This is a genomic window from Streptomyces shaanxiensis, from assembly GCF_039537145.1.
Taxonomy (GTDB): Bacteria; Actinomycetota; Actinomycetes; order Streptomycetales; family Streptomycetaceae; genus Streptomyces; species Streptomyces shaanxiensis.
Genome location: NZ_BAAAZY010000021.1, coordinates 57,672 through 146,383 on the forward strand (window position 1 = coordinate 57,672; position 88,712 = coordinate 146,383).

83 protein-coding genes, 1 tRNA gene and 3 pseudogenes (1 of these 87 only partly in view) are annotated in these 88,712 nt (G+C 70.2%); 40 read left to right on the forward strand and 47 right to left on the reverse strand.

Annotated features, from left to right (window positions below; genetic code table 11):
* The 3 genes in view from ABD932_RS32405 to ABD932_RS32415 are tightly spaced (at most 20 nt apart) and all read right to left on the reverse strand, a layout consistent with a single transcriptional unit that may run on beyond the window.
* Nucleotides 1-83 carry the beginning of an O-antigen ligase family protein gene (locus ABD932_RS32405; RefSeq protein ID WP_345018196.1) on the reverse strand. It extends 1,333 nt beyond the left edge of the window, so only the first 83 of its 1,416 coding nucleotides appear in the window; its start codon is at nt 81-83; the stop codon falls past the left edge of the window.
* A gap of 6 nt (nt 84-89) precedes the next feature.
* Complete coding sequence (locus ABD932_RS32410) at nt 90-1,556, reverse strand: exopolysaccharide biosynthesis polyprenyl glycosylphosphotransferase (protein WP_345018198.1); 1,467 nt, start codon at nt 1,554-1,556, stop codon at nt 90-92.
* 20 nt (nt 1,557-1,576) lie between these two features.
* Nucleotides 1,577-2,692, reverse strand: a complete 1,116-nt coding sequence (locus ABD932_RS32415; protein WP_345018200.1) for a glycosyltransferase — start codon at nt 2,690-2,692, stop codon at nt 1,577-1,579.
* A gap of 462 nt (nt 2,693-3,154) precedes the next feature.
* On the opposite strand from ABD932_RS32415, the gene ABD932_RS32420 reads away from it, so the two are divergent.
* A complete protein-coding gene (locus tag ABD932_RS32420; RefSeq protein ID WP_345018354.1) occupies nt 3,155-3,460 on the forward strand; it encodes a hypothetical protein in 306 nt (101 codons plus the stop codon).
* Between the two features lie 352 nt (nt 3,461-3,812).
* On the opposite strand, the gene ABD932_RS32425 is transcribed toward ABD932_RS32420, so the two are convergent.
* The 4 genes from ABD932_RS32425 to ABD932_RS32440 form a co-directional block, all read right to left on the reverse strand.
* On the reverse strand, nt 3,813-4,133 hold the full coding sequence (locus ABD932_RS32425; protein ID WP_345018202.1) for a hypothetical protein: 321 nt from the start codon (nt 4,131-4,133) through the stop codon (nt 3,813-3,815).
* Nucleotides 4,134-4,194: 61 nt separating this feature from the next.
* Nucleotides 4,195-4,515 (reverse strand): hypothetical protein, encoded by a 321-nt coding sequence (locus ABD932_RS32430; RefSeq protein WP_345018204.1) that lies wholly within the window; start codon nt 4,513-4,515, stop codon nt 4,195-4,197.
* Between the two features lie 62 nt (nt 4,516-4,577).
* Nucleotides 4,578-4,913 (reverse strand): hypothetical protein, encoded by a 336-nt coding sequence (locus ABD932_RS32435; RefSeq protein ID WP_345018207.1) that lies wholly within the window; start codon nt 4,911-4,913, stop codon nt 4,578-4,580.
* A 297-nt stretch (nt 4,914-5,210) separates the two neighbouring features.
* Complete coding sequence (locus ABD932_RS32440) at nt 5,211-5,618, reverse strand: hypothetical protein (protein ID WP_345018209.1); 408 nt, start codon at nt 5,616-5,618, stop codon at nt 5,211-5,213.
* Nucleotides 5,619-5,866: 248 nt separating this feature from the next.
* Between ABD932_RS32440 and ABD932_RS32445 the strand changes: the two genes are divergently transcribed.
* From ABD932_RS32445 to ABD932_RS32465, 5 genes are all read left to right on the forward strand, one after another.
* Nucleotides 5,867-6,586 (forward strand): glycoside hydrolase family 16 protein, encoded by a 720-nt coding sequence (locus ABD932_RS32445; protein ID WP_345018211.1) that lies wholly within the window; start codon nt 5,867-5,869, stop codon nt 6,584-6,586.
* Entirely contained in the window at nt 6,580-7,191 is a 612-nt protein-coding gene (locus tag ABD932_RS32450) for a vitamin K epoxide reductase family protein (protein WP_425587546.1), read from the forward strand. The genes ABD932_RS32445 and ABD932_RS32450 overlap by 7 nt, the downstream gene beginning before the upstream one ends.
* 90 nt (nt 7,192-7,281) lie before the next feature.
* The gene (locus ABD932_RS32455) at nt 7,282-7,779 is read left to right on the forward strand and encodes a tyrosinase family oxidase copper chaperone (RefSeq protein ID WP_345018215.1); all 498 of its coding nucleotides are present in this window, start codon (nt 7,282-7,284) and stop codon (nt 7,777-7,779) included.
* Nucleotides 7,763-8,623: a tyrosinase family protein gene (locus ABD932_RS32460; protein ID WP_345018217.1), complete on the forward strand. Its 861-nt coding sequence runs from the start codon at nt 7,763-7,765 to the stop codon at nt 8,621-8,623. The genes ABD932_RS32455 and ABD932_RS32460 overlap by 17 nt, the downstream gene beginning before the upstream one ends.
* 72 nt (nt 8,624-8,695) lie before the next feature.
* Entirely contained in the window at nt 8,696-9,283 is a 588-nt protein-coding gene (locus ABD932_RS32465; protein ID WP_345018219.1) for a DUF2087 domain-containing protein, read from the forward strand.
* A 9-nt stretch (nt 9,284-9,292) separates the two neighbouring features.
* Here ABD932_RS32465 and ABD932_RS32470 read toward each other — a convergent pair whose 3' ends face one another.
* On the reverse strand, nt 9,293-10,252 hold the full coding sequence (locus ABD932_RS32470; RefSeq protein ID WP_345018221.1) for a D-2-hydroxyacid dehydrogenase family protein: 960 nt from the start codon (nt 10,250-10,252) through the stop codon (nt 9,293-9,295).
* A gap of 99 nt (nt 10,253-10,351) precedes the next feature.
* Nucleotides 10,352-11,032 (reverse strand): ScbR family autoregulator-binding transcription factor, encoded by a 681-nt coding sequence (locus ABD932_RS32475; protein WP_345018223.1) that lies wholly within the window; start codon nt 11,030-11,032, stop codon nt 10,352-10,354.
* A gap of 257 nt (nt 11,033-11,289) precedes the next feature.
* Here ABD932_RS32475 and ABD932_RS32480 point away from each other — a divergent pair, with 257 nt between their 5' ends.
* From ABD932_RS32480 to ABD932_RS32490, 3 genes are all read left to right on the forward strand, one after another.
* Nucleotides 11,290-12,225, forward strand: a complete 936-nt coding sequence (locus ABD932_RS32480; RefSeq protein ID WP_345018356.1) for a ScbA/BarX family gamma-butyrolactone biosynthesis protein — start codon at nt 11,290-11,292, stop codon at nt 12,223-12,225.
* Nucleotides 12,226-12,267: 42 nt separating this feature from the next.
* Nucleotides 12,268-13,227 carry an NAD-dependent epimerase/dehydratase family protein gene (locus ABD932_RS32485; protein ID WP_345018225.1) on the forward strand — a complete coding sequence of 320 codons (960 nt, stop codon included), beginning with the start codon at nt 12,268-12,270 and terminating at the stop codon, nt 13,225-13,227.
* 76 nt (nt 13,228-13,303) lie between these two features.
* Complete coding sequence (locus ABD932_RS32490; protein WP_345018227.1) at nt 13,304-14,092, forward strand: SDR family oxidoreductase; 789 nt, start codon at nt 13,304-13,306, stop codon at nt 14,090-14,092.
* Between the two features lie 112 nt (nt 14,093-14,204).
* Here ABD932_RS32490 and ABD932_RS32495 read toward each other — a convergent pair whose 3' ends face one another.
* Nucleotides 14,205-14,864 (reverse strand): TetR/AcrR family transcriptional regulator, encoded by a 660-nt coding sequence (locus tag ABD932_RS32495; protein WP_345018229.1) that lies wholly within the window; start codon nt 14,862-14,864, stop codon nt 14,205-14,207.
* A gap of 107 nt (nt 14,865-14,971) precedes the next feature.
* Between ABD932_RS32495 and ABD932_RS32500 the strand changes: the two genes are divergently transcribed.
* The 3 genes and pseudogenes from ABD932_RS32500 to ABD932_RS32510 form a co-directional block, all read left to right on the forward strand.
* On the forward strand, nt 14,972-15,577 hold the full coding sequence (locus tag ABD932_RS32500) for an NADPH-dependent FMN reductase (protein WP_345018231.1): 606 nt from the start codon (nt 14,972-14,974) through the stop codon (nt 15,575-15,577).
* Between the two features lie 93 nt (nt 15,578-15,670).
* A complete protein-coding gene (locus ABD932_RS32505; protein ID WP_345018233.1) occupies nt 15,671-16,084 on the forward strand; it encodes a hypothetical protein in 414 nt (137 codons plus the stop codon).
* Nucleotides 16,085-16,213: 129 nt separating this feature from the next.
* Nucleotides 16,214-16,513 (forward strand): annotated as a pseudogene (locus ABD932_RS32510) (Tn3 family transposase); the annotation flags it as partial.
* Here ABD932_RS32510 and ABD932_RS32515 read toward each other — a convergent pair.
* Together ABD932_RS32515 and ABD932_RS32520 are read right to left on the reverse strand one after the other, a co-directional pair.
* Nucleotides 16,510-17,094, reverse strand: a complete 585-nt coding sequence (locus tag ABD932_RS32515) for a DinB family protein (RefSeq protein WP_345018235.1) — start codon at nt 17,092-17,094, stop codon at nt 16,510-16,512. The pseudogene ABD932_RS32510 and the gene ABD932_RS32515 sit on opposite strands and share 4 nt — an antisense overlap.
* A gap of 103 nt (nt 17,095-17,197) precedes the next feature.
* On the reverse strand, nt 17,198-18,514 hold the full coding sequence (locus ABD932_RS32520; protein WP_345018237.1) for an MFS transporter: 1,317 nt from the start codon (nt 18,512-18,514) through the stop codon (nt 17,198-17,200).
* 89 nt (nt 18,515-18,603) lie between these two features.
* On the opposite strand from ABD932_RS32520, the gene ABD932_RS32525 reads away from it, so the two are divergent.
* Together ABD932_RS32525 and ABD932_RS32530 are read left to right on the forward strand one after the other, a co-directional pair.
* Complete coding sequence (locus ABD932_RS32525) at nt 18,604-19,584, forward strand: ArsR/SmtB family transcription factor (protein WP_345018239.1); 981 nt, start codon at nt 18,604-18,606, stop codon at nt 19,582-19,584.
* Nucleotides 19,585-19,792: 208 nt separating this feature from the next.
* Nucleotides 19,793-20,263: a hypothetical protein gene (locus ABD932_RS32530; protein WP_345018241.1), complete on the forward strand. Its 471-nt coding sequence runs from the start codon at nt 19,793-19,795 to the stop codon at nt 20,261-20,263.
* 153 nt (nt 20,264-20,416) lie between these two features.
* On the opposite strand, the gene ABD932_RS32535 is transcribed toward ABD932_RS32530, so the two are convergent.
* Nucleotides 20,417-20,489 (reverse strand) — tRNA-Arg (locus tag ABD932_RS32535).
* 321 nt (nt 20,490-20,810) lie between these two features.
* Between ABD932_RS32535 and ABD932_RS32540 the strand changes: the two genes are divergently transcribed.
* The 4 genes from ABD932_RS32540 (at nt 20,811) to ABD932_RS32555 (ending at nt 27,161) form a co-directional block, all read left to right on the forward strand.
* Nucleotides 20,811-22,418 (forward strand): dynamin family protein, encoded by a 1,608-nt coding sequence (locus ABD932_RS32540; RefSeq protein WP_345018243.1) that lies wholly within the window; start codon nt 20,811-20,813, stop codon nt 22,416-22,418.
* Nucleotides 22,419-22,910: 492 nt separating this feature from the next.
* Nucleotides 22,911-24,674: a GTPase gene (locus ABD932_RS32545; RefSeq protein ID WP_345018357.1), complete on the forward strand. Its 1,764-nt coding sequence runs from the start codon at nt 22,911-22,913 to the stop codon at nt 24,672-24,674.
* A gap of 343 nt (nt 24,675-25,017) precedes the next feature.
* Nucleotides 25,018-25,482: a single-stranded DNA-binding protein gene (locus ABD932_RS32550; protein WP_345018246.1), complete on the forward strand. Its 465-nt coding sequence runs from the start codon at nt 25,018-25,020 to the stop codon at nt 25,480-25,482.
* Between the two features lie 260 nt (nt 25,483-25,742).
* Nucleotides 25,743-27,161, forward strand: a complete 1,419-nt coding sequence (locus ABD932_RS32555; protein WP_345018248.1) for a Cys-Gln thioester bond-forming surface protein — start codon at nt 25,743-25,745, stop codon at nt 27,159-27,161.
* A gap of 201 nt (nt 27,162-27,362) precedes the next feature.
* Here ABD932_RS32555 and ABD932_RS32560 read toward each other — a convergent pair whose 3' ends face one another.
* On the reverse strand, nt 27,363-27,638 hold the full coding sequence (locus tag ABD932_RS32560; protein WP_126392313.1) for a hypothetical protein: 276 nt from the start codon (nt 27,636-27,638) through the stop codon (nt 27,363-27,365).
* A 412-nt stretch (nt 27,639-28,050) separates the two neighbouring features.
* Between ABD932_RS32560 and ABD932_RS32565 the strand changes: the two genes are divergently transcribed.
* A complete protein-coding gene (locus tag ABD932_RS32565) occupies nt 28,051-28,842 on the forward strand; it encodes a hypothetical protein (protein WP_345018253.1) in 792 nt (263 codons plus the stop codon).
* 100 nt (nt 28,843-28,942) lie between these two features.
* Here ABD932_RS32565 and ABD932_RS32570 read toward each other — a convergent pair whose 3' ends face one another.
* The 3 genes and pseudogenes from ABD932_RS32570 to ABD932_RS32580 form a co-directional block, all read right to left on the reverse strand.
* Complete coding sequence (locus ABD932_RS32570) at nt 28,943-29,296, reverse strand: hypothetical protein (protein WP_345018255.1); 354 nt, start codon at nt 29,294-29,296, stop codon at nt 28,943-28,945.
* Nucleotides 29,297-29,819: 523 nt separating this feature from the next.
* Entirely contained in the window at nt 29,820-30,389 is a 570-nt protein-coding gene (locus ABD932_RS32575; protein ID WP_345018257.1) for a hypothetical protein, read from the reverse strand.
* 99 nt (nt 30,390-30,488) lie between these two features.
* Nucleotides 30,489-31,292: pseudogene (locus tag ABD932_RS32580) on the reverse strand (tyrosine-type recombinase/integrase); the annotation flags it as partial.
* Between the two features lie 1,178 nt (nt 31,293-32,470).
* Between ABD932_RS32580 and ABD932_RS32585 the strand changes: the two are divergent.
* Together ABD932_RS32585 and ABD932_RS32590 are read left to right on the forward strand one after the other, a co-directional pair.
* Nucleotides 32,471-33,220, forward strand: a complete 750-nt coding sequence (locus ABD932_RS32585) for a hypothetical protein (RefSeq protein ID WP_345018259.1) — start codon at nt 32,471-32,473, stop codon at nt 33,218-33,220.
* A gap of 1,243 nt (nt 33,221-34,463) precedes the next feature.
* On the forward strand, nt 34,464-35,840 hold the full coding sequence (locus ABD932_RS32590; protein WP_345018261.1) for a pentapeptide repeat-containing protein: 1,377 nt from the start codon (nt 34,464-34,466) through the stop codon (nt 35,838-35,840).
* A 116-nt stretch (nt 35,841-35,956) separates the two neighbouring features.
* On the opposite strand, the gene ABD932_RS32595 is transcribed toward ABD932_RS32590, so the two are convergent.
* From ABD932_RS32595 to ABD932_RS32610, 3 genes are all read right to left on the reverse strand, one after another.
* Complete coding sequence (locus ABD932_RS32595; RefSeq protein WP_345018263.1) at nt 35,957-36,106, reverse strand: hypothetical protein; 150 nt, start codon at nt 36,104-36,106, stop codon at nt 35,957-35,959.
* A gap of 381 nt (nt 36,107-36,487) precedes the next feature.
* Nucleotides 36,488-37,563 (reverse strand): IS630 family transposase gene (locus ABD932_RS44095; protein ID WP_425587547.1). Its coding sequence is split into 2 segments (ribosomal slippage): nt 36,488-37,114 and nt 37,117-37,563, totalling 1,074 coding nucleotides; the frame shifts between segments, so codons are not numbered across the junction.
* Between the two features lie 270 nt (nt 37,564-37,833).
* Nucleotides 37,834-38,601, reverse strand: a complete 768-nt coding sequence (locus ABD932_RS32610; protein WP_345018361.1) for a hypothetical protein — start codon at nt 38,599-38,601, stop codon at nt 37,834-37,836.
* Between the two features lie 217 nt (nt 38,602-38,818).
* Between ABD932_RS32610 and ABD932_RS44100 the strand changes: the two are divergent.
* A pseudogene (locus ABD932_RS44100) lies at nt 38,819-39,461 on the forward strand (DNA/RNA helicase domain-containing protein).
* A gap of 1,164 nt (nt 39,462-40,625) precedes the next feature.
* Here the strand turns inward: ABD932_RS44100 and ABD932_RS44105 are convergent.
* The 5 genes from ABD932_RS44105 to ABD932_RS32630 form a co-directional block, all read right to left on the reverse strand.
* Nucleotides 40,626-40,811, reverse strand: a complete 186-nt coding sequence (locus tag ABD932_RS44105; protein WP_425587548.1) for a DUF6233 domain-containing protein — start codon at nt 40,809-40,811, stop codon at nt 40,626-40,628.
* A 378-nt stretch (nt 40,812-41,189) separates the two neighbouring features.
* A complete protein-coding gene (locus ABD932_RS32615; protein WP_345018267.1) occupies nt 41,190-41,492 on the reverse strand; it encodes a hypothetical protein in 303 nt (100 codons plus the stop codon).
* Nucleotides 41,489-42,220 (reverse strand): GntR family transcriptional regulator, encoded by a 732-nt coding sequence (locus ABD932_RS32620; RefSeq protein ID WP_345018363.1) that lies wholly within the window; start codon nt 42,218-42,220, stop codon nt 41,489-41,491. The genes ABD932_RS32615 and ABD932_RS32620 overlap by 4 nt, the downstream gene beginning before the upstream one ends.
* A gap of 8 nt (nt 42,221-42,228) precedes the next feature.
* The gene (locus ABD932_RS32625; protein WP_345018269.1) at nt 42,229-42,453 is read right to left on the reverse strand and encodes a hypothetical protein; all 225 of its coding nucleotides are present in this window, start codon (nt 42,451-42,453) and stop codon (nt 42,229-42,231) included.
* Between the two features lie 523 nt (nt 42,454-42,976).
* Nucleotides 42,977-43,255, reverse strand: a complete 279-nt coding sequence (locus ABD932_RS32630) for a hypothetical protein (protein WP_345018271.1) — start codon at nt 43,253-43,255, stop codon at nt 42,977-42,979.
* A 79-nt stretch (nt 43,256-43,334) separates the two neighbouring features.
* Between ABD932_RS32630 and ABD932_RS32635 the strand changes: the two genes are divergently transcribed.
* The 6 genes from ABD932_RS32635 to ABD932_RS32660 all read left to right on the forward strand — a co-directional run bounded on the left by ABD932_RS32635 (nt 43,335) and on the right by ABD932_RS32660 (nt 47,771).
* Nucleotides 43,335-44,090 (forward strand): GntR family transcriptional regulator, encoded by a 756-nt coding sequence (locus ABD932_RS32635; RefSeq protein ID WP_345018272.1) that lies wholly within the window; start codon nt 43,335-43,337, stop codon nt 44,088-44,090.
* Between the two features lie 51 nt (nt 44,091-44,141).
* Nucleotides 44,142-44,339, forward strand: a complete 198-nt coding sequence (locus ABD932_RS32640) for a hypothetical protein (protein ID WP_345018273.1) — start codon at nt 44,142-44,144, stop codon at nt 44,337-44,339.
* 147 nt (nt 44,340-44,486) lie between these two features.
* Nucleotides 44,487-44,801, forward strand: coding sequence for a hypothetical protein (locus ABD932_RS32645; protein ID WP_345018274.1), 315 nt, complete (start codon nt 44,487-44,489; stop codon nt 44,799-44,801).
* Nucleotides 44,802-45,006: 205 nt separating this feature from the next.
* Nucleotides 45,007-46,671 (forward strand): energy-dependent translational throttle protein EttA, encoded by a 1,665-nt coding sequence (gene ettA / locus ABD932_RS32650; protein ID WP_345018276.1) that lies wholly within the window; start codon nt 45,007-45,009, stop codon nt 46,669-46,671.
* Between the two features lie 6 nt (nt 46,672-46,677).
* Nucleotides 46,678-47,091 (forward strand): acyl-CoA thioesterase, encoded by a 414-nt coding sequence (locus tag ABD932_RS32655; protein ID WP_250093002.1) that lies wholly within the window; start codon nt 46,678-46,680, stop codon nt 47,089-47,091.
* Nucleotides 47,088-47,771, forward strand: a complete 684-nt coding sequence (locus ABD932_RS32660) for a DUF8010 domain-containing protein (RefSeq protein WP_345018279.1) — start codon at nt 47,088-47,090, stop codon at nt 47,769-47,771. Before ABD932_RS32655 ends, ABD932_RS32660 begins: the two co-directional genes overlap by 4 nt.
* Nucleotides 47,772-47,809: 38 nt before the next feature.
* On the opposite strand, the gene ABD932_RS32665 is transcribed toward ABD932_RS32660, so the two are convergent.
* Complete coding sequence (locus ABD932_RS32665) at nt 47,810-48,223, reverse strand: globin (RefSeq protein WP_126392288.1); 414 nt, start codon at nt 48,221-48,223, stop codon at nt 47,810-47,812.
* 141 nt (nt 48,224-48,364) lie between these two features.
* Here ABD932_RS32665 and ABD932_RS32670 point away from each other — a divergent pair, with 141 nt between their 5' ends.
* Nucleotides 48,365-49,360, forward strand: a complete 996-nt coding sequence (locus ABD932_RS32670) for a methyltransferase domain-containing protein (RefSeq protein WP_345018281.1) — start codon at nt 48,365-48,367, stop codon at nt 49,358-49,360.
* 69 nt (nt 49,361-49,429) lie between these two features.
* Here the strand turns inward: ABD932_RS32670 and ABD932_RS32675 are convergent, their stop codons facing one another.
* From ABD932_RS32675 to ABD932_RS32740, 14 genes are all read right to left on the reverse strand, one after another.
* Nucleotides 49,430-50,998 (reverse strand): FHA domain-containing protein, encoded by a 1,569-nt coding sequence (locus ABD932_RS32675; RefSeq protein WP_345018283.1) that lies wholly within the window; start codon nt 50,996-50,998, stop codon nt 49,430-49,432.
* Nucleotides 50,999-51,101: 103 nt separating this feature from the next.
* Complete coding sequence (locus tag ABD932_RS32680) at nt 51,102-52,448, reverse strand: vWA domain-containing protein (RefSeq protein WP_345018285.1); 1,347 nt, start codon at nt 52,446-52,448, stop codon at nt 51,102-51,104.
* Nucleotides 52,449-52,546: 98 nt separating this feature from the next.
* Nucleotides 52,547-54,022 carry a PP2C family protein-serine/threonine phosphatase gene (locus tag ABD932_RS32685; RefSeq protein WP_345018287.1) on the reverse strand — a complete coding sequence of 492 codons (1,476 nt, stop codon included), beginning with the start codon at nt 54,020-54,022 and terminating at the stop codon, nt 52,547-52,549.
* A 3-nt stretch (nt 54,023-54,025) separates the two neighbouring features.
* Nucleotides 54,026-56,563 (reverse strand): serine/threonine-protein kinase, encoded by a 2,538-nt coding sequence (locus tag ABD932_RS32690; protein ID WP_345018289.1) that lies wholly within the window; start codon nt 56,561-56,563, stop codon nt 54,026-54,028.
* A gap of 31 nt (nt 56,564-56,594) precedes the next feature.
* The gene (locus ABD932_RS32695; RefSeq protein WP_345018291.1) at nt 56,595-57,926 is read right to left on the reverse strand and encodes a coiled-coil domain-containing protein; all 1,332 of its coding nucleotides are present in this window, start codon (nt 57,924-57,926) and stop codon (nt 56,595-56,597) included.
* Between the two features lie 86 nt (nt 57,927-58,012).
* Complete coding sequence (locus ABD932_RS32700) at nt 58,013-59,089, reverse strand: glutamate ABC transporter substrate-binding protein (protein ID WP_345018293.1); 1,077 nt, start codon at nt 59,087-59,089, stop codon at nt 58,013-58,015.
* Nucleotides 59,090-59,103: 14 nt separating this feature from the next.
* Nucleotides 59,104-60,576, reverse strand: coding sequence for a hypothetical protein (locus tag ABD932_RS32705; RefSeq protein WP_345018294.1), 1,473 nt, complete (start codon nt 60,574-60,576; stop codon nt 59,104-59,106).
* Nucleotides 60,577-60,842: 266 nt separating this feature from the next.
* Nucleotides 60,843-61,814: an N-acetylglucosamine kinase gene (locus ABD932_RS32710; protein WP_345018296.1), complete on the reverse strand. Its 972-nt coding sequence runs from the start codon at nt 61,812-61,814 to the stop codon at nt 60,843-60,845.
* Complete coding sequence (locus tag ABD932_RS32715; RefSeq protein ID WP_345018298.1) at nt 61,805-63,070, reverse strand: 6-phospho-beta-glucosidase; 1,266 nt, start codon at nt 63,068-63,070, stop codon at nt 61,805-61,807. The genes ABD932_RS32710 and ABD932_RS32715 overlap by 10 nt, the downstream gene beginning before the upstream one ends.
* 7 nt (nt 63,071-63,077) lie before the next feature.
* Nucleotides 63,078-63,968 (reverse strand): carbohydrate ABC transporter permease, encoded by an 891-nt coding sequence (locus ABD932_RS32720; protein WP_345018299.1) that lies wholly within the window; start codon nt 63,966-63,968, stop codon nt 63,078-63,080.
* A 2-nt stretch (nt 63,969-63,970) separates the two neighbouring features.
* The gene (locus ABD932_RS32725) at nt 63,971-64,912 is read right to left on the reverse strand and encodes a carbohydrate ABC transporter permease (RefSeq protein ID WP_345018301.1); all 942 of its coding nucleotides are present in this window, start codon (nt 64,910-64,912) and stop codon (nt 63,971-63,973) included.
* An 8-nt stretch (nt 64,913-64,920) separates the two neighbouring features.
* A complete protein-coding gene (locus ABD932_RS32730) occupies nt 64,921-66,258 on the reverse strand; it encodes an ABC transporter substrate-binding protein (protein WP_345018365.1) in 1,338 nt (445 codons plus the stop codon).
* Nucleotides 66,259-66,378: 120 nt separating this feature from the next.
* Entirely contained in the window at nt 66,379-67,590 is a 1,212-nt protein-coding gene (locus ABD932_RS32735; RefSeq protein WP_345018303.1) for an ROK family transcriptional regulator, read from the reverse strand.
* Between the two features lie 158 nt (nt 67,591-67,748).
* The gene (locus tag ABD932_RS32740; RefSeq protein ID WP_345018305.1) at nt 67,749-68,981 is read right to left on the reverse strand and encodes an MFS transporter; all 1,233 of its coding nucleotides are present in this window, start codon (nt 68,979-68,981) and stop codon (nt 67,749-67,751) included.
* A gap of 114 nt (nt 68,982-69,095) precedes the next feature.
* Between ABD932_RS32740 and ABD932_RS32745 the strand changes: the two genes are divergently transcribed.
* Both ABD932_RS32745 and ABD932_RS32750 read left to right on the forward strand, forming a co-directional pair.
* Nucleotides 69,096-70,025: a LysR family transcriptional regulator gene (locus ABD932_RS32745; protein ID WP_345018307.1), complete on the forward strand. Its 930-nt coding sequence runs from the start codon at nt 69,096-69,098 to the stop codon at nt 70,023-70,025.
* A 44-nt stretch (nt 70,026-70,069) separates the two neighbouring features.
* On the forward strand, nt 70,070-70,330 hold the full coding sequence (locus tag ABD932_RS32750) for a hypothetical protein (protein ID WP_345018309.1): 261 nt from the start codon (nt 70,070-70,072) through the stop codon (nt 70,328-70,330).
* 36 nt (nt 70,331-70,366) lie between these two features.
* On the opposite strand, the gene ABD932_RS32755 is transcribed toward ABD932_RS32750, so the two are convergent.
* Nucleotides 70,367-70,537: a hypothetical protein gene (locus tag ABD932_RS32755; RefSeq protein ID WP_345018311.1), complete on the reverse strand. Its 171-nt coding sequence runs from the start codon at nt 70,535-70,537 to the stop codon at nt 70,367-70,369.
* Nucleotides 70,538-70,748: 211 nt separating this feature from the next.
* Between ABD932_RS32755 and ABD932_RS32760 the strand changes: the two genes are divergently transcribed.
* Nucleotides 70,749-75,209 (forward strand): wHTH domain-containing protein, encoded by a 4,461-nt coding sequence (locus ABD932_RS32760; protein ID WP_345018313.1) that lies wholly within the window; start codon nt 70,749-70,751, stop codon nt 75,207-75,209.
* 98 nt (nt 75,210-75,307) lie between these two features.
* Here the strand turns inward: ABD932_RS32760 and ABD932_RS32765 are convergent, their stop codons facing one another.
* Nucleotides 75,308-76,402 (reverse strand): mechanosensitive ion channel family protein, encoded by a 1,095-nt coding sequence (locus tag ABD932_RS32765; protein ID WP_345018315.1) that lies wholly within the window; start codon nt 76,400-76,402, stop codon nt 75,308-75,310.
* Between the two features lie 318 nt (nt 76,403-76,720).
* Here ABD932_RS32765 and ABD932_RS32770 point away from each other — a divergent pair, with 318 nt between their 5' ends.
* Nucleotides 76,721-77,257, forward strand: a complete 537-nt coding sequence (locus ABD932_RS32770; RefSeq protein WP_030049754.1) for an HNH endonuclease — start codon at nt 76,721-76,723, stop codon at nt 77,255-77,257.
* A 104-nt stretch (nt 77,258-77,361) separates the two neighbouring features.
* Here ABD932_RS32770 and ABD932_RS32775 read toward each other — a convergent pair whose 3' ends face one another.
* Genes ABD932_RS32775 through ABD932_RS32785 form a run of 3 tightly spaced genes read right to left on the reverse strand, consistent with a single transcriptional unit; the run spans nt 77,362 to nt 79,945 of the window.
* Nucleotides 77,362-78,720 carry an FtsX-like permease family protein gene (locus ABD932_RS32775; RefSeq protein WP_345018319.1) on the reverse strand — a complete coding sequence of 453 codons (1,359 nt, stop codon included), beginning with the start codon at nt 78,718-78,720 and terminating at the stop codon, nt 77,362-77,364.
* Nucleotides 78,717-79,415, reverse strand: coding sequence for an ABC transporter ATP-binding protein (locus ABD932_RS32780; RefSeq protein ID WP_345018321.1), 699 nt, complete (start codon nt 79,413-79,415; stop codon nt 78,717-78,719). The genes ABD932_RS32775 and ABD932_RS32780 overlap by 4 nt, the downstream gene beginning before the upstream one ends.
* Nucleotides 79,412-79,945, reverse strand: a complete 534-nt coding sequence (locus ABD932_RS32785; RefSeq protein ID WP_345018323.1) for a PadR family transcriptional regulator — start codon at nt 79,943-79,945, stop codon at nt 79,412-79,414. Before ABD932_RS32785 ends, ABD932_RS32780 begins: the two co-directional genes overlap by 4 nt.
* Nucleotides 79,946-80,142: 197 nt before the next feature.
* Between ABD932_RS32785 and ABD932_RS32790 the strand changes: the two genes are divergently transcribed.
* The 3 genes from ABD932_RS32790 to ABD932_RS32800 all read left to right on the forward strand — a co-directional run bounded on the left by ABD932_RS32790 (nt 80,143) and on the right by ABD932_RS32800 (nt 82,856).
* Nucleotides 80,143-80,403, forward strand: coding sequence for a hypothetical protein (locus ABD932_RS32790; RefSeq protein WP_345018325.1), 261 nt, complete (start codon nt 80,143-80,145; stop codon nt 80,401-80,403).
* Nucleotides 80,404-82,530: a 4-alpha-glucanotransferase gene (gene malQ / locus ABD932_RS32795; RefSeq protein ID WP_345018327.1), complete on the forward strand. Its 2,127-nt coding sequence runs from the start codon at nt 80,404-80,406 to the stop codon at nt 82,528-82,530.
* A 74-nt stretch (nt 82,531-82,604) separates the two neighbouring features.
* A complete protein-coding gene (locus ABD932_RS32800) occupies nt 82,605-82,856 on the forward strand; it encodes a hypothetical protein (RefSeq protein ID WP_345018329.1) in 252 nt (83 codons plus the stop codon).
* Nucleotides 82,857-83,017: 161 nt separating this feature from the next.
* Here ABD932_RS32800 and ABD932_RS32805 read toward each other — a convergent pair whose 3' ends face one another.
* Nucleotides 83,018-83,599 carry a TetR/AcrR family transcriptional regulator gene (locus ABD932_RS32805; RefSeq protein WP_345018331.1) on the reverse strand — a complete coding sequence of 194 codons (582 nt, stop codon included), beginning with the start codon at nt 83,597-83,599 and terminating at the stop codon, nt 83,018-83,020.
* Nucleotides 83,600-83,699: 100 nt separating this feature from the next.
* Between ABD932_RS32805 and ABD932_RS32810 the strand changes: the two genes are divergently transcribed.
* Nucleotides 83,700-85,205, forward strand: coding sequence for an FAD-dependent monooxygenase (locus ABD932_RS32810; RefSeq protein ID WP_425587549.1), 1,506 nt, complete (start codon nt 83,700-83,702; stop codon nt 85,203-85,205).
* Nucleotides 85,206-85,218: 13 nt separating this feature from the next.
* Here the strand turns inward: ABD932_RS32810 and ABD932_RS32815 are convergent, their stop codons facing one another.
* Nucleotides 85,219-85,731, reverse strand: coding sequence for a MarR family winged helix-turn-helix transcriptional regulator (locus tag ABD932_RS32815; RefSeq protein ID WP_345018333.1), 513 nt, complete (start codon nt 85,729-85,731; stop codon nt 85,219-85,221).
* Between the two features lie 136 nt (nt 85,732-85,867).
* Here ABD932_RS32815 and ABD932_RS32820 point away from each other — a divergent pair, with 136 nt between their 5' ends.
* The 3 genes from ABD932_RS32820 to ABD932_RS32830 all read left to right on the forward strand — a co-directional run.
* A complete protein-coding gene (locus ABD932_RS32820; RefSeq protein WP_345018335.1) occupies nt 85,868-86,860 on the forward strand; it encodes an EamA family transporter in 993 nt (330 codons plus the stop codon).
* Between the two features lie 35 nt (nt 86,861-86,895).
* Nucleotides 86,896-87,855 carry a DMT family transporter gene (locus ABD932_RS32825; protein ID WP_425587550.1) on the forward strand — a complete coding sequence of 320 codons (960 nt, stop codon included), beginning with the start codon at nt 86,896-86,898 and terminating at the stop codon, nt 87,853-87,855.
* 14 nt (nt 87,856-87,869) lie between these two features.
* Nucleotides 87,870-88,712, forward strand: an 843-nt coding sequence (locus ABD932_RS32830) for a LysR family transcriptional regulator (protein ID WP_345018337.1), incomplete at its 3' end; no start/stop codon positions are given.

Consider the following 88,712-nt stretch of genomic DNA (forward strand, 5'->3'; position numbering starts at 1 on the left):
AGTACGGACAGGACGGAGCGGACCCGGCGCAGCGCCGGCGGCGACAGCGCGAGCGGGGGAGGGGCGGCCGAGGGAGTGCTCACCGGTGCTCAGCTCCCCGTCGGCCGTACGAACTGTGCCGCCGTACGCAGCAGGATGCAGACGTCCTGCCACAGCGACCAGGTGTCGATGTAGGCGTTGTCGTAGCGGCACCGGTCCTCGATCGAGGTGTCGCCGCGCAGCCCGTGGATCTGGGCGAGGCCGGTGATCCCGGTCCGCATCCGGTGACGCGCCGGGTAGCCCGGGTGGGCCTGGCTGAACTTGGCGACGTAGTACGGCCGTTCCGGCCGGGGCCCGACCAGGCTCATGTCACCGCGCAAGACGTTCCACAGCTGCAGCAGCTCGTCCAGCGAGGTGCGGCGCAGGAAGTGGCAGAACCGGCTCATGTCCGGGTCGTTCGCCACGCTCCACCGGGTCGCCGCCTCGTGCGCGCCGGCGGGCCGGTGGGTGCGCAGCTTCAGCATCGTGAACGGCCGCCCGTCCTTCCCGATCCGCTCCTGCCGGAACACCACGCCCGGCCCGTCCATGACCCGCAGCGCGAGCGCGCACACCAGCAGCACCGGGGCGGCCAGGACCAGCAGCGAGCCCGAGAGCGCCACGTCGAGCACCCGCTTGCCCACGCTGCCGCGCCACCGTCCGCCCGCCGGGGCCAGCGGCCTGCGCGCGAAGCCGGCCAGCAGCCCCACCCGCGCACGGCGCCCCCCGAGGCCGTACGACGGTGTGTCCGTCTCCAACTCCCACAGCACACAGCCGTACGAGGCGAGCCCCCGCAGCACGGCGGCCTTCTCCACCCGGGTGGCGGCCCCCACGACGAGCACCGTCTCCACACCGTTCTGGATGAGCGCCCGGCGCGCGTCCTGCCCCGTGGTGAGCACCGGCAGCCCGGGCTCGTCGTCGGTGTCGCCGAGGACCTCCAGGCCGTCGGCGACGATCCCCACGGGGCGGACTCCGCAGTCCGGGTGGCGAAGCAGCGCACCCGCGACGCCCCGCGCCGCCGCGAGCGGACCGACCACCAGGGCGGGACAGGGCCGGCGCCGCAGCACCCGACGCCGGTACCCGTGCACCGCCGCCCGGCCCGCGCACGCCGTCCAGCAGTGCACGGCAACGGCGGCGGCCAGCACGGTCATCGGGAGCGACCGCAGCGGGGAGAGCACCACGACCGCCGCCCAGCCGACGGCGATCCGGGCGCAGACGGCCGGGATCTCGTCCAGGACGCCGGGGACGACGGAGGTGTCGTACAGCCAGGCCCGGCGGTTCAGGACCAGCACGCCGAGGGCCAGCAGGGCGAAGACCAGCGGGTACCTGTGCGGTGCGGGCACGACCAGGACGGCCGGCAGGGCGGCGGTGCCGTCGACGAGCCACAGCAACACCCGGGCTGCCCGCCGCGGACGACGGGCAGCCCGCCCGGGCGACGGCCGGCGTCCGGCGGCGATGCCGCCCGGGAAGGGAACGGAGAGAGCGCCTTCCGGCATCCGCTGCGGCCCCGCGGGCGAGGCGACGGTACTTTCCGCGGTCATGTAGTGATGCACTTCCTGCTCTAGTGGGGTACGACCGGCGCGGGAACGACGCCGAGCAACTCGCGATACAGGTCGGTGACCGCGTCCGTGGCCTGCCGCAGGTCGTGGGCGACGAACACATGCGCACGGCACTGTGCGCCCAGCGCCGCGCGCAGCGGCTCGTCCCGCAGCAGCGTCGTGAGCGCTCGGGCCAGCGCGCCGGGATCCTCCGGCGGCACCAGGCAGGACGGCTGACAGGAGGGCGGCAGGCTCTCGCGCGCTCCGTCGACGTCCGTGACGACGACCGGCCGGGCGCACGCCATGGCCTCCAGCGGGGCGAGCGCCATGCCCTCCCAGCGGGACGGCAGGACCACGACGTCGGCGGCCCGGTACCAGGGCGCGGCGTCGGACGCGGCGCCGGCGAACTCCACCGACGCGGGCGCCCCGCGGCGCAGCAGCTCCGCGTCCGGACCGTCGCCGACCAGCACCAGCCGGGCACCGGCCACCTGCCGCACCACCTCGGGCCAGGCCCGCAGCAGCACGTCCTGCCCCTTCTGGCGGCACAGCCGGCCCACGCACACGACGAGCGGACCCGTCCCCGACCGCGCGCTGTCCCCTTCCGGCCGGAACCTTCCGGTGTCGACACCGTTGGGGATCACCCGCCACGAGGCGGCGATGCCGCTTCGCTCCCCGGTACGCCGCTCGGCCTCGCTCACGCACACCACGCGCGACGCCCACCGCGCCCCGAACCGTTCCCAGCCCAGCGCGAGCCGCGCGACGACGCCGTCCGCGGCCTCGAACGACCAGGCGTGCGGCTGGAAGACGGTCGGCAGCCGGCCGCGCACCGCGAGCCGGGCCGCGAGCCCCGCCTTCGCGCTGTGCGCGTGCACCAGGTCCGGCCGTACGTCACCCACCAGCCGCGCCAACCGCCGTACCTCGCCCGGGAGTCGGGGCCCCGGCGCGCGGGTCGCGGCCCAGCGCAGCACCGTGCAGTCCGCCGCGCGCAGGGAGTCCGTCAGCGTGCCGCCCTCCGGACAGGCCACCGTCACCCGCAGCCCCGCGGCGACCTGCGCGGCCACCAGGTCTGTCACGACCCGCGCGACACCGGCCTCGACGGGCTGCGCGACATGCAGGACGTGCGGCGCGGAAATACGCATGACCGAGGCCGCCCTTCCGAAGAAAAGAGTCCGAACCAGCAACACGATGTGTGGCTCGCGTTCCCGATGTAAGATCCCGCGCCTGTTCGGCAGGCTCTGCGGGGCAACCGGCCTTGTAAGTTCATGGGATGAGCGGCACCAGACACTTATCCATATTTAACGGTCAGGCCGCCGACCGTGTCGGAACGGCGTCGCTTTCCGAGTTGTTTCCCGTGTGATGCCACCCATTCGGAGCCGCCGTGCGGTGTGGTTCCGGACGGCCACCCGATCGGCCGGGGGCCGTCCGATCCTCACGGGTCTTTTCGTATGAGTTCCTGGAAGTTGTCCGCGGCAGAGTTTCCAGACCGGCCCCCTCTCGTTAGCCCAGGAGAACCGAGACCGACTCACTCACGGCGTCTGCGGAATCAAATCCCCTTCGCCGAACGCGAGTTACAGAAGTCGAGTCCCCAGGAAAGGAACATGATGAAGAACCTGAAGGCTGCCGCGGTCGTCGCTGGCTCCCTCGCCGTTGCCGGTGTCGCCGGGCCCGCCGCCGCGGTGGACATGCCGGCCACCGGCCTCGTCGACAACGGGAAGTCGGTCGCCCGTAGCCTCCCCTCGGCCGCCAAGGTGCCGACGGGCTACGTGGGCAACAACGTCAGGCGCACGACGGACGGTGTCAAGCAGGGCGTGAACAAGTCGGGCGTGGTGAAGACCCCTATCATCGGCGGCACGCTGCCGAACCCCGCCGGCGGTCAGCTGCTCGGTGGACTGCCGATCAACAAGTAGGCGATCCAAGCAGGCGACTCGTTCCTCGACTTCGTCGCCCATCGGCTCGATGTTCAGGGTCGGCTCCGCACTTCGCGGAGTCGGCCCTTCGGCGTTCTCGGGGCGGCGGGAGTGCAATTGCCCTGGTGGTTCGCCGCATTGGGCCAAATGAATGAGGCAGGGTGACCATAGGTGTTTCGGAGTCGTTGGTCCAGGTGAATCGGCGCTCATTCCTCCTTGTCGGCGCTCTCCGTGGGCCCCGTCCGCACTCCCATGCGGACGGGGCTCATGCTTTGCCGCGGAAATCCCCGCACACAAAGGCCGATGGCGGCCCGCCGGGTTTCCGGCGGACCGCCATCGGGCGAAGGACTGCTCAGAACAGGAGGCCGCCGAAGTACGAGCCGGGCTGCTGCTGGTTCACCGTGCCCGTGTTGCAGGAGGCGTAGTGCGAGTTCGTCGCGACGACGCCGCCGAGGACGGATCCGTTGGACCACGGCGCGGCGCAGCGGGCGTCGAGGACGGCCCCGTTGACCACGGCGATCCCCTGCTGCGGTTCGTTCACGACGACCGGGGCCGACGAGAAGCCGCTGCCACCCTTGACGGTGGTGGTGTCACTGTCGGCGGCGGCGGTGCCGCCGGCCGCCAGGACGATGCCTGCGGCGAGGGCGGAAATGGCCGTAACCTTGTTACGCATGAGCTGAGCCTTTCCGGGCTGCGTTTGGGGTTGACCTGCTCCGAATTGCTCGGACCAGGAGTCAGAAGAGGAGGCCGCCCTTGTAGTGGCCGGTCTGGGTCTGGTCGACCGTGCCCGTGTTGCAGGAGGCGTAGTGCGAGTTCGTCGCGACGACGCCGCCGAGGACGGATCCGTTGGACCACGGAGCGAGGCAGCGACCGTCGACCAGGGTGCCGTTGGCGATGAGAATGCCTTGCTGGGGCTCGTTGACGACGACCGGGGCTGACGAGAAATCCTTGCCACCGTGGACGGTGGTGATGTCGCCGTCGGCGGCGGCGGTACCACCGGTCGCCAGAACGATGCCCGCGGCAAGCGCGGAAACGGCCGTAACCTTGTTACGCATGAGCTGCCCCTTTCCGGGCTGCGTCGGGAGATTTACCTGCTGCGAATTGCTCGGACCAGGAGTCAGAAGAGGAGACCGCCCTTGTAGTGGCCGGCCTGCTGCTGGTTGACCGTGCCCGTGTTGCAGGAGGCGTAGTGCGAGTTCGTCGCGACGACGCCGCCGAGGACGGATCCGTTGGACCACGGGGCGAGGCAGCGACCGTCGACCAGGGTGCCGTTGACGATGAGAACGCCCTGCTGGGGCGCGTTCACGACAACGGGGGCCGACGAGAAGCCTTCACCGCCCTTGACGGTGGTGGTCTTGCCGTTGCCGTCGTATTCACCGGCAGAAGCAATGCCGGCGCCGGCAACGACGGTGCTGAGGGCGAGGGCCGTGATGACCGCGAACTTCTTGGGCAACTTGGTTCCTTCCTGAATTCACGGTTGCGCACGCTTACGAAAAGGAAACCCGTATATGCACGCATAAGTCACGGCGGGAACAATCAAACGTGGACAGATTCCTTCGGATGGCGCAATGCGGCCTGCCGTTGGTGTGTCCGGCTTAACTTGATTCCCGCAGTGGAACGGATGCCGACATGCCTCCGGCCCACCGGCAGAGTGCGGGCCGGTGGGCCGGAGTGATGGTGCGCGGGTTGCCGAGAACCGGATCAGAGTCTCAGAATTCCGGGGCCAGGGACTCGTACGGTTGCCGGGTCGTCACTTGGGAAGGAGGGAGCCGAAGCCGGCGGCGGTCGGCGCCTTCAGCGGACGGACCTGGACGGAACCGCTGCCCGCCGGGTTCTTCACCGGAATTGTGGGCCGCTTGGCGGTATCCGGGTCCATTCCGTCCAGGTAAACGCCGGACATTCCCCCGGCGTTCTTGCTCTTCTTGTCGAACGCGCTTCCCTTCGCGATCCCACCGTCGCGGGCCAGCCGCGTCACAGTGTCGGCGGCCGGCACGATCGCCGGGCTCACCTTGGACGGGGACATGAGACCGAGCGGACCGGCCGTGATGCCCGATTCACCCGTGGAAGACCCTGTGGCGGCCGCCGCCGTGGCGGCACCGCCACCCACAAGACCCGCACCGATGGCCAACGCCGCAGTGGTGAAAATTGCCTTCTTCATGATTCACCTCGCTTGAAAGTACCTCTGATCCGACGGTTGGAGAACATAGCAGTCCACGGCCCCTGCAAAAGCGACTCGTTGCTCCATACGCGTGAAAAACGCAGGGGTGAAGAATGGAATGCACAGAGGCATTCGGAGGGATTGACATCTGGTCGGCGGATCGCCTGATCGTATGGTGCGTCCGGCTCGATTCGATCGTCTGCGCGAGGTGAATCAGGAAATGCGGCGGGTGACCTACCCTCGCCGCCATGACCATCGACACCGCCACCTTCACGCCGATCTGGTCGGAGGAGTTCGACGCCCCGATCGAATGGGGCGCCACCTGGGTCGGCGACCGGACCAGCGCCTACCGCTACTGCGATCACAACCCGGACGACGACAAACTCGACTGGCTCGACCCCGGCTGTGTGACCGTCTCGGGCGGCGTGGCCACCTTCACCGCGACACCCGCCGACCGCACCCTGCAGAACGGCCTGCGGGCCTGGCGCACCGGGCTGCTCACCACCGAGTACTCCGCCGAGGGTTTCCGGGTGCGGACCGGGGACCATGTCGAGACCCGCGTCAAACTGCCCTCGGGGACCGGCGCCTGGCCGGCGCTGTGGACGTGGAAGGACGGCGGGAACGAGATCGACTCCTTCGAGTACCACCCGGACAACCCGGCTCTGCTGGAGCTGTCCAACCACGCCGACCGCGCGTCGACGTCGAGGTACTACACCGACGCCGACGCGATCGCCCCGGACCGGTGGGTGACCGTCGGCACCACCTACGGCGCGTGTTCCGTCGAGTGGTACGTCAACGGCGAGTGCGTCTTCTCCGACGGCACCGGCGTCGGCGCCGACTGGTCGGCGTACCCGGTCCTGAACCTGTCGCTGAGCGCCGGCCGGTGGCACCCGGCCCCGTGCGACCCGGCGCCGATCACCTTCGCCGTCGACTACCTCCGCGTCTACCGCGAGGCCGCACGGTGGTGACCCCGGCCCCTGCCCCGGACGCCCGACGGACCACGTGCGGCGGCCTCGCGTTCGCCCTGCTGCTGGTGCTCACCGGGGCTGCCGGACTACTGGCCTCCTGGATCATCACCCTCGACAAGTTCAAGCTGCTGGAGGACCCGGACTTCACCCCGGGCTGCAGCCTGAACCCGGTGCTGTCCTGCGGCAGCGTGATGGAGAGCGACCAGGCCGAGGCCTTCGGGTTCCCCAACCCCATGCTGGGTCTGGTGACCTACGCCGTCGTGATCGGCGTCGGCGTGAGCCTGCTGGCCGGAGCCGCCTTCCCGCGCTGGTACTGGCTCACCTTCGAGGCCGGCTGCCTGTTCGGGATCGGGTTCGTCTCCTGGCTGCAGTTCGAGTCGCTGTACCGCATCAACGCCCTGTGCCTGTGGTGCTGCCTGGCCTGGATCGCGACGATCGTGCTGTTCTGGTACCTGACGTCGTTCCTCGTACGAGCCGGCCTCCTGCCCGCGCCGGGCCCGGTGCGGACCCTCTTCGCGGAGTTCACCTGGGTGCTCGTCGTCCTGCACATCGGGGTCGTCGGGATGCTGATCCTGACCCGCTGGTGGGACTTCTGGACGAGCTGACCACTGCACCGTATGGGCGCTTCAGTGGTGACCGTGGGGCGCCCCGGACGGTTACTCGTACGAACAGCCGAACCGTGCGAGGAGTGAGCGATGGCCGTCAGTGCAGACGGAGTGTCGGTGGGTGCGGTGCAGCAGGAGGGCACCCGGGGGAGCACTGAGCCGAGGAGGCGGACACGGCGGGAGGTGGCGCGGCTGCTGCTCGGCTCCGGCGCCGTGGCGCTCACCCCGGTGCTCGCCGCCTCCCGGCCCGTGGAGTCCGCGAACCGGCAGCGGCCCACCGACATCCCCTTCGACGAGACCTACCGCGGCCGCCGGATCCAGGGCGCCCCGCTGCCCATCCAGGGTCTCAGCGCCCTCGGCGCCGACTGGCGTGTCACGGTGGACGGCAATCCGCTGCACCTGATGCGCCGGGCCGACGGCACCTGGCTGAGCATGCTCGACCACTACAGCTGGTACCGGACCCCGCTGGAGGCGACCCGCGCGGCCGTCGACGAACTCGGGCCCCGCCGGCGGCTGCGCGACCTGGCCCCCGGGCCGTTCGGCGGCGGGCACCTGCACGGGGAGGGCCGGCATGGTGTACGTGCGTAAGAACGTGAGCAAGCTGACGGCCAGTGAGAAGCGGCGGTTCGTCGGGGCGCTGCTCGAGGTCAAACGGCGTGGAGAGTACGACGAGTTCGTACGCCTGCACATCAGGCACTTCCGCGGCGACGGCGAGCGAGGCCTGCGGGCCGCCCATATGACGCCCTCCTTCCTGCCCTGGCACCGCATGCTCGTGCTGGACCTCGAGAACGCCCTGCGCCGCGTCGACGACTCGGTGACGGTGCCGTACTGGGACTGGACCAAGAACCGTTCGGCGACCTCGGTGCCGTGGACCGACGATCTGCTCGGCGGGAACGGGCGGCGCGGGGACCGGCAGGTGATGACCGGGCCGTTCGCCTACCGCAACGGCTGGTGGACCATCAGGGCGGGCGTCACCGACGACCGGTTCCTCACCCGGGACCTGGGCCGTGCCCGCAACCCGATCAACCTGCCCACCAAGGCCGATCTGGACCGGGCGCTGAGGGACCCCGTCTACGACGTCTCCCCGTGGGACTCCACGGTCACCAAGGGCTTCCGCAACAAGATGGAGGGGTGGGGCCCCGACAGCAACCCATGGCTCAACCACAACCGGGTGCACCGCTGGGTGGGGGGCGCCATGCTCGGCGGCGGGTCCGTCAACGATCCCGTCTTCTGGCTGGTCCACGCCTTCGTGGACATGCAGTGGCAGCGCTGGCAGCAGCGTCACCGCAACCACCGCTACCTGCCGGCGCGGCCACCGGGCCGCAGCCGCGGCCAGGACGGCCGGATCGTCGCCCGGCACGAGCGGCTGCCCCCGTGGGATGTGACTCCGGACGACCTGGAGGACGTGTCCGAGATCTATCGGTACGCCTGAGGCCCGTCCCGCACGCCCCGCCCCACCCGAAAACCACTCGGCTCCGCGCCCGTCCTCCACTAGCCTCCGGGCATGGCAACCGATCCGACGGAGCAACTGGTCCGACTCTTCGCCGAGGAGATCCGCGTACGCGCCTTCGCCGCCGTGGCGCTGGGCGCGGGGAGCGGCGAGGAGGTCGCCCGGGTGGCGGGGCTGTCCCCGAAGGAGACGGCCGTGGCGCTGCGGCGACTGCGGGAGCAGGGCGTGGTGACGGCCGGGGACGACGGGGAACTGGGCGTCGCGTACGGGCTGTTCAAGGAGTACGCCCGGGAGGCCGCGCAGCGGGAGAGCCGGTCCGACGCCGCCGGCGGCTCGGACTCCGGGGACGAGCGGGCCGACGTGATCCTGCGGACCTTCGTCCGGGACGGGCGGCTGGTCCGGCTGCCCGCGCGGTGGACCCGTAAGAAGCTGGTGCTCAGGTACATCGCCGAGCAGAGCTTCGAGCCGGGCGTGGAGTATCCGGAGCGGACCGTCGACGACAAGCTGCGCGCCTGGTGCGAGGACAGCGACGACATCGACCATGTGACGCTCCGGCGCTATCTGGTGGACCTGCACCATCTGCGCCGGAGCGAGGGCATCTACCGGCGGCCGACCGACCTCGATGACGCCGACGCCGCCTGACCGCCGCACTCAGGGCAGCCGTCGTACCGGTGAACCCGCCAGGTACGCCCGGATGTTCTCGACCGCCTGGCCGTAGTACGTCGCGTAGTTGGCCTGCGAGACATAGCCCAGGTGGGGTGTGGCGAGGAGGCGGGGGGCCGTGCGCATCGGGTGGTCCGCGGGGAGGGGCTCGATGTCGAACACGTCCACGCCGGCGCCCGCGATACGGCCCTCGTGCAGGGCGGTGAGCAGGGCCTCCTGGTCGACGATCGCCGCGCGCGAGGTGTTGACCAGGTAGGCGGTCGGCTTGAGCAGGGCGAGTTCGGGCGCGCCGAGCAGGCCCCGGGTGCGGTCGCTCAGGGCGAGGTGGACGGAGACGAAGTCGCTCTCGGCGAGCAACTCCTCCTTGGAGGCGGCCAGATGGACGCCCACCTCGTCGGCGTACTCCTTGGTCAGGTTCTGGCTCCAGGCGCTGACGTGCATGCCGAAGGCGAGGCCGACCTGGGCCACCCGGCTGCCGATCTTGCCCAGGCCGAGCAGCCCGAGGCGGCGTCCGTGCAGGTCGGCGCCGACCGTGAGCTGCCAAGGGCCGCCGGAACGCAGGGAGTCGCTCTCCTCGACGATGCCGCGGGCGAGGCCGAGCAGCAGGGCCCAGGTGAGCTCGACGGGCGGGGTCGAGGAGCTGGCCGTACCGCACACGGTGACGCCGTGGGCCTCGGCGGCGGCGTAGTCGATGACCGAGTTGCGCATGCCGGAGGCGATCAGCAGCTTCAGCCGGGGGAGACGGGCGAACAGGGAGGCGGGGAAGGGGACGCGTTCCCGCAGGGTGACGACGATGTCGATGTCGGTCAGGGCCGCGGCGAGGGCGTCCTCGTCGGGGAAGTGGGTGGTGAAGGCGACGACCTCCACGTCGTCCGCGAGCGGCGACCAGTCGGCGACCTCGGTCGCCACGTTCTGGAAGTCGTCGAGCACAGCACAGCGCAGCCGCACGGTGGTTCCTTTCCATGGCCAGGTGAACCGACTGTACGGAAGAGGCCCCGGAAGCAGGCGCAGAACAGGACGACCGGTTTGTTTCTGTCTGTGAGTCTGCTAACTCCGCGTCACGGGTGTCGCGGCCGTCGCGGTCGCGGGAGAACTCTCCCGGTACTCCTCGAAGACCCGCTCGCCCCGTTCCGGGGAGAGGTCGAGGGCGGCCAGCATCGCGGGCGTGGAGATGCTCGGCAGGACGTGGCGGAGCAGCACGGAGACGCGGTGGCCGAGGTCGGCGCGGTTGCAGCGGGCCTGCGACATCGCCTGGACGCCGGAGAAGGCACCGGTGAGGAGCTCGGCGGTGTCGGTCACGTCGATGTGCGGCAGGAGTTCGCCCTGGCCCCGCGCCTCGGTCAGGATCTGCTCCAGCTGGTCGCTCCAGGCGCGGAAGGCGGAGTTGCGGTCCAGCTCGCGTGCGCCCTGGTCGAGGGCGAGGGAGACGCCTGCCTGCACCAGCGGATCGTGCTGCAACCGGTAGGCCATGACCATGCCGTGGTCGACGAGCTTCTGCAGCTTGCTCGACCTCTCGGGGAGCCGGTCTGTCGGCATCTGGGCTTCCAGCACGCCGAGCGCGACCTCCTCCTTGGAGGAGAAGTGGAAGTACAGGGCGCCCCTGGTGACCCCGGCGCGGTTGAGGATCTCCTCCACGGTGGCGGAGGCGTAACCACGCTCGCCGAACACCCGGGCGGCCGCCTCCAGGATCGACCGGCGGGTCCTGATCGCTCGGTCCTGCCGGGCCATGAAACCCCCACCATGTGTGCCCACGACATCACGACGCGTATTGAAAAGAAAACCGGATCGCACGTACCTTACCCGCCCGGGCCGGAGCGCCCCGCTCTGGCGAATGCTCGGAGGAAGCCATGGACCGGGTGCAGTCTCCTGACGCAACAGCCCTATTGCATACGGACTTACGGCATACGGACTTATGCCATCCGGACTTACGGCATACGGACCAATGTCATACGGGCCGATGCCATCCGGACTCCTGGCACACGGAGATCAGCGGCGAGCACGTGCACCGGGCGGATCCGCGGGACGCCTTCCCCACCGGATGGCGCCGCCTGGACGACACGCGGTTCCAGGTGAGGGCCCGCTGGCCGGTGCGGCACCGGTTCTTCACCGCCGGATCCGGACGCCTCCAGGACCCGTTGCTGATACCGGAGATACTGCGGCAGAGCACGATGCTGCTGGCCCATGCCGCGTTCGGGGTGCCCGGCGACGCCCGGTTCGTGATGCAGCGCGTGCGGTACGCGACATCGCCGGCCAGGCTCGCGCTCGACGGCTCGCCCGAGGGCGTCGTCGCCTCCATCACCTGCGGCGATGTGCGACGCCGGGGCCGGCGTGCGACGGGCATGCGCAGCAGCATGGTGCTGCGCCGCGCGGGCCGGGTCGTCGCCACCGCCGACGGGCGCGTCGACTGCGTGTCGGAGCGGGCCTACCGTCGGTTGCGCGGGGAGCGGTTGTCCGTGACCGGCCGCCCCGTGCCGCTTCTGCCCGGGCTGCCGCCCGAGGAGGTCGGCAGGACCGACACCGCGGCCGTCGTACTGGCGCCGTCCCCGCGGCCGGGGTCCTGGCGGCTCAGGGTCGACACCGCGCATCCCACGCTGTTCCGGCGGCCGAACGACCATGTGCCGGGCATCGTGCTGCTGGAGGCCGCCCGCCAGGCCGCGACGGCCTTCTCACGCCCCCGGGGCCTCGTGGTCGCCACCGGCATGGACATGGTCTTCTCGCGGTACGCCGAACTGGACAGGCCCTGCTGGATCGAGGCCGGCACCGTGGCCGCGGGCGCCCCCCACCCGACCAGGGTGCGGGTGCGTGGCCTGCAGGACATCGGCGAAGTCTTCCGCTGTACGGTGACGGTCGCGGCGTCGGCGCCCTCCGTGCCGGCCCTCGCCCCCGACGGCCCCAACGACGGGTCCGTCAGCGACCGTTGAGCGCGGCGCTGCGGATCGCAGGCCGAGAGGGAGGACCCCATCGTGTCACCACGCATCCTCGTCACCGGAGGCAGCGGCTTCATCGGGGGCCATGTCGTCGCCGCCCTGAGGGAGTCGGGGAGCGGCGGCACGACGTCATCGGTACGGCTCCTGCTGCGCGAGACGGCGAGTCCGTCACCGGGCGGAGGCCCCGCCGACGGTGCCCTCGCGGCGGACGTCGTACGGGCGGACCTCGCCGACCCGGCATCCCTGCGCGGTGTATGCGACGGCGTCGACGTCGTCCTGCACTGCGCCTCCTGCGTCGACGACGACGAACGGCGCGCCGAGACCGTCAACGACCACGGCACCCGCGCCCTCGTCGAGGAGGCGACCCGCGCCGGCGTGGCCCGCGTCGTCTACGTCAGTACGGCCGCCGTGTACGGCCGGGGTCCCTTCACCGGCGCTCCCGTGGACGGGTTGCCGTACGCGCCGGCCTCACCGACCAGCCGTTCCCGGGCCGCCGCCGAGCGGCATGTGCTGGACGCGGGCGGGGTCGTACTGCGCCCGCATCTCGTGCTCGGGGCCGGTGACCGATGGGTGGTGCCCGGGCTGGTCGCCCTGTTGGGGCTGTTGTCGGCGAGCCTGAAGGAGGGCGCCGCCCGCCACTCCGTCGTCGACGTGCGGGCGTTGGGGCGCGCGGTCGTCGCGGCCGGGCTGTCGGACCGGGAACTGACCGGCGCCCATCACGTCAACCACCCGGAGCCGGTGGACGGTTCGGTACTGCTGGACACGGTGGCCGAGCGGCTCGGTCTGCGGCTGCCGGGCCCGCCCCTGGCCGTCGAGGAGGCCCGGACACGTCTCGCCGGACAGCCGCGCGCGCTGCACCACCTCGGCATGCTCGCCGTGGACCACTGGTTCGCGGACGGCGGTTTCTGGGCCGGCGTCGGCGTCGATCCGGGGGCGGGATTCGGGCAGAGCATGGCTCAACACGCCGTGTGGTACCGGGAGTTCCTGGAGCGCTGACGGGCCCGCTCTCCCTCCGAACATCGTCTTCCGCTCAGTCCCTTCTCGCACAGGGACTTCTGCACACGGGGTCATCGTGGATACCAAATGCGCACTGACAGGCAAGATCGCCCTCGTCACCGGGGCCGGCCGGGGCATCGGCAGAGGCATCGCCGAGCGACTCGCCCGTGACGGTGCGCTGGTCGGAGTCCACTACGGCCACAGCGAGACCGCCGCGCTGGAAGTCGTCGCGGGGATACGCGAGGACGGCGGCCTGGCCTTCCCGGTCGGGGCGGAGCTCGGGGTGCCGGGCGACGCCGACGCCGTCTTCGCGGCCTTCGACGCCGGGCTGCTGGAGCAGACAGAGGGGGCGGTCGACGCCGGGGGCTCGCTGGACATCCTGGTGAACAGCGCGGGCGTGAGCGGTTCGGGGCCGATCGGGGAGTCGGTTCCCGAAGTCTTCGACCGGATGATCGCCGTCAACGCCAAGGCGCCGTTCTTCCTCGTGCAGCAGGCGCTGCGGCGGATGCGGGACGGCGGGCGCGTCATCAACATCTCCTCGCTCGCCACACGGCGCGCCTTTCCCGACTCCGTCGCGTACGCCATGTCCAAGGGCGCGCTGGACACGATGACCCTGTGCCTGGCGAAGGAGCTCGGCGGTCGCGGCATCACCGTCAACACGATCGGGCCGGGGTTCATCGAGACGGACATGAACGCCCGGCGCAGGAAGACCCCCCAGGCACGGGCCGCCCTCGCCGCCCGGTCCGTCTTCGACCGGATCGGCAGGCCCTCCGACGTGGCGGACGTGGTGGCGTTCCTGGCGTCGGACGACTCCCGCTGGATCACCGGGCAGTATCTCGATGTCAGCGGGGGCACGGATCTGTGACGGTGGGCCGGGTGCCGGGTGCCGGGTGCCGGGTGCCGGGTGCCGGGTGCCGGGAGCCCGGGGGGGCAGTAGCACCTCCTGTGCGAGCGGTTGAGGTCCCCGGCCGGTCGATTCACCCCCGAGGCAGATAGCCGTACAGAAAGGCGTGGACGCCGGTCGCCGCGATCTCGTGGATCTCGTCGTCGGAGAGCGCGTCCACGCCCGCCCGGCCCCGGCCCCAGGTGTTGGAGATCAGCACCACGAAGTGCTGGGCGGCCAGTTCGGAGTCCTGCACGTGCAGCAGTCCGCGCTCGGCCAGCCGGGCCAGCCGGGCGGCGAGGGTGCGCTGCACGCGCAGGGGGCCGGCCTTCTGCCAGGCGTCGTGGAGGTCGCCGGGGAAGTTCTCGCCCTCGACGTTGATCCGGGCGGTGATCGCGAAGTGGTCGGTGAACTCCGGGCGCGGCCGCACCCAGTCCTTGGCCAGGCTCACCAGGTCGTCCTCCAGGCCGGCGGCGCTCGACGTGCTGCCGAGGTGGCGCTCGATCATCGCCTCGTGAGCGGCGGCCACCTGCTCCGAGCTGTCGATCAGCACGGTGGCGAAAAGCTGTTCCTTGTTCTCGAAGTGGTTGTAGATCGTGCGCGTCGACACACAGGCCTCGGAGGCGATCACGTCGATGCTCGCGCCCTGGTAGCCGACCCGCCCGAAGACCTTTCGGGAGGCCTCCAGGATGGCCCGCCGCTTCTCCGGGAACCCCTTGCGTGGCCGGTTCTGCCCGCTGTCCGCCCTGGCCATCGTGGTACCTCCTCGTCGATTACAACGACCACTTTACTAGTTGCAATGCACGTTGTACTTTCCCTTCTCGGCACCTCTTTGTTCCCTTGACGAAGGAGTAACCCCGCATGTCCACGGACACCTTGAAGCTCGTCGTCATCCTCGGAAGCGTCCGCGAGGGGCGTTTCGGTGAGGTCGTGACGAACTGGTTCGCCGGGCTGGCCAAGGAGCACAGCGCCTTCGACGTCGAGGTCGTCGACCTCGCCGGGACGGAGCTGCCGCTCAGCCTTCCGGAGATTCCGCCCGCCAGGGCGGCCGAAGAGATACGCCCGGCCGGGATGCTCCCGCTCTCCGCGAAGCTGGCCGCGGCCGACGGGTTCGTCGTCGTGACCCCCGAGTACAACCACAGCTTCCCGGCCTCGCTGAAGGCGCTCGTCGACTGGCACTTCACCGAGTGGCAGGCCAAGCCGGTCGGCTTCGTCTCCTACGGCGCCCAGAGCGGCGGCCTGCGCGCCGTCGAGCAGTTGCGCCAGGTCTTCGCCGAGATGCACGCCGTCACCATCCGCGACGGGGTCGCCTTCCCGTTCTCCTGGGAGGCGTTCGGCGAGGACGGCACGCCGCGGGACACCGAGGGCACGAACGGCGCGGTCAAGGTGATGCTCGACGAACTCGCCTGGTGGGGCACGGCACTGCACGAGGCCCGCGCCAAGTCCCCCTACAACCCGCAGGCCTGAGGCGCTGAGGGGCGGGGGTGCGCGTGCCGCCCTGTCGGGTGATGTCGGGCGATTGCCTGACAGGTGAGGAATGGGTCCGGTAGATGTGTGCGCGTGAACGACTCCACGCCCAGCGAGCCCACCTCCGGGGAAGGCGAGCCCGCCTCCTTCGTCGAGAAGACGAAGAACTGGTACGGGAAGCACAGGACGACGATCCGCGCCGCGTGTGGCGCAGTCGGCGGCGTGGCCGTGGCCGTTGCGATCGTGTTCGCCAGGCAGGCCATGGAGCAGAACGCCACCGAGGATGCCGAGGACACCGAGGATGCCGAGGACACCGGGTCGGCCGACGACTCTGTGGAGGAGGACGAGCGACGGAAACCGCCCGTCAGGCACTCGGTGTCCGGGTACACGAGGAGGCTCGCTGACGGCCGCGAAATTCCTGTATCGGGTTATGAGCGGGGCGGCTCCTCGGAAGACGAAGACGAGGACGAGGACGAGGACGAGGACCCCGGCGAAGCCGCAGCCTGAGCGCGGACGAAGGTCATACCGGCTGGCCCCGGTGGCTTCGGCGTGCGTGGATATGGCCGCTTGAACGGCCTCAGATGCCGTGCGTCAGCAGCGCAACTGGGCTTCCAGCTCGTCACCGGCGAGGCCGGCGGCCAGCTCGGCCTGGTCCTCAGCACCATCGTGCTCTGGACGACCCGTTACGTCGACGCCGCCGTCGCCCAGCTACCAGGCCGAGGGCCACGCGATCCGTGAGGAGCACATCACCCGGCTCTCCCCGCTCAAGCGCCGCAACCTGAACGTGCTCGGCCGCTACAGCTCACCGCCTCGACCCCGGCCGCCGGCGCCCTGCGCCCGCTGCGCGACGCGGACGCGGACGCGCCCGAGCTGGACGAGGAAATCGCAAGCGCCGGTAGGGGAGCTGATGTCAGGCTGCCTGGTCTGTCTGACTAAGCCTTGATTGATGCGGCCGACCTGGCGGCCTGCTCGATCTTCGCGCAGTAGGCCGCACGGGCTTCCTCGTCGATCTGCTGCTCGTGTTCGGGGCGCACCCCGGTCCGGCCGTCGAGGCCCTCGCGCAGGATATCGGCGTGCCCGGCATGCCGGTTGGACTCGCCGAGGACATGGACCAGGACGGCGAACAGGTTCGTGTTGGGATGAGGCTCCGGCCACCACGGCACGTGGCCGGGGGCGTCGAGGGGAAGCTCGTTGATCGTCGCGTCCGAGTGTTCCCACGTGCGCCGGTAGAACTCGATGATCTGATCGCGGGTCTCGTCCTCGGTCGCCCACTGATCGCTGCCGTCGTAATCCTGCCACCGGGACAGCGGTTCCGGGGAAGGGCGGTCGAAGACCTCGCCGAAGTACCTGGCCTCGACGGTGGCCACGTGTTTGACCAGGCCGAGGAGGTTGGTCCCGGTCGCTGTCAAAGGTCGGCGGGCGTCGTATTCGGACAAGCCGTCGAGCTTCCAGAGCAGCGCCTCGCGGTCACGCCGCAGCCTCCCGTGCAGGTTGTCTTTCGCGAATTCATCGATCATGCGGCATGAACCTTCCATGGGCTGTTCGTTGTCTCAAGATCCCGTACGTGGTCCGCAACGGCCGGGGTGCGTGACGGCTCGCGGCCGACCCGTCCTGCGACGGTTATTGCGCGGGAGACCTACACGCATGCTGTTCGGTGCCGTTCTCTGATCCCGTTGAGTGGTTCGGGACGGGGACCGGGGAGGTGGGCGGGTGCCAGGTGAGAATCCAACCGGCGGTAAGCACCGCCGCGCCGCCTGCCAGGGCGATTGCGCCGCCTGTTCCGATGCCTGCGGCCACCGAGCCGAAGCAGGCCGGCCCGACGCCCTGCAGCGTCATGCTGCCGGAGCCGAGCAGACCGAAGGCCTGGCCCTGGCCACCCTTCGGCAGGGCGTCCAGGAACGGCCGTTGCAGGCCGAGACCGTAGGCCAGTCCGAAGCCGCAGAGCAGCAGCAGACAGGACGAGACGCCCACTCCGGGCTCGGTGGCGAAGCCGACCAGCGGCAGTCCCGTCAGCGCAATCAACGGGACTACCAGTCGCTCCCGGGTGGGTGGCCGTAGCAGTCGACCCACCAGCAGGTCACCGACAAGCATGCCGACCGGCAGACAGCCCATCAGCACCGCGTACCAGCCGGGCGCGAAGTGGCGTCCTCCCGCGTAGGCGACGATCAGACCTTCCGCGCCCGCTACGAACGCGGGCGGTAGCCACTGGGCCAGCATCAGTCGTCGCACTGTGCGTCCGCGCAGCAGCAGGCCGGCACCGTGCAGGCTTGCCCGGACGGCCCCGCCATCGCCCCGAATGCTGCCGGGTGTGCCGCCGAACTCTCCCGGCTGCAGCCGGGGTAGCCGGATGCGGACAGCGAGCGCGCAGCCGAGGTAGAGGGCGGCGCTCACCGCGAGCGCCCGGTGTGGGCCGAGTACCGCGACGACCGCACCTCCCAGCGCCAGACCGAACAACTGCGCGCCAGAGGAGGCGATGTTGTTCAGTGAACGGCCCAGTACATAGGCGTCGCCCTTCAGCCACCGCGCGACCAGCCGACTCGACGCGCCGCCGAACACCGGTGTGGCGAGGGCGACCAGCGCCACGACACCGAGGCTTGCCGCGATCGGCATCCGTACCAGGGCGAGCAGCAGGGCGGCGGCGCACTCCAAGGCGTAGCCGCCGGCGATGAGCGCGCGGGGCGGCAGCTGGTCGGCCAGTGAGCCCAGCAGCAGCGAGCCGAACAACTGCGGGAGAAAGCCGATGCCGAAGGCCAGTGCGCTCAACAGCGCGGAGCCGGTGGCCGCGAAGACCAGCACCGAGAACGTGGTGATCCGCAGCGAGCCCGCGGTGATCGCGACGGCGCGGGTCGAGAAGAGCAGCCGGAATCGCGGCTCGGACAGCACCTCCCGGTAGGTGGCACGGTGGGTGCCCTGCGCGGGCTCGGCGGTTGGGGTCATGACGCCGAGCCTCGCCGTGCGCCCACGCCACTCACCAATGATTCGTCGCTGGACGAATCTGAACAGACGTCCGGCGGTAGCATCGCAGGGTGCTCCGCTTCGAAGTCTCCGTCGAGGACCTGCTGCGCAGCCGCTTCGCACTGTCGCCCGCGTTGGACCTCTGCTTGCTGCTGCGCTCGCTCGCCGGCCACGACCGGCCGCTGCCGCGAGCCTGGGCCACCCGGCTCCGGCCGGCCTTTGAACGGCTTCGCCGCGAGACCGAACTGGACGCCGCCCTCGCCCTGCACAACCCGCAATCCGGACCGAGCTTCGTCGCCCCGCCCCCGCGCGGCCTCAACCAGACCTGGGCAGACGACCTGGCCATGATCCGGGCCACACCGCTGGAAGCGGCCCGCCACGAAATCGCCACCACTGCGACGGGCCCGTCCGCCCGTGATCCCCGCGTACGCGCGGTGCTGGACTCCACGGACGCCGTCTCCAGGATCGCCGAGGCGATGGACCAGGCGTGGCACGAACTGCTCGCCAGGGACTGGCCGCAACTGCGCGCGATCTGTGAGCGCGATGTCGTGCACCGGGTGGGTGTGATCGGCGAACACGGATGGGCCACGACCATCGAGAGCCTGCACCCGAGCATCGCCTGGCGCGCCGGCGGTATCGAGATCGGCTTGTTCCCCCCAGTCGGAAGCGTCCGCCTCGTCGGCGACGGGCTATTGCTGATCCCTTCGGTCTTCGTCGGGAACATCGCCGCCCACCTGGAAGACCCCTGGCCCAGGACCTTGGTCTATCGTGCCCGCGGCACCGCGGCCCTGTGGGGCGAACAGGCGACCGTCCCCCAACCGGACGCGCTGACCGCTCTGATCGGCCGGGCCCGAGCCCGGCTGCTGTTGGCGCTGGACGCCCCGGCCAGTACCAGCCACCTCGCCCGAAGCCTCGCCATGGCACCCGGCGCGGTTGGAGACCACCTCGCCATCCTGCGAGGCGCGGGGCTGCTCGTCCGCGCCCGCTCCGGACGGTCGGTGCTCTACCGGCGCACCCCGCTCGGCGAGGCGCTGGTCGCCGGTTCGGGCTGAGGGCTCAGATCAGCACTGTTCACGATGTGGGGCGTGCTCGCGTCACTCGCTGCCTTCAGCAGGGCTGCGTGCGCACGGGCCTTGGGGCGGGGCCGACGCGCGGTCTTACCTGAACGGCCGTGAACCAGGCTGAATGAGACGGAAACTGAGACGGGCTGTGTGGTTCTGACCGGGCCCCTTCGGGCCAAGGAAGCTCTACGGTGCGTCCATGTGGACGACACTCGGGGCGACCCTCCTGGGAGCCTTCATAGCCACTGGCACCTCCTTGCTCGTCGAATCTCGTCGCGACAGACGTGCTGCTGTTGCCGAGTGGCGGCAATCCCGCCGTGAACTGTACGGAGCGTTCCTCAGCGCCCTGACCAAAGCGCGAGGTGAGCTATGGACGATCAGCCGAGACGATCGATTGCCGAACGAGGAACGTGCCACAGCTGCTCGGGCGATCTTCGCCGGATGCTACGAACAGCGCTATCAACTCGAGGTCTTCGCGCCCAGCGGCGTCGTCACGCCGGCACTGAACTACTTTCGCAGCGTGCGGCGACTCCGTGACGCTGTCGGCGAAGGGCTCCGTTGGGACGATGCCGCACGCACCGCTCATGACGACGACGTGGTCCAGGGCCTTCATGCGACGCGGGATGCGATGCGGGTGGATATGAGAACCGATGCGATGCGCACCGAGTGAACTACTACGCCCGCGATCCGCCGGCGGGGCAGCGAGCCCTCCGGGCTCCGGGTTCTTCCGCTCTTGCTCCCGCCGTTCGCCAGCCGCTTCAGCAGTACCTGGCATGTGTCCTGAACAGCAAAAACGCCCTCCCGAAGGAGGGCGGAGACTGGGCGCCCCCGGCAGGACTCGAACCTGCGGCCAAGCGCTTAGAAGGCGCCTGCTCTATCCACTGAGCTACGGGGGCCGGTCGTGGTGGGCTCGGTCCTGGCGCCCGGGTGTGGGTCGGTCCGTGACGTTGCCGGGGACAAGGATAGGGCTCCCGCATCCGTGTCCCTGTTGCTTCGCCTCCGTGGCTCGATGTGGAGGTTCGGTGAAGCGGTCCTGATAATCGCAGGCAGGTACGAATCGTGCACCGCTTTTGGCCTCTTGCGCCCCGGGTGTTGTGCACTCGTTATGCCTGGACTGTGCCTGTGTCTCAGTCGTCCCTTCCGTCCCTTGTGTTCCGTCGGCGCGCAGACATGCTCATATGCTTCAGAATTCCCCTAAAATTGGGCATTCTTCGCATGTGGTGACCTTGGACGTACGGCCTCAGCTGCTCGACGCAATCTCCGCGCTGCGCGACTGTGTCGCCGCCGCACGCTTCCCGCTGCCCCTGGCGGGGGCCCCACGCGCGCGTGCCAACCGCGACGAACTGCTCGCGCAGCTCGACGACTATGTGGTGCCCCGCCTCAGAGCGCCCGAAGCCCCCTTGCTGGCCGTGGTGGGCGGATCCACCGGCGCCGGCAAGTCGACGCTCGTCAACTCCATCGTGGGCAAACGCGTGACCGAGGCCGGAGTGCTGCGGCCGACGACCCGGACCCCGGTGCTGGTCTGCCATCCGGAGGACCATCACTGGTTCAGCGGGATGCGCGTACTGCCCGACCTCACGCGCGTGTGGGTCCCCGAGCACGATCCGGCCGAGGAGCTGATGCTGCCCGGCGAGGATCCAGCGCGCGTGCTGCGGCTGGAGACCGCCGACACGCTGCCGCCCGGGGTCGCCCTCCTCGACGCGCCCGACATCGACTCCCTGCTCGCCGACAACCGCGCCCTCGCCGCCGAACTCATCTGCGCGGCCGACATCTGGGTGATGGTCACGACGGCCGCCCGGTACGCCGACGCCGTCCCCTGGCACCTGCTGCGCACCGCCAAGGAGTACGACGCCACCCTCGTGACCGTCCTGGACCGGGTTCCCCACCAGGTCGTCTCCGAGGTGTCGCGGCAGTACGGGGCGCTCCTGACCAAGGCCGGCCTCGGCGACGTACCCCGCTTCACCGTGCCCGAACTGCCCGAGTCGGCCTGGGGCGGCGGGCTGCTCCCGGCCACGGCGGTGGCGCAGTTGCGCAGCTGGCTCGTCCATCACGCCAACGACCCCGCGGCACGCGAGCACGCCCTGGCCCGCACGGCCCAGGGGTTCCTCGACTCCCTCAAGGCCCGCATGCCCGAACTCGCCGGCGCCGCCGCCGCCCAGTACGCGGCCGCGCTGCGGCTCACCGCAGCCGTCGACTCGGCGTACGACAGCGAGTACGCGCGCGTGCGGAGCCGGTTGCAGGCCGGCGCCGTGCTCGCCGGTGACGCCCTGAAACGCTGGCGGGCCTTTCCGCTCGACTGCTCCGCCGGGGAGCTCCTCGACTCGCTGGTGGAGAGCCTGAGCACCCTCCTGCTGTGCGCCGTCACCGCCGCCGACGAGCGCGTCGACGACGTCTGGCGACACGAACCGGCCGCAGAGGCTCCCGAGCTGATGAACCGTGACCCGGGTCCGACGAGCGTCGAACACCGCATCGGCATGGCCGTACGGCGGTGGCGGCGCGAGCTCGAGGAGTACGCCGAGGACGAGGTGAACGACATCGACCGCGGCGTCGTCCAGGATCCCGAGGTCGTCGCCGCCCTCGTCGCCACCGCGCTGCTCGGCGCCCGCCGGGCGCGATCCGCGGGGGAGGGGCTCGCCGAGCGGATCGGGGCGCACGGGGCGCTGCGGCTGCGTGACCGGGCCGGTCGGCTGCTCACCGAGCACCTGGACCGGGTCATGCACAACGAACGCGAGCGCAGGCTCGCCCCGCTCGACGCCCTGGAGATCCACCCGGACCCCCAGGCAGAACTCATCGCCGCGCTGTCCGTACTGCAGAAGAAGAGGTGACCGGTGACTGCCGTCACTGACCAGAACCAAACGGAACAGGACCAGACGGACCACGTCGAACAGACGGAACAGGTCGATCTCCCGGAGGACAGCGCCACCACGGACGACAACCACGACGACGAGCGCGAGAACAGCGCCCCCGAGGAAGCCGCTTCCGAGGACGGCCTGCTCGTGAGCGGTGACCGCGCGGAGGGTGACCGCGCCGCGGAGGCCGAGCCCGGCGAGGGCGAGGGCTCCGCCGCGGTCGAGGAGGCGGAGTCCCGCGAGGGTAAGAGCTCCGTGGCGGCCGAGGAGCCGGAGAAGCGCAAGCTGTGGAGGAAGCGCGGGAAGCGGGAGGAGCAGCCGAGCGGCGGCCACGCACGCGTGCAGGACGGCGGCGCTCACGCGCGCGGGGGCGCGGGTGCCACCGGCTCGGGCAAGGACTCTTCGTCCCGTAAGGAGTCCTCGCTCCGTAGGGAGTCCTCGTCCCGCAAGGAGTCGTCGTCCCACCCGGTGACTGCCTCCCGCCCCGAGTCCTCCGCCCGCACGGACGCCCCCTCCGGCACGGATTCCTCGACCCCCTGGGACGACGGGCTCATCGCACGGCGGGTGACTGAGACCGCCCCCGCGGAGCCGCCCGTCGCCGCGGAGACGCGGGCCTCCGGGCGGCCGCTCGTGATGCCGCTCGCCTACGACGGGGCGCTGCGGGCCCGGCTCGACGCGTTGCGCGAACTCGTCGGGCTCTCGCGCGCCCGGCTCGACAACAAGACGCTCGCCGAGGCGGGCCGGGTGCTCGACGAGGCGGCGGCGCGACGCAGGCTCTCCGGGCAGCACACCGTCGTCGCCATCGCCGGCGCCACGGGCAGCGGCAAGTCGCAGCTGTTCAACGCGCTCGCCGGAGTGACCATCTCGGAGACGGGCGTACGTAGGCCGACGACCGCCTCGCCCCTGGTGTGCAGCTGGAGCGACGGCGCGGTCGGCCTCATCGACCGGCTCGGCATCCCACCGCGGCTGCGGCGGCGCCCGGCACAGAGCGCGGCCGCGGACGGACAGCTGCGCGGGCTCGTCCTGGTCGACCTGCCCGACCACGACTCGGCGGCCGTACAGCACCGCGAGCAGGTCGATCGCGTCCTGGCGCTGGTCGACGCGGTGATCTGGGTCGTCGACCCCGAGAAGTACGCCGACGCCGTGCTGCACGAGCGCTATCTACGGCCCATGGCGGGGCACGCCGAGATCATGTTCGTCGTCCTCAACCAGACCGACCGGCTGCCCGGCGAGGCCACCGACCAGGTCCTCGACGACCTGCGGCGGCTGCTCGACGAGGACGGCATCGCGCTGGGCGAGCACGGCGAACCGGGCGCGACGGTGCTCGCGCTGTCCGCGCTCACCGGGGACGGCGTCGGTGATCTGCGGGAGGCGCTCGGCCAGTTCGTGGCGGGCCGCGGGGCCGCGGCACGGCGGATCTCGGCCGATGTGGAGGCAGCGGGGTGGCGGCTGCGGCCCGTGTACGCCGCACGTCGGCGGACCGGGCTCAGCGAGGAGGCGCGGGACGAGTTCTCCGCCCGGCTCGCGGACGCGATCGGCGCGACCGCGGCGGGCGAGGCGGCCGAGCGGGCCTGGCTGCGCAACGCCAACCGCGCGTGCGGGACGCCGTGGCTGCGGCTGTGGCGCTGGTACCAGGACCGGGGCGAACCCCCGACGGGACGCCTCTCCCTGCGGATGCAGACGGACGAGGAGGCCACCGCGCGGCAGCGCGTCGAACAGGCGGTGCGGACGGTCGCCGACCAGGCGTCGGACGGGCTGCCCGCGCCTTGGGCGCAGGCGGTGCGCGAGGCGGCCGTACGAGGGGCCCAGGGGCTGCCCGAGGCGCTGGACGAGCTGGCCGCGCGGGCCGGACTGCCGCCGGGGCGGCCGCCGAGGCCGGGCTGGTGGCCGGCTGCCGTACTGGTCCAGGCGGCCATGACGATCCTTCAGATCGTCGGCGGGCTGTGGCTGGTGGCGCAGATCGTCGGGGTCATGGCGCCGAACCTGGGCGTGCCGGTGCTGCTGATGGTGGCCGGGATCGTCGGCGGGCCGCTCGTCGAGTGGGGCTGCCGGATCGCGGCACGGGGGCCGGCGAGGCGGTACGGCCTGGAGGCTGAGCGGCGGTTGCGGGAGGCCGCGGCCGGGTGCGGGCGGGCCCGGGTGCTGGATCCGGTGGCCGCCGAGTTGCTGCGCTATCGGGAGGTTCGGGAGCAGTACGGGCGGGTGATGGGGGTCGGGGGAGCGGTGAAGTGACCCGGGGTCCGGGGCGGTGCCTCTGAGAGGCGGTGTCCGGGGGCTTTTGAGAGGCGGTGTCCTGGGGACGAGGTCCTGCGGCAACGGCCGTGGATCACCCCTTCGAGTGGCGGAGATTTCCACAGACGGGCGGTGATCCACAGGGCTCGGCGGGCCCGGCCCGACGGAGGCAGTCTGGCTTCGCGGCGATCGCGACGGTGCGGTCGGTCGCGGTGACGGCGGTGAGGACGACGCGGCGCGAGCCGTCGCGTGCGCGCCGCCTCACGTCGGACGCAGCCGTACGGGACGGGCCCGTACGCGTATCGGCCCGGCGGCAGTGGCCGGGCCAGGGAGGGGTTCGAGGATGAACGAGACGACCATCTGCGCGGTGGGCAACGTGGCGACACAGCCGGTGTACCGGGAGCTCGCGACGGGACCGTCCGCGCGTTTTCGGCTCGCGGTGACCTCGCGTTACCTGGACCGAGCGAAGAACGAATGGACTGACGGGCACACCAACTTCTTCACGGTGTGGGCCAATCGGCAGCTCGCCACGAACGCCGCCGGCTCGCTGAACGTGGGCGACCCCGTCGTGGTGCAGGGCAGGCTGAAGGTGCGGTCGGACGTCCGCGAGGGGCAGAGCTGGACCTCGGCCGACATCGACGCGGTGGCGATCGGCCATGACCTCGCCCGCGGCACCTCGGCCTTCCGGCGCACTCCCCGGCCGGAGCCCGGCGCGGCCGCGGCACCGGACCGGCCCGAGCCCGACTGGGAGACGCCACCCGCGGACGGCGCCTCCCAACAGGCCCCGGAACCAGTGGCGGTGACGTGACGTCAGTCACCCTGCGAGGCTGACCGAACTGCGGCTTATCGACGAATGCGTTCCGAACGACCCAGGGGGATTTGTCGATAAGCCCTGCTCGCAAGGGATCTTGGCGATAACGATTCCGAGTCGGATCGGCCCTCTGACGGGATCCCAGGGAAGCGTGGTGCGCCGCGTACCTAGGATGCCGGGCAGAGCTCTCGGGGCTGGTGATTCTGCTGGTGGGACCTTTCCCCGACGTCAACGGGTCCTGCTCGAAGGGGAATTCTGTGTTTGCTGCGTTCTCTGCACTGTCGGTGCGGGGGCGAGGGGCGGCCCGCCTCGCCGTCTCGACCCTGGTGTCCGGGCTCGTCGCCGCCACGGTGGTGGCCGGTGCCGGCCCGGCCGCGGCCGACGGGACCGCGCAGGGCCAGGGTGGGGCGACCGCCACCATAGGTGGCCTGAAGACCTACGGCGCGGCGGTCGTGCACGCCGACTCCGGGGACCAGCAGATCTCGGCGGGCCTGTTCGAGATGTCCGTCGACGGCGGCGGCACCCTGCAGACGTACTGCGTCGACATCCACAACCCCACGCAGCGCGACGCCAGGTACCACGAGACCTCCTGGAGCGGCACCTCGCTGGGTGCCAACAAGAAGGCCGGGAAGATCCGCTGGATCCTGCAGAACTCCTACCCGCAGGTGAACGACCTCGCGGCACTCGCCGGCAGGGCCGGTGTCAAGGGCGGCCTCACCGAGCAGGACGCGGCGGCCGGCACCCAGGTGGCCATCTGGCGCTACTCGGACGGCGTGGACGTCGACGCCCTCGACCCGCAGGCCGAGCAGCTCGCGGACTACCTCGAGAAGAGCGCGCGGGACGTGGCGGAGCCGAGGGCGTCGCTGACGCTCGACCCGCCCGCGGTCTCCGGCCACCCCGGTGAGCGGCTCGGTCCGGTGACGGTGCGCACCGACGCCGAGAGCGTGACGGTGACGCCGCCGGCGGACGCGGCCACCAGCGGCGTGCGGATCGTGGACAAGGACGGCAAGCCCGTCACGTCCGCGGTGGACGGCGGTCAGGTGTTCTTCGAGGTGCCCGAGAAGGCGGCGGACGGCCAGGCCGAGTTGACGGTGCAGGCCTCGACGACGGTGCCGGTGGGGCGGGCCTTCGCCGCCGAGAGCCGCAGCCAGACGCAGATCCTGGCCGGCTCCAGCGAGTCGACCGTCTCGGCGACGGCGAGCGCGACCTGGGCGCAGACCGGTGCGATACCCGCGCTGTCCGCGGTGGAGAACTGCGACAAGGGCGGTGTCGACATCACCGCGTCCAACGAGGGCGACGCGCCGTTCACCTTCGATCTGCTCGGAATCGAGTACACGATCGCGGCGGGCGAGTCGCGGACGGTGACGGTCCCGCTGCAGGAGGACCAGGCGTACGACTTCACGATCCAGGGCCCGGCCGGCTTCGCGAAGCGGTTCACGGGCGTGCTGGACTGCATGACGCAGGTGACCGAGGCCGACGCTGCGGGCCCCGACACCCAGACCCTCAGCGAGCCCAGCCCCGCCACCGTCGGTACCACCACCGACGACACCAACCTCGCCGCGACCGGCGGCTCCGACATGACCCCGCTGATCGGGGGCCTCGCCATCGGCCTGGTCCTGATCGGCGGCGCGGCCCTGGTGCTCGTACGGAAGAAGGAAGCGGCGACTCGGGACTGAGGTGGGAGTTCCCACGCAAGTGAGGGGGCGGTCCGCCAGTCACGGACCGCCCCCTCACTTGTTCCAGGCCAGCACGGCTCACGGGGTACCGGTGCACTGCCATCGGCGGAACCTCGGGGACCGTCTGCCCACGGTCCGTACTCCACCGGTAGTTCGTGCCATGGGGCACCGGTCCGCACTGCCGGCGGACCCCGTCAGGGGTTAGAAGGCGCTGCTGTTGCAGCCCATCTGCGAGCCGAGGTGGGTGTCCTGCCCGCCCGAGTTGCCCTCGCCGTTGAGCGCGTTGCCCAGAACGCCGTTGAGCACGCCGACCTGGCCGAGGACGTCGAGGTTCAGGTCGTGCGACTTGCAGTTGGAGCTCTGCAGGATGGAGTTGCCGTGGCCGTCCATGCCCTGCGCGGCGGCGGTGCCCGTGCTCAGGAGGGCGACGCTGCCGAGGGCGGCGACGACGACCGAAGCCTTGCGAAGCTTGTGCATGTCATCTCCGGTGAAGTGAGGTGTATTCGATCCGTGACGAACCGATTTCGTGCAGTCATGGGTAGCTAATATTAAAAGGTCCTAAAATGTCCGATCGGCACGCCGAATTTCGCGATCTTGCCGCGGATCCACCCGGACGCCTGCACCCGCACGCCTGCACCCGGACGCCCGCGGTCTGCCCTGAGGCTTCCGATGAGGCGTGGGATTGGGCTCCCTCGCTTCTGCTTGTGCTTCCGAATTCATCTGGCGCGTAAGGAAGTTGGCCGACAGTCGATGATTCCGCCAACCCGAGGAGAAGCCAGAGTTAAGTGATGGGTCGGGTCGGCGACAGTGCACAACCCCCCACACGCCCCCTCTGTCTGATGCAGGTGAAGTCACCACCCAATTCATCAAGCGTGGGGGAAACCACACCATGCGCATACGCGCCACTGTCGCCACCGCCGCCGCCCTCGGCGCCGCCCTGGCCGTCACCACTCTCGCCGTTCCGGCCGCCGGGGCCGAGCAGGACGACACACCCACACAGATCAGGGATATCGAGGTCAACCAGGACCGCGACTCCACCGTTGTCGTCGAGGCCGCACGGAAGATCAAGTTCCCGATCTCCGCGATGGTCCACGACCCGTCGGGCATCCAGAGCGTGTCGTTCGAGCTGCAGCACGGAGCGACCGAGGCGGAAGTCGACGGGCGCATCGCGCAGGTCGGGTCCAGCAACTGTGTGAAGGTCGACGAGTACTGGTCCAAGTGCGAGGCCTTCATGATCGCCGACCCGTACACGAACATCCGCAGCAACGCCCTCGCAGGTGCCTGGGGCATAAACTTCGTGGCCGTCGACGGCGAGGGCAACGTCACCCGCGAGGACTACATGCCCCTGGCACGCATCAAGCGCAAGACCCACCTGTCCCTGGCCAACGCCACCCCGGAGCCGGTGAAGAAGGGCGAGAACGTCACGGTCAAGGCACGGATGATCGTCGCCAGCTGGGAGAAGCACAAGGACGTGCCCCTCATCGGGCACCAGGTGCTGCTCCAGTACCGCAAGGGCACGAGCGGCGCCTTCACCACGTTGAAGAAGGTCAAGACCGACCGGAACGGCTGGGCCACGACCACCGTGAAGGCGACGGCGGACGGCCAGTACCGCTACCACTTCGCGGGTACGTCCCTCACCGAAGCCAGGTCTGGTCTGGCCGACTTCGTCGATGTGAAGTGAGCCGGGACCTGTGACGTGACCATCCCCTGCCCGTGGCATCGGCGGGCAGGGACCTCCTCGTAGCCCTGAGGCGACGTCCGCAGGTCACCGCCGTCGATGATCAGTTGTGACAGAGCAGGTCGACGACGACGGCTTCGGGATGGAGGCTGTCGAGACAGTCGTTGGCCTGCTCCCCATAGCCGTCGTTGTCCGCGTCCGTCCAAGCGCCGTCGAGGGTCACCAGGGCGAAGCCGGGCACCGCGCACTGGACCGAGCGCCGGCGGGCCTCCTCGTGCTCCTGCGCGAAGTACGCGACCGGATCATTGAGCAGGAACGACGTGTCGAAGAACGGGTCACCCGCGACGGCCCGCTGCGCCACCTCCTGCACCAGCGGCTGGGCCAGATGCTCTCTCTTGGCGTCGGCCGACGAGCAGGCCCCGGGGTCCGCCGTAGCACTCCAGGGGCGGGAGGGCATCGAGCCCGGCCTTCCTGCGGGGGACTGTGGAAGCCGTGATGAGCCTGCGGTCACCGTCGTGTGCGGGCAGGGCGAGGTAGGGGCTCTCCGTATCGGAGTGGATGACCCACCAGTCCCACCGGCCGACCGGGTTCCGGTCGTCGGTGAGGTTGATGTCGTACGGAGCCATGGCGGCCGCTATGGCACCCGGAAGCTTTCGTGGCCGGGTGGGCGGCAGGCACACCGTGACGATGAACTTGGTCATGCGCCGGATCGCAGAGCCGATCTTCCGTCCGGGCGCCGGCCCACCCACCGGGCCGGCGTGCGTGATCAGAGCCGCGGATGAGCGGAGCAACCGCCCTCACCAGCAGAACCCCAGGTCAGCGCCCCCCGCCCATACCCGTTTCCCCCCAGGGGTGGCGATCCGGCAAGATGGGGTGTTACTTGCCGCGAGAGGGCATGAAAAGGCCCCTCACCAGCAGGTTTCCCGCCGATGAGGGGCCGTTTCAGGCAGCTTGGGCCGTCTCTGGGCCGTCGTGCGATCTCAGGCCTGGTTTGCGGGCGGGCGTGACGAAGGGCCTTCCACGCCGAGGCATGTTCGCATCAGGCCGCGCATCTGCTTCCATCGTTCCCAGAGGTCTTGAAGATCCTGCTCGATCTCCTCGAACGACCTCACTGGATTCCCCTCCTCCAGTCGCTTGACTCGTCGGTATGCCTGGGCCAGTTCCTTAGCTATGGCGTCTAACTCGGCCAGCACGACAGATGAGGCGACCAGTTGGGCTTCCGCGAAGGCGGCATGGTGGGCATGGCGTGCCGCCTCTAACTCATCGCGGCATGTGGGCGTCACTGTGCCCTGATGGACATCCCACAGATAGTTCATGAGTTGGATGCGATAGCGGCGATAGGCCGTGTTGGTTGCGATGTAGCACGCGCGCCGCTCGGACAGGCGAGTTTCCTCCCTGTCGCGCGTCCACTGTGCCTGCACTGCCCGCTGCTGTCGTTCGAACTGTCGTTCCTGAAATCGGAAGACGATCCGCTGAGAGAAGATGGGAGCCAGCAAGGTCCCCGTCACGCCAACGAGCGCAGCAATCAGCGCGGTTAGACCGTTATCCATGCCCGCCCCCCGGCTCGACTGGATGTGTCGTCGACAGCCAAGCTCATGATGCCCGGGAACGCCCCGTTCCATTGGTGCGATGCCTCGACTGTCCATCGTTCAGGCCGCTTGGCTCCGGTCGTGACCGGCGGCCCGGAACATTGCTGAGATGGCTTTTCGGGTCCGGGTCTCGCTGGACGGCATGAGGTGCGTGTACACGCGAAGCGTGAATCCCGGGTCACTGTGGCCGAGGTAGAGGCTCAGGGCCTTGATGTTCTCTCCGGCGTCCAGGAGGACCGAGGCGTAGAAGTGGCGTAGGGCGTGCATGCCGTGTTCGCGGGCCGCCGCGTACCGCTCGCCCTTCTCGGGGACCGGGATGATGCCGGCCGATGCCAAAGCGGGCTTCCATGCCTGGTCGTTGAACCCTTGGCTCCAGATGGCTGCGCCGATGCCACTTGTGAAGACGAGGCGGTGCGTCACCTTGGGGCCGGTCGGGGTCAGCCAGGGCAAGGTCACATCGACGGGCGGGAAGCGCTCCATGTGCTCGCCGAGCGCGGCCGACACCTCGGGGTCGAGGGGGACGTCACGGAGCTTGCCTCGCTTGGGCGGGGCGTAGACGAGAGTGCCACGCACTTTCTTGACCTGCTGGCGCACGTACAGCCAGCCGAGATCGCCGATGTTGTCGTCGGCAAGGCCGAAGATTTCGCCCTGTCGCAGGCCGCACCTGGCACCCACATCCACCGTGCCCTGGTAGCGGTCGGGGAGACCCGCTCGTACGCCGAACACCTGGCCAGCGGTCCAGGGATGAACGCGTGTGGGCGCCGGACGGGGAGCCTTGACCGATCGAGCCCGGCAGGGATTCGAGGCCAGCAGACGGTCATCTACAGCCGCGTTCAGCACGGAGGAGACCGCGTCGAAGATCAAGGGCCCGCGCAAGCGCGGGCTGGCCCCTTGGGCTCGGCCCCTCTGCGCCTTCGGCGCCGGGGCCGGCCCTGGGGCCGCAAGCGAGTTACGGCCCTGCGTAGAGACCTGGACGGGCAAGCCACCGTCAGAGCGAGCCTCCGGCGGGGGATCGGTCGGCACCGGGATGGAGGGGGCGCCGTTCGAGGCCGCAGGTTCGTAGCGGTGAGCGTGGAGAGCTCCCATCCCGTCCGCCATCGACCCAGGCAGAGCCGAGCAGACGCGGCCCATGGCGTCCAGGTCGTTCGTACAGTGGCGCGCTCCACCTGGACGCCATGAACCACGCCTGCTCCACGGTGTGTGGGTCGACGGCGGACGGGATGGGAGCTGGGGTGAGTGGTGGGTTGAGGATGTGGGAGGGGACAGCTCGCGGGCAAGGCCGTTCCGCCGACCTGAGGGTCACAGTTGATGGCGAAGGTCCTGCAACGTGTCCTTGGCCCACCGCTCTGTCTCTTCCGCATACTGCACTTGTTCTGACCGTCGTCACTGTGCGTTCCGGGGACTGATGTTCGTTCGTGATCGCATGGAGCGTCATGCGTGCGTTCGTGGCGACGAGGCGGAGGCCATGGCGAAGCATGTCGTCGGTGACGAGGTGTGACAACTTGTCTACCCGTTCATAGGCCACTTGCAGTCCGGAAGCGCTGAACCAGGCTTCATCTCGGTAGCCGAAGGTGACATCGTGGGCAACGTCGATGATCTTGCCCAGCAGGCCCACGAGTTCTTCCGGCGGGCCGAACCGGCGCCGCTGGTTCATTCTGTGCTGGTTCCAGGCGGCCCACATGCCGGCAGGTCCGCCGATGGCTCCGATGATGCCCCCTGCTGCGCCGAGCCAGTCAGTGACGTCCGACATCCGCCCTCCCCAGGACTCATAGGTGTCAGCTCCGCAGAGTCGAGCTGACATCCGTTGCTGACATCAACGCCTCCGGACGAGGGCAGACAGTGACGGTCGCGTACAGCTATCGTCACTGGCCGGTGACCTACCTCACCTGAGCCTTCGCCACTGTTATGAGAATGGGATGCCGTCATCCCGCCTGCCGTATCGACCCAGGCCGACCAGGGCAAACATAGCTACCGAGATCGCCGACAGGGCGCTCACATCATCCCCAGATGCAGGCGGCAAGTCGATGGGTCAGAATCGCGACATGGGCATCGAGCTTACGGTAGCCGTAATTTCAGCCGCTGTCGCCCTGATAAGTGCGATATTCAGCTCCATAACTACCAAGCGGCAATCCATTCTGTCGGCAGAGCTTGCGCGCCAATCGACCAAGATAGTCCGAGAAGCAGAGCGGCATGACGTCATGAGCCGCTTTCGGGACCCTTTACTGTGGGCCGCCTTCGACCTACAGTCACGGCTATACAACATCGTGGCGCAGCACTTCCTTCGTCGCTGCCGGGATTCCAAAGTGATGCGAGAAAGGGAGTATGCAAAAACTAGCACCTTGTTTGTCTTCTGTGACTATCTGGGCTGGGTCGAGATACTGCGGCGCAGGATCCGGTTCCTGGACCTCGGCAGCAGGGAGGACAATCGCGAGCTGATCAGACTCTTGTCGGAAATTGCCAGAGTGTTCAACACAGGCCACTACCGGGATCGCCGCTACCGCGTTTGGCGTAGCGAACAGCGAGCCATTGGGGAGATCATGATCGACACTCTCGGGGATGCAGATTCATGCCTCGGTTACGTCGAGTTCTGCAGGCAACTCGAAACAAATCCCGAATTTATTAAGTGGACGAAAGGCCTGTCGGAGGACATCGAGGCAATGGCAGGGCACCCCCGGCTCGTCGCATTACAGTCCAGCTTGATTGATTTGATCAATTTTCTTGACCCTGACGCCGAACGCATTCCTGCCGATCAGCGAAGTCGGCTAGCCGCTCGGGTAGATGGAATTCCGTGACCTGGGGCGTGACTGTTGCTGCCATGGTTGCAGCAGTGCTGGCACGAAGAAACCAAGCAGCCCTGGAGCGCACAAAGGCAGGCGTACGGCAGCGCGGTACCGCAACCACGGTGACCGCCCCCGTCGGGTAGCGTTCCTTCGACGCCTCGTATCGGCCGGGATGGCCGCTGCCGACCGATCTCTGTAGAGCCCCGGATCAGAAGTTCCCCGTGCCACACCCGTGCCAGATCCAGCGGGGAGCCACGGGGAACTGCGGTAGCCGGCGGGTAGCTGACCGCGTGTCCGCCTATCTGGACGTCTCGCAGGTCAGAGCCACACACGCCTCACCTCGCTCCTAAAGCGGGCGTAGGCGAGCGTGCAAGGCGTCCCGGGCGTGTGGAGGCGCCATGTCATCATCGGGCGATGCTGACTGAGGAGGAAGCACGCCGACTGGTGCTAGCCGAGATCGACGACGTACGAGGCAACGTCGAGTACGACCTCCAGATCTCGCGCGTAGAAGCCTTGTCATTCGGGTGGATCTTCTACTGGGGAGCAGTCTGGGATGAGCAGAGCGGCCGGCGCCCTCGGCTGGGAGGCAACGGCCCCTTCCTGGTGGATCGCGAAAACGAGCGATTGATCCGAACTGCCACCAGCGTTCCCGTATCCAGGCAAGTCGCTGACTACGAGCACCGACTACGGCGCGAAGCTCACGCCCGGAACGTGGCAGCGAAACGCGCTGCACAGCAGCCATGAGTGTCTAACTGCGTGACAACACCGACGCACACCGGCGGACGAGCATGGACGTCTGCGGACCATCAGCGCAGGTGAGAAGTACACCGACCCCGGGGCGAGCCCTTACTCAAGTTGCTTCGGGACGAATAGGTCGTGGGTTTAAATCCCGCCACCCCGACAGTGAATTACCAGGTCAATGGCCTGATCTGCATCGCGGGTCAGGCCCCTGAGTGGTTTCCTAGGCCCTCGGGAGAAATCTGGGAGAAGATCTTGAAATCTCTCTCCCAGACTGCACCTGGCGGAGCGCGCCCGCAGACGCTCCATCCGAGGCTGTGGGGCACTTGGCCGGCCAACCGAAGGCAGCTCAACTCGTCCACGCTCACTTGCAGGCTCAGCGCGAAGCCACGACGGCGCCCATCGAGCCCTCTCAGCGCGGTAGAACCTTCCCTATTCATGCGGCATCCCGGCGTCCTGCGGTGTACGGCGGCGCGTTGCCGCCGTTGGCGGCGGACTGTGATGTTGTGGTGGAGGGGTGAGAGGACTTCTGCCCCGGCGGCGGCCGGAACAGCAGCGTGGCCTGCACCTGTGGCCGATCCGACGGGTCCTTGTGCTGGCCTTCGCTGCCGCCGTTGTCGCGGCCGCGGCGGTGTTCTTCATCGGGTGGAAGCTGCTCGGCGCCCAGGGACTGGCATCCGAGCAGCGCATCGGCTCCCAAACCCTGTTCGACCTCGCGAAGCTGTCCTTCGGCGTGGTCGCGGGCGCTGGCGCCCTGGTCGCCCTGGTCGTGGCCTACAGGCGTCAGAAAGTCGGCGAGGACGAGGTCGAGCGCGAGAAGACTCGCCTGCACAACGAACGCTTCACCCACGCCGTCGATCAGCTCGGTAACGAGTCCGAAGCCGTGCAGCTCGGCGCCGTGCACGCCCTGGCTGGCCTGGCCGATGACGCCCCCACCCGCGACTTGCGCCAGACCTGCATCGACGTGCTGTGCGCCTACCTCCGTCTGCCCTACACCGCCAAGGCCGACCTGCCAGAGGGTGACGCACAAGCCCGGCACAGCTACCTGGCCCTGCGAGAAGTCCGGCACACCGTGATTCGCCTCATCCGGAACCACCTCCGGCTCGCTCCCAAACATCCGCACTCGTGGCAGGGCCACCAATTTGACTTCACCACCGTCGCCTTCGACGGGGGAGACTTCTCCGGCGCGGTGTTCTCCGGCGGCACGGTCAACTTCTTCGGGGCGGAGTTTGCCGACGGCACGGTCAACTTCTCCAAAGCGAGGTTCTCTGACGGCAAGGTCACCTTCCGCAATACGAAGGTCTCCGGCGGCTTGGTCAACTTCTATGGCGCCATGTTCTCCGGCACTCGGGTCGACTTCTGCGACGCGCAGGTTCTCGGCGGAAAGGTCACCTTCCGCAACACGAAGATCTCCGGCGGCATCGTCGATTTCCGCGACGCACAGCTCTCTGGCGGCACCGTCAGCTTCCGCGGCGCGGAGATCTCCGCCGGCAGGGTCAACTTCTCCAGCGCGGGGTTCACCGGCGGCACGATCGACTTCCGCTGCGCGAAGTTCGCCGGCGGCACGGTCAACTTCTCCGGGGTGAGGTTCTCCGGCGCTCGGGGCGACTTCTCCGATGCGGAAGTCTCCGCGAGCCAGGTGACCTTCCTCGGAGCGAAGATCTCCGCTGGCAGGGTCAATTTCCGCGGCGCGGGGTTCACCGGCGGCACGGTCAACTTCGGTGCGGAGTTTGCCAGGGGCACGGTCAACTTCTCTGGAGTGAGGTTCTCCGGCGGCACAGTCGACATGTCGATGGCAAGCGGCGTCCCGCCAACGGGCCTGATCCCGGAGCACAGGGGATATCTCCCCGCGGGGCTGACCTTGCCTCCTGACTGGTATCCGATGGAGGCCTGACGAGGGCCATCGTCCAAGCTTGCAATAGCCTGCTGCCCCAACCGAGGAGGCCGTCACAAGTGCTGAAGGGCCGAGTAGCCATGAGTCGATCACCGCATAGCGATGTAGGACTGACTTCACCCGCCCGTCACAGCGGGAACGATCACCGCCGCGATAGCAGAGAGCAGGCCCCCCACAGCCAGAGCGGCATTGAACTTTTCCTTCGGCGTCGGGAAGACCGCACGGCTCACGTCTCCGACCTTGCTGCGCAGAACGATCATCTTCATCTTTTGCCAACGATGCTGGCGGTTCCGACACCCCATCAGAACGCCGTAGGCGTTGTTACGGCAGTACGTGCGCCCGTCGCGGTTGACCGCTCCACACTAGACCGGCACTTGGAAGGACGCATAGACCGAGACTGCGACCGACAGGGCAACGATGATTGATAGCGACCACTGCTGGCTCCACGCAACGATGAGAGCTGCAACCGCTATGTATCCCCAGTACAGACGCACAGCTTTCCCCATGAGCGCGCACGATAGCGGCATAGCGCAGAATTGGCAGAAGCGATCGAGCCACAACAGGTTGCGTGCCCCCTCTGTGCCTGACATCGCGGGGAACTGAGGGGGCAAGGTCATGTTTGGACGCTCCGACGCCCTACTGAGCATTTAATGCGTGATGTCGGCAGGGCTCATGGCGAGGCCGGTGCCGATGAGGCAGCCGGTGATGATGGCGGGCCGGTACTGGATCTGGCGTAGGCCCCGGCGGACGGCGGTGACCAGGTGCGTGTAATCGGCGAAGGCGATGTTGGCCAGGCTGGTGCGCCGCAGGCTGGACCAGATGCCCTCCACGGGGTTGAGGTCCGGTGCGTAGGCTGGCAGCTGGAACACCGTGAGCCAGTCCCGAGCCGTGATCCAGGCGCGCATCGCGCGACTGAGGTGCAGGCCGACGTTGTCCCAGACCAGCACGATCGGTCCGCCGAGCTGGGTGCGGGCAGCTGTGAGCAGGTCCCGTAAGTCCTTCCAGGAGAAGCCCTTGCGGCCGTCGACCCGCCGGTCACCGGTGTGCCGGAAGACCAACCGCGGCCGCTCGCCGGGCTTGTAGCAGCACAGAGCGGCCACCGACAGGTGGCGTTTGCTGCCGCCGTTGACCCGGATCACCGGGGTGGCACCTCTGCGGGACCAGGTGCGGGCGGTGTGCGGCGTGATCGAGAACCCGGCCTCGTCGGCGAAGACGGTCCAGGCGCCGAGCGCCGCCGCGGTGGTTCCACGGCCGGCCAGGTCTCCTTCACCCACGTCGCGACCGCCTTGTCGTCGCGCTGCACCGCCCTGCGAGCCGGGATTTGGGGCGACCAGCCGTGCCGGTGCAGCAACAGGCACACCCCGGGCCCGGTGTAGCTCTTGTGGAACATCCGCCCGATCAGCGTCCGGATCCGCGCGAGCGTCCAGCGCTCGTCAGGCCAGCCGTGCGCCACCGCCCCCAACGCCAGCGCCGCCTCCAGCTTCACGAACAGCTCGTCGCTGAGCTTGGGCAGGGACGCCGGCCCCTTCGAGACCAGTCCCGCCTCACCCCGCTCGGCCCACTCGCGCCGCCAGCGCTGCACCGAGCACACATGCACCCGCAGCACCTTCGCCACCTCGGCGTTGTCGCTACCCGCCGCGAACATCTCGCCCGCATCCAGACGGATCTGCTCGCGAAATGCCCTCCGCTCGGCAGTCAGCCCGCCACCCTGCGCGTACCTCATGACCGTGGTGTACCGCGACGATCACGACCTGTCAGCACCCCACGACATCACGCATTACAAGTCAGTAGTCGCAGTTCGCAGCATTGATCGACTACACGGCCGTAGGTCAGAGACCCGGCCCTGCATTTCTTCGGCTACTGATCAAGTCCCTACGCCCGGCCTCTTTACAGCCAAGTACGCATCCACACACGCCGTTGGGTACGCGGTCCGGCCCCGAGGTCGCGCCGGATCGGGGCGTGCAGCCACGGGAGCCGTTGTGCCCGTTCGTCGTCAGTAGCGGTGGCCGGGCCAGTGCTGATCCGTCCAGCGGTCCTCGTCGGTGAATTCGAGCAGCCGTATGCGGTGCTGTAGATCCGCCGATGCGCCCGACTCGCGGAGCCGCACCGCGGCGTGGCCGAGGAGCCAGGCGACCAGTTCGGCGCGTATCTCCTCCTCGTCGTGCTCGTACCAGCCGACGTTCCACGGCAAGCTGTCTCCCAGGAGTTCGTACTCCCATTCCGCCGCTGCCTCGGCGAGACGGCGGTCGCTGAGGTACCCGGTCTGCTTCTCCCATACGGCAAGCCAGGGGCGGACCGATCCGGATGCCTCGACGCACATCGCGAAGACCTGATGTGCCGGGACGACCGCATCCGGATCGGTGAGGCTGTCCTCCCACCAGGCATGCAGGAACTCGCGTACCGAACCGGCGCAATGGTCGGGCCACTGCTGCCAGCGGCCGCGGGCGAAGGAAGACCCGGCCTCTTCCAGGCCGAACAGGGGTTCCGCGCGACCGGCGACCAGGGCCTGGGCGAACTGCGGCAGGATGCGGCGCAGCACGGCCGCGTGATCGGTCCAGTCGGCGGCCTGCCAAGTCCGGCGCAGGAGATCCGGCTCCAGCTCCACGTCCGGCGTCTTCAGAATGGAGAGCTCCTCCGCACTGCCCCAATGGCATTCGCAGTTGTGCTCGTCCGGATGCGCGGTCATGCCGCGGAAAGTGACGGCGAGATTACCCAGGGCGGCGTTGAGGCGGCGGCGTGCCGGATGGTCAGCGAGATGCATCATGTGCCCGGCCTTCGAGGACTCCGTACGGCTTCCGCCGACCGAAGATCGCCACCTTACCGGGTGACGCGGGCCTGTGGACGGCCGCCTCGGGACGGGTGCGGACCGCGCGCCAGATCGTCCGCCCCAGCGAAGGCACCACCCTCGACGAACTCCGCCGCTTTGCCCACTCCCGCGGCTACACCTTCGCCCACATCGACCTGACCACGCAGTTCCGGTGCGGGGCTCGCGAACCTATCTCGACTGGATCGACGCCCTGTTCACCGAAGACGGGCAGGCACCCATATGGCAGGGCACCGACTACGACCTCGCCGTCGCCGACAGCCCAGCCGAACTCGAAGACTGGGTCGCCACCCACCACCATGCGGGCCGCAGCGCACGCATGATCGCCGGCTTCTGCTGGCCCTGGGATTCACCCCCCACCCCGCCTCTCACGCCAGAGGTCTCCATCCCCTGGACCGACGAGACCGGGGACCATCTGTGGCAACGGCCCTGGAACTCCGGCGCAGGCGGCATCCTCGCAGGCACCGACATACCAGGACGGGCATTCTGGGCCACCGACCAAGGTGGCCACCAGCAGATCGCCTGCGTCTACACCCCAGGGCATGGAATACGACTACAGTGCCGTCATCCTCGGCGACGACATCACCTGGACTCCCAACGGCTGGCAGGCCAGACCCCAAGAGAGCCGTGATCCCGCCCTTCAGGGACTGTCGCCACGGCAGTACCTGCGCTACGCACTGAACACCTACCGCGTACCAGCCACGCGCGGAACCCGAGGCACGCGCCTCTACGCGGTTGACTCCGCCACTCAGAACCAACTCCGACGCCTTGTAAACGGCACTTTGCACAATCCGTAGTCAGGGCATCACTGCTCCCTCTACGCTGCTTTGGATGGGATGGGTAGAGGGCGCCTTATGGGGCGCATTCGGGGGCTTTGCCATGGAAGCCCTGGACTACATGATCGCTGTTCGGCGCTGGCGCAGACTCCCCTGGAGAGTGGGCGCTAGCAGTCTTCGCAATCCTGGGAGCGCCCCAGCCCCCCGAGAGACCGACGAAGATGCACCCGGCCTCTTGGCGTATCTGATCGCTGCCGTGCTGAGGATTCTGCTCGGTGCTGGCGTTGGAGCAGCAGTTACTCAGACCATAACGTCTGGCGCGTCGGCATGGCTGATCGCCTTGGTTGGCGCCACAGCACCGCATGTCCTTGAAAAGGTGACTCTGTTCGTCCCGTTGGTCATCCGCGTGGGACGAGAAGGCATCGCGGCAGTGCAGGCGCAGGCGGCAATGCAGCAGCAACCGACCTCGCCTGCACCATTGGCGCCTCAACCGTTACCGGGGCTGGCAGGCGAACATGCGGCTACCATCCCGCCCCAGGACCCCGGCGCGGGGGGGATGTGATCCCCTTGTATGCCGACACTTTGGCAGGGCGCGTCATCTCTGTGATCTCGCGAAGGGCTGCCGCCTTTCAGTCTCCGTCTCAACAACAGGCACCCAGTTGGGCCCGGAGCATCGACCTGTTGCTGCGCGCTCGAGCAACGCGACGATCGTCCCTGGGCGTTAGTCGACTGCGCTGGAGATGGAGTTTGGCGGGGCGCAGGTGGGTCACTGCGCTGCTCGGCCTGTGCGTGGGAGCAACCATGACGGCTTTCGCATTGGGCCTAACTTCCGACGCCGACCCCTTTTTCCTGCTCCTCCTGTCCGCTGCGAACTTTGTCAGCGCCTGGGGGGTCGTCGCCTCGTCACGATCCGCCTACGCACCCGCGGAGGAGCCATCGCGGCTAAGAGCTTCTGCCGGGTCTGGAAAGGCCTCCTCGGTCAGGGGTAGCCGCGGCGTTGTCACTGCGAGTGGCGAGGGTGCCGTGGCTGCGGGCCGTGACATCGGGAGCGCCGTGACAGGTGATCACAGCTCTGAGAACTCTTCCGGGAGAGAGAACTCGTGAGTGGCTCCTAGCAGAGCTGAGCCTGGGAGAAAGCTGGGAGAAGGTCTTCTCCCGCAGTCTCCTAGTAGCCCTGCTCGATGGTCAGGTCCGTGAGCGAGACACGCGCGTCGCGCTCGCGGATCCGATGGGGGGTGTGCCTTCGATCAACGTGCAGTCGCCGACGTGGACGATGGCCGGCTCGGGTCCTCGGAGTGTGCGCTTCTGCTGGACGACGAACTGGGGCCGGGCACGATCTGCGCCACGGGGCAGTGGTCGGCGCCCACCCATTGGGAGCGGCGGCCGCCGCAGTGACGACGCTTCGACACGGCTGAGCCCTTAGGGTGACTTGCGACTCGCTCAGTCACTTCGCGGTACCGGAGCCCCCCGTTAGACATGCAAGGAAGCCCACGGCGAGGCGCGCCTCAACAGTCCTGGAGAAATCCTGGAGAGGATCTTGTGATGGCGGCTTGGGAGGGCCACCGGAGACCGGCACAGCCCGACGGCCTGACCTGCATCTTTGGCGTGGCTCCCAGGTCGGCGATCTTCCAGGGCCTAATTCGGGGACGAAGAGTTCTGGGTTCAAGACCAAGGCGGCGATGGCGACGAATAACCGGTCAGGCCCGATGCTGGGAATCAGCATCGGGCCTGACCGGCGAGAGATGTCGGTCAAGGGTGACGAGGCCTGCTCGCAGTCAGGAGGTGACCGCGGATGGTTGCAACGCGGAGCACGTCCTGCAAAGCCCCGGTCAGTTCCGTGGCCAGCCGTCGCAGGTCCTCCGGGCCCGTGTCTGGGGCGTCGAGCTTGTCCGAGGCTTGTTCCAGCAGATCGGCAGCCGTTCCTAGTTGCAGTGCTTCCACGTTGTCTGCCAGGCGAGACATGTAGCCGCCCCTGTTGTCGGTGCTCAGGTAGCAGGGCTTGCCCTCCGGCCCCGACCACGGAAGGAGCCGCAGTTCGTTCGGTGCCGTCATCCGTGCTTCTGCCTTTCATCGGTCATGTCGTGGGTGGTGAAGACCGCCTCGACGCGGTCCCCAGGGAACACCAGAAGCGCGGCCTCGACGGCTCGCCCGCTGGCGTCGGTCGCGACGCGTGTGATGGCGAGGACTGCCACGGCGGAGCGAAGTTGGAGGGCCGATGCTTCGTCTGGTGTCGGTGGGCGGGCACAGACCGTCTCCCGGACAGTTGCCCGCGGCGAGCTCAGAACGGAAAATCGCGTGGCCGCGTCCCGCCGCGAGGGCGCGTCGTCCAGCACTCCGGCCGGTACCAGGTCGCGTGGGATGTAGATGTGAGCCAGCCCCTGCGGTGACTCTCCCTCGTGGCTGATGCAGAAGAACTCAGCGAGAGGGCTGCCCGTCGGCACCTTCAGCAAGGTCGTCAGGCGCCCTTGTGCTGGAACCGTGATGGTGCGAACAGTGACACGCACGGCCGTTTCAGCCGCGGTCCATGGGTCCAGCGTTCCCCAACCCCCGACGTACACGATCTTCCGAGGCGGGCGACGGACGAAGTTACCCTTGCCGTGGATCTTCTCGACGAGGCCTGCGCCCTGGAGGACCCTGAGAGCCCTCCGCAAGGTCACTGTGCTGACCTTGTACCGGTCAGCGAGGCCGGCCTCGGACGGCAGGCGCTCCCCGAGCTTGATGTGACCTGTCGTGATCTGGTGACGCAGATCGTCGGCAATCTCGTGATGGCGTGAAGGCATGGACCAGATCACCGCCTTCTCTGCACGCGAATGGCAGCAAGCCGGGTTCGCGCGTGTATGGTCAGCAGCTCGCCTGACTCGAATAGGAGTTGCTTGGCGCCCTGGGGGAGCTGGAAGAGGTCGCTCACCCGGCTTGCCTGACCGCCGAGTTGGATGATGTCGCCGCGCTGCACGGTGGCCGCAGTGACCTCGATGTTGGAGGCCAGCGCGCCGCCAGGTGCCCTGCCGCTCACCGCTTCCCCTCCACCTGTGTGAAGTGGTGAGACGTCGAGTGACACGGGCAGGCGCATGTCTCGTAGACAAGCGGCAGGTCGTCCGGTGCGGGGACCGGGGACGACTCCGCGCAGGCAGGGTGTGTGCCGATACGGCAGGCGGTCGAACGGTAGGGAACGGCCGAGACTTCGGCGGTGTGGGGCCGTTGGCGGGCAGGCATTAGTGGACCCCTGCGCCGGACGACCAGGCCTCAGTAGGCAGGTGAGGAGCGATTACAACCGCGCGCGGCCGTGCTCGTCGCTCCCAAGCCAGCATGTAGGGGCGGACGAGCGCGTTTTCCTCCCCCGCGAGCGGGTGATGGTGGTTTCCGGCATCGGGAGCCCGGCACAGTGCGACCGTCAACGCGTCAGCGGGCGGAGGGAGAACGCGGGCGGCAGTGGGACGGAAGAGCCGTAAGGGACGGCGGTGCCTGCCCTTGGGGAAGTACCGCGCTCTGGTGAGCGAGGCAGCGCGGCGGATACGGTTGAGCATGCTGTTCAGCTCCTATCGCTGATAGCTCGGTCCCCCGACATCGCCCGTCGCGGGGACCGCTTTGTGTACGACCGCCCAAAGGGTGCGGTCGTACAAGCTGGTGGCGAGGAGCCCGAACCGATCGGCCTCGGCCACCACTTCCAGGACCTCCCGCCATAAGTCGGCGGAGAGCGACTCCGGCAACTCCGTTTGGACCGACGCGTACCGGTCGTGCTCCTCCACGCGCGCGGAAAGTCCGATGTCGGACAGCCGGGCAGCGATGGCCGCCGCGCTAACTCCCGAAGCGGGCACAGGGCAGCCTCCGTCAACCGACGATCACTTTGAGTAAAGCTAGTTAACTAGATTAGAGCTAGTGGACTAGATTTTCCATATGCCTGAGCAGCCGCCCTATCTCCGCATCGCTGACGAACTCCGGCAGCGGATCGCGGAGCATGTGTGGGAACCCGGGGACCGCCTGCCTTCCCGCGCCCAGATCGGCCAGGAGTGCGGGGTAGGCGAGAACGTAGTCCGTCGGGCACAGGAGCTACTGATCTCCCAGGGCGTCCTGGAGGGCCGCGCCGGATCGGGCACCTACGTCGCCGAGCCCCGGCAGCGGGTCCGGGTCGTCCGGTCGTCGGCGCGAGAGCGGCCCGACGCGTCACCGTTCCGGGCGGACATGAAAGCCGTGGGCAGGCAAGGGGATTGGGAGAGCCGGACCGAAGCCAAGGTGCCGGCTCCGGCGGACATCGCAGCACGGCTCGGCATCACCGAGGGCGACCTGTGCGTCCGGACTACGTACGAGTTTCTGGCCGACGGCAGGCCGGTGCAGTTGTCGACGAGCTGGGAGCCGTACGACCTCACCGCCGGCACGCTCGTCGTCCTCCCCGAGGGAGGGCCCCACGCCGGAGCAGGCGTCGTGAACCGCATGGCCGCGATCGGCGTCACCGTCAGCCACGCCGTGGAGCAACCGGAGCCGAGGCAGGCGACCGCCGAGGAGGCCTCGCTTCTCGGCATCCAGAAAGCCGCCCTTGTCACGCACATCCGGCGGACGTACTACAGCGACGAGGGGCGGCCGGTGGAGACGGCGGACATCGTGGTGCCCGCCGCTCACTGCGAGATCGTCTACGAGATCCCCATCAACCGCTAGCGGCAACAGCTCCGCGTCAGGTCGTAGCTTCGCCGCTCGTATCGTGACCGCATGCGCAATGAGCGACACGATGAGCGGCTGTCGGACGAGGAGTTGGAGCTGTTCCTCCAGTACCTCCACAGATTCGCGAACCACGACCTCGATCTCTTCGCCCTCATGCAGGTTGGGGATCCTGAGCACCCCGCCTACGTGTCCCTTAGCAGGACGCCAGGAGTGGGTGTCGACCCCGCGGCCTACCGGCGACCGTGAACCGGCTCCGGGCCATGTCGAATGCGTGTCGACGGCAGGTGATAAGCCGCCATCGGAAGGTGTGACTTCCCAGGTCAGTGGCGGATTCCTGGTGGACACGCCAAGCGCCTTCTCAGCCCCTGTCGCTCACTGCATCATGATCTGTTGATGGATGAGTATGCGTGGCCCGCGGGCCCGGACCTGCCGGACGCAGACGCAGTTATCGGGAGCTGGGCGGCGACCATCGCAGCTCTACCAGTGGGGACCCACATAACTGGAGAGGTCATTGGCCGCCTGCCCTTTGGTGTCTTCCTGCGTATAGAAGGTGTGCCCAACGCTGTGGCGCTGGCCGAGATCTCGGCCATGCCGCTAGGGATGGAGCTGCCCGCTCTCGGGGCCTCCGTGGAGGGGGAGGTCTTCTGGCACGGCCACAACCATCAGGTGAGGGTCAGGCTGGATGAGTGGCGGACGTCTGCCGAGTGATCATCTCCTGGGCCGTCTCTGGGCCGTGCGAGGGCGCCCGAGGCCGACCGACGACGACCGACATTGACAGCCGAGTCATAGTCGCCACCAGCAGAACCCCAGGTCAGCGCCCCCCGCCCATACCCGTTTCCCCCCAGGGGTGGCGATCCGGCAAGATGGGGTGTATCTGCCCACTGCCTGATTTCAAGCTGCCGGACGGTTTCTCTTGGCTGAGTTCATTTACACCATGCGCAAGGCGCGCAAGGCGCACGGCGACAAGGTGATCCTCGACGACGTCACCCTGAACTTCCTCCCCGGAGCGAAGATCGGCGTCGTCGGCCCGAACGGTGCCGGTAAGTCGACCGTTCTGAAGATCATGGCGGGGCTTGAGCAGCCGTCGAACGGTGACGCCTTCCTGTCGCCCGGTTACAGCGTCGGCATCCTGATGCAGGAGCCCAAGCTGAACGACGACAAGACCGTCCTGGAGAACGTCCAGGAGGGTGTCGCCGAGATCAAGGGCAAGCTCGACCGGTTCAACGAGATCGCCGAGTTGATGGCGACCGACTACTCCGACGCGCTGCTCGACGAGATGGGCAAGCTCCAGGAGGATCTCGACCACTCCAACGCCTGGGACCTCGACGCCCAGCTCGAGCAGGCCATGGACGCGCTCGGGTGCCCGCCCGGCGACTGGCCCGTCGTCAACCTCTCCGGTGGTGAGAAGCGCCGCGTCGCGCTCTGCAAGCTGCTCCTCGAGGCGCCCGACCTGCTGCTCCTCGACGAGCCCACCAACCACCTCGACGCCGAGTCCGTGAACTGGCTGGAGCAGCACCTCGCCAAGTACGCGGGCACCGTGGTCGCCATCACCCACGACCGGTACTTCCTCGACAACGTGGCCGAGTGGATTCTCGAGCTCGACCGCGGGCGCGCGTACCCGTACGAGGGCAACTACTCCACGTACCTGGAGACCAAGCAGACCCGTCTCAAGGTCGAGGGACAGAAGGACGCCAAGCGCGCCAAGCGGCTCAAGGAAGAGCTCGAGTGGGTTCGCTCCAACGCCAAGGGGCGGCAGGCCAAGTCCAAGGCCCGTCTCGCGCGGTACGAGGAGATGGCCGCCGAGGCCGAGAAGATGCGGAAGCTGGACTTCGAGGAGATCCAGATCCCGCCGGGCCCGCGGCTCGGCAGCATCGTCGTCGAGGTCAACAACCTCAACAAGGCCTTCGGCGAGAAGGTCCTCATCGACGACCTGAGCTTCACGCTGCCGCGTAACGGCATCGTCGGTGTCATCGGCCCCAACGGCGCCGGCAAGACGACCCTGTTCAAGATGATCCAGGGTCTGGAGACGCCCGACTCCGGTTCGATCAAGGTCGGCGACACCGTCAAGATCTCGTACGTCGACCAGAGCCGCGAGAACATCGACCCGAAGAAGACCCTGTGGGCCGTGGTCAGCGACGAGCTCGACTACATCAACGTCGGTCAGGTCGAGATGCCGAGCCGTGCGTACGTCTCGGCCTTCGGCTTCAAGGGTCCCGACCAGCAGAAGCCGGCCGGTGTGCTCTCCGGCGGTGAGCGCAACCGTCTCAACCTGGCGCTCACCCTCAAGCAGGGCGGCAACCTGCTGCTCCTCGACGAGCCGACCAACGACCTCGATGTCGAGACCCTGAGCTCCCTGGAGAACGCGCTCCTCGAGTTCCCGGGCTGCGCCGTCGTCGTCTCCCACGACCGGTGGTTCCTGGACCGCGTCGCCACGCACATCCTCGCCTACGAGGGTGAGTCGAAGTGGTTCTGGTTCGAGGGCAACTTCGAGTCCTACGAGAAGAACAAGATCGAGCGGCTGGGGCCGGACGCCGCGCGTCCGCACCGTGCCACCTACAAGAAGCTGACCCGGGGCTGATCGATCTTGCGGCACATCTACCGCTGCCCGCTGCGCTGGGCGGACATGGACGCGTACGGCCACGTCAACAACGTGGTGTTCCTGCGCTACCTGGAGGAAGCCCGTATCGACTTCCTGTTCCGCCCGGAGAAGGACTTCAAGCAGGGGTCCGTGGTGGCACGCCATGAGATCGACTACAAGCGGCAGCTCGTCCACCGGCACCACCCGGTGGACATCGAGCTGTGGGTGACCGAGATCAGGGCGGCGTCCTTCACCATCACCTATGAGGTGAAGGACGACGACCTCGTCTACGTCCGGGCGTCGACGGTGATTGTGCCGTTCGACTTCGAGGCGCAGCGGCCGCGCAGGCTCACCGCCGAGGAGCGGGAGTTCCTCGCGGAATACAGGGATGACGACGAGGAGGAGGCCGTCGCCGCATGACGGTGCTCCACCTCGCCGACGAGGGGGAGGCGGCGGATCTCGCGGCCTTCCTCTCCCGGCTGCTCCACTACGACCGCGGGGCCGCGGTGCGCCTGCAGGCGGCCGGCACCGCGCTCGCCGTCTTCGGGCGGCCGCCGTCCTTCGAGGTGCTGGCGATCCGCGCGGTACGGCTGGCGAAGCCGTACGAGAACGGGCTCGACGTCACGCTGGACGTGACCGTGTCCGCGGGCGAGCTGCTGGAGTCCGTCGACGAGGCGGCGGGCACGGCCGTCGTCCCTGCCGCGGTCACCGGTCCGCCGTGGGCCGGCGTGCTCCCGCCGCGCGGTGGCTGGCGGCGCGAGGCCGGGCTGCCGACGCCGGGCGAGCTGGGGAAGCTGGTCGGGGCGGCGGTGGCCGAGTTCCGGTCCCGTACGCAGGAGCTGGCGCCGGAGCGGCGCACCCGGGCCGAGCTCGACCGGATCGGACGGGAGATCTGGTCCCGGACGGTCGGGGAGACGCCCCTTCCGGTACGGGCCGTGCACGCGGCCCAGTCGCTGGGCTTCCTGCGGCCCCGAGGGGCGGCGGGACAGAGCGAGCTGGGGCTGCTGTCCTCGGGGGCGTGGCTGCGGCTGCGGACGCCGTACGGGTCGATCGCCGTACGCAGGGCGGGGCTCGGGGCGCTGGACGTCAGCGTTCGCTGACCCCCGCCGGGACGGGCGCGTGAGCGGGCTGGCCGGGCTCAGCCCGCGGTGTTCACCATCGACGCCGCCGCGTACGTCAGGTAGCTCCACAGCGTCCGCTCGTGTTCCTCGGAGAGGCCGAGTTCGTCGACGGCGACCCGCATGTGCTTCAGCCAGGCGTCGTGGGCCGCGCGGTCCACGGTGAACGGGGCGTGGCGCATGCGCAGGCGGGGGTGGCCGCGGTTCTCGCTGTACGTCGTCGGGCCGCCCCAGTACTGGATCAGGAACAGGACGAGGCGCTCCTCGGCCGGGCCCAGGTCCTCCTCGGGGTACATGGGCCGCAGCAGCGGATCCTCGGCGACACCCTCGTAGAAACGGTGGACGAGGCGGCGGAAGGTCTCCTCCCCGCCGACCTGCTCGTAGAAGGTCTGCTCCTGAAGCGTGCCGCGCCGAATTTCATTCACATGGCCCATGGTCTCAGACGCGGAGACGGAGGACTGGAGGCTTAGGACCAGTCGCCCCCAGTGACTCGTTCCGTACGATCCCGAGTGACGCGTTCCGGATCGTCCGGCAGGGCGCTCGCCTCGCACCGCCTGCCGCAGGACAGTGGACGTATGAGCGCGCAGGATCTCGACAGGGACGCCGAGGGACTCGCGGCCCTCGCCGCCTCGGCGCGGGCCGAGCTGGTGCGTGCGATCGACGCGAGCGGGGCGTGGGCCGAGGACCCCGTGTGGCGGGAGGCCTTCGCGGCCGTTCCGCGGCATCTGTTCGTGCCGTACTACTACGTCGGCGTCTCCGGAGGCTACGAGCGGCGCTGGGGCCAGAGCCCCGACCCGGGCGCACGCGAGCGCTGGGTGCGCGGGGCGTACGCCGACACCCCCCTGGCCACCCGGCTGCGCGACGGCGAGCTGGTCTCCTCCAGCAGCCAGCCGTCCCTGATGGCGATGATGCTGGTCGCGCTGGAGGTGGCGGACGGCCACCGGGTCCTGGAGATCGGCGCGGGCACCGGCTACAACGCCGCCCTGCTCGCCCACCGGCTCGGCGACGACGACCTCGTCACCACCGTCGACCTGGAGCCGGAGATCACCGAGTCGGCACGCCGACACCTCGCGGCCGCCGGCTACCACCCCGTCGTCGTCACCGGCGACGGCGCGCGCGGCGTGCCCGAACGCGCCCCCTTCGACCGGATCATCGCGACCTGCACCCTGCTGTCGATCCCGCGCGCCTGGCTCGCCCAGTGCCGTCCGGGCGCCCGCATTCTGACCCCGTTCGCCACCGGCCTGGTCGCCCTGACCGTACGGGACGCCGAGCACGCCGAAGGGCGCTTCCTGCACACGCCCGCCTACTTCGTGCCGTTGCGCGGCGGGGTGCGGTCCGAGCCCGGGTCCGTCCACCTGGGCGGGCTGCCGCGCCGGGCCCGCGACCACGAGCTGTTCCGCTTCCTGCTGGCGCTGACCCGCGGCAGCCTCGACCCGCAGGAGGCGTACGCGCTGTGGGAGCGGGAGGGGCAGCCGCAGCGGGAGCGGTACGGGATCACGCTGAGCGGCGAGCACGAGTGGGCGTGGCTGGACGACCCCGAGGGGCCGTACGCGTGGGCGCTGCCCGGCTGAGACGCCGGGAGGGGGCGGTCGTACGGCACTTTCTCGCCGTACGACCGCCCCCTCCCGGTCCGAAGAGGCCTAGCCGCGCCGGACCGTGATCGTCGTCCACGCCCCGACGTGCACCCGGTCGCCGTCCTGCAGCGTTACCGGCACGAACGGCTGGATCGGCTCCTCGGAGCCGTTCACCGTCGTGCCGTTCGTCGAGTTCTGGTCGACGACCGCCCAGCTGCCGTCCGGCTGCTGGACCAGGACCGCGTGCTGGTGCGAGACGCCCGGGTCCTCCGGCGGCACCGACAGGTCGATGTCGGGGGATTCGCCGGTGGAGTGGCGGCGGCGGCCGATGGTGACCTGGTTGCCGGTGAGCGTGCGCTGCTGCTCGGGGGAGTACGCGGGCAGGTTGAGACCCGCGGCCTCGGGGCCGGAGCGCTGCATCATCGCCATGAAGTAGTCGCGGTCCGGGCCGATGGTGGCCGTCCAGGTCGCCGGACCGGCCGGCTGCTGCGGGTAGCCGGGACCGGGCGGCGGCGGGGCCTGGGTCGCGCCGGGCGGCGGGTAGCCGTAGCCGCCCTGAGCGGGGCCGCCGGGAGCACCGGGGCCGCCGGGACCCGACGACGGCGGGGAGATCACCCAGTCGTCGTTGCCGCCGCCGAAGGACGGGCCGCCCTGCGGCGGACGGTTGGGGTCCTGCCCGAACCCGGGCTGGGCCGGCGGGGCCGCGGGACCGGCCGGGCCGGCCGGCTGGAACGCCTGCGGAGCACCGCTGGTCGCGCCGGGACCGCCGGGCGGGGTCGGGCCGGGCGGCGGCGGAACCGGCCGCGACGGGTCGCCGCCGAAGCCGGAGGGGGCGTTGAGGCCGGGGCCGCCAGGGCCACCGAAACCACCGGGGCCACCCGGGCCAGGGGGGCCACCGGGGTTGGTGTTGCCGGGACCGCCGGGGCCAGGACCACCCGGGCCAGGACCGAAGCCGCCGGGGCCAGGACCACCGGGACCGCCAGGGCCGCCGAAGCCCGCACCAGGACCCCCCGGCCCACCGGGGCCGCCGGGACCAGGACCACCCGGCCCGCCGGGACCAGGACCGCCGGGACCAAAGCCACCGGGACCACCGGGCCCACCCGGACCCTGCGGTTCCGCGCCGAACGGCGGGATCGGTTCTGCCGGGCGGTTCACCTGGGACGGGCGCGAGCCCTGGTACTCGTACGAGTCACCGCCGCCGAACGACGGAGGCGGCCCCGACGACGGCGGGGGCCCCGACTGCTGCTGGAAGTGGGAGGGCAGGCCCGGGCCGCCGGGCGCGCCGGGGCGCGGGGCGGCGGGGGTGTACGACGTCGCCGTGTTGGTCAGGAAGTTCCACCGGCACTCCTCGCAGAACGGCGCACCGCCCTCACGCGGCGTACGGCACTGCGGGCAGAGCTCCGGCTCCGGTACGGCGGACAGGTGCGGATGACCGCCCGGCTGACCGATGTTCGGGCCACCGGACGGGCCACCTGGACCGGGGCCGCCAGGGCCGCCGGGCGGCGGGAAGCCGTAGCCGCCCCCGGGCGGGGGCGGAGGCGGAGGGGGCGGAGGTACGGCACCGGCCATGCGGTGACCGCAGACCTCGCACCAGTCGTCGGAACCCGACTGGTGTCCGTTCGGGCAGGTCGGCATGTCGGCGCTTCCCCCTCTCCTTTCCGGCCGTCGTCGACCGGATTTCTCCAACCCCAAGGGGTCAGGCTCGATGCTTTTAGGGTCCTGCTGGGTCGCTGCTAGGTCACTTCTTTACACGAACAGTCTTTGTCGACCGTGTCTCGAGAGTCATCTCGTCGGCCTCCGCGACCTTCGCCTTCAGTCGCACAGTACCCGTCGCGGCATCGACAACGTCCACCACCTTCGCAAGGAGTTTCGCGGTATCCGCATTTCCGGAAGCGCTGGCGAGCTGAACCGCGCGACCCAGTTTGGCCGTTGCTCCATCGATATCGCCCGCTTTGCGAAGATCGAGCCCTTGTTGGATGGCTTGTGCGAGTTCGGCCTGACCGGTGTAGTGGGCGACCTGCGGGTTGATCGACGTCGAGGCGGCCATGTCGTCGGTCCATACGGCCCGTACGAGACCCTGGGCGCCCAAGTTCTGCGCGCTGCCGTCGGGTTGCGGGACGACCAGGGAGACCCGGGCCGCGAGCATCTCCCGGCCGAGCTCCGCGGAGGGCACTTCGACGCAAACGTGGTAGTCACGGGACTCGTCGCCCCAGGAACCGGTGGGGTAGTCCCCGGCCCGCGGGCCGGCCTCCGTGCGCCGGTCGGTCAACTCCTCGACCGTGGGTGCCACTTGCTTGACGAACTTGATGGTCGTGTCCACCGGCGTCCACACCCGCAGGGCGACGTCCGCGACCTCCTTGCCCATCGCCGTTTCCATCATCCGCGTGAAGTCGGCGGCGAGACCGGCCGGGTCGGCGACGATGTCGGCGCTGCCGAGCAGGGCGGAGGCGATCCCTGTGACTTCTTTCACTTCCCAGTCGGTGCCCACGCCGCGGGCGTCACAGGTGAACCGTCCGGCACAGGCGTCGAGCGCGGCCTTGAGGTCCTGCGGCGACTCGTGCTCGTTGCGTCCGTCGGTGAGCAGGATGCCGTGCCGGATGGCGACGTCCTCCGAGGACAGCAGCCGGTCGGCGAGCCGCAGCCAGGTGCCGATGGCCGTGCCGCCGCCCGCGCTGAGCCTGCGCAGGGCCTGCTTGGCCTGGTCGCGGGTGGTGGCGTCGGCGACCGCGAGGCGGCCACCCCCCGGATACACCTCCTTGGCCACGTGCGTGCCGCCGATCACCGCGAAGTGGACGCCGTCGCGCAGGGTGTCGATCGCGGCGGACGTGGCGTCGCGGGCGTTGCGCATCTTGGTCGGCGGGTAGTCCATCGAGCCCGAGCAGTCGACCATGATCGCCACGCCCGCGGACGGGCCCTGTCCCGGCGAGTAGAGGTGGGGCGCCGCGACCGCGCTTCCGACCGTGCCGCCACCGGTCGCGGTCACCGTGACGATCGCGTTGACCTCGCGACCGCCCTCCGGCAGGTACTCGTTCTGGTACACGTCCACCGAGAACTGCGGCACGTTCGACTTCGAGAAATTGGCCATGCGTTCTCAAATCCCCCTAAAGAACCCCATGGTGATGCCATGGATGTCGACGGACCGGTCCCCTCCGGTCCGCTGAGACCTCGCCCCGCGGTGCGGCCTCAGGCCGATCCTGCCCCCATCGGCGGCGCGGGGAACGGCAGGACGGCCACTGTTACGTTGTCGTGGCCCCCGCCGTCGAGCGCGTGACCGACCAGGACCCGGGCGCTGTGCAGGGGACGCGCGAGGGCGTCGAGGGGCAGCGCGTCGGCCATGTCCTCGGCCGCCTCCGCGTAGTTCCACAGCCCGTCCGTGCACACCACCACCACACCCGGACGGTCCGGCTTGAAGGAAGCGGTGTGCGGCTCCAGTTCGTACGCGTCCGCGCCGAGCCAGCCCGTGATGGCGTGGGCGCGCTCGTCGGCGTACGCCTCGGCCTCGTTCATCAGGCCCGCGGCGACCATCTGCGCGGCCCAGGAGTCGTCCTCGGTGAGCCGGGCCGGGGGAGTGCTGCGGTCCGCCGGGACCCAGTAGGCGCGGCTGTCGCCGACCCAGCCGACGATCAGCAGCTCGGGCGTCACCACGGATCCGACGATCGTGCAGGCGGGGGCGTTCTGGTGCGGGGCGTGCTCACGGGCCGTGGCCGGTTCTCCGGCCAGCGCGTTGACCGCGTTCGCGGCGGCGACGATCGCGTCGTGCATGGCCTGCTGCGGGTGTGTGCCGCGTGGCAGGGCGGCCAGCAGGGACTCGCTCGCGGCCCGGGAGGCGGCCATCGAGGCGTCGTCCGGGCGGGTCGCGGAGGACACGCCGTCGCAGACGATCGCCAGGACCGCGGGCCGGCCGTCGGGCAGCGCGGTGCAGTCGACGGCGAACGCGTCCTCGTTGCGGTGGTGGCGCAGGCCGCGGTCGCTGACGGCGGCGACCGGGCCGGCGTCCTGCTCCATGTGGTCGCGTTCGCGGGGCTGGGCGTGCCCGCAGTTCTCGCAGTACCCGTCGTGGTCGACGCGGCCCGCGCGGCAGGCCACGCACACCTTGGTGCCCTCGCGCGGGGTCGGCAGGTCGGGGGCGATGCGCGGGTCGGGCGCCTGCAACGGGTACTCCTCGGGCTCCGCCGGACGGTCGAACCGCACGCCGGAGGCCGGGGAGGCGGGCGAGCCCGTCGGGCCGGGCGGATCGGCGGGTGAACCGGCGGGCTGCGGGTGGGGGCCGTCCGGCGCGCCCGGGGTGCCGGCTGCCGGGAAGCCGAAGCCGGGTGCCGCGTCCGGGCCGGGCATCGCCGGGGATGCGGGCGGCGGTGACTGCGGGGGCGGGGGTGTGCCCGGGGGCAGGTCGTGGCCGCCGGAGTGCGTGCCCTGAAGGTCCGCCGGCAGATGAGTGGCCGCCGGCGTGGCGGTGCCGTCCGGTGTGGCGGCTGGCCAGATCGGACCTGGCGCGCCTACCGGGGGCGACACCGAGCCGTTCATGGCGATGGTCGGGTTGTCGTCCGGCCGTACGGGCACGGCGGACAGGTCGTATCCGCACGCACCGCAGAAACGGTCACCCGACTCGAGCGGCCATTCGCAGCTCGGGCAGGCGGACAACTGGGGCATCTGCGACATCAACTACACCCACGTCCGGGGGCGGTAACGGTTGGCACGTTCCACCAGGTCGATCCTCTCCTCGCCGCCCCGCGCGAGCCGGGCCAGCGTGCGGTACGAACGCTCCAGGCCGAAACGCAGTCCCCGCTCGTCCAGGCCGCTGCCGAGCAGCGTCCGTCCTCCGGCGGCAGGTGGGGCGGAACCCTGGCCACCGGAGAGTATCCAGTCCAGCGCGCAACCGAGGACTTCCGCCGACAACTGCTCCCGGCGCGCCGGATCCAGACCGTAACTGTCCAGCGCCTCGACCTGACCCGCGGCGGCGGTCAGGTCCTCCAGGAACGGTACGTCGGCGGCGGCCGCCGTGCGTTGACGCAGCCGCGCGCGGACGGCCGCCACGCGTGCGGCCGTGTAGTGAATGGAGCTCTCCGGAATCGACTCCAGGGTCGTCACGGCGCCGCGGCGGTCGCCGCTCGCCAGTTGGACGCGGGCCAGGCCGAAGGCGGCGCTCACATAGCTCGGGTCGGTCGACCACACCAGCCGGTAGTACTCGGCGGCGTTGTCCAACTGGCCCAGCACCTCCGCACACATGCCGAGGGCCAGCTTGGGGGAGGGCTCGCCCGGGAAGGCGTCGTAGATCGCGTCGAACGCGAGCGCGGCGCCCTCGTGGTCGCCGGTGACGAGCGCGGCCACGCCGCGGTACCAGACGACCCGCCAGTCGTCGGGCCGCTCGTCCTCCAGCTTCAGCAGGGCCTCGTGCGCGGCGCTGGTGTCACCGTTCTCCAGCCAGGCGCGCACCTGCCGCAGCCGAGTTTCGGGCGACGGCGCCGACGCGGCGGCGAGGGCGCCGAGCAGCTCGGCCGCGGCGGTGGTCATCAGGCCCGCGAGGAAACCGGCGTTGGGATCGGCGGGGTCGACATGCGGGACGGGAAGGGCGAGGGCGGTGGCGGAGGCGTTGACGCCCTTGACGATGCCGGCGGCGGGAGCGGGCGGGCTGGCCGGGGGAAGGGCGGGGGGCTTGCCACTGGCCCCGTTGGCCCCGTTGGTCCTGGCGGGCGCCACCCGCGCCCCCAGCCGCGAGACCTCCCCGTCCAGCTTCGGGAACAGCTCCGTGTCCGTGACCCGTACCTCCGGCCCGAACAGTGTCGACAGCGACGGCCGCGCCCGGCCCGTCTGCAGCGACACGACCTCGCGCAGCACGCCCGTCAGCTGCTCCGCCATCTCCTGGGCGGAGGCGAAGCGGCGGGCCGGGTCGGGGTCGGTGGCGCGGACCAGGAGGCGGTAGAAGGACTCGTACTGGCGGAAGACCTCGATGTTGTCGGGGTCCGGCAGGGAGTCGACGTAGACGTTCGTGTAGCCCTGGAAGTCGAAGGTCAGGACGGCGAGCGTGCGGGCGACCGTGTAGAGGTCGGATGCCACCGACGGGCCGACCTCCGCGACCTCCGGGGCCTGGTAGCCCACCGTGCCGTAGATCGCCGACTCGTCGTCGTCCATCCTGCGCACCGCGCCCATGTCGATCAGCTTGAGCTGGTCCTCGGTCTGGATGGCGTTGTCGACCTTGAAGTCGCAGTACAGGAGGTTGCGGCTGTGCAGGTGGCCGAGGGCCTCCAGCGCCTCGATGCCGTACGCGCACGCCTGCTCCACGGGCAGCGGGTCACGCTTGCCGCCGGGAGTGCGGCGGCCGTTGGCGATCTCCTTGAGCGACTTGCCGCCCACGTACTCCATGACGATGTAGCCGTCGAGGGAACCGGTGCGCTTGTCGAGATGCTCGACGAAGTTGTAGATCCGCACGATGTTGGCGTGCTCGATCTCCGCGAGGAAGCGCCGCTCGGAGATCGCCGCCGCCATCGCGTCCTGGTCGCCGGTGTCGAGCAGGCCCTTGAGCACCACCCAGCGGTCGGAGACCGCGCGGTCCACGGCGAGGTAGATCCAGCCCAGCCCGCCGTGCGCCAGACAGCCCACGACCTCGTACTGCCCGTGCACGATGTCGGCGGCCTTCAACTTCGGGACGAAGGAATAGGGGTGGCCGCACTTCGTGCAGAAGCCCTCCGTACGGCCCGGGCGCTCGCCGCGGGCCCGGCCGACCGGCGCACCGCAGTCCGAGCGGGAGCAGAACCGCTTGCGCTCGGGCACCTCCGGGTTCTCCAGCACCATCGCGCGAGGGTCGGGACGCGGGACGTCCGGGACCTGGACCAGGCCGGCGCCGAGCCTGCCGCGGCCGCTGGAGCCAGCCGACGAGCCGGAGCTGCGCACGGACACCGAGCGGCCCGTGGAACGGCCCGACAGGGCGCGCGACAGCCGTCCCGACACCGAGCGCCGGGACTTCGACGACTGGGACGACGTACGGGAGCTGCCGCGGCTGGTGGAGCGGGAGCTTCCGCTGCCCGCCGAGCCGCGCGAGCCCTTGCCGCCGCCGGTCACCCCGGTGGGCGGCGAACCGACCATGCCGGTCGCCGACACGACCGGTGCGAGGCCGCACGTGTCGCAGTACAGCTCGCCGCCGCCCACGTCCTCGTACGCCCCGCCGCAGTCCGGCCGCTGGCAGGTCTGCTGTGCCTCACTCATGACGACGACTCCCCCCTGTTCCCCCTGCCCCTCATGATCCCGGCCCCCTCCGGTCCTCGGGCCCCCGCGGCCCCGGAACGCGCGGGCCGCCGAGCAGTTCGGCGGCCGCCTGCTGGTAGCGCAGGACGGCCTGTTCGGCGACGCGCAGGTCGCAGGGCGCGCTCCACAGCATGCGGCGGGCCGCGTCGTAGCGCTCGATGAGGAACGGGTCCTCCGCGAGGCCGTGCCGGGCGACCTTCGCCTTGTACGCGTCGAGGCGGCCGCGCAGCTCGGCGCGAACCGCCAGGGGCGCGGTGACCGCGGTCAACGACTCGCGGGCGCGCAGCAGTTCGTCCTCCGCCTTCTGCTCCAGGGACTCCAGGAGCGGGGACAGGCGGTGCCACTGGGCCTGTCTGCGGTACTCGGCGGCCGTCGCCAGCTGCTCCTGCAGCACGGTCGGCGGGCCGCTGACGACCGGCACCTCCGTGGCGGCGATCTTCGCCAGCACCTCACCGCGCGCGGTGCGGGCCTCGGCGAGCGTACGGTCCGCGCGGGACAGCACGTCACGCAGCTTGACCAGACGCTGCTCGGCATCCTGACGGACCGTCAGTACGGCGTCGATCTCACGGCGTACGTCCTCCAGGGCGCGCGCCTCGCGGTCGTAGACCGTGGTGTCCGGCCTGCCGCCGCCGGGCGCCGAACTCCCCTGCGCGGGCAGCCAGTACGCGAGCGGGTCGGAGACCACCTCCGCGCGCAGGTGGGTGAGCGTGCGCGTGATGCGCTCCAGGTCGTCGCCCGCCGGATGCTCGCCGGGACGTACACCGACGGAGTGCGCGAGCCGGCGGGTGCGCTGGAGCTCGGCGGCCAGTAAATCGATGCGGGCGGGCAGCGCCGACCAGACCGCGTCGGCGGTGACCACCATGTCCAGCGAGGTCGCGTACAGCTCGTTCATCCGGTCCACCAGGGTGGCCAGCGTGAACTGTTCGCTGAGCTTGCCCGAACCGCCGTTCAGCGTAGGGGCGTTGGCGGTCGCGGACGCCGAGCCCGCGACGGTCACCGACTCGCCGCGCAGCAGCTCCGTCAGCTCCACCAGGTCGTCGCGGCTGGACCAGCGGCGGCGGGCGCGGATGTCGCGGGCGGAGCGCAACGCGTCCGTGTACGCGTCGAAGTACGCCCACAGCAGCGTGATCGACGCCTCCGCGGTCGTCCAGCGCTCCTTGGTGACGCCCGTGAGCTCGGCTCCCTCGAGAAGTCTGCGGCCCGCGTGGTCCTGCAGGGCGAGGAGCGAGGTCTCGATCGCCTCGTGCTCCGCGCCGAGCCGCGCCAGCGCACGGTCCACCTCGTCCCGGTCCATCACCGGCCCGGCGGGGTCCGTGACGCCCATCGATCACCTCTCGCTGCGTTGTGGTCCGTCGTGTTCTGTCGTGCGCTGTCGTGATTCTGTCGCAGTGTCCGTCAGTTGACGCCCCGTCACTTGTACCGGGCTTCGGGGGGAGTCGCCGACGCCGACTTCTTGTCGCCCTGGTCCATCGTCGGGTGCAGCCACTTCTCGTACGACGCCTCCCAGCCGCCGTCGTCGATGTAGTTCTCCAGGGTCCGGTTGACCTGGCGTACCAGATCCTCGGAGCCCAGTTTCATCGCCACGCCGTAGTACTCGTCGGTGAACAGGCCGCCCTTCAGTTCGACCGTGGGGTCCTGCGCGGCCTGACTCGCGGCGAGCGCACCGTCGGTGACGACCGCGTCGACCTCGCCGAGCTGCAACTTCACCAGGCAGTCGAGCTGGTTGGGGACGGTGGTCCGGATGTCGGCGGAGTCCGGGAGGTCGCCGGACTTCCTTCCCTCTTCGAGGTTGTCGTACGCGGTGGAGCCCTGCGCCGAGCAGACCTTCTTCTCGGCCAGGGTCTTGTCGAACCCGGTGATCTTCGAGGTCTTGGGCGCCAGGACCTGCTGGCCGGTCACGAAGTAGGGCGCGGAGAACGCGACTTGCTCGATACGGTCGCAGTTGATCGTCATGGTGCGCACCACCATGTCGACCTCGCCCTTCTGGATCGCCTCGACACGGCGGCTGGTCGGGATGGCCTTGAACTGCACGGCGTCCCGGTCGCCGAGGATGTCCTCGGCGATCCGGTGGACCAGGTCGATGTCGAACCCCTCCAGCTCACCGGCGGGGTTGTTCGGGTCCAGGTAGCCCCAGCGGTAGCTGTTGGTGTCGACGCCGACGATCAGACGCCGGTCCTTGCGGGCCTTGATGGCGTCCAGCGTCGGCGCCTTGCCCTCGCCGCCGGACGGCGACAGGCTCTGGTCCTGCGGGTTCTCGCACTCCTCGGCCCTCACTTGGCTGCCATGGGCGACGCCCTGGCCGCCGGTGGCCGTACCGGCGTCGTACCCCTGCGGCTGGCTCAGGGGCAGCAGCAGCGCGAAGGTCACCGCCAGGGCGCACAGGAGCGCCATCGCGCCCACGCCGCCCCAGCCCCGCAGGCCGGTGCGCAGACGCTGCCACGGGCCGGGTGCGACCCGGAGACGGACCGAGCCGTCGCCTGTGTTCATCGTCGTGCCCCCTCTCACCGGTACTCCGACAGCCTGCGGCCGATGCCGAGGACCGCGCCGGCCGCGCCCAGGACCGCGAGGACGGCGGCGCCGGTCGGGAGGCCGGTCAGCGAGTCACGGCCGTCGCTCGCGGCCTGCTTGAACTCGCTCTGCTCGTGTTCCAGCGCCGTCGCCAAGGCCTTGTCGACGTTGTCGAAGCACACGCTCGTCGGCTCCTTCGCGGCGCCGATGACGCGGTCGCGGGCGGCCTGGTAGTTGCCGGAGTTGTTGTCGTCGCGGGCGAGGTTGTGGCGGTCCTTCCAGATCTTCATGAAGCCGTTCGCGTCCTGCACGGGCTTCTCTCCCGCCGAGTCGTCGGCGAGGCCCTCGGCGCGGGCGAGAGCCTTGCCGAGCTGGTCGATCTGCTGGTCGTAGCCCCACTCGTAGGCGTCCATGACCGTGCCGTCGTCGAGCGTCTTGGAGTCCGCGCCCCTTCGGACCAGGGTCATGTTCTCGTCGCTACGGGCGGTCAGGGAGGCGATGCGGGCCTCGTGCAGCACGTTCAGCGAGCGGACGCCGTGGTCGTAGGAGTCGTTCAGGCCCGAGCGTGCCACCGTGTGGCTCACGGCGAGCCACAGCAGGACCACGGTGGCGGCGGCCGTGGCGGTGACCAGGCCGTGGTTGAGGACCCGGTTCGTACGCCGGTAGTTGCGGCGTTGGGCCCAGGCGAGGGCGGCCAGGGCGAGGAGGCCGAGGCCGGCCGCTGCCCAGGGGAAGGACTTCGCGTCCGCGTAGTCGGAGCGCAGGCGCTCGTTCTCCGTCTGGTAGAGCTTCTCGGCGGCCGGCAGCATCTTCTGCTGCATCATCTCGTTCGCCGCGCGCAGGTAGGCGCCGCCCACCGGGTAGCCCTGGCGGTTGTTGGCGCGCGCGGTCTCGACCAGGCCCTTGTACTCCGGCAGCAGTCTGCTGAGTTCGGCGATCGTGTTCGCCGAAGGGGAGCCCGGTTCGGAGTTGGCGGCGGCCTTGACGAGTTTCTCGGCGGCCGTGCGGATGTCCTTCTCGTAGCCCTCGCGCATGGCGGGCTTCTCCTGCAGGCCCGCGAGGTAGCCGCTGGCGGCCGCGGTGTTGGCGTCCGCCAGGGAGCGGTAGATGTCGGCCGCGTCGGAGCTGAGGGGCTGGCTGCGGTTGAGGACGTCGTCGGCCGCGGCGGCCCGCTCGGTCATCTGCCAGGCGGCCACGGCGCCGAAGGCGACGACGAAGAGGGCCAGCAGGGCGCCGATGATGCGCAGCCGGCCGGGTTCGGTGGTGGCGGCCGCGCGGAGTTGGTCGAAGCCCTCGGCGAAGGCGGTGCGACGTGCCTCCGGCGGTTGAGCAGGGGGGAGGGGACGGCCTGCGCCGCTGTGCTGTTCGGGCAGGCCCGGCTGCGGCGGTACGGACGGCATGGTGGGCGCGCCGGACGCCGGGCCGTGCCCCGATGGTGGTGCGCTGCTCTTCGGCGTCTGCGTCACTGTTGACCTCCCCCGTGGTCATCCCTCGCCGCAAGTATCGCTGCCGGGACTGACATCCGCACCGGCCTTCACTGGATCTTGATCGGATCGCAGCGGATTGCCTGCCGGCGGCTGGGCAGGGTCCCGCATCACCCCTGCCCATTCACACGCTGTGGGAATCAGTTCGGTTCCCCCCTGGGGGCTGCCGCCCCCAGGCCCCCGCTTCGGCCCCGAAAGGGCCTCGTCCTCAAACGCCGGACGGGCTGAAAGATGCGGGCCGGCGCTGTTCAGGATTCGAAGTGGGTGCGTACCCGTTCATGCACCTCCGCCCGCGCTCCCACCCGGTCCAGGCCCAGCAGCGCCGCACCCAGCACCGGGCTCGCCGTGACCACCCGGGGTACCGCCTTGGGTGCGCGGGACATGAGGAGGTCTTGGATTCCGTCGGTCAATCGGGGGTGCCTGGCCGCCAGGACGCCGCCGCCCAGCAGGACCGGTGTCTCCTCCTTCAGCAGGTCGAGGCGGGTCAGGGCCACCGTGGCCATGGTCACCACCTCGTCGGCCAGGCGGTCCACGATCGCTCGGGCCACCGGGTCGCCGGCCGCCGCCGTGGCGAACAGGACCGGCGTCAGTTCGTGGCGGCGGGTGTCGGGGATGTCCGTCAGGTGCAGGGCCTCGATCAGGGCGTACATGGTGGGCAGGCCGAAGTGGCCGGGGAGGGTGTTTGCCAACGCCGTGGGCACTCCGCGGCCGTCCTCCGCCCGGGCCGCGTGCCACAGTGCCTCCTCCGCCAGGCCCCAACCGCCGCCCCAGTCGCCGGAGATACGGCCCAGCGCGGGGAAGCGGGCCGTACGGCCGTCGGGGCGCATGCCCACGCAGTTGATGCCGGCGCCGCAGACCACGGCGACCCCGCGGGGTTCCGTCACGCCCGCTCGCAGGATCGCGAAGGTGTCGTTGCGGACCTCGACGGTCGTGCCCCACGCGCGCGCGTGCAGCGCGCTCGCCAGGGTCTCCTCCTCCACGGGGAAGTCGGCGTTCGCCAGGCATGCCGAGACGTGCTCGACGGAGGACACCCCTGCCGCGGCGAAGGCCTGCTCCACCGCCTCGGCGAGGGTGTCCATCGCCGCCTCCACGCCCACCGCCGGCGGACGGAACCCGCCGCCGCGGGCGGTGGCCAGGACGGTTCCGTCGGCCGCGACCACCGCCACGTCGGTCTTGCTGTTGCCCGCGTCGACAGCGAGGACACGTGCGGTCATGCCCACGCGAGATGCTCCTGGTTGTGTGCGATCAGCTGGTCGGTGAGGGTGTCGGCGTAGGCGTACTGGCCGACGAGGGGGTGCGCGAGGAGCGCCCTGAACACCCGGTCACGGCCGCCGCGCAGCGCCGCGTCCAGGGCCAGGTCCTCGTAGGCCGTGACGTTCGCCATCAGGCCCGCGTACAACGGATCCAGGGCGGGCACCGACAGCGGGGCCGGGCCCGTCGGTCCGATCGCCGCCTGCACCTCGATCACGGCGTCGTCGGGGAGGAACGGCAGCGTTCCGTTGTTGTACGTGTTCACCACCTGGTGCGGGCTGCCCGCGCCGCTCAGCAGCGCCGCCGCCAGGTCCACGGCCGCCTCCGAGTAGTACGCGCCGCCCCTCTTGGAGAGCAGTTCCGGCTTCTCGTCCAGGGCCGGGTCGGCGTACAGCTCCAGCAACTGCCGTTCCATGGCCGCCACTTCTGCGGCGCGTGACGGTTTGGTCCGCAGTTCCCTCACCACCTCGTCGTGGGCGTAGTAGTAGCGCAGGTAGTACGACGGGACGACGGCCAGGCGGTCCAGGAGGGTGCGCGGGAGGTGCAGGTCCGCGGCGATGGTGTCGCCATGGTCGGTCAGGAGTTTCGGCAGGACGTTCTCGCCCTCGGGGCCGCCCAGGCGTACGCCGGTCTCCCAGGTGAGGTGGTTCAGGCCCACGTGGTCGAGGTGGACGTCGGCAGGGGTGACGCCGAGCAGGGCCGCGAACTTGCGCTGGAAGCCGATCGCCACGTTGCACAGGCCGACCGCCTTGTGGCCCTCCTTCAGCAGGGCGCGGGTCACGATGCCGACCGGGTTGGTGAAGTCGATGATCCAGGCGGTGGGGTTGGTACGACGGACCCGGTCCGCGATGTCGAGGACCACGGGGACGGTGCGCAGGGCCTTCGCCAGGCCGCCGGCGCCGGTCGTCTCCTGACCCACGCAGCCGCAGTCCAGGGGCCACGTCTCGTCCTGCTCACGGGCCGCCTGGCCGCCGACGCGGAGCTGGAGGAGGACCGCGTCGGCGCCGTCCACCGCCGTGTCCAGGTCTGTTGTCGTGGTGATGGTGCCGGTGTGGCCCTGGCGGGCGAAGATGCGGCGGGCCAGGGCGCCGATCAGTTCCAGGCGGTCCGTCGCCGGGTCCATCAGGACCAGTTCCTCCATGGGCAGGGTGTCCCGGAGGCGGGCGAAGCCGTCGATGAGTTCGGGGGTGTAGGTCGAGCCTCCGCCGACCACGGTGAGTTTCACAGGTTGTTCAACCCTTTACTCCGGTGAGTGTGACGCCCTCTACGAACGCCTTCTGGGCGAAGAAGAACACGACGATCACGGGGGCCATGACCAGTACGGTCGCGGCCATGGTCAGGTTCCAGTCGGTGTGGTGCGCTCCCTTGAACGACTCCAGGCCGTAGGAGAGGGTCCAGGCGCCCGGGTTCTCGGACGCGTAGATCTGGGGGCCGAAGTAGTCGTTCCACGCGTAGAAGAACTGGAACAGGGCCACTGCGGCTATGCCCGGTCTGGCCATCGGGAGAACGACCTTCAGCAGCGTGCGCAGTTCGCCGCAGCCGTCCACCTTCGCCGCGTCCAGGTACTCGTTCGGGATCGTCGTCAGGAACTGGCGCAGCAGGAAGATCGAGAACGCGTCCCCGAACGCCATTGGGATGATCAGGGGCCACAGGCTCCCCGAGAGGTCCAGCTGCTTCGCCCAGAACAGGTACATCGGGATGATGACGACCTGCGGCGGCAGCATCATCATCGAGATGACCAGCATCAGCGCCACGTTCCGGCCACGGAAGCGGAACTTGGCGAGCGCGTACGCCACCGGGATCGACGAGACGACGGTGAGGAGCGTGCCCAGGCCCGCGTAGATCAGGGTGTTCTTCCACCAGGTCAGGAAGCCGGGGGTGTCGAAGACCTTGGCGTAGTTGCCCCATTCCCAGGTGTCCGGGACCAGGTCGCGGGTGAGCGCCTGCTGGTCGCTCATCAGGGAGGTCAGGACGACGAACACGAACGGCAGGGTGAAGAAGAGCGCGGCCGCGATGCCGAGGGAGTGGATCGCTATCCATTCCAGGAGTGCCTTGCGGCGTGCCGTGCGCTCGGCGACTGTTGGGGTTCCCAACTGAACCGGTTTGTCCAGCACTTGGGTCATGGTCAGTCACCTGCCTGGATCAGTCCGCCCCGGCGCCGCATCAGCAGCGCGGTGAACGCCATGGCGAGGGCGAACAGGACGAGCGCGACCACGCAGGCCGAGCCGTAGTCGAAGCGCTGGAAGCCGAGGTTGTAGACGAGCTGGGGGAGGGTCAGCGTGGACTTGTCCGGGTAGCCGGGCTCGAACTGCTGGCCGGAGCCGCCGATGATGCCGGAGGCGACCTTCCCGGCCACCAGCGGCTGTGTGTAGTACTGCATCGTCTGGATCACGCCCGTGACGACGGCGAACATCACGATCGGCGAGATGTTCGGCAGCGTGACGTACCGGAACCGCTGCCAGGCCGAGGTGCCGTCCAGCTCGGCGGCCTCGTACTGCTCCTTCGGTACGTCGAGCAGCGCGGCCATGAAGATGACCATGAGGTCGCCGACGCCCCACAGCGCCAGTGCGGTGAGGGCCGGCTTGGACCAGGCCGGGTCCGTGAACCAGCCGGGGGTCGGCAGTCCCAGGCCGTCGAGGACCGAGTTGACCGGGCCGGTGCCGGGGTTGAGGAGGAAGACGAAGGCGAGGGTCGCGGCGACCGGCGGGGCGAGGTACGGCAGGTAGAACAGGGTGCGGAAGACGCCCGTACCGGTCTTGATCTTCGTGATGAGCAGGCCGATGCCGAGGCCGAACACCACCCGGCAGGTCACCATCACCAGCACCAGCCAGAGCGTGTTGCGCAGTGCCGGCCAGAACAGCGGGTAGTCGTCGAAGACGTAGGCCCAGTTGCCCAGGCCGCGGAAGACCGGTGTGCCGAAGCCGTCGTACTTCATCAGCGAGAAGTACACGGTGGACACCAGCGGATAGGCGAAGAAGACGCCGAACCCGATGAGCCACGGTGACAGGAAGGCCACCGTCCGAAGCGCCGACCTGCGGCGCTTCGCGCGGAGAGTGTGCGTGGACATCGACGGCGCTACTTCGCCTGCTCGATGTCGGTGTCGATCTGCCGGGCGGTCTTCTCCAGACCGGCCTTGAGGTCCTTCACCTTGCCGGACTCGTACTGGTAGCCGAAGTCCTGGAGCGTCGTCTGGTACGTCGAGCCGTTGACGGAGGCCGGCGGGGTGTTCGAGTGCGCGTTCTGGGCGATGTCCAGGAACGTCTTGAAGCCGGGGTCCACCTTCAGGTCGGGCGACTTCAGGGCGGCGAACGTGGAGGGCACGTTGTGGATGGCGTTGGCGAAGGAGACGACGGCCTCGGTGTCGGTCGTCAGGTACTTCACCAGCTCCCAGGCGGCGTTCTGCTTCTCGCTCTGCGGGGCGATGCCGATGATCGTGCCGGAGAGGAAGCCCTTGCCGTACTCGTCGGCCTCGTCGTCGGCGACGGGCATCGGGGCGGTGCCGATCTCGAAGTCGACGCCGGCGTCCTTCGCCATCCCGAGGCGCCACTCGCCGTCGAGCTGCATGGCCACCTGGCCGGTCTGGAAGGGATGCTTGGCGCCCCACTCGTCGCCGAAGGTGTTGCGGTACTTCTCCAGCTTCGTGAAGCCGCCGAGGTCGTCGATCAGCTTCTTCTGGTACGTGAACATCTCGGCGAAGGCCGGGTCCTTGGCGATGTTGGACTTGCCGTCCTTGTCGAAGTAGGCGTGGTCCCACTGGGACATGTAGTGGTCCACGACGGTCTCGTAGCCGTGGTACGTCGGCATGAAGCCGAGTTGCTCGTAGCTGTCGCCCTTGGTCTTCGTCAGCTTCTTCGCGACCTCCGCGAACTCCGACCAGGTCTTCGGCGGGGACGTGATGCCCGCCTTGTCGAAGGCGTCCTTGTTGTAGTAGAGGCCGTAGGCGTCGCCCAGCAGCGGCAGGGCGCAGCGGGTGCCCTCGAACTGGGTGTAGTCCAGCATCGGCTTCGGGATGGTCTTGTCGAGGTCCAGCTTCGACTTCTCGATGAACGGCTTGAGGTCGAGGAAGGCGCCCGAGGAGCAGAACTTGCCGATGTTGGACGTCGTGAACGACGACACCACGTCCGGCCCGTTCGAACCGCCCGCGCGCAGCGCCTGGTTGAGCTTGTCGTCGTTGATGTTGCCGACGACCTTCACCGTGATGTTCGGGTGGGCCTTCTCGAAGCGGTCGACGTTCTCCTGGATCGCCTTGACCTCGGCGGGCGCGCTCCAGCCGTGCCAGAAGGTGATCGTCGTCTTGGCGTTGGGGTCGTCGGTGGCAGCGGACTCCGACTGGCCGGTACAGGCGGTGGCGAGCAGGGCCAGGGAGGCGGTTGCGGCGAGGGCGGTGGCTGCCTTGCGGGACGCTGAGGGTATGGCTTTCCAGGACTTTCCGGGCATGGCGAGGTCTCCCAAGGGCGGGACAGGGGTGGGTGAGGGAAGGCGGGGGGTGTCTGAGGGGGGTGGGGCGAAGGGGGTGACCGACGGGGCGGGCGGTCAGCGTGAGGTGTCGAAGACCTCGTCGCGTGTCGTCGCGAGCGCGCTCTCCAACGCGCCCCGCAGCACGGGGTGTTCACGGACGTCACCGACGACGAGCCGGGGCCTGGACGCGGCCAGCTCCTCCAGTTCGTCCTGGACGAGGGCGCGCAGCACCTCGCCGCCGGAGGTCAGGGAGGCGCCGCTGAGGACGACCAGTTCGGGGTCGAGGACGGAGACCAGGGAGGCGAGGCCGGTGGCCAGCCGGGTCGCGTAGGTCGACAGGAGGAGCCGGTGCAGGACGGTGTCCTCCGTGGCGGCCCGCCGGACGAGGGTGGCGGCGGCTTCGGCGTAGGGGCCCGACGGGACGTTCGTCATGCCGATGTCGCGCGCGAGTTGGGGGATCGCCTGCGAACCGGCGAGCTCCTGATAGCCGCCACTGTTGGCTTTGGTCACCTTACGGACCAGGGGTACGCCCGGAACCGGCAGGAAACCCACCTCGCCCGCGCCGCCGGTCCAGCCGCGGTGCAGGCGCCCGCCGAGGACCAGGGCGGCACCGAGGCCGCCCTCGTTCCACAGCAGCACGAAGTCCTCGTGGCCGCGGGCCGCGCCGAGCCGTTGCTCGGCCACCGCCGCGAGGTTGACGTCGTTCTCGTACTCGACCGGCATCGGCAGGGCGGCCGCGACGTCGTCGAGCAGTGCGGGGGTGTGCCAGCCGGGGAGGTGGGAGGCGTAGCGCAGCCGGCCCGTGTTGGGGTCGAAGGCGCCGGGGGTGCCGATGACGAGCCGGTGGACGTCGTCGCGGGCGAGGCCCGCCGCCTTCACCGCGCCGTCCAGGGCGTCGGTGACCTGCCGTACGACGGGATGGGCCGGGCGTCTGCCGGGGGTGGGCAGCTCGTACGACCCGACCGTGCGGCCGGTGATGTCGGCGACGGCGGCGAGGATGCGTTCGGGGGTGACATCGAGTCCGGCGGCGTACGCGGCGGCCGGATTGACCTCGTACAGCTGGGCGCCCGGGCCGGGTCGGCCCTCCGTCGTGCCGGTGGCCAGGACGAGGCCGGCGGCCTCCAGGCGGGCCAGCAGCTGGGAGGCGGTCGGCTTGGACAGGCCGGTGAGCTTGCCGATCCGCGTGCGGGACAGCGGCCCGTGCTCCAGGAGGAGGTCCAGGGCGGCACGGTCGTTCATGGCGCGCAGGACGCGCGGGGTGCCCGGCGTACCGGCGTTTCCTGCCATGGGAATCGACACCTGCCTCTCGGCTGACCAGCTTCTCAGCGATCTACGACGGAAGTCCATCCAGGATCACTGTTAGGAAAGTTTCCTATCGGGTTGGGAGGAAGGTACGCCCGCCAGGGATGCGCGTCAAGAGAGGTCTATACCAGGCAACGCGGTCGTTACTTGGGTGCGCTGTGCTGTAGCACGCGCTCGTGCCACGGGAGCAGGAGCGGGGTCGCCAGCAGGAGGACTCCGGCGAGGGCGATCGCGATGCGTGGGCCGGTCAGCGCCGCCAGCAGGCCCCACAGTGCCGTCATGGCCGCAGTCGTCGTCTTGCTGGTGATCGACCATGCCGTCAGGGTGCGCGTGGTCCGGTCCGGCGGGGTCTGGTCGAGGCGGGTGGTGGCGAGCACCGGGTTGTAGACCCCGATGCAGGTGATCAGGGTGAACTCGACGGCCATGACGAGAAGCAGACCGGGCGTGCCCGGGCCGATGAAGGCCAGGCCGACGGGCCAGCAGGCGCGCAGGGTGCCCGAGGCGAGAAGGACCTTGCGTCGCCCGTGCCGGGCGACCAGGCGCCGGGACAGGCGTGAGCCCAACAGGCCGCCCAGGCACGGCACGGCGAAGGCGAGGCCGTACTGCCAGGGGGCGAAGCCGAGTTGGCCGAGCATGAGGACGGCGAGCAGTGGGGCCGGCGCCATGATCAGGGCGTTGACGAGGATCGTGTTGAGGAACAGCGGGCGCAGCGCGGGGTGAGTGAGGATGTGCCGCCAGCCTGCCGGGAGGTCGCTCATCCGTAGGCCTGAAGGGGCGGCCGGGGAGGACTGTTGCCTTTCCTTACCGCCGATCGCCCGGAGCCCCAGCGCCGACAGCAGATAGCTGACCGCGTCCGCCAGCACCGTCGTCATGGGGCCCAACACGCCGACCGCCACCCCGCCGAGCGGTGGTCCCAGCGCGGTGGCCGTCCACATCGTGGCCTCGAAGCGGCCGTTCGCCACGAGCAGGTCCTCGCGCGGCACCAGGGACTTCAGATACGCCCCGCTCGCCGCCATGAACGTGATGTCCGCCGCCGCGACCACCACCGACACCACCAGCAACTGGCCGAGCCCGAGCGTGCCCAGGGCGAAGACGGCCGGGATGCTCAGCAGCGCGGCGCACCGGAGCAGATCCGCCGCGACCATCACCGGCCGCTTCGGGCGGACCTCCACCCACGCCCCGAGCGGCACCGCCACCAGCGCCCCCACGGCGAGCCCCGACGCCGCCAGCAGCGCCACCTCGGTCGCCCCGGCGTGCAGCACGACGACCGCGATCAGCGGCAACGCGTCGAAGGCCAGCCGCGTCCCGAACGTACTGACCCCGTACGCCGCCCACAGCCACCCGAAGTCCCGCCCCAGCGACCGCCTGCCCGACATCCCCAGCCCCAACCTCACGTTGACCGGAGCCATCCAAGCCGGACGCGATTCCCCGGATCAAACAACCAACCGGTGTGCGGCCACAACCAGAAGTTGTGCGCATACGATGACGCCGTGGACCTCGACGCCGTGCGCACCTTCGTCGCCGCGGCGGACACGGGCCGGTTCCAGGACGCCGCCGCCACCCTGTCGATCACCCAGCAGGCCGTCTCCAAGCGCATCGCCGCGCTGGAGAAGCGCCTCGGGGTACGGCTGTTCACACGCACCGCGCGCGGGGCCCGGCTCACCATCGACGGGCAGGCGTTCCTGCCCCACGCGCGTGCCCTCCTCCAGGCCGAGGAACGGGCCGTCGCCTCCGTACGCCCCGGCCGCCGTGCCCTGCGTGTCGACGTGATCGGCCGGCGGCTCGCCCCGGCGGTCCTGCTGCGCGGCTTCCACCGCGCCCACCCCGACACCGACCTCGACGTCGTCACCCTCTTCGACGCCGACGCGGCGGTCGCCGCCCTGCGGGCCGGCACGATCGACGCGTCCTTCCGTGCCGTGACCGTGCCCGCGAGGCAGCTGCCCGACGGCATCGAGGCCGCCCGCGTGTACGACGAGCCGCTGCAGCTCCTGACCGGCCCCGGGCACGCCCTCGCCGCCGCCCGCGCCGTGACGCCCACGCGGCTCGCCGGGCACCGGATCTGGATGCCCGGCATCGTCGAGGGCACCGAATGGGCCGCCTACTACGCCGCCCTCGCCGCCGAGTTCGGGCTCACCATCGAGGCGACCGGGCCCGACTTCGGCACCGATCCGCTCGTCGACACGATCGCCGACTCCGCCGTACTGGCGACCTTCGTCGGCGCGGACACCCGCCTGGTCTGGCCCGCCGACCAGGACCTGCGCCGCATCCCGCTGCGCGATCCGACCCCGGTCTACCCGCACTCCCTGCTCTGGCGCGCCGACAACCCGCACCCCACCCTCGTGGCGCTGCGCGCCCATCTCGCCGCGGCCCGCGCCGAGTGCCGGGAGACGGGGACCTGGACGCCGGACTGGGCGCGGTGACCGGTTCCGGCGGAGCCGTTATCGGCCGCGGTTGGTCTGCGCGGATGACGCGTGACCGTCGACGTGCCCTGCTCGCCCTGGCCTCGCTCGCCGTGATCACCGCGGGCGTGTCCTTCGTCTTCTGGGCGACGCGGCCCGTGCCGCACGGCGAGTGCCTGGTCGCCCACTCCCGGGTCTCCACCATCGGCAGCAAGCAGCCGAGCGGGCGTGAGCTGGAGGAGCTCGCCCAGCGGCTCTACGAGGAGGCCATCGCCGACGGCCGGTGTGAGCCGCCGTGGCCGCGGTGGCGGACGTGGGTCGACTGAGCAGGAGGCGAGGACGGCCCTGAAGGTCGGGGCCCGTCATCGCTTCCCCCGCAATGCCCGTACCACCTCGGCCACGGCGCCGAGAATGCGGGCGCGGTCCTTCGACTCGGTTCCATCGAGCGCGGACCGGACCACAAGCACGGCCGCGCAGGCCACGATCAGCAGGACCAGGACGGTGCAGGCGGCGGCGATGAGTACGGGGTCCATCGGGGTCCTTCCGGCATGGGGAAAGAAAGGGAGGGCGACGCCGACGACGGTGCCCTGCCGCCGTCTTCTCGGTTCTGGCCGATCTGCCTGATTCCGGGTGATAGCGCAGGTCAAAGGGGTAAAGTGCGGCTCCACGAGTCGTACGAGTCGTATGAGTCGCCGGACTCGGGCGACTTGGGGCGTCGGCGTGGGCACGGAGGGGACGGCCGGGATGGCGGGACCGCTGCGGTACGACGAGCAGCTGGAGAGACTGGTCAAATCGGCCGGAAGGCCCACGTCGGCGGAGTTGCGCGACGAGATCGCGCAGCACCTGAAGCCCGGCGAACTCCCCGCGCCCGAAAGCTCGATCAACGAGTGGCTCGCGGGGAGACTGCCCCGTCCCGTCAACAAAAGGAGACACCACGACTTCCTGAGCGCCCTCGCGCGCATGGCTCGGCAACGGCACGGAGACCGTTTATGGGTTCCCTCGGTGTCGCAGTGGGCCGGCATGGCCGAGGAGGCTCGGAAGGCCCGCCTCAGGAAGCCGGAAGAGACCGCCGACCCTGCGGCCGTGCCCTTACGGCCGCCCGCCTCCTGGCGGAGCTGGGTGGATGACATCGAGGGTTCCGAGGCATGGCTGTTCGTCACCGCCGGGACCGAGGAGCGGGCAGCGGCTCTGAAGGAGCAGGCCCGTGACGCCGTGGGCCGGCTGGCGGAGGAGTACGAGGAGGCGCGCGGCCTCCTCACCGACGATCCCTGGCACGACCCGCACCTGCCCGGCCGCATGGTCCGCTGGACCAACTTCCTGCTGCATCAGCTCCGCAGCCACCAGCAGGGTGCCCTGGCACCGGCAGAGGCCGCCCTGCTCGCGCTGCTTCCGTTCCTCCACCAGGTGCACAGCACCCAGACCGTTGCCGGACTGTCCCACGTGGATCCGACGCACCTGGAGGAGCTGAGCCGAGGCGGCCCCGAACGGCAGGCCTACGAAAGGTTCCTGCGCGGCCACAAACGGCTCGTCCGCCAGGCGATGCGTGGCGGCGAACTGCCCGACCGCCAGGACGGGAGCCGGGAGATCGGATGGTGGCTGTTCCACCAGTGGGCAAAGCGGCAGTCCGGGGACCTCCAGGCGCTGCTGAGGGCTGTGGACGGCGAAGGGACCGACATCGGGACCGTCCTCAATCCCCGGTTGCTGTTACGGCTGCTGTCCTGCGCGCAGTTGACGCCGCGCAGACTGTACGGGGAAGGCCCTGAGGGAGCCTTGAAGGACAAGCCGTTCCCTCTCGACTTCGACGGCAGGGACTGGCAGCAGGTGCGGGAACGGCTGGTGGGACCCCTGTTCTCGATCGCGCATGCCCTGGCCATCGAGGTCACGGATCTGTCGTCGACGGTCGTCAGGCACGTGGGTATCCCGGAGCCGCTGACTCCCGGCCGTCTGTTCACGACCGTGCGGGACGCGTCCTGGACCGTGCAACGGGATGTGCTCGGGCTGGAGGCCGGCTGTGACCACCCCGCCGCCGTGGCCGCGCTGTCCGAGCACGTCCGGATCGTGGACGGCCTGCTGCGCGGCGCGCGCCGTTCAAGGACGGCCGAGGAGATCGGTGCGCTGCCCGTGTACGCCCACGCCGACGAGGTGCGTGAGGTGGACGACATGGGCGAGCCACGGCAGGCCGGCGATGAGGTGATCCGGTTCCGGCTCGACGAGGAGCGCATCCAGGAACTGCTCATGGGCGAGAACCTCTACCGGGACCGCAGCCTCGCCATTCGCGAGCTCTACCAGAACGCCCTGGACGCCTGCCGCTACCGCCGGGCGCGAGAGCGTGAACGCAACGGCCGTGACACCTACATCGGCGAGATCACCTTCACCCAGGGCTACGACGAGGATGAGCGGCGCTACTACCTGGAATGCGTGGACAACGGCATCGGCATGGACGAGACCGTGCTCGCGGACGTCTTCTCCCGGGCCGGCGTGCGCTTCACGGACCTGCCCCGCTTTCAGGAGGAGCACGAACAGTGGGAAAGGCACGGCATCACCGTCCATCCGAACAGCAGGTTCGGCATCGGCGTGCTGAGCTACTTCATGCTCGCGGACGAGATCCGGGTGACGACCCGACCGGACGGAAGGAATGAGGAACTCACCGTCCTGATCACCGGTCCCGGTCACTACTTCAAGGTCAGCAGGACCAGCAGTTCGGGTCACGTCGGCACCAAGGTCCGCCTCTACCTCCGGGACGGCGACAAGGCCCCCTCGTGCGTGCGGGAGTTGCGCAGACTGCTCGGCCTGGCGGAGTTCCGCACCGTCGCCAGGCACGGGAACCAGGAGGCGAAGTGGAAGCCCGGGGTGCTGCGGCCCCAGGAGGCCCTCGTCGGCCGTTCGGACGGCTTCGTGGCGCACGGGCGCACCGTCTCCTGGCCGCCGGACGGCTACGGCGCCGATGGGCAGGTGGTCTGGTGCGAACATGGCGGAGGCATCCTGATCGACGGGATCTACGCCGAGCCCCGGGTGAAGCGCGGCGTGCTCACCGATCCGGGCGGCCTGGGCCGCCTGCGCGGGGCCGTGGTGAATCTGACCGGGAAGACGCGGCCCCGGGACCTGTCCGTGGATCGCACGGAGATCCTGGACGGCGATGTCTGCGAGCCGGTGGAGGAGCTCATCAAGGCCGCGCTGCCGGCCCTGTTCGCCGCGGACCCTCCCCTGCTGCAAGTCGACTGGCTGTCGGGCGTCGCGGGGCGCAGCCCCCGGCTCGCCGACGTCGTGACCGATGCCGCCGCGGCGGAGCGGTTCGTGCTGGACCTGCACGGCCACCCGACACCCCTCGCCACGACCGGGTTCTTCCCGCCCGACGTGCACGTCGTCCATCGGGCGGACTCGGGGATCTCGGAGGACACGGCGAGGGAGGGGGAGACTCCGGCAGGCGACATCGTCGGTCCCCCGGACGACGTCACGCTGCTGTGGCGGCTTCTCGCCCACCGGCCGAACGCCGAACTGTCCATGTTGACCGAGGTCGTTCCGGAGCTGTCCCGGGTCGAGAGCGTGCTGGCCGCTCGACCCTCGGACGCTCTGCTGCGCACTACGACCTCCGGTGAGTGGAACCACCGGCACTGGAGCGACCTGGAGTACTACGCCGACGAACTGGCACAGCCCGGTCATGCTCTCTCTGTGGCGACGGCCTGCGGAATGTCGTACAGCGCGGCGGTCTCACGCATGGAGCAGCTCCGCCTGCCGGTCCCGCGACGGTCCGATGCCGAGGTGGTGGCGGACCGGACCGCAGTGGCGCTTCTCGACCAGTACCTGAGCGGAGACGGCGGCACCTGGCACGAGGTCGAAACGCCGGTGCCGCCGGGCCATCTGCTCAAGGCCCACCTGGTGCTGAACATCGGCGTCGACGAGGCAGTTCGTCGGATGCAGGCCCTCGGCTTCAAGATCTCCGTGGAGCGCATGCCGAACGAGACCCCGGACGAATGGGTGGTGAACCTGCTCAGTCGTTATCTGCACGGTGGCCCGTCCTGGCTCGACCCCGCCGAACCGGTCACGGCAGGACACGTACTGCACGCGGTCACGAAACTCGGCCGGCCCTTTCCCGAGGTGGTTGGGCAACTGCGGGCCTACGGGTACCGTCCGGACCTCGGCTCGTTGGATCAGCGGTCGGCCGAGGAACTGCTGAGGCAGGGCGCCAAGTGGGGCTGGGACGGCGACGACCTCGACCGCTTGGAGGTGGGGAAGCCGGTGCCGCCGAACCTCGTCGCTCGCGCGTCGCTCAAGACGGACGTTCCCCTTCGTGACGTCGCCCGTCGCATCGAGGAACTGGGACTCTCCACCGGTGTCCTCCCGGAGCGGGCCGAACCGAAGGACTCCGTGATCCTGGACGAATGCGTCTTGCGGTGGGAGGACGGGCCGGAGGTTCGCCTCTACTCGCTGGCACAAGCGGCCGAGAAGAGCAAGCTTCCGCTGACGGCTGTCGCAGCGCGGCTGCGTATGTACGGCCTGCATCCACCGGACACGCGAGTTCCTGAGTATGCCGCCCCGGGGGATGGGAACATCATCCGCCACGTCTTCTACGGCCTGCTCTCCGAGGAAGGAATCGTGCGGGACCAGCCGGTGCCCGCCATCGACGTGATCCGGACCGCCGAGTACCAGCGGATGTCCCCCCGAGCCGTCACCGATCGCCTCGCCTGCTACGGCCTGCGAACGCCGCTCGCCGAGGCCCCGACCAGGGCGAGCAGACAGGACACCGACCTCGTCAGCCTCGGGCTCGGCAGCGGCGATGCACTGGGGGGCTGGCTCGACTGGGACAAACCGGTGCCGGTGCACCACCTCGTCGCCGCACCGCCCAGGCTGCTGATGGAGCAGGACGAGGTCATCCAGCGCCTCACGGCATTCGGTCTCCAGATGCCCGCACAGGGCCTGGACGACTTGGACGCCATCGACCGCAGTCTGTGCCTCGAAGAGTTCGAGCAGGGCGAGGACAGCATTCATCTCCCCCTGTCCCTGGGCCACCCGATCAGCGACTTCCTCCGTATCGTCCGCTTCGCCGGCCTCCCCCTGGACGACCTGCTTCCCCGGCTCACCCGCCTCGGCGTCGACCTCCCCCGCGTGACCGACGCCGTGCGCGCCGCCCTCCCCAAGGTCCCCGGCCTGGTCATGGCAGCCGAGGAGACGGCACCGCGGAACGAGCCGTCGGATCCGGCAACGTAAGCAACCTGCCCCGCGCACTCGCGAGCCGACAGACGGGCAAGGGGCGCCTGGCATCGTCCGGGCGCCCCTCGTCGTACGGCTGCTTCGGCCTCGTAGGCCTACTTCGTCACGCTCGGCGGCGCCAGCGGCGTAGCCGCCTGTGCCTGCGGCGAGGACGTGTTGGAGTACGCCGACGGAGCCGCCATGCCCGCCGTCGGGTCGGTCGCGGCCGCGTCCTCCACGGGGAGCGCCGGGCGGCCGACGATCGGGATGTCGGCGGCGTCGAAGGCGCGCTTGATGCGCCAGCGCAGCTCGCGTTCGACGGTGAGGGACTTGCCGGGCATGGTCTTCGCCGAGACGCGGACGACCATCGAGTCCAGCAGCACGCTGTCCAGGCCGAGGACCTCGATCGGGCCCCAGAGGAGCTCGTTCCAGGGCTCCTCCTTGCTCATCGCCTCGCCGACCTCGCTCAGCACGGCCTTCACCCGGTCGAGGTTCTCGGAGGGGCGGACCGTGACGTCCACGCCCGCCGTCGACCAGCCCTGCGAGAGGTTGCCGATGCGCTTGACCTCGCCGTTGCGGACGTACCAGATCTCGCCGTTGTCGCCGCGCAGCTTGGTCACGCGCAGGCCGACCTCGATGACCTCGCCGGAGGCGACGCCCGCGTCGATCGAGTCACCGACGCCGTACTGGTCCTCCAGGATCATGAAGACGCCGGAGAGGAAGTCGGTGACCAGGTTGCGGGCGCCGAAGCCGATCGCCACGCCCGCGACACCGGCGGAGGCCAGCAGCGGGGCGAGGTTGATGTCGAAGGCGGACAGGACCATCAGGGCGGCCGTGCCCATGATCACGAAGCTGGCCACCGAGCGCAGGACCGAGCCGATCGCCTGGGAGCGCTGACGGCGGCGCTCGACATTGACCAGCAGGCCGCCGATGGCCGTACCGTCCACCGCCTGCGCGGTGCGGTTCATCCGGTCTATGAGCTTGGTGATCGCCCGTCGGATCAGCACTCTCAGCACCCCGGCGATCACCAGGATCAGCAGGACCTTGAGGCCTATCGCGAGCCAGGTCGACCAGTTCTGCTCGACCCAGCTCGCGGCCTGGGTCGCGCTCTCCTGGGCGTCCTGGACCGTGGGGACCGACGGCGTCTCGCTCTCCGAGGGAGACGGTGACGGCGTCGAACCGACGGCCAGGAGAAGGGCGGGCAAGGACACGGCGGGTACCTCCAGTGCAGCGGCCCGCCCCACCGGCAGATGGTCAAGGTCACGAAAAGGTCACCGGCAGGGCAGGCTCACCACACTATCGGGGCATCGTGTGTGGATCGGCGCCATGTTCGAGGGAGGAAACGTGCCCACCCGGGGATGAACTGGAGGGATGGAGCGTTCATCGTCCGGGGGACGGATTGAGATGTGGTTGAAAACACTCTCAGCCCGTTACCGGTACATGGTGGCGCTTTCACCAGGCAAGAGGGGAGACTGACTACAGATCGTCCCGGCGCGAGCCACGCGCCGCCGACGCCCAAGGAGGCATCCGTGCCGCATGTCCTGGTCCTCAACGCGTCGTACGAGCCACTCGGCGTCGTACCGCTCCGCCGCGCGCTCGTCCTCGTCCTCGAGAACAAGGCCGTATGCCTCGAGGAGTCCGGCGCCTTCATGCACAGTGCAACCGTCACAGTCCCCGCACCCAGCGTGGTCCGGCTCAAGCGATTCGTCCGGGTTCCCTATCGGGGGCCCGTTCCTCTTACCCGTAGGGCGCTCTTCGCGCGCGACGGGGGCCGGTGCATGTACTGCGGTGGCGTCGCAACCAGCGTCGACCATGTCATTCCGCGCAGCCGCGGGGGCAAGCACGTCTGGGACAACGTGGTGGCGTCGTGCCGCCGCTGCAACCACGTGAAGGCCGACCGACACCTGTTCGAGATCGGCTGGCGGCTGCGCCACAAACCCGCTCCACCCACCGGTCTCGCCTGGCGCATCATCGGCACCGGGCATAGGGACCCGCGCTGGCTGCCGTACTTGCAGCCGTTCGGCGCGGAGGACGCCATGGCCCGGATCGACGGCATTTCCGCCTGACGACCCGGGCTTTCGCATACCCGGCGTGCGGTGCGCGCGCGACGTCCGGCCCCGAGGGTCCCCCGTGCCCCAGGGGCCGGACGGCTGCGCGGCCGTCCGGCGCGCTACGCGTACCGCAGCTCCGCCGGCCGCACGGACCGCCGCAGCAGCGGCAGTGACGTGGCCGCGGCCAGCAGACACGCGGCGTACACGGCCACCGGGACCAGCACCGGCACCAGCGGCAGGGGCCCGACCGCGTCGTCGATCAGCATGGCCCAGCCCCCGTAGATCGCCGTGCCGCCCGCGCCCGCGAGCAGCAGCGCCGGTGCCAGCGGCAGCGCGGTCTCCAGGAGCAGCGCCCGGCCGAGCACGCTCTGCGGCACCCCCGCCGCGGCCTGCGCGGCCAGCCCCCGGCGGCGGGTGGCCAGCGACTCGGCGGTGCCCACGGCCAGGGCCGACAGGGTCAGCGCCAGGGCGACGAGGATCGCCGCGCCGGAGAGGTCGAGGCCCGTGGTGTAGTACGACCGGCTCTCGGCGAGGTACTCGGTGTGGTGCACCACGTGCAACAACACCTCGCGGATACCGGCGAACGCCGTGCCCACGACCGTCACCAGGATCACCGCCGCATGGGTACGGGCCGCCGCCCACGGGTCTTCACGCAGTCGCTCCGCCGCGATCAGCAGCGCCGGACGCTGGGCACGGGCGGCGAGCGCGGCGCCGAGCCGCCGGGACGACCAGCCCGCCAGCCAGACGGCCGCGACGCCGATCAGCAGGCTCAGGGCGAACACCGCCAGCGGGCCCAGCGCGAAGGGCAGGGGATCGTCGCGGTACAGGGCCAGACCGACGCACCCGGCGAGCGCCGCGAACAGCACCGTCACCACCAGGAACACCCGGCCCGGCCCCCGCGTCGGCCGCACCCGCCGTACCCAGCCCAGGGGTGAGGCCACCACCCGCCGCAGCGACAGCGCGCTCACGGTCGCGCCCAGAACCGGGACGCCCACGGCGACCAGGGTGATGCCGAGCCACGCCAGGGGCTCGGGGTGCTGCCACACGCGCAACAGGAGCAGGACGCCGAACACGGTGGCCACCGCCGCGCCGACCAGACAGGCCAGCCCCGCCTCCAGCGCCGCGATCCTCCGCACCTGAGCCGGCGTGGCCCCCGCGAGCCGCAGTGCGGCAAGGCGCCGGTCGCGGTGCACCGCCCCCACGCGGGCGCACTGCCCGAGGAACCCGAGCACTGGCACCAGCAGCATCAACAGCGCGATGATCACGCCCTGTCGGTCGCGCGGTTGGTTGAGCAGCCCGGAGCCGAAGGACACCGCGTACTGCCCGTCGATCGAGGCGATCGTGGCGACCGCCAGCCCGATGCCGGTCGCGAGCGCCGCCCCGACCGCCGTGAGCGTCACCCGCCACCCCTCGCGCCGGTCGGAGCCCCGGGTGAGCAGCCAGGCCAGCCGGAGGTCGGCGCCTATACCGGCGCTCATGCGGTCACCTCCAGCGGCGCCACGATCCCGTCGGACAGCCGCACCTCGCGGTCCGCGTACGCCGCCACCTGCGCGTCGTGTGTGATCAGCAGCACCGCCGTGCCCGACTCACGGGCCGTGTGCACCAGAGCCGTCATCACCTGCTCGCTCGCCAGCGAGTCCAGCGCCCCCGTCGGTTCGTCGGCGAAGACGACCTTGGGGCCGGTGATCAGGGCCCGGGCCAGCGCCACCCGCTGGGCCTGGCCGCCGCTCAGCTCGCCGGGCCGCAGATCCTCCTGCCCGCGCACCCCGAACCTCTCCAGCCACTCACCGGCCGTGGCCTGCGCGTCCTGTCGCCGGGTGCCGGCGAGCAGCAGCGGCAGCGCCACGTTGTCCAGGGCCGTCAGCTCGGGTATGAGCTGCCCGAACTGGAAGACCACACCGAACTCCGTGCGCCGCAGCTCGCTCAGCCGCTTCTCGGGCAGCTGGTCGAACCGCTCCCCGCCGTACGTCACCGAGCCGGCGTCCGGGCGGACGATGCCGGCCAGGCAGTGCAGCAGCGTGGACTTTCCGCTGCCGCTCGTGCCGGTGACGGCGAGGATCTCGCCGGCGTGCAGCTCCACGGAGGCGCCGCACAGGGCCCGCGTTCTGCCGTGTGCCTTGACGAGGTCGCGGGCCGCCAGCAGCGGCACCGCGGTTCCCTCTCTGTCGCTCATGCTGTGTCGACCTCCGCGGTCAGGGTGGTGAGCCGGGCCGCCGTGGTCGTCATCCAACGGAGGTCGGCGTCGAGGTGGTTGAGGGCGTAGTCCGCCGAGAGCACGGTCGCGAGATCGGCGCCCCGCGCGGTCTTGACCGCCGTGAGCTCCCGCATCCGCTCCATGTGGGCGGCGCGCTGGGCGCGCAGATAGGCCTCCGGGTCGCCGCCGGACAGGATCGAGACGACGACCTTGGCGAAGATCTCGTTCGTCACGAACGGCGCGGGCGGCGCGATCTCCCCGGCCCACTGGGCCAGTTCGCGCGCTCCGTCCGGCGTCGAGCGGTACGCCGTCCGCTCCGGGCCGCCGTCGGAGTCGGTGCCCTCGACCTCGGCCAGGCCGTCGCGGACCAGGCGCTGCAAGGTCGTGTAGACCTGCCCGTAGGCGAGCGGACGGGCTTGCGGGAAACGTTCGTCGTGGCGTCGCTTGAGGTCGTAGCCATGGCTCGGCCCTGCGGCGAGCAGCCCCAACAGGATGTGGCGGGTGCTCATGCCGATCATTATGTACTGAGTACATGTACTGAGTGAATAGTGGCCGGTGAATCATCTTCGACAAAGGCGCGGCGACGGAAATGTTGCGGAACGAAATGTGATGACACGCACGTTGTTCCAATCTGTACGTCTGCCGACGCGCCCACTGGGTAGGGCTGCGATGACCCGCCGTCGTACTACGACCAAAGGAGGCCCCCATGGCCACAGCGTCGGCCTTGTCCAAACCTGAGGCGCCCTTCGAGCCCGAGCTGTACGCCTGCGTCTTCAGCGCCGAGGGCGCCTGCGCCGAGATCCCCCTCACCAGCGAACCGCCCCTCCCCGACGCCGAGCCCCTCACCAGCGAGCCGCCACTCGCCGACGCCGCGCCGCTGACGAGCGAGGCGGCCACCTGGGACATGGACGCGGATACGGGTATGGACACCGGTATGGACATGGACTTGCGCGCCCCGAGGCCGTAGATGACAGCACAGCGGCCGCCCGGCGCACCGGACCGGGAACTCCCCTCCGACGACCTGTCCCGGCTCGCCGAGCTGCACGGTGTCGCCACCTCCTACGAGCCGTCCCCGGACCGCAGGGTCACGGCCTCCGCCACCGCACTCACCCTCGCCCTGGCCGCCCTCGACATCGACACGAGCACGCCCGACGCCGTCCGCGCCGCGCTCGCCGCCAGGGAACGGGAGCTGCGTGAGCGGCTGCTGCCGACGACGGTGGTGTGCTGGAGCGGCGACGCCGAGCCCGAGGCGCTGGCCGCCCTGCCTGCCGGCACCCGGCTGCACATCGGAACCGAGCAGGGCGGGTCGCATGCCGCTGTCGACCAACTCCCGCCCGGCGTCCACCGTTTGACGGCGACCGCACCGGACGGCCGTACGGCGACCACGCATCTGGTCGTCGCCCCGCCCCGCCTGCCCGCGCCCGCCGGACGCTCGTACGGCCTCCTCGTCCAGCTCTACTCCCTCCTCTCCCGTCGCTCCTGGGGCATGGGCGACCTCGGCGACCTCGCCGAACTCGCCGCCTGGGCCGGCCGGGCGCTCGGCGCCGGATTCGTCCAGGTCAACCCGTTGCACGCGGCCGTACCCGGCACCCCTACCGACCCGTCCCCCTACCGCCCCTCCTCCCGCCGCTTCCCCGACCCCGTGCACCTGCGGGTCGAGGACGTCCCCGAGTTCGCGTACGTCGAGGACCGCGAGGGCGTGCGGGGGCTGCTGGAGCGGGCCGGGCGGCTGCGGGAAGCGGTGCTGGAGAAGGGGCAGCTGATCGACCGGGACGCGGTGTGGGAGGCGAAGCGGGAGGCGCTGGAACTGGTCCGCGAGGTGCCGCTCGGGCCGGGGCGGCTGGCCGCGTACGTCGACTTCCTCGCGCGGGAGGGGCAGGCGCTGGAGGACCACGCCACCTGGTGCGCGCTCGCCGAGGCGCACGGCTCGGACTGGCTCCGGTGGCCGGCGGGGCTGCGGGATCCCCGGTCGCCCGAAACGGCCCGCGCGCGACGCGAGTTGATGGACCGGGTCGACTTCCACTGCCGCCTCGCATGGCTCACCGACACCCAGCTCACCGCCGCCCAGCGCGTCGCCCGGGAAGCCGGGATGCCGGTCGGGATCGTGCACGACCTCGCGGTCGGGGTGCATCCCGGGGGCTCCGACGCCTGGGCGCAGCAGGAGTACTTCGCCGCCGGGATGTCCGTGGGCGCCCCGCCGGACGCCTTCAACGCGCGCGGCCAGGACTGGGGGCTGCCGCCCTGGCGGCCGGACCGGCTGGCCGAGTCGGGGTACGAGCCGTATCGCCGACTGCTGCGGGCGTTGTTCCGGTCCGCGGGCGCCCTGCGCATCGACCACGTCATGGGGCTGTTCCGGCTGTGGTGGGTGCCGCAGGGGCACGCGCCGACGGAGGGGACGTACGTCCGCTACGACGCCGAGGCGATGCTCGCGATCCTGGTGCTGGAGGCCTCCCGGGCCGGGGCGGTGGTGATCGGGGAGGACCTCGGCACGGTGGAGCCGGGCGTACGGGAGGCGTTGCGCTCGCGGGGTGTGCTCGGCACCTCGGTGCTGTGGTTCGAGCGGGACTGGGACGGTGACGGCCGCCCCCTGCCACCGGACTCCTGGCGCGCCGACTGCCTCGCCACCGCCACCACCCACGACCTGCCGCCCACCGCGGCCCGCCTCGCCGGCGAACACGTCGAACTCCGCGACAGCCTCGGCCTGTTGACCCGCCCCCTGGAGCAGGAGCGGGCGGAGGCGTCGGCGGACACCGGCGAGTGGCTGGGGCTGCTGTCCCGGCTGGGACTGCTGCGCGGCACCCACGGCGGGCACTGCACCTCGGAGGAGGAGGCCGAGATCCAGGCCGTCCACCGCTTCCTGCTGCGCACCCCGGCCCGCATGGTCGGCGTCTGGCTCCCGGACGGCGTGGGCGACCGGCGGCCGCAGAACCTGCCGGGGACGTGGGACCAGTACCCGAACTGGCGGCTCCCCGTCGCCGACGCGGAGGGGAGAGCGGTGACGCTGGAGGATCTGGCGGCTTCGCCCAGGGTGCGGGCATTGGTGGAGGTACTGCGCGCGGGGGTGCCGGCCGCGCCCGACGGGAACCCGGGGTGAGGGCCGGGCGGGCCCGCATCGCATACGGCACCCCGGGCGCGCGGCCCCTCGTGGGGTTCTGTACTTTTGGGACCGTGGACAAGAAGAACGCCCTGCGCGCCGGCGCCCTGGCCGCCGGTACGACGCTGATGATGCTGCTCATGTCGTCCCCTGCGCTCGCGCTCACGCGTGACGACGGCGACGACCCCGGCCAAGGCCTGAGCGTCATGGAGACGCTGGGCCAGTTCGTCTTGGCCCCGATCGTGCTGTTCGCGGTCATCGCGGGCCTCGTGATGGTCCTGGACCGCTCCTCCGACCGTCAGCCGAAGGCGAAGGCCAAGGCCTGACGAAGGCCGAGGCGAAGGCCTGATCAGGGCGGCTGCGTCCGCTCACAGCTCTTCCCGAGGGCGCCGTCCCTCGTCCTCACGCACGGGTATCCGCCGTACGTGACGACGAGGCCGGCGCCCTCGGTGTTTCTCCGGCAGCGACGGCCGCGGGCCGGGGAGTCTCACGCCGGGTGCGGCGCCGTCAGATACCGCTGCACCGTGGGCGCCAGCCAGGCCACGACCTCCTCGGGGGCCAGTTCCACGGCGGGCGGAAACCGCAGGACGTAGCGCGTGAGCGCCAGCCCCAGCAACTGCGCCGACACCAGCGCGGCCCGCGCCGGGGCCTGCTCGGGGTCGGGGCACACCCGGCGCGCGACCGGCAGCAGTTGGTCGCCGAAGATGCCCCGCATGCGCTCGGCCCCGGCCTGGTTGGTCGCGCCGACCCTGAGCAGGGCCGTGAGCACCTCGTTCTTCTCCCACATGCTCAGGAAGTGCGTGACGAGCACCCGGCCGACGTCCTCCCGGGTCAGCGACGCCGGGTCCGGCAGCCGCAGATCGATGGCGACGGCCGCCGCGAACAGGCCCTCCTTGTTGCCGTAGTAGCGCATCACCATCGACGGATCGATGCTCGCGTCCTTGGCGATGGCGCGGATGGTGGCGCGGTCGTACCCGTCGGTCGCGAAGCGCTCGCGGGCCGCGTCGAGGATCGCCCTGCGCGTGGCGTCGGAGCGGCGGGGCGGGGTGGGGGGCTTGCTGTGCGTCATGCCAACAATCGTAGGCCAACAAGTGTTGACTCCCAAGAGTCGCGGCCTTAGTGTTGCCAACAAGCGTTGACCAACAAGCGTTGGCAATCAGGAGGCCATCATGAACGGCACGAACGGGATGAGCGGCACGAACAGCACCCCTACCAGCCCCGCGGGCGTCCCCCGCTCCGTGATCGTCGTCGGCGCCGGCCCCACCGGCCTCCTTCTCGCCGGCGACCTCGCCGCCGCCGGCGTCCCCGTCGCCCTCGTCGAGAAGCGCCCCCACAAGATCAGCAACCTCTCCCGCGCCTTCGGTGTGCACGCCCGCACCCTGGAGCAGCTCGACGCCCGCGGCCTCGCCGACCCGCTGCTCGCCACCGGCAGCACCATCACCGAGCTGCGTCTCTTCCGTCGTCTCTCGCTCGACCTGGGCACGCTGCCGTCCCGCTTCCCGTTCCTGCTCATCACCCCGCAGTACGAGGTCGAGCGGCTGCTGGAGCGGCGGGCGCGGGAGCTCGGCGTCGAGTTCCTCTTCGAGAACGAGGTTGTCGGGCTACGGCAGGACGACAGCGGGGTCGACCTCGATGTGCGCGGCCCGGACGGGGCGGTCGTCACGCGTCGCGCGGCCTACGTCGTCGGCGCGGACGGGCACCGCAGCTCCGTACGCCGGGCGGTCGGCCTGCCCTTTCCCGGCGTCTCCGTCATCAAGTCCCTGTTCCTGGCGGACGTCCGGCTCGCCGAGCAGCCGGGGAGCGTGCTCACCGTCAACGGCGCGGGTGACGCCTTCGCGATGATCGCGTCCTTCGGCGACGGCTGGTACCGCGTCATGGGCTGGAGCCGACGCCACGAGGTCCCCGACGACGTCCCGCTCGACCTCGACGAGGTCAAGGACGTCACCCGGCGCGCCCTGGGTACCGACTACGGCATGCACGACGCCCGCTGGCTCTCCCGCTTCCACAGCGACGAACGGCAGGCACCCGAGTACCGGGTCGGGCGGGTCTTCCTCGCCGGTGACGCCGCGCACGTGCACTCGCCGGCCGGCGGTCAGGGCATGAACACCGGCCTCCAGGACGCGGCCAACCTCGGCTGGAAGCTGGCCGCGGCCGTGCGCGGCTGGGCGCCCGAGGGCCTGCTGGACAGCTACCAGGCCGAGCGCCACCCCGTCGGCAAGGCCGTGCTGCGCAGCAGTGGCGGGCTGGTCCGGCTGGCGCGGGCGCAGAGCCCGGGCCTGCGAGCCGTACGCGCCCTCGTCTCCGCCTTCGCCGGCGTGGCCCGGCCCGCCCGGGCGAAGGCCCTGGCCCAGATCTCCGGCATCGGCTACCGGTACCCCGCTGCACGCGGCGCCCACCGCCTCACCGGCACCCGAGCCCCCGACGTCACACTTGCCGGCGGCGGCCGCCTCTACGAGGCCCTGCGCGGCGGGCGGTTCGTGCTGGTCACGCCGAGGGCGGACGAAGCGCAGGCATACGACGGCCAGGGCGTCCGCGAGGACCGGCTGGCGGTCGAGCGTTGGGCGGGCGACGGCCGTACGACCGTGCTCGTGAGGCCCGACGGGTACGTGGCGTGGGCGGGGGACGCGGCGGACGCGGCGGCGGTCGAGGCGGCGCTCGTCGCTCACCTGGGGTGAGCGGAGCCTCCGCCTACCGGTGCTCGGGCGTCCCCGCGAGCAGTTCCCGCAGCAGGTCGGCCAGTTGGCCGGCCTGTTCGTCGTCCAGGGCCGACAGGGCCTCCGTCTGGACGGCGAGACCCGCGCCGACCGCCTCGTCGATGAGGGCCAGCCCCTTCTCGGTGAGCGTGACGTGCAGGCCGCGGCGGTCGTGCGGGTCGGGGGAGCGGCGCAGCAGGCCGGCCCGTTCCAGTTTGTCGAGGCGGCCGGTCATGCCTCCGGTGGTGAGCATCAGCGTCGCCGAGAGCTGGCGGGGCGAGAGCGTGTAGGGCTCGCCGGAGCGGCGCAGCGTCGCCAGGACGTCGAACTCGCCGCGCGAGATGCCGTGGGGCGCGTACGCCTTCTCCATGCGGTCGCCCATCGTGCGGGAGAGGCGGTAGATCCGTCCGAAGACCTCCATCGCCTTGGTGTCGAGGTCGGGGCGCACGGTCGCCCACTGGTCGATGATCGCGTCGACGGGATCCGTGCGCTGCGGGCGTTCGCTCATGGCCCGAGTATCGGCGGCGGGAAACTCGACCGCAAGAAAGTGGATCGCCGGTAAGTGGATTATCGCTAAGCGGCTTGACGGCAAGTAGCTTAGCGCTAAGCTAATTACTGCTGACCTACTTGAAGGGTGTGTCCCCATGGCCGCCAACCGCGCCGGCAGCGCCTCTCCCGTCTCTCGCACCCGCCCGGCCCTGATACTCCTCACCGCCCTCGCCCCGATCTCCTGGGGTACGACCTACGCGGTCACCACCGAGTTCCTGCCGCCGGACCGGCCCCTCTTCACCGGCTTGATGCGCGCCCTCCCGGCCGGTCTGCTGCTGCTCGCCGTCGCCCGCGTCCTCCCGCGCGGCGCCTGGTGGTGGAAGTCGGCGGTGCTGGGCGCGCTGAACATCGGCGCCTTCTTCCCACTGCTCTTCCTCTCCGCGTACCGGCTGCCGGGCGGGATGGCGGCCGTCGTCGGCTCGGTCGGCCCGCTGCTGGTCGTGGGCCTCGCGGCGCTGCTGCTGGGGCAACGGCCGACGCTGCGGAACGTGCTCACCGGTGTCGTGGCGGCGTCCGGCGTCAGCCTGGTCGTGCTGAAGGCGGCCGGCGCGCTCGATCCCGTCGGCGTGCTGGCGGCCCTCGCCGCCACGGCGTCGATGGCCACCGGCACCGTCCTGACCAAGCGCTGGGGGCGCCCGGACGGCGTCGGCCCGCTCGCCCTCACCGGCTGGCAGCTCACCGCGGGCGGCCTGCTCATCGCCCCGCTCGCCCTCCTGATCGAGGGCGCACCGCCCGCGCTCGACGGCCGGGCGACCGCGGGCTACCTCTACCTGGCCCTGGCGAACACGGCGGTCGCGTACTGGCTCTGGTTCCGCGGCATCGGCCGCCTCAGTGCCACGCAGGTCACCTTCCTCGGCCCGCTGTCACCCCTGACCGCCGCGGTGGTGGGCTGGGCGGCGCTGGGGCAGGCGCTGACGCCGGTGCAGTTGGTGGGTATGGCGCTCGCGTTCGGGGCGACGGTGGTGGGGCAGATCGGGGCGGGCGGGAAGGCCGTACGGGGGGCCGTACGGGTAGGACCCTTCAGTTCTACTGAAGAAAAGCTTCGGAAAGATTCGATGGACGTGACAGTTCCTGCGCTGCGACGGTAGATCGAGCCCGATCACCGAACAGCGAAAGGATCTCCGTGACCGTCGTCCTCCCCAGGACAGCCACGACAGCCAGGACAACCAGCACAGTCGGGACGGCCCCCGCCCCGACCCCCCTCCTCAAGGCAACCGCCCTCGGCATCGCGCTCGCCGCGCTCGCCACCGTCGTCTGGTCCGGCAGCTTCGTCACCTCCCGGGCGCTGGCCGACAGCGTGCCGCCGGTGCAGCAGGCGTTCTGGAGATGGCTGGTGGCGCTGGTCGCGGTGGCCCCCTTCGGGGCTCGGCAGGCCTGGCGGCAGCGGCAGTCGATCCGCCGTCACCTCGGCTACGTGGTCGTCGCCTCGCTCCTCGGTGTGGCCGTCTACAACACCCTCGTCAACCAGGCCGGGTTGACCACGCCCGCCGCCAACATGGGCATGATCATGGCCGCTTCGCCGGTCCTGATGGCCGTGTTCGAGCGGGCCGCCGGGGGACGGCTGGGGGCGCGCCGGGTGCTGGGGCTGCTGACGGCGTGCGCGGGCGTCGTGCTGCTGATCGCCGGAGGCGCGGGAGGAGGCACAGGGGGTTTCGCGGCGGGGGACCTGTGGATGGTGGCGGCGGCCTGCTGCTTCGCGTCGTACAGCGGCCTGTTGCGGCGCAAGCCGGCCGAACTCGGCGGTACGGCCTTCCTGTTCACCACGTTCCTGCTGGGCACGGCGCTGCTGCTGCCCGCGCAGGGCGTGAGCCTGGTGGTGCAGGGCGGCTTCGCGCCGACGCCCGGCACCGTCCTGCCGATCCTGTACGTGGGGGTCGTCTCCTCCGCCGTCGCCTTCTTCGCCTGGAACCGGGCGATCGCGCTGGTCGGCCCGAGCCGCGCCGGGGTCGTCTACTACCTCCAGCCGGTGTGCGTGGCCCTGCTGTCCTGGGCCGTCCTCGGCGAGAGCATCGGCCGGCCGCAGGTGCTGTGCATGGCGCTGATCCTCGGCGGAGTCGTCCTGGGCGCGGCGGCGCGTCGGTGACGTAGGTTGCCGCCATGGTCGAGTGGGACATCCGGAAGCTGCAGATCCTGCGGACGTTGCGGGAGCGGGGGACCGTGACCGCGACGGCCGAGGCGTTGCGGATGACGCCGTCGGCTGTGTCGCAGCAGCTGACGAATCTCGCCAAGCAGGTCGGGGTGCCGTTGCTGGAGGCGCAGGGGCGACGGGTGCGGCTCACGGACGCGGCGCGGCTGGTGCTGCGGCACGCCGAGGCCGTCTTCGAGCAACTGGAGCGGGCGGACGCCGAGTTGGCGGCCTACGTGCACGGAGAGGTCGGCGAGGTCCGGGTGGGAGCCTTCTCCACGGCGGTGCCCGCGCTGGTCGTCCCTGCCGTGCGGGCGTTGCGGGAGACACATCCCGGGGTGGTCGTACGGGTGCGGGAGGCCGAGGCCGGGGAGGCCTACGAGTTGCTGGCCGCGGGGGAGGTGGACCTGGCATTGTCGCTGGCCGCGCAGGCGCCGGCGGTGGGGGACGCGAGGTTCACCCGGGTGCCGTTGCTCGCGGACCCGCTGGATGTCGCGTTGCCTCGCGGGCATCGGCTGGCGGAGGTCGGGGAGGTACGGCTGGCCGATCTCGCCGAGGAGGACTGGATCTTCGGCGGCAGCGGGCCGTGGTCGGACATCACGCGGGGGGCGTGCGAGGCGGCCGGGTTCAGTCCTCGGCAGGGGCATTCGGCGGCCGGGTGGACGGCGATCCTGGCGATGGTGGAAGCGGGGATGGGGGTGGCACTGGTACCGCGGATGGCTGCCGCCGTGCCCAGGGGCGGGGTCGTGATGCGGGAGGTGGGGGAGCAGCGCCCGGTTCGGCACGTGGTGGCCGCGGTGCGGAGGGGGAGTGAG

Bases quoted from the DNA above. Each gene is read 5' to 3' on its own strand.
- ABD932_RS32445 (WP_345018211.1), top strand. From the start codon at position 5,867: ATGACCATCGACACCGCCACCTTCACGCCGATCTGGTCGGAGGAGTTC.
- ABD932_RS32415 (WP_345018200.1), bottom strand. From the start codon at position 2,692: ATGCGTATTTCCGCGCCGCACGTCCTGCATGTCGCGCAGCCCGTCGAG.
- ABD932_RS32420 (WP_345018354.1), top strand. From the start codon at position 3,155: ATGAAGAACCTGAAGGCTGCCGCGGTCGTCGCTGGCTCCCTCGCCGTT.
- ABD932_RS32455 (WP_345018215.1), top strand. From the start codon at position 7,282: ATGGCCGTCAGTGCAGACGGAGTGTCGGTGGGTGCGGTGCAGCAGGAG.
- ABD932_RS32680 (WP_345018285.1), bottom strand. From the start codon at position 52,448: ATGGCCAATTTCTCGAAGTCGAACGTGCCGCAGTTCTCGGTGGACGTG.
- ABD932_RS32785 (WP_345018323.1), bottom strand. From the start codon at position 79,945: ATGAGCACCCGCCACATCCTGTTGGGGCTGCTCGCCGCAGGGCCGAGC.
- ABD932_RS32500 (WP_345018231.1), top strand. From the start codon at position 14,972: ATGTCCACGGACACCTTGAAGCTCGTCGTCATCCTCGGAAGCGTCCGC.
- ABD932_RS32760 (WP_345018313.1), top strand. From the start codon at position 70,749: ATGGCGGGACCGCTGCGGTACGACGAGCAGCTGGAGAGACTGGTCAAA.
- ABD932_RS32620 (WP_345018363.1), bottom strand. From the start codon at position 42,220: ATGCCTTCACGCCATCACGAGATTGCCGACGATCTGCGTCACCAGATC.
- ABD932_RS32520 (WP_345018237.1), bottom strand. From the start codon at position 18,514: ATGACCCCAACCGCCGAGCCCGCGCAGGGCACCCACCGTGCCACCTAC.
- ABD932_RS32635 (WP_345018272.1), top strand. From the start codon at position 43,335: ATGCCTGAGCAGCCGCCCTATCTCCGCATCGCTGACGAACTCCGGCAG.
- ABD932_RS32670 (WP_345018281.1), top strand. From the start codon at position 48,365: ATGAGCGCGCAGGATCTCGACAGGGACGCCGAGGGACTCGCGGCCCTC.
- ABD932_RS32755 (WP_345018311.1), bottom strand. From the start codon at position 70,537: ATGGACCCCGTACTCATCGCCGCCGCCTGCACCGTCCTGGTCCTGCTG.
- ABD932_RS32720 (WP_345018299.1), bottom strand. From the start codon at position 63,968: ATGACCCAAGTGCTGGACAAACCGGTTCAGTTGGGAACCCCAACAGTC.
- ABD932_RS32615 (WP_345018267.1), bottom strand. From the start codon at position 41,492: ATGACGGCACCGAACGAACTGCGGCTCCTTCCGTGGTCGGGGCCGGAG.
- ABD932_RS32685 (WP_345018287.1), bottom strand. From the start codon at position 54,022: ATGTCGCAGATGCCCCAGTTGTCCGCCTGCCCGAGCTGCGAATGGCCG.
- ABD932_RS32570 (WP_345018255.1), bottom strand. From the start codon at position 29,296: ATGCCCTCCCGCCCCTGGAGTGCTACGGCGGACCCCGGGGCCTGCTCG.
- ABD932_RS32735 (WP_345018303.1), bottom strand. From the start codon at position 67,590: ATGGCAGGAAACGCCGGTACGCCGGGCACCCCGCGCGTCCTGCGCGCC.
- ABD932_RS32695 (WP_345018291.1), bottom strand. From the start codon at position 57,926: ATGGGCGTCACGGACCCCGCCGGGCCGGTGATGGACCGGGACGAGGTG.
- ABD932_RS32460 (WP_345018217.1), top strand. From the start codon at position 7,763: ATGGTGTACGTGCGTAAGAACGTGAGCAAGCTGACGGCCAGTGAGAAG.
- ABD932_RS32775 (WP_345018319.1), bottom strand. From the start codon at position 78,720: ATGAGCGCCGGTATAGGCGCCGACCTCCGGCTGGCCTGGCTGCTCACC.
- ABD932_RS32690 (WP_345018289.1), bottom strand. From the start codon at position 56,563: ATGAGTGAGGCACAGCAGACCTGCCAGCGGCCGGACTGCGGCGGGGCG.
- ABD932_RS32675 (WP_345018283.1), bottom strand. From the start codon at position 50,998: ATGCCGACCTGCCCGAACGGACACCAGTCGGGTTCCGACGACTGGTGC.
- ABD932_RS32645 (WP_345018274.1), top strand. From the start codon at position 44,487: ATGGATGAGTATGCGTGGCCCGCGGGCCCGGACCTGCCGGACGCAGAC.
- ABD932_RS32560 (WP_126392313.1), bottom strand. From the start codon at position 27,638: ATGCACAAGCTTCGCAAGGCTTCGGTCGTCGTCGCCGCCCTCGGCAGC.
- ABD932_RS32430 (WP_345018204.1), bottom strand. From the start codon at position 4,515: ATGCGTAACAAGGTTACGGCCGTTTCCGCGCTTGCCGCGGGCATCGTT.
- ABD932_RS32475 (WP_345018223.1), bottom strand. From the start codon at position 11,032: ATGGCCCGGCAGGACCGAGCGATCAGGACCCGCCGGTCGATCCTGGAG.
- ABD932_RS32665 (WP_126392288.1), bottom strand. From the start codon at position 48,223: ATGGGCCATGTGAATGAAATTCGGCGCGGCACGCTTCAGGAGCAGACC.
- ABD932_RS32700 (WP_345018293.1), bottom strand. From the start codon at position 59,089: ATGAACACAGGCGACGGCTCGGTCCGTCTCCGGGTCGCACCCGGCCCG.
- ABD932_RS32660 (WP_345018279.1), top strand. From the start codon at position 47,088: ATGACGGTGCTCCACCTCGCCGACGAGGGGGAGGCGGCGGATCTCGCG.
- ABD932_RS32610 (WP_345018361.1), bottom strand. From the start codon at position 38,601: ATGCATCTCGCTGACCATCCGGCACGCCGCCGCCTCAACGCCGCCCTG.
- ABD932_RS32780 (WP_345018321.1), bottom strand. From the start codon at position 79,415: ATGAGCGACAGAGAGGGAACCGCGGTGCCGCTGCTGGCGGCCCGCGAC.
- ABD932_RS32575 (WP_345018257.1), bottom strand. From the start codon at position 30,389: ATGGATAACGGTCTAACCGCGCTGATTGCTGCGCTCGTTGGCGTGACG.
- ABD932_RS32585 (WP_345018259.1), top strand. From the start codon at position 32,471: ATGGGCATCGAGCTTACGGTAGCCGTAATTTCAGCCGCTGTCGCCCTG.
- ABD932_RS32640 (WP_345018273.1), top strand. From the start codon at position 44,142: ATGCGCAATGAGCGACACGATGAGCGGCTGTCGGACGAGGAGTTGGAG.
- ABD932_RS32725 (WP_345018301.1), bottom strand. From the start codon at position 64,912: ATGTCCACGCACACTCTCCGCGCGAAGCGCCGCAGGTCGGCGCTTCGG.
- ABD932_RS32740 (WP_345018305.1), bottom strand. From the start codon at position 68,981: ATGTCGGGCAGGCGGTCGCTGGGGCGGGACTTCGGGTGGCTGTGGGCG.
- ABD932_RS32790 (WP_345018325.1), top strand. From the start codon at position 80,143: ATGGCCACAGCGTCGGCCTTGTCCAAACCTGAGGCGCCCTTCGAGCCC.
- ABD932_RS32425 (WP_345018202.1), bottom strand. From the start codon at position 4,133: ATGCGTAACAAGGTTACGGCCATTTCCGCCCTCGCCGCAGGCATCGTC.
- malQ (WP_345018327.1), top strand. From the start codon at position 80,404: ATGACAGCACAGCGGCCGCCCGGCGCACCGGACCGGGAACTCCCCTCC.
- ABD932_RS44105 (WP_425587548.1), bottom strand. From the start codon at position 40,811: ATGGGTGGGCGCCGACCACTGCCCCGTGGCGCAGATCGTGCCCGGCCC.
- ABD932_RS32515 (WP_345018235.1), bottom strand. From the start codon at position 17,094: ATGATCGATGAATTCGCGAAAGACAACCTGCACGGGAGGCTGCGGCGT.
- ABD932_RS32805 (WP_345018331.1), bottom strand. From the start codon at position 83,599: ATGACGCACAGCAAGCCCCCCACCCCGCCCCGCCGCTCCGACGCCACG.
- ABD932_RS32440 (WP_345018209.1), bottom strand. From the start codon at position 5,618: ATGAAGAAGGCAATTTTCACCACTGCGGCGTTGGCCATCGGTGCGGGT.
- ABD932_RS32820 (WP_345018335.1), top strand. From the start codon at position 85,868: ATGGCCGCCAACCGCGCCGGCAGCGCCTCTCCCGTCTCTCGCACCCGC.
- ABD932_RS32810 (WP_425587549.1), top strand. From the start codon at position 83,700: ATGAACGGCACGAACGGGATGAGCGGCACGAACAGCACCCCTACCAGC.
- ABD932_RS32495 (WP_345018229.1), bottom strand. From the start codon at position 14,864: ATGGCCAGGGCGGACAGCGGGCAGAACCGGCCACGCAAGGGGTTCCCG.
- ABD932_RS32595 (WP_345018263.1), bottom strand. From the start codon at position 36,106: ATGAAGATGATCGTTCTGCGCAGCAAGGTCGGAGACGTGAGCCGTGCG.
- ABD932_RS32565 (WP_345018253.1), top strand. From the start codon at position 28,051: ATGCGCATACGCGCCACTGTCGCCACCGCCGCCGCCCTCGGCGCCGCC.
- ABD932_RS32530 (WP_345018241.1), top strand. From the start codon at position 19,793: ATGTGGACGACACTCGGGGCGACCCTCCTGGGAGCCTTCATAGCCACT.
- ABD932_RS32410 (WP_345018198.1), bottom strand. From the start codon at position 1,556: ATGACCGCGGAAAGTACCGTCGCCTCGCCCGCGGGGCCGCAGCGGATG.
- ABD932_RS32750 (WP_345018309.1), top strand. From the start codon at position 70,070: ATGACGCGTGACCGTCGACGTGCCCTGCTCGCCCTGGCCTCGCTCGCC.
- ABD932_RS32550 (WP_345018246.1), top strand. From the start codon at position 25,018: ATGAACGAGACGACCATCTGCGCGGTGGGCAACGTGGCGACACAGCCG.
- ABD932_RS32465 (WP_345018219.1), top strand. From the start codon at position 8,696: ATGGCAACCGATCCGACGGAGCAACTGGTCCGACTCTTCGCCGAGGAG.
- ABD932_RS32815 (WP_345018333.1), bottom strand. From the start codon at position 85,731: ATGAGCGAACGCCCGCAGCGCACGGATCCCGTCGACGCGATCATCGAC.